Annotated in this window: 98 protein-coding genes and 1 other RNA gene (2 of these 99 running past the window's edge); 40 read left to right on the forward strand and 59 right to left on the reverse strand. The window is 36.4% G+C overall.

The genetic code is table 11. The annotated features are described in order from the left end of the window. Nucleotides 1-794: the 3' end of an acyl-CoA carboxylase subunit beta gene (locus I215_RS03975; protein ID WP_008990668.1), read on the forward strand. The gene continues 835 nt to the left of window position 1, outside the view; 794 of the gene's 1,629 nt are visible here — the last part of the coding sequence; the start codon falls outside the window, past its left edge; the stop codon is at nucleotides 792-794. A gap of 60 nt (nucleotides 795-854) precedes the next feature. Here I215_RS03975 and I215_RS03980 read toward each other — a convergent pair whose 3' ends face one another. The 10 genes from I215_RS03980 to I215_RS04025 all read right to left on the reverse strand — a co-directional run bounded on the left by I215_RS03980 (nucleotide 855) and on the right by I215_RS04025 (nucleotide 11,404). Next, the gene (locus I215_RS03980; protein WP_008990669.1) at nucleotides 855-1,946 is read right to left on the reverse strand and encodes an AMP-binding protein; all 1,092 of its coding nucleotides are present in this window, start codon (nucleotides 1,944-1,946) and stop codon (nucleotides 855-857) included. 93 nt (nucleotides 1,947-2,039) lie between these two features. Next, nucleotides 2,040-2,954, reverse strand: coding sequence for a CPBP family intramembrane glutamic endopeptidase (locus I215_RS03985; protein ID WP_008990670.1), 915 nt, complete (start codon nucleotides 2,952-2,954; stop codon nucleotides 2,040-2,042). A gap of 6 nt (nucleotides 2,955-2,960) precedes the next feature. Further along, nucleotides 2,961-4,004: an o-succinylbenzoate synthase gene (locus I215_RS03990; protein WP_008990671.1), complete on the reverse strand. Its 1,044-nt coding sequence runs from the start codon at nucleotides 4,002-4,004 to the stop codon at nucleotides 2,961-2,963. Beyond that, entirely contained in the window at nucleotides 4,005-4,682 is a 678-nt protein-coding gene (locus tag I215_RS03995; protein ID WP_008990672.1) for a metal-dependent hydrolase, read from the reverse strand. Between the two features lie 94 nt (nucleotides 4,683-4,776). Beyond that, a complete protein-coding gene (locus tag I215_RS04000; RefSeq protein WP_008990673.1) occupies nucleotides 4,777-6,726 on the reverse strand; it encodes a tetratricopeptide repeat-containing sensor histidine kinase in 1,950 nt (649 codons plus the stop codon). Nucleotides 6,727-7,263: 537 nt separating this feature from the next. Beyond that, the gene (locus tag I215_RS04005) at nucleotides 7,264-8,022 is read right to left on the reverse strand and encodes a LytR/AlgR family response regulator transcription factor (RefSeq protein ID WP_008990674.1); all 759 of its coding nucleotides are present in this window, start codon (nucleotides 8,020-8,022) and stop codon (nucleotides 7,264-7,266) included. Between the two features lie 28 nt (nucleotides 8,023-8,050). Continuing rightward, a complete protein-coding gene (menA, locus tag I215_RS04010) occupies nucleotides 8,051-8,959 on the reverse strand; it encodes a 1,4-dihydroxy-2-naphthoate octaprenyltransferase (protein ID WP_008990675.1) in 909 nt (302 codons plus the stop codon). 7 nt (nucleotides 8,960-8,966) lie between these two features. Further along, nucleotides 8,967-9,575, reverse strand: coding sequence for an SPOR domain-containing protein (locus I215_RS04015; RefSeq protein ID WP_008990676.1), 609 nt, complete (start codon nucleotides 9,573-9,575; stop codon nucleotides 8,967-8,969). Between the two features lie 32 nt (nucleotides 9,576-9,607). Beyond that, nucleotides 9,608-10,450, reverse strand: coding sequence for a 1,4-dihydroxy-2-naphthoyl-CoA synthase (locus tag I215_RS04020; protein ID WP_008990677.1), 843 nt, complete (start codon nucleotides 10,448-10,450; stop codon nucleotides 9,608-9,610). A 123-nt stretch (nucleotides 10,451-10,573) separates the two neighbouring features. Further along, entirely contained in the window at nucleotides 10,574-11,404 is an 831-nt protein-coding gene (locus tag I215_RS04025; protein WP_008990678.1) for a CvfB family protein, read from the reverse strand. A 162-nt stretch (nucleotides 11,405-11,566) separates the two neighbouring features. Between I215_RS04025 and I215_RS04030 the strand changes: the two genes are divergently transcribed. Then, nucleotides 11,567-12,184, forward strand: coding sequence for an alpha-ketoglutarate-dependent dioxygenase AlkB family protein (locus I215_RS04030; RefSeq protein WP_008990679.1), 618 nt, complete (start codon nucleotides 11,567-11,569; stop codon nucleotides 12,182-12,184). A gap of 104 nt (nucleotides 12,185-12,288) precedes the next feature. After that, nucleotides 12,289-13,347, forward strand: coding sequence for a vWA domain-containing protein (locus I215_RS04035; RefSeq protein ID WP_040459811.1), 1,059 nt, complete (start codon nucleotides 12,289-12,291; stop codon nucleotides 13,345-13,347). A gap of 127 nt (nucleotides 13,348-13,474) precedes the next feature. Here I215_RS04035 and I215_RS04040 read toward each other — a convergent pair whose 3' ends face one another. Then, nucleotides 13,475-14,980, reverse strand: a complete 1,506-nt coding sequence (locus tag I215_RS04040; RefSeq protein WP_008990681.1) for a DEAD/DEAH box helicase — start codon at nucleotides 14,978-14,980, stop codon at nucleotides 13,475-13,477. Between the two features lie 240 nt (nucleotides 14,981-15,220). Here I215_RS04040 and I215_RS04045 point away from each other — a divergent pair, with 240 nt between their 5' ends. From I215_RS04045 to I215_RS04070, 6 genes are all read left to right on the forward strand, one after another. Further along, nucleotides 15,221-15,649, forward strand: coding sequence for an FKBP-type peptidyl-prolyl cis-trans isomerase (locus I215_RS04045; protein ID WP_008990682.1), 429 nt, complete (start codon nucleotides 15,221-15,223; stop codon nucleotides 15,647-15,649). Nucleotides 15,650-15,860: 211 nt separating this feature from the next. Beyond that, complete coding sequence (locus tag I215_RS04050; protein WP_008990683.1) at nucleotides 15,861-16,724, forward strand: sigma-70 family RNA polymerase sigma factor; 864 nt, start codon at nucleotides 15,861-15,863, stop codon at nucleotides 16,722-16,724. A gap of 151 nt (nucleotides 16,725-16,875) precedes the next feature. Continuing rightward, a complete protein-coding gene (locus I215_RS04055; RefSeq protein ID WP_008990684.1) occupies nucleotides 16,876-19,152 on the forward strand; it encodes a transglycosylase domain-containing protein in 2,277 nt (758 codons plus the stop codon). A gap of 529 nt (nucleotides 19,153-19,681) precedes the next feature. Further along, complete coding sequence (locus I215_RS04060; RefSeq protein ID WP_040459813.1) at nucleotides 19,682-22,942, forward strand: SusC/RagA family TonB-linked outer membrane protein; 3,261 nt, start codon at nucleotides 19,682-19,684, stop codon at nucleotides 22,940-22,942. Between the two features lie 26 nt (nucleotides 22,943-22,968). Then, nucleotides 22,969-24,759, forward strand: coding sequence for a RagB/SusD family nutrient uptake outer membrane protein (locus I215_RS04065; RefSeq protein ID WP_040459835.1), 1,791 nt, complete (start codon nucleotides 22,969-22,971; stop codon nucleotides 24,757-24,759). 202 nt (nucleotides 24,760-24,961) lie between these two features. Next, complete coding sequence (locus I215_RS04070) at nucleotides 24,962-25,369, forward strand: hypothetical protein (protein WP_008990687.1); 408 nt, start codon at nucleotides 24,962-24,964, stop codon at nucleotides 25,367-25,369. Nucleotides 25,370-25,399: 30 nt separating this feature from the next. On the opposite strand, the gene I215_RS04075 is transcribed toward I215_RS04070, so the two are convergent. Next, nucleotides 25,400-26,077 (reverse strand): DUF2461 domain-containing protein, encoded by a 678-nt coding sequence (locus I215_RS04075; protein WP_008990688.1) that lies wholly within the window; start codon nucleotides 26,075-26,077, stop codon nucleotides 25,400-25,402. A 96-nt stretch (nucleotides 26,078-26,173) separates the two neighbouring features. Here I215_RS04075 and epsC point away from each other — a divergent pair, with 96 nt between their 5' ends. The 3 genes from epsC to I215_RS04090 all read left to right on the forward strand — a co-directional run bounded on the left by epsC (nucleotide 26,174) and on the right by I215_RS04090 (nucleotide 28,827). Beyond that, a complete protein-coding gene (epsC, locus tag I215_RS04080; RefSeq protein ID WP_008990689.1) occupies nucleotides 26,174-26,962 on the forward strand; it encodes a serine O-acetyltransferase EpsC in 789 nt (262 codons plus the stop codon). After that, nucleotides 26,955-27,842 carry a cysteine synthase CysM gene (gene cysM, locus I215_RS04085; RefSeq protein ID WP_008990690.1) on the forward strand — a complete coding sequence of 296 codons (888 nt, stop codon included), beginning with the start codon at nucleotides 26,955-26,957 and terminating at the stop codon, nucleotides 27,840-27,842. Before epsC ends, cysM begins: the two co-directional genes overlap by 8 nt. Before the next feature lie 148 nt (nucleotides 27,843-27,990). Next, the gene (locus I215_RS04090) at nucleotides 27,991-28,827 is read left to right on the forward strand and encodes a sulfite exporter TauE/SafE family protein (RefSeq protein WP_008990691.1); all 837 of its coding nucleotides are present in this window, start codon (nucleotides 27,991-27,993) and stop codon (nucleotides 28,825-28,827) included. Between the two features lie 16 nt (nucleotides 28,828-28,843). Here the strand turns inward: I215_RS04090 and corA are convergent, their stop codons facing one another. The 11 genes from corA to I215_RS04145 form a co-directional block, all read right to left on the reverse strand. Then, nucleotides 28,844-29,911 (reverse strand): magnesium/cobalt transporter CorA, encoded by a 1,068-nt coding sequence (corA, locus tag I215_RS04095; RefSeq protein WP_008990692.1) that lies wholly within the window; start codon nucleotides 29,909-29,911, stop codon nucleotides 28,844-28,846. A gap of 61 nt (nucleotides 29,912-29,972) precedes the next feature. Beyond that, complete coding sequence (gene hisIE / locus I215_RS04100) at nucleotides 29,973-30,572, reverse strand: bifunctional phosphoribosyl-AMP cyclohydrolase/phosphoribosyl-ATP diphosphatase HisIE (RefSeq protein ID WP_156800194.1); 600 nt, start codon at nucleotides 30,570-30,572, stop codon at nucleotides 29,973-29,975. 19 nt (nucleotides 30,573-30,591) lie between these two features. Further along, a complete protein-coding gene (hisF, locus tag I215_RS04105; RefSeq protein ID WP_008990694.1) occupies nucleotides 30,592-31,350 on the reverse strand; it encodes an imidazole glycerol phosphate synthase subunit HisF in 759 nt (252 codons plus the stop codon). After that, nucleotides 31,344-32,072 (reverse strand): 1-(5-phosphoribosyl)-5-[(5-phosphoribosylamino)methylideneamino]imidazole-4-carboxamide isomerase, encoded by a 729-nt coding sequence (gene hisA / locus I215_RS04110; protein ID WP_008990695.1) that lies wholly within the window; start codon nucleotides 32,070-32,072, stop codon nucleotides 31,344-31,346. Before hisA ends, hisF begins: the two co-directional genes overlap by 7 nt. A gap of 77 nt (nucleotides 32,073-32,149) precedes the next feature. Then, the gene (gene hisH, locus I215_RS04115; protein WP_008990696.1) at nucleotides 32,150-32,734 is read right to left on the reverse strand and encodes an imidazole glycerol phosphate synthase subunit HisH; all 585 of its coding nucleotides are present in this window, start codon (nucleotides 32,732-32,734) and stop codon (nucleotides 32,150-32,152) included. A 127-nt stretch (nucleotides 32,735-32,861) separates the two neighbouring features. Further along, nucleotides 32,862-33,998 (reverse strand): bifunctional histidinol-phosphatase/imidazoleglycerol-phosphate dehydratase HisB, encoded by a 1,137-nt coding sequence (gene hisB, locus I215_RS04120; RefSeq protein ID WP_008990697.1) that lies wholly within the window; start codon nucleotides 33,996-33,998, stop codon nucleotides 32,862-32,864. Continuing rightward, nucleotides 33,998-35,044, reverse strand: coding sequence for a histidinol-phosphate transaminase (gene hisC / locus I215_RS04125; protein ID WP_008990698.1), 1,047 nt, complete (start codon nucleotides 35,042-35,044; stop codon nucleotides 33,998-34,000). Before hisC ends, hisB begins: the two co-directional genes overlap by 1 nt. A gap of 33 nt (nucleotides 35,045-35,077) precedes the next feature. Further along, nucleotides 35,078-36,361: a histidinol dehydrogenase gene (hisD, locus tag I215_RS04130; RefSeq protein ID WP_008990699.1), complete on the reverse strand. Its 1,284-nt coding sequence runs from the start codon at nucleotides 36,359-36,361 to the stop codon at nucleotides 35,078-35,080. 28 nt (nucleotides 36,362-36,389) lie between these two features. Further along, nucleotides 36,390-37,253, reverse strand: coding sequence for an ATP phosphoribosyltransferase (hisG, locus tag I215_RS04135; protein ID WP_008990700.1), 864 nt, complete (start codon nucleotides 37,251-37,253; stop codon nucleotides 36,390-36,392). Nucleotides 37,254-37,753: 500 nt separating this feature from the next. After that, entirely contained in the window at nucleotides 37,754-39,589 is a 1,836-nt protein-coding gene (locus I215_RS04140; protein WP_008990701.1) for a PorP/SprF family type IX secretion system membrane protein, read from the reverse strand. Nucleotides 39,590-39,726: 137 nt separating this feature from the next. Then, nucleotides 39,727-41,880 (reverse strand): T9SS type B sorting domain-containing protein, encoded by a 2,154-nt coding sequence (locus I215_RS04145; RefSeq protein WP_008990702.1) that lies wholly within the window; start codon nucleotides 41,878-41,880, stop codon nucleotides 39,727-39,729. 768 nt (nucleotides 41,881-42,648) lie between these two features. Between I215_RS04145 and smpB the strand changes: the two genes are divergently transcribed. Then, a complete protein-coding gene (gene smpB / locus I215_RS04150) occupies nucleotides 42,649-43,110 on the forward strand; it encodes an SsrA-binding protein SmpB (protein ID WP_008990703.1) in 462 nt (153 codons plus the stop codon). A gap of 23 nt (nucleotides 43,111-43,133) precedes the next feature. Here smpB and I215_RS04155 read toward each other — a convergent pair whose 3' ends face one another. Continuing rightward, a complete protein-coding gene (locus tag I215_RS04155) occupies nucleotides 43,134-45,464 on the reverse strand; it encodes an ATP-dependent helicase (protein WP_008990704.1) in 2,331 nt (776 codons plus the stop codon). A 498-nt stretch (nucleotides 45,465-45,962) separates the two neighbouring features. Between I215_RS04155 and I215_RS04160 the strand changes: the two genes are divergently transcribed. Together I215_RS04160 and I215_RS04165 are read left to right on the forward strand one after the other, a co-directional pair. Next, nucleotides 45,963-47,567: an FMN-binding glutamate synthase family protein gene (locus tag I215_RS04160; RefSeq protein ID WP_008990705.1), complete on the forward strand. Its 1,605-nt coding sequence runs from the start codon at nucleotides 45,963-45,965 to the stop codon at nucleotides 47,565-47,567. A 21-nt stretch (nucleotides 47,568-47,588) separates the two neighbouring features. Beyond that, nucleotides 47,589-48,107, forward strand: a complete 519-nt coding sequence (locus I215_RS04165; protein WP_008990706.1) for a DUF7935 family protein — start codon at nucleotides 47,589-47,591, stop codon at nucleotides 48,105-48,107. Nucleotides 48,108-48,112: 5 nt separating this feature from the next. Here I215_RS04165 and I215_RS04170 read toward each other — a convergent pair whose 3' ends face one another. The 5 genes from I215_RS04170 to I215_RS04190 are packed head-to-tail and all read right to left on the reverse strand — an operon-like array spanning nucleotide 48,113 to nucleotide 53,825. Next, nucleotides 48,113-49,030: a patatin-like phospholipase family protein gene (locus I215_RS04170; protein ID WP_008990707.1), complete on the reverse strand. Its 918-nt coding sequence runs from the start codon at nucleotides 49,028-49,030 to the stop codon at nucleotides 48,113-48,115. 11 nt (nucleotides 49,031-49,041) lie between these two features. After that, nucleotides 49,042-49,953, reverse strand: a complete 912-nt coding sequence (locus tag I215_RS04175) for a patatin-like phospholipase family protein (protein ID WP_008990708.1) — start codon at nucleotides 49,951-49,953, stop codon at nucleotides 49,042-49,044. Between the two features lie 22 nt (nucleotides 49,954-49,975). Next, nucleotides 49,976-52,066 carry a M1 family metallopeptidase gene (locus I215_RS04180; protein ID WP_008990709.1) on the reverse strand — a complete coding sequence of 697 codons (2,091 nt, stop codon included), beginning with the start codon at nucleotides 52,064-52,066 and terminating at the stop codon, nucleotides 49,976-49,978. Nucleotides 52,067-52,116: 50 nt separating this feature from the next. Then, on the reverse strand, nucleotides 52,117-52,602 hold the full coding sequence (locus I215_RS04185; RefSeq protein ID WP_008990710.1) for a hypothetical protein: 486 nt from the start codon (nucleotides 52,600-52,602) through the stop codon (nucleotides 52,117-52,119). Next, nucleotides 52,602-53,825 (reverse strand): sulfite oxidase, encoded by a 1,224-nt coding sequence (locus I215_RS04190; protein ID WP_008990711.1) that lies wholly within the window; start codon nucleotides 53,823-53,825, stop codon nucleotides 52,602-52,604. The genes I215_RS04185 and I215_RS04190 overlap by 1 nt, the downstream gene beginning before the upstream one ends. Nucleotides 53,826-54,132: 307 nt before the next feature. Between I215_RS04190 and I215_RS04195 the strand changes: the two genes are divergently transcribed. Continuing rightward, a complete protein-coding gene (locus I215_RS04195; RefSeq protein ID WP_008990712.1) occupies nucleotides 54,133-54,429 on the forward strand; it encodes a DUF6787 family protein in 297 nt (98 codons plus the stop codon). A 37-nt stretch (nucleotides 54,430-54,466) separates the two neighbouring features. On the opposite strand, the gene I215_RS16105 is transcribed toward I215_RS04195, so the two are convergent. After that, nucleotides 54,467-54,619: a hypothetical protein gene (locus tag I215_RS16105; RefSeq protein ID WP_156800195.1), complete on the reverse strand. Its 153-nt coding sequence runs from the start codon at nucleotides 54,617-54,619 to the stop codon at nucleotides 54,467-54,469. A gap of 260 nt (nucleotides 54,620-54,879) precedes the next feature. Here I215_RS16105 and I215_RS04200 point away from each other — a divergent pair, with 260 nt between their 5' ends. After that, nucleotides 54,880-57,150, forward strand: a complete 2,271-nt coding sequence (locus tag I215_RS04200; RefSeq protein WP_008990713.1) for a TonB-dependent receptor — start codon at nucleotides 54,880-54,882, stop codon at nucleotides 57,148-57,150. 67 nt (nucleotides 57,151-57,217) lie between these two features. On the opposite strand, the gene I215_RS04205 is transcribed toward I215_RS04200, so the two are convergent. Further along, complete coding sequence (locus tag I215_RS04205) at nucleotides 57,218-57,511, reverse strand: hypothetical protein (protein ID WP_008990714.1); 294 nt, start codon at nucleotides 57,509-57,511, stop codon at nucleotides 57,218-57,220. A gap of 41 nt (nucleotides 57,512-57,552) precedes the next feature. Continuing rightward, nucleotides 57,553-58,149 carry a GTP cyclohydrolase I FolE gene (gene folE, locus I215_RS04210; RefSeq protein WP_008990715.1) on the reverse strand — a complete coding sequence of 199 codons (597 nt, stop codon included), beginning with the start codon at nucleotides 58,147-58,149 and terminating at the stop codon, nucleotides 57,553-57,555. A gap of 153 nt (nucleotides 58,150-58,302) precedes the next feature. On the opposite strand from folE, the gene I215_RS04215 reads away from it, so the two are divergent. The 6 genes from I215_RS04215 to I215_RS04240 all read left to right on the forward strand — a co-directional run bounded on the left by I215_RS04215 (nucleotide 58,303) and on the right by I215_RS04240 (nucleotide 64,185). Further along, nucleotides 58,303-58,962 (forward strand): ABC transporter ATP-binding protein, encoded by a 660-nt coding sequence (locus tag I215_RS04215; protein WP_008990716.1) that lies wholly within the window; start codon nucleotides 58,303-58,305, stop codon nucleotides 58,960-58,962. Between the two features lie 56 nt (nucleotides 58,963-59,018). Then, nucleotides 59,019-59,783, forward strand: coding sequence for a TIGR02757 family protein (locus I215_RS04220; protein ID WP_008990717.1), 765 nt, complete (start codon nucleotides 59,019-59,021; stop codon nucleotides 59,781-59,783). Between the two features lie 229 nt (nucleotides 59,784-60,012). Next, nucleotides 60,013-61,920 carry a BatA domain-containing protein gene (locus tag I215_RS04225; protein WP_008990718.1) on the forward strand — a complete coding sequence of 636 codons (1,908 nt, stop codon included), beginning with the start codon at nucleotides 60,013-60,015 and terminating at the stop codon, nucleotides 61,918-61,920. After that, on the forward strand, nucleotides 61,917-63,185 hold the full coding sequence (locus I215_RS04230; protein WP_040459837.1) for a dihydroorotase: 1,269 nt from the start codon (nucleotides 61,917-61,919) through the stop codon (nucleotides 63,183-63,185). Before I215_RS04225 ends, I215_RS04230 begins: the two co-directional genes overlap by 4 nt. A 1-nt stretch (nucleotide 63,186) precedes the next feature. Next, nucleotides 63,187-63,516: a hypothetical protein gene (locus I215_RS04235; RefSeq protein WP_008990720.1), complete on the forward strand. Its 330-nt coding sequence runs from the start codon at nucleotides 63,187-63,189 to the stop codon at nucleotides 63,514-63,516. Nucleotides 63,517-63,525: 9 nt separating this feature from the next. Beyond that, nucleotides 63,526-64,185 carry an alpha/beta hydrolase gene (locus I215_RS04240; protein WP_008990721.1) on the forward strand — a complete coding sequence of 220 codons (660 nt, stop codon included), beginning with the start codon at nucleotides 63,526-63,528 and terminating at the stop codon, nucleotides 64,183-64,185. 126 nt (nucleotides 64,186-64,311) lie between these two features. Here I215_RS04240 and I215_RS04245 read toward each other — a convergent pair whose 3' ends face one another. The 3 genes from I215_RS04245 to I215_RS04255 all read right to left on the reverse strand — a co-directional run bounded on the left by I215_RS04245 (nucleotide 64,312) and on the right by I215_RS04255 (nucleotide 66,592). Beyond that, nucleotides 64,312-65,265, reverse strand: a complete 954-nt coding sequence (locus I215_RS04245) for a TerC family protein (protein ID WP_008990722.1) — start codon at nucleotides 65,263-65,265, stop codon at nucleotides 64,312-64,314. Nucleotides 65,266-65,270: 5 nt separating this feature from the next. Next, the gene (locus I215_RS04250; RefSeq protein ID WP_008990723.1) at nucleotides 65,271-65,765 is read right to left on the reverse strand and encodes a hypothetical protein; all 495 of its coding nucleotides are present in this window, start codon (nucleotides 65,763-65,765) and stop codon (nucleotides 65,271-65,273) included. Between the two features lie 62 nt (nucleotides 65,766-65,827). Continuing rightward, nucleotides 65,828-66,592: an MBL fold metallo-hydrolase gene (locus tag I215_RS04255; RefSeq protein WP_008990724.1), complete on the reverse strand. Its 765-nt coding sequence runs from the start codon at nucleotides 66,590-66,592 to the stop codon at nucleotides 65,828-65,830. Nucleotides 66,593-66,772: 180 nt separating this feature from the next. On the opposite strand from I215_RS04255, the gene I215_RS04260 reads away from it, so the two are divergent. Further along, a complete protein-coding gene (locus I215_RS04260; RefSeq protein WP_008990725.1) occupies nucleotides 66,773-68,233 on the forward strand; it encodes a hypothetical protein in 1,461 nt (486 codons plus the stop codon). A gap of 106 nt (nucleotides 68,234-68,339) precedes the next feature. Here the strand turns inward: I215_RS04260 and bcp are convergent, their stop codons facing one another. Continuing rightward, nucleotides 68,340-68,801, reverse strand: coding sequence for a thioredoxin-dependent thiol peroxidase (gene bcp, locus I215_RS04265; protein ID WP_008990726.1), 462 nt, complete (start codon nucleotides 68,799-68,801; stop codon nucleotides 68,340-68,342). Nucleotides 68,802-68,857: 56 nt separating this feature from the next. Here bcp and I215_RS04270 point away from each other — a divergent pair, with 56 nt between their 5' ends. After that, on the forward strand, nucleotides 68,858-69,523 hold the full coding sequence (locus I215_RS04270) for an endonuclease III domain-containing protein (RefSeq protein WP_008990727.1): 666 nt from the start codon (nucleotides 68,858-68,860) through the stop codon (nucleotides 69,521-69,523). Nucleotides 69,524-69,747: 224 nt separating this feature from the next. Here I215_RS04270 and I215_RS04275 read toward each other — a convergent pair whose 3' ends face one another. Next, entirely contained in the window at nucleotides 69,748-70,329 is a 582-nt protein-coding gene (locus I215_RS04275; RefSeq protein ID WP_008990729.1) for an RNA polymerase sigma factor, read from the reverse strand. Nucleotides 70,330-70,569: 240 nt separating this feature from the next. Here I215_RS04275 and uvrA point away from each other — a divergent pair, with 240 nt between their 5' ends. Together uvrA and I215_RS04285 are read left to right on the forward strand one after the other, a co-directional pair. Then, a complete protein-coding gene (gene uvrA, locus I215_RS04280) occupies nucleotides 70,570-73,347 on the forward strand; it encodes an excinuclease ABC subunit UvrA (RefSeq protein ID WP_008990730.1) in 2,778 nt (925 codons plus the stop codon). A 454-nt stretch (nucleotides 73,348-73,801) separates the two neighbouring features. Next, nucleotides 73,802-74,959: a hypothetical protein gene (locus I215_RS04285; protein ID WP_008990731.1), complete on the forward strand. Its 1,158-nt coding sequence runs from the start codon at nucleotides 73,802-73,804 to the stop codon at nucleotides 74,957-74,959. Nucleotides 74,960-75,022: 63 nt separating this feature from the next. Here I215_RS04285 and I215_RS04290 read toward each other — a convergent pair whose 3' ends face one another. The 4 genes from I215_RS04290 to I215_RS04305 are packed head-to-tail and all read right to left on the reverse strand — an operon-like array spanning nucleotide 75,023 to nucleotide 80,543. Next, on the reverse strand, nucleotides 75,023-76,489 hold the full coding sequence (locus I215_RS04290; protein ID WP_008990732.1) for an oligosaccharide flippase family protein: 1,467 nt from the start codon (nucleotides 76,487-76,489) through the stop codon (nucleotides 75,023-75,025). Further along, nucleotides 76,489-77,766: a glycosyltransferase gene (locus tag I215_RS04295; RefSeq protein WP_008990733.1), complete on the reverse strand. Its 1,278-nt coding sequence runs from the start codon at nucleotides 77,764-77,766 to the stop codon at nucleotides 76,489-76,491. Before I215_RS04295 ends, I215_RS04290 begins: the two co-directional genes overlap by 1 nt. A gap of 36 nt (nucleotides 77,767-77,802) precedes the next feature. Then, the gene (locus I215_RS04300; protein ID WP_008990734.1) at nucleotides 77,803-80,256 is read right to left on the reverse strand and encodes a YfhO family protein; all 2,454 of its coding nucleotides are present in this window, start codon (nucleotides 80,254-80,256) and stop codon (nucleotides 77,803-77,805) included. Between the two features lie 17 nt (nucleotides 80,257-80,273). Continuing rightward, complete coding sequence (locus tag I215_RS04305; RefSeq protein WP_040459815.1) at nucleotides 80,274-80,543, reverse strand: DUF4834 family protein; 270 nt, start codon at nucleotides 80,541-80,543, stop codon at nucleotides 80,274-80,276. Between the two features lie 208 nt (nucleotides 80,544-80,751). Here I215_RS04305 and I215_RS04310 point away from each other — a divergent pair, with 208 nt between their 5' ends. Both I215_RS04310 and I215_RS04315 read left to right on the forward strand, forming a co-directional pair. Further along, nucleotides 80,752-81,726, forward strand: coding sequence for a transporter (locus I215_RS04310; RefSeq protein WP_008990736.1), 975 nt, complete (start codon nucleotides 80,752-80,754; stop codon nucleotides 81,724-81,726). Between the two features lie 7 nt (nucleotides 81,727-81,733). Beyond that, nucleotides 81,734-82,855, forward strand: coding sequence for a hypothetical protein (locus I215_RS04315; protein WP_008990737.1), 1,122 nt, complete (start codon nucleotides 81,734-81,736; stop codon nucleotides 82,853-82,855). Between the two features lie 120 nt (nucleotides 82,856-82,975). Here the strand turns inward: I215_RS04315 and I215_RS04320 are convergent, their stop codons facing one another. The 5 genes from I215_RS04320 to I215_RS04340 form a co-directional block, all read right to left on the reverse strand. Then, nucleotides 82,976-84,238, reverse strand: a complete 1,263-nt coding sequence (locus tag I215_RS04320) for an aminotransferase class I/II-fold pyridoxal phosphate-dependent enzyme (protein WP_008990738.1) — start codon at nucleotides 84,236-84,238, stop codon at nucleotides 82,976-82,978. 93 nt (nucleotides 84,239-84,331) lie between these two features. Next, nucleotides 84,332-85,192: an SDR family NAD(P)-dependent oxidoreductase gene (locus I215_RS04325; protein ID WP_008990739.1), complete on the reverse strand. Its 861-nt coding sequence runs from the start codon at nucleotides 85,190-85,192 to the stop codon at nucleotides 84,332-84,334. 30 nt (nucleotides 85,193-85,222) lie between these two features. Further along, the gene (locus I215_RS04330; RefSeq protein ID WP_008990740.1) at nucleotides 85,223-86,086 is read right to left on the reverse strand and encodes a cupin-like domain-containing protein; all 864 of its coding nucleotides are present in this window, start codon (nucleotides 86,084-86,086) and stop codon (nucleotides 85,223-85,225) included. A 15-nt stretch (nucleotides 86,087-86,101) separates the two neighbouring features. Then, nucleotides 86,102-87,142, reverse strand: a complete 1,041-nt coding sequence (locus I215_RS04335; protein WP_008990741.1) for a PLP-dependent cysteine synthase family protein — start codon at nucleotides 87,140-87,142, stop codon at nucleotides 86,102-86,104. A 71-nt stretch (nucleotides 87,143-87,213) separates the two neighbouring features. Further along, the gene (locus I215_RS04340) at nucleotides 87,214-89,328 is read right to left on the reverse strand and encodes a S9 family peptidase (protein ID WP_008990742.1); all 2,115 of its coding nucleotides are present in this window, start codon (nucleotides 89,326-89,328) and stop codon (nucleotides 87,214-87,216) included. An 87-nt stretch (nucleotides 89,329-89,415) separates the two neighbouring features. On the opposite strand from I215_RS04340, the gene I215_RS04345 reads away from it, so the two are divergent. Both I215_RS04345 and I215_RS04350 read left to right on the forward strand, forming a co-directional pair. Continuing rightward, the gene (locus I215_RS04345; protein WP_008990743.1) at nucleotides 89,416-89,739 is read left to right on the forward strand and encodes a YbaB/EbfC family nucleoid-associated protein; all 324 of its coding nucleotides are present in this window, start codon (nucleotides 89,416-89,418) and stop codon (nucleotides 89,737-89,739) included. 185 nt (nucleotides 89,740-89,924) lie between these two features. Further along, a complete protein-coding gene (locus I215_RS04350; protein WP_008990744.1) occupies nucleotides 89,925-90,251 on the forward strand; it encodes a YegP family protein in 327 nt (108 codons plus the stop codon). Nucleotides 90,252-90,259: 8 nt separating this feature from the next. Here the strand turns inward: I215_RS04350 and I215_RS04355 are convergent, their stop codons facing one another. Continuing rightward, nucleotides 90,260-91,285 (reverse strand): threonine aldolase family protein, encoded by a 1,026-nt coding sequence (locus I215_RS04355; protein ID WP_008990745.1) that lies wholly within the window; start codon nucleotides 91,283-91,285, stop codon nucleotides 90,260-90,262. A 95-nt stretch (nucleotides 91,286-91,380) separates the two neighbouring features. On the opposite strand from I215_RS04355, the gene prfB reads away from it, so the two are divergent. The 3 genes from prfB (at nucleotide 91,381) to I215_RS04370 (ending at nucleotide 95,474) form a co-directional block, all read left to right on the forward strand. Then, entirely contained in the window at nucleotides 91,381-92,478 is a 1,098-nt protein-coding gene (prfB, locus tag I215_RS04360; protein WP_008990746.1) for a peptide chain release factor 2, read from the forward strand. Between the two features lie 50 nt (nucleotides 92,479-92,528). After that, nucleotides 92,529-92,870 (forward strand): arsenate reductase (glutaredoxin), encoded by a 342-nt coding sequence (gene arsC, locus I215_RS04365; protein ID WP_008990747.1) that lies wholly within the window; start codon nucleotides 92,529-92,531, stop codon nucleotides 92,868-92,870. Nucleotides 92,871-92,966: 96 nt separating this feature from the next. Next, entirely contained in the window at nucleotides 92,967-95,474 is a 2,508-nt protein-coding gene (locus tag I215_RS04370) for a TonB-dependent receptor domain-containing protein (protein WP_008990748.1), read from the forward strand. Between the two features lie 355 nt (nucleotides 95,475-95,829). On the opposite strand, the gene I215_RS16350 is transcribed toward I215_RS04370, so the two are convergent. After that, nucleotides 95,830-96,000, reverse strand: a complete 171-nt coding sequence (locus I215_RS16350) for a hypothetical protein (protein ID WP_008990749.1) — start codon at nucleotides 95,998-96,000, stop codon at nucleotides 95,830-95,832. A 248-nt stretch (nucleotides 96,001-96,248) separates the two neighbouring features. Between I215_RS16350 and fumC the strand changes: the two genes are divergently transcribed. Both fumC and I215_RS16630 read left to right on the forward strand, forming a co-directional pair. After that, nucleotides 96,249-97,646, forward strand: a complete 1,398-nt coding sequence (gene fumC / locus I215_RS04380; protein ID WP_008990750.1) for a class II fumarate hydratase — start codon at nucleotides 96,249-96,251, stop codon at nucleotides 97,644-97,646. A 299-nt stretch (nucleotides 97,647-97,945) separates the two neighbouring features. Then, nucleotides 97,946-98,308, forward strand: coding sequence for an RNA-guided endonuclease InsQ/TnpB family protein (locus I215_RS16630; RefSeq protein ID WP_083852482.1), 363 nt, complete (start codon nucleotides 97,946-97,948; stop codon nucleotides 98,306-98,308). Between the two features lie 13 nt (nucleotides 98,309-98,321). Here I215_RS16630 and acnA read toward each other — a convergent pair whose 3' ends face one another. Together acnA and I215_RS04395 are read right to left on the reverse strand one after the other, a co-directional pair. Further along, a complete protein-coding gene (gene acnA, locus I215_RS04390; protein WP_008990751.1) occupies nucleotides 98,322-101,093 on the reverse strand; it encodes an aconitate hydratase AcnA in 2,772 nt (923 codons plus the stop codon). Nucleotides 101,094-101,396: 303 nt separating this feature from the next. Beyond that, nucleotides 101,397-103,016 carry an ABC-F family ATP-binding cassette domain-containing protein gene (locus I215_RS04395; protein ID WP_008990752.1) on the reverse strand — a complete coding sequence of 540 codons (1,620 nt, stop codon included), beginning with the start codon at nucleotides 103,014-103,016 and terminating at the stop codon, nucleotides 101,397-101,399. A gap of 168 nt (nucleotides 103,017-103,184) precedes the next feature. On the opposite strand from I215_RS04395, the gene I215_RS04400 reads away from it, so the two are divergent. Further along, complete coding sequence (locus I215_RS04400; RefSeq protein WP_008990753.1) at nucleotides 103,185-104,597, forward strand: TlpA family protein disulfide reductase; 1,413 nt, start codon at nucleotides 103,185-103,187, stop codon at nucleotides 104,595-104,597. 81 nt (nucleotides 104,598-104,678) lie between these two features. Here the strand turns inward: I215_RS04400 and fsa are convergent, their stop codons facing one another. Both fsa and ffs read right to left on the reverse strand, forming a co-directional pair. Further along, nucleotides 104,679-105,335 (reverse strand): fructose-6-phosphate aldolase, encoded by a 657-nt coding sequence (gene fsa / locus I215_RS04405; protein WP_008990754.1) that lies wholly within the window; start codon nucleotides 105,333-105,335, stop codon nucleotides 104,679-104,681. A gap of 203 nt (nucleotides 105,336-105,538) precedes the next feature. Continuing rightward, nucleotides 105,539-105,637: signal recognition particle sRNA small type (gene ffs, locus I215_RS15835), an RNA gene on the reverse strand. A gap of 88 nt (nucleotides 105,638-105,725) precedes the next feature. Here ffs and I215_RS04410 point away from each other — a divergent pair. Then, nucleotides 105,726-106,775, forward strand: coding sequence for a glutaminyl-peptide cyclotransferase (locus I215_RS04410; protein WP_008990755.1), 1,050 nt, complete (start codon nucleotides 105,726-105,728; stop codon nucleotides 106,773-106,775). Between the two features lie 39 nt (nucleotides 106,776-106,814). Then, the gene (locus tag I215_RS04415; protein WP_008990756.1) at nucleotides 106,815-107,204 is read left to right on the forward strand and encodes an acyl-CoA thioesterase; all 390 of its coding nucleotides are present in this window, start codon (nucleotides 106,815-106,817) and stop codon (nucleotides 107,202-107,204) included. 5 nt (nucleotides 107,205-107,209) lie between these two features. Here the strand turns inward: I215_RS04415 and I215_RS04420 are convergent, their stop codons facing one another. The 6 genes from I215_RS04420 to I215_RS04445 form a co-directional block, all read right to left on the reverse strand. After that, nucleotides 107,210-108,442: a glycosyltransferase family 4 protein gene (locus tag I215_RS04420; RefSeq protein ID WP_008990757.1), complete on the reverse strand. Its 1,233-nt coding sequence runs from the start codon at nucleotides 108,440-108,442 to the stop codon at nucleotides 107,210-107,212. A gap of 5 nt (nucleotides 108,443-108,447) precedes the next feature. After that, nucleotides 108,448-109,071, reverse strand: coding sequence for an L-threonylcarbamoyladenylate synthase (locus I215_RS04425; RefSeq protein ID WP_008990758.1), 624 nt, complete (start codon nucleotides 109,069-109,071; stop codon nucleotides 108,448-108,450). A 109-nt stretch (nucleotides 109,072-109,180) separates the two neighbouring features. Further along, complete coding sequence (locus tag I215_RS04430) at nucleotides 109,181-110,491, reverse strand: NAD(P)/FAD-dependent oxidoreductase (protein WP_008990759.1); 1,311 nt, start codon at nucleotides 110,489-110,491, stop codon at nucleotides 109,181-109,183. A gap of 90 nt (nucleotides 110,492-110,581) precedes the next feature. Next, a complete protein-coding gene (gene menD / locus I215_RS04435) occupies nucleotides 110,582-112,315 on the reverse strand; it encodes a 2-succinyl-5-enolpyruvyl-6-hydroxy-3-cyclohexene-1-carboxylic-acid synthase (protein WP_008990760.1) in 1,734 nt (577 codons plus the stop codon). Nucleotides 112,316-112,386: 71 nt separating this feature from the next. Next, nucleotides 112,387-113,448, reverse strand: a complete 1,062-nt coding sequence (locus I215_RS04440; protein WP_008990761.1) for an isochorismate synthase — start codon at nucleotides 113,446-113,448, stop codon at nucleotides 112,387-112,389. A gap of 4 nt (nucleotides 113,449-113,452) precedes the next feature. Beyond that, on the reverse strand, nucleotides 113,453-113,878 hold the full coding sequence (locus I215_RS04445; protein ID WP_008990762.1) for a PaaI family thioesterase: 426 nt from the start codon (nucleotides 113,876-113,878) through the stop codon (nucleotides 113,453-113,455). A gap of 39 nt (nucleotides 113,879-113,917) precedes the next feature. On the opposite strand from I215_RS04445, the gene I215_RS04450 reads away from it, so the two are divergent. Then, nucleotides 113,918-114,460 carry a GNAT family N-acetyltransferase gene (locus I215_RS04450; RefSeq protein ID WP_008990763.1) on the forward strand — a complete coding sequence of 181 codons (543 nt, stop codon included), beginning with the start codon at nucleotides 113,918-113,920 and terminating at the stop codon, nucleotides 114,458-114,460. Between the two features lie 733 nt (nucleotides 114,461-115,193). Here the strand turns inward: I215_RS04450 and dnaK are convergent. After that, nucleotides 115,194-115,343 carry the 3' portion of a molecular chaperone DnaK gene (dnaK, locus tag I215_RS04455; protein ID WP_008990764.1) on the reverse strand. It continues 1,752 nt past the right edge of the window, so 150 of the gene's 1,902 nt are visible here — the last part of the coding sequence; its start codon lies beyond the right edge, outside the window; the stop codon is at nucleotides 115,194-115,196.

Below are 115,343 nucleotides of genomic sequence, written 5' to 3' on the forward strand. Positions count from 1 at the left end.
AAGACATCTACGGACTTCTTCCCAAGAGTCGTACCCAGCCATATGATACTTACGAAATTATCGAACGATTAATCGATGCCAATTCTCTTGAAGAGTATAAAGCGGGTTACGGAAAAACCATTATTTGCGCTTATGCTAGAATCGATGGATGGGCCGTCGGTATTGTGGCCAATCAACGAAAAATGGTCAAAACTAAAAAGGGTGAATTACAGTTTGGAGGGGTGATTTATTCAGACTCTGCGGATAAAGCCACTCGATTTATCGCCAATTGTAATCAAAAGAAAATCCCGCTAGTGTTCCTACAGGATGTTACTGGGTTTATGGTTGGTAGTAAATCCGAACATGGAGGAATCATTAAGGATGGTGCTAAAATGGTGAATGCTGTATCGAATTCTGTCGTGCCAAAATTCACTGTCATAATGGGTAATTCCTATGGAGCAGGAAACTATGCTATGTGTGGAAAGGCTTATGATCCAAAGTTAATTGTAGCATGGCCTAGCGCAGAATTAGCAGTAATGGGAGGAGCACAAGCAGCAAAAGTTTTGTTGCAAATCGAGACAGCTTCTCTAAAGAAAAAAGGTGAAGAGATTTCAGAGCAGCAACACCAGGATATGTTTGATAAAATCAAATCGAGATACGATGAGCAAACCTCACCTTACTACGCGGCAGCTAGATTATGGACTGATGCCATTATAGACCCTTTAGATACGCGTAAATGGATAAGTATGGGAATTGAAGCAGCAAACCATGCCCCTATAACAAAAGCCTTTAATATGGGCGTGCTTCAAACCTAAGAATGTACAAAGCTAAAATATAACAACACCTTTATATAAGTCATGTTAAAGTTTAACAAGTCAAGGTTTTACAGATTTTTCAACAGTAGCTTTCCTTTTGATTTTACCATTCTCTGTTTCTAAAAAAGCATCGGTAAAGTACACCTCTTTTGGATTCTCAAATTTATCGAGGGAACTAAGATTTTTTATGTTTTCAAGTAACTTAGCGTCTTGTCTCCCTTCGATGATCAATATTAATTTTTGACCAAGAGAAGCCTCCTCTATTCCATGGACAAAAAAGCGGGTAGTAATAACTTCTGCTAGTTTTTTCTCTATTTGTTCAGGAATCAATTTGACCCCTCCAGAATTTATAACATGATCAATGCGACCTTTCCACTGAAACTCGTCAGCACTAACAAGTTCCACCAAATCATTGGTGACAATAACTTCTTCTGCAATATTGGGCGCATCAATTACAAGACATCCTCTATCGTCAATGCCAATAGTAATATTAGGTAATATCTTAAAATTAGAGGTCGCTAAGTTTTCTGAATTCGAAAAATTATTAATCTTTTTAGCAGCAATATGGGTCACAGTTTCTGTCATCCCATAGGTTTCGAAAATTTCTGATGATTTGTCCTGAAGGCTATCTATCAGAGAGCTCGAAATAGGTGCACCACCAACAATCATTTTTTTTATCTGATCGATTTTAGGTAGTGAATTTTCAACTTGTAATGGTATCATGGCCGAGAAGTCATATATTTTATCCAACCCCTCTAAAGGAGATACACTTGGTTCTACTAAATCAATTTCCAATCCTAGAATCATTGCACGAACTAACATCATTTTCCCAGCAATAAACCCTGCCGGAAGGCAGTGAAGAGCACTATCCCCTACATTTATTCCAAAAAAATCTCCTGAAGCTATGGCTGAATTGACCATGGCCTGTTTTTGAACACGAATAGGCTTAGCCTCACCGGTTGATCCAGAGGTGCGAACATACATAAAAGACTTCTCATTTAACCAATCCATTAAAAAATCACCAATGGATTGTTCATAAGGCTCACCTTCCTTTATATAACTATATGCCACTTCCATTAAATCCTCTCGGTCAAAATAGGAGCCATTTAGTTTAAATCTTAAGTGAACCTTATCATAGCTAGGTGTATTCATCGTCGTATTTTTGCGTTAAACTAGAAGTCAACAATTGTTCTCCAAAGTTATCACTGAAATTTTAAAATTAAAAGCGCATCGAACAATAGTTTTTTAGCTTTTTAATTCTAATTTAGATTTTTCTACCTCCCCAGTTAATCTGTACTTCCAGCGGTTCCAGTTATACTTTTTAGAAAAAATAAAAACAAGTATCGGAAAGATAATAAAAACGGGCACAAATACATCATAGCCCAGTTTTGGGGTAGAGACATCCTTTAAAACAGATTCCGTCTGAAAGGCAGTCCAGGTAGCGGTAACTAACAACACAGTTACCAGGTTGTTTGCCGCATGAAAACCTAAGGCTAGCTCCATACCCTCGTCCATTAAGGTGATGATGCCCAGAAAAAAACCTGTTCCTATATAGTATATCATAATTCCATATCCAAGCTTTTCAACTTCAGGGTTTGCGATATGCATTAATCCGAATAATACAGATGTAACCACAAGAGGAACCCATCTGTTTTTGGCAAAAATGCCTATGCCCTGCATCATGTATCCTCGAAACAGATATTCCTCGAAACTAGTTTGTAACGGCACCAGTAGTATGGCAATAACCACCAAAGATAAAAATGGTACTAAATCGAAATTCCAGATATAATTTTCTGGGTTTAGATAGTAATCTAAAACAACAAAAAAAGCTGTGATAGCACCCCAAAGAACAAATGAAAATAAAATGCGCTTCCAATCAATCTTCTTTCGAGAGGTAGTTAAGGAGGTAATACTTTGTTGATGAATTAACTTCACCCAGACTAATAAAATAAACAAAGCAATTGCTAAGGGTAACAACATGGTAATTAAAACAAGGTTCGACCCAATCTTATCTACCATGACTTGCATGATCTCATCTGTGCTTTGAGGGGTGTTTAAAACGGCAATATAATTTATAATAATTATTCCGATAAAACCCGTAGGGATCACCAAATATTTCCAAAGGCCTAATTGCCCACGATATCCTTGCTCTATGTACATAATTTATTAAAGTTTGAAGTATTTAGTATCCCATTTCCCACTGGTTTTGTAATATAATTTCTCTCCAATAACCTCTAGTGGTGAGTCGATATTATTAGAATATAGACTACCAGTACCCAATCCTTGGGGCATAGGATTGTTTAGTGTATAGGTCCACTGGGCGATAGCATTCAGACCTACATTACTTTCCAAGGCAGAAGTGACCCACCAGTTAATTGAACTCTTTTGGCAGAGATCGATCCATTGTTCTGTACCTTTAAACCCTCCTATTAAGCTTGGTTTAAAAATAAGGTATTGCGGACTTATGATTTTAAGTAATTTTTCTTTTTCTTCCAACTCAAATACACCAATGAGTTCTTCATCTAGAGCTATAGGTAAAGGTGTTTTGCTACAAAGTTCAGCCATTTCTTCCCACTGGCCTTGTTTAATAGGTTGCTCTATGGAATGTAAATCTAGATCAGCCAGTTGCTGGAGTTTTGGTAAGGCATCCTCAAGGTTAAAAGCTCCGTTAGCATCCACACGTAGTTCAATATCAGTGGCACTAAATTCTTTTCGAATAGCAGTTAAAAGTTTTAATTCCGTAGCAAAGTCAATTGCGCCAATTTTCATTTTAATACAGCCAAAACCTTGTTCAATTTTCTGTTGAATCTGAGACCTCATAAAATCCTCATCACCCATCCAAATAAGACCATTGATCGCTATACCGCTTTGTGAGCGTGTAAACTTTGAATTAAACAGTTCAAACGGATCCTTACTTGATAGTGAAATAAAAGCTTGCTCTACTCCACTTTGAATGGAAGGGTACTCCAACAGGTTGTCCCAGAGCTTTTCAAATCCTAAATTAATATGATCACAGGCCCATTGTAGTTTGGATTCGTAATCGGGCCGGTCGTCTATACTCAACCCAGGTAATAAACCACATTCTCCTATCCCAACCTTCTCCTTATCTTGAATTACGATAAACCAGGTTTCTTTTTGCCGCAACACACCTCTAGAGGTTCCACTGGGCTTGTTAAATTTTAATATGTGTTTTCTGTAATATGCCTTCATCTATATTTCGATGCTTTCACCAATACTGAGTAACATCAAATCTTTCTGAGACTCATAAAATTTCTTTTTTGCTTCCTCGTGGTCAATCTCGATATAACCAAAGGTATCGTAATGATATCCCAATATCTTGTCACAAGCAACAAAATTAGAAGCGACTATAGCGTCCTGAATTCCCATGGTAAAATTATCTCCAATTGGCAGAACAGCCAAATCCAAGTTGGTTCGAAGCGGTATAAGCTTCATGTCCATGGTCAGCGCGGTATCGCCAGCGATATATATGTTTTTTCGTTCCCCTTCAAGTACAAACCCTCCTGGCTGCCCTCCATAGGTTCCATCGGCAAAGGAAGATGAGTGTATGGCATTGACATACCTAAGTACTCCAAACTCAAAGTCCCAACTACCCCCGTGATTCATAGGGTGAGTGTCAAAACCTTTATCACTGTAGTAATCGGCAATTTCTGCGTTGGAAATAATTACAGCTCCTGTTCTTTTAGCAATAGACTCTACATCTAGAGTGTGATCACCATGCGCATGGGTTATAAGTATATAATCTGCTTTGATTGATTCAACATCAATATGAGAAGCTTTTTCGTTTCCTGAAATAAATGGATCTACTAAGAGATTAATTTCCTCTATCTGAATTCCAAGACAGGCGTGTCCGTAGAATGTAATTTTCATGTTTTTTGATTTTGCTTAAGATAATACTTTGCTTCGAATCAAGGTTCAAAGTTTAAATTTAAACAATTAAACTAAAAACTACTAAAATGATTTCTTATTTGAAAACAAACCAAAAGTGAACACCATTAACATCAGTATCTACATTTAAAATAGAGCGAAGTTGATTGGCCAACCTTCTAATAAGATTCAATCCCATAGATCCTGAAGCGTCCACATCAAAACCGGGAGGCAAACCAATCCCATCATCTTTGTAATCAAATAATATATGCCCATTTTCTTCCTTTAACTGAATGAAAATATTACCAGTTTTCTCGCCCTTAAATGCATACTTGAACGAATTGGAGATGAGTTCATTTAATATAAGTCCAATAGGGATGGCTCTATCGACATCTAAGGCAGCACTATGCGCATCTATATGCATGTTAATTCTGAACCCTCCTTTTTTGTAAACCGACTGAATACTTGCAGAAAGGGACTCTATGTACTCCTGCATCTTGATAACGGAAAGATCTTCATTTTGATAGAGTTTTTGATGAATTAACGCCATGGCCTTTACCCTACTCTTTCCTTCTTCTAGGGCATTTATGGCCGATTTACTTCGAGTATTTTTAGTTTGAATACTAAGTAAACTTGAGACAACCTGAAGATTGTTCTTAACCCTGTGGTGAATTTCCTTTAACAGGGAATCCTTTTCGATCAATGAGTTTTCAATAATTTGTTTTTGATTCTCTATTAATCGCTTGTTTTTTAAACTCTTTAAATAAGCAACTACTAAACCTATCACACATATAAAACAAAGGATAAGTGCTGATACACTGAGATAGATTGCCTTTTCTCTTTCTAATATCTCCGTTTTATTTTTCTCTAAATTTAATCGTTGACGTTCTATGGTTTCTTTTTGATTGTTCAAATCAAACTGCACCAGTAAACTCAATAATTGTTTTTTTCTACTGCTATAATCTAAGGAGTCTTTTAATTTTACATAGCGCTTAAAAAATATGGATGCAGAATCCGGTGCACTATCTCTAAGGTAAAGATTCGCTCTTAAGCGGTTATAATTTACAGTGGTAGATTTAACTAACTTTTGTTTGGTAACGATGCTATCGAGATACGATTTGGCCATGGTAAGATTATTTATCTCCATATAGCATTCCGCCAAATTACCCCATAAATTCACAGTGGTTTTAGAATACCTTCCCTTATCGTACACCCGACTAGATGAAACTCCTGCCTCTAGGTAAGGAATAGCTTCTTCAAATTTATTTTGAAACATTTTGCACTTCCCTAGATTGCTTTCAATTAGTCCTTTTAGATATATAGCCTCATTAAAATCTTCTGAACTGATCAAGCTTTCATTATTGAGGTAGGTCATAATACTCTGATGAGCAATTTCAATATCCTTTAATGCGGTATATATCGATCCATCCTTCAATAGATAGGTCCCGAGATTGTTGTAATACTCGGCCTTATAAAAATTGTCTTCGCCTTTTCTTAATTTTGATTTATTGGCAATGGTATATTCCATCATGGCTTGGCGATAAAGTCCTAATTCAGCGTAGATATCGTAAAGAACTACTTTCTCTCCTAAACCTTTTAATTGTCGTCGAATTTCCAATTGCTTATCGTGCAACTGCAATTCTTTATATAACTTATCTAGTGTATAAAGCAGATGGACCTTTATAGGACGATCGAGTTTTTTAAGTTTGTGCAAGAGTTCCTCTCCAATAAGGGCGCCTTTATCATAATTGCCCACATCATAATACAGCTCCGATAACATTAGCTTATACTTAAAAACAGAAACGGAGTCCTTTTTTTTCTCAGCCGAAAGAAGCGGCTCGTTAATAGAATCTAACCAGCTATATGCTGAACTGACCGAGTATCGTCTTTTGGTTTCAAAAAAGTAATTTACCCGCTGATCCGCATCCTTCAATTCTAGGAACACCTCCAAAGGATCTTCAATGGTATCGAAATTCTGGGCAACAACCTTTAACGAGGTTCCGATAAGAAATAGGAAAATTATATATATTTTGATGAGCTTTCCCAATAGTTTATATGCAAATTACTTTCCTTAATGTTTCTTTAAAAAAGCCTAAACATTACATTTAGGCTTTTGATCAACATATAATAATAAATCTTCCAAGCGTCATTATTATATAATTAACATCTTAACAGCGGTTAAACTTACTTCAATAAATTTAATTAATTAAATTTTTGTTGTATAAGAATACTTTTGTGTGGTAAAAATATTAAGATCGTTTTAAATCTTTCTATTTTACAAAGGACCTCTGTCAATTTAAGTCATAGCACTTTAAAGATAGTAACCAACCTTCGTTAAAAGTCAAAAGAGTCTTGGGGAATTCCAAAACTCTTTTGTTACCTATTATTAATTAGGTTGTTGAATCATCTGTTAGTGTGGGGGATATTGATAAAAGGTATTGTCAGGGGAAAATTAATTATCATTAACACTAACGACTTTTCAAATATATATTTATTATAGTATAGTATAAAACATATGTTGACAACTACCCATATATTGTTGTTAATACTGTTATAAGTGTGGTTAGAAGGTGTTTTTACCAAGCTAAGCATTCATGTTTGAGAGTATAAATTCCCTAAACTCTTTAGAAATAGGGATGTTTTTACCATTAATCATTATGTCCTTTGTATTGATCGCTTCGATATGATCGATATTAACAATATAAGATTTGTGTGCACGGTAAAATTGTTCCGAAGGGAGCTTCTCCAGGTAATCCTTTAAAGCAGATCGAACTAAAAAGTTTTTATCTGCTGTGTAGACCTCTAAATATACATTATCTGCTTTGACATACTGAATGTCATCGAAAGGGATTCGATAATAATGTTGATTCTTTTTTACAAAGATGGAGTTTCTAAGGACAGAGCTTGACAAATGCTTATTCTCCTCTTCTACTACATTATCAGTTTGCGCAGCAGCGCTGGCTGCTTCATTGAAGTTAGAAAGTGCGATTTCAATAGAAGTAAATAGATCTTGTTGTTCAAAAGGTTTTACCAGGTAGCCACTTGGATGAACACTTTTAGCGTTTTCTACTGTTGCTTTGTCAGAATTTGAGGTCACAAAAATAAAGGGGATATTGTAATTTTCCCTTATGTGTTTTCCAAAGTCTATTCCAGTTTTCTCTGTTGCTAGAACAATGTCCACCAAGGCAAGATCAACTTGGTTTTCCTTAAGGGCTTGTGTAGCACTCTCAAAGTCAACGACATTAGCAACAATTTCATAGCCTATATCTTCGAGCATAGATTGCATGTCGTCAGCTATGATCACATTATCCTCAAGGATAAGAATCTTAATTAGTTGGTTCAAAATAAATGCTGTTAATTTAGATTTAAAACTACAAAAAATTATTATAACTAAACAGAAAAAGAACTGCAAATAAAAAAGTTGATAAGGATAATTTTTTCAATTCTGGATCTAAAAGCTGTTCATGTTCAATGGAACGAACTCTTTTTAAATGTAAAATAATTGGAATAAAGGAAATTATAAAAATAACATTTGTCCAATGTTGATAATTTAGCACTAAGAATAAAACTGCTGTTGTGAGCCCCACCAGAATAATTAAGGTGTGATATTTTTTTGCTTTGGCAATTCCAAGATTAACCACCATGGTGTTCTTGTTAGACTTGGCATCACTCTGGACGTCTCTCATGTTGTTTAAATTCAATACCCCAACACTTAATAATCCAACAGATACTGCAGGTAAAATTACATCCCATTCCATTTTTTTGGCGTATAAAAAATAAGAACCAATCACGCTCACTAATCCAAAAAAAATAAATACAAAAAGATCACCATAACCATGGTACCCATAGGCAGAACTACCAACAGTATACTTAATAGCTGCAGCAACCGCAAACAAACCAAGAACGAAAAAAAGTAAAGAAAATAATAATTGCTCACCACCAAACGAGGTATAGATTAAGGCAATAGCCACTATCATAGTAAGTATTGTAGTCACAATCATTGCGTAAAGCATTTCCCTCGCAGAGATAATCCCACTTTGCAAAGCACGAACAGGCCCTACTCGATCCTCATTATCAGTTCCTTTTACTCCATCACCATAATCATTGGCAAAATTGGATAAGACCTGAAAACCTACCGTTGTAACGAGTGCTAATACAAAAATATACGGATTAAATAAACCTTCGGCGAAGGCGATTGCGGAACCTACAATGATACCAGATACAGACAAGGGCAGCGTTCTAAGACGTGCAGCCTCTATGAGCGTTTTAAGTTTTGTCATTCAATTTTTAAAATGCTTCTTCAATTTTAATGCGTTTACCATTTTTATAAGAGGCCACAAAGACATCTTTAAAACCTAGGGCTACCATTTCTTTTCGAAATATATTTGCATCTTCCAAATTACTAAAATTCCCAAGGGCATATTTGTTAAACTTTTTATCTTTATAATGATTGATGTTATTTAGGTCATTAGAGTACAAAGAGATTTCTTTAGCCTCAAAAGCTGCAACCTGTACAGCGTATATAAGAGTAGTGTCATTAAAAGCAACTATCGAGTTTGGTGAATGTAGTGGTTGAGAATCTGGTTTTTGGTTCAAAAGCACAATTGAGTCTTCATACTTATCCAAATCGCTTTTCTTAATAAGCATTTTGTTTTGAGATTCTAAAAGACGTTCATTAATAAAAAATGAAGGTTTTATAAAATATAGAGCTACACCAAGTGCTAGTATTACAACTAAGCAAATTGAAACGAATCTTAAAATATTGCAGGAGCGATACAGTTTATCCTTCTCAACACGTTGTTTTTTTAATTCATTCAGTAGCCGTTGCTCTTGTATTTCTTTTGTTTCAATAGTTCTATGTAAGCAAACTAAATGATTTTCGTCAATATAAGGCATGATCGAACAGATTTAATTCTACTTGATACTTTTTAAGGAATCCATTTTATCCCTTTAAAATTCGGCTTCCTTTTTTCTAAAAATGCATTTCTACCTTCCTTAGCTTCTTCGGTCATATAGGCCAGACGTGTAGCCTCCCCTGCAAATACTTGCTGTCCAACCATTCCGTCATCAGTTAGATTCATGGCAAACTTCAACATCTTAATGGAAGTTGGAGATTTCTCTAGTATTTCTTGGGCCCATTGATATGCGGTGTCTTCAAGTTCTTGGTGTGGAACAACCGCATTGACCATTCCCATTTCAAAGGCTTCTTGTGCACTGTAATTTCTTCCTAAGAAGAATATTTCTCTTGCTTTTTTCTGCCCAACCATTTTGGCCAAATAGGCAGAACCATATCCTCCATCAAAACTGGTAACATCAGCATCTGTTTGCTTGAATATGGCATGTTCTTTACTGGCTAGGGTCATATCGCAAACCACGTGCAAGCTATGTCCTCCTCCAACTGCCCAACCTGGAACCACAGCAATAACTACCTTAGGCATAAATCGAATCAGACGCTGAACCTCTAATATATTTAAACGATGGTAACCATCATCACCTACATAACCTTGATCACCACGTGCTTTTTGATCTCCTCCACTACAAAATGAATAGACGCCATCTTTAGTTGATGGTCCTTCTGCAGAAAGCAACACCACTCCAATGGTGACATCCTCTTGTGCATCGTAGAATGCTTGATATAGTTCACTTGTGGTTTTAGGCCTAAAGGCATTCCTTACATTAGGTCTGTTAAATGCAATACGGGCTACCCCATTACATTTCTTATAGGTTATATCTTCAAACTCCCTAACGGTTTCCCAGCGAGGTTTATTCATTGGTTTTTCTATTTTTATCAAAAATATGAAGATATACGATTCAAAACTAACTTTAAAGTGAAGATTTTGGCATGAATCACTAAAAATTGGATTTTGATCGTAATTTTACATTTAAACTACCATTTATTTCAGACGAATACCATCCGGGTCTATGGAAATTAATTTTTCCTTGTAAAGCGCTCCAATGGCCTTTTTAAAACTCTTTTTGCTCAAATTTAGAGTCATTTTGATAAGCTCAGGATCACTCTTATCTCCAAGGGCTAAGTACCCATTATTGTCCTTTAACTGATCGAGTATCTTTTGAGAGGCGGGCTGAATAGCTTTATAACCTTGAGGCTTTAGACTTATGTCAATTTTCTGATCCTCTCTAATCTTTTTAATGTATCCTAGGTGCAAGCTACCTAATTTTAGTGGCTCGAAAAGTTCATCATTATAAATCAAGCCTTTATACTTGTTATTAATAATTACCTCCACTCCCATATCAGTGAATCGAGAAACGATAATTTGAACTTGATCATTAAAGACAAGTTCTACATTTTCATTTGAAACAAATTGATTCGTTTTACTTGATGCTACCAACCTCTTGGTCTGCTCGTCTTCATACACATATACCAGATACCATTTACCTTGTTCCATTTTACGCGCTTGTTCACGAAAAGGAACAAAGAGATGCTTCTCTAAACCCCAGTCTAAAAATGCACCAATATTGTTTACCTCTACTACCTTTAAAAGCGCAAATTCTCCTTTGACTACTTTTGGTTTTAGGGTAGTTGCTACAGGACGCTCCTCATGATCTAGATAGCAGAACACCGTTATGCTTTGCCCAATTTCAAATTCTTTGGGTACGTATTTATTTGGTAGTAAAACATCATTTCCAGAATCATCTCCAAGGAAAATCCCAACGGATGTTTCTCGTAAAATTTCCAAGGTATTATATTCGCCGATATGTATCATAGAGCTCAAGTTATAAAACAGTCTGCAAAGGAACGCATTTAAAGTGAAATAACGCAATAAATCGGTGGTTTACCCATTAGAATACACCAAGCTAAAGCGCAAGATTCGGTATTCAATACAAAATTTATTATAATACCTTTGGAATTATAATAGCAATGAAATATGGATCTATTTAGCCAATTAAACGACCCAACTGAAAACCTACTTCCTTACCAGGGTATGGTAAACTATTACGGCTCCATTATGGACCACAAACTTGCAGATCAATATTTTCAGATTTTAATGGATTCTATTGCATGGCAAAATGATCAAGCGATTATTTTTGGAAAACTTATAACCACTAAAAGAGAAGTTGCCTGGTATGGGGATCGCAACTTCCCATACTCCTATTCTAATACCACTAAAACTGCCCTGCCATGGACCAAAGAATTATTAGAACTTAAAACTTTAGTTGAATCAACTTCAGGTGAAAGTTTTAATTCTTGTCTTTTAAATCTTTACCATGATGGCAGCCAAAGTATGGCTTGGCACAGTGATGCTGAAAAGGATTTAAAGAAAAATGGAGCAATTGCATCTCTTAGTTTCGGTGCTAATCGAAAGTTTGCCTTTAAACATAAAGCCACCAAAGAAAAGCGAGCCTTATACTTACCTTCTGGAAGTCTTTTAATAATGAAAGGGGAAACTCAACAACACTGGCTTCACCGGCTTCCTCCAACTAAAAAGGTTCAAACCCCTAGAATTAATCTAACTTTTCGCACCATTGATAGCAGTAAATCATAACAAGCGAGGGTTTTGTAGTTTAACAATTATTGACACCTTGGCATACTTTATGTTACCATCTACCGTTAAATAACTAGTGTAAAAACTCAAATAAATTATTTCAAATGAAATTTATCAACTTATTTTTCAGTTTATTCTGTATGCTGTTTCTACTGAGCAGCTGTGGGTCTTCGGATGATGACTTTAATTCAGGTCCTATTGTGGATGATTGTCTTGGACTTGGTGCTGACCAATTAACTTTAAAAATTCAGGATCATTATACCACATTACCAGGGAAAGTTTCCGTGTTTTTCAAAGTGACCACAAAGGATGGTAATCACCCAGTTGCTGGACTATCGGCAAACAACTTTAAAATTTTTGAAAAAGGCTCGAACGACAACTGTTATAAGCCTATTTCTGCCTCCGAATCTAACGGAAGAATTTCTTCAAAATCTCAAATTTTTAATACCAATACACTTTTAGTCCTAGATTTAAGTAACAGTGTTTTAAGTACTAGTTTGGAAGAATTAAAACTTGCAAGTACTAGTTTTATTGAGCAAGTGATGCCTTCCACGCCAAGTGAAGAATTTAAAATGGGTGTTTATTGGTTTGATGGCGAAGATGTATTACATGAATTAAATCCTCTGACTACTGACAGGACTCAATTAATAACAGCTATAGAAGGAATAACAAACAATATTAGTAATGACCCTTCAACGGATTTGTATGGGGCAGTTATTAAGGCTACAGATTCTGCAACTGCTATCTTGGAGGAGAATAAAAAAGAGGAGGTTCTAGCTGCAGCTTCTGTTGTTATATTTACAGATGGTACAGATCAAGCTGCGCGATATAGCAAAAATGCTGCCATAAACAAGGTGAAAAATGCAGATGAGAACATCTCCTTTTTCTCCATTGGATTAGGTTCTGAAATAGAGACAAACATCCTAAACCAAATTGGAAAAAACGGGAGTGCTTATGCTGCAAACAAAGAAGAGTTAGAAGACACGTTTGAAGAAATCTCAGAAGATGTAGAAGGTCAAGCAAACAGCTTCTATTTATTTGAGTATTGCAGCCCAAAAAGAAGTGGTAAAAACCTCCTAGTCATCCAAGCCATTCAAGGTGAAAATCAGGGATCGGTTCAAACACAATTCGATGCTACTGGATTTACTGGCGGTTGTGAATAATTAAATTTTCAAAGGTTATACTTAAGAGCCATAAAAAAAGTGCTTTCTAGATACATTGTAGAAAGCACTTTTTTTAATTGATCTATTCCTTAAAACCATGGTATTGATCATAAAACTTTAATAGTTTTTATGACTGATATTCTTTAACGATATTCATACGTAGTTTACGGAAATAATCCTCTGCCAACCAATCCCTGTAGTTTTTAGTACTCTTACTAATACACATGGAATAACGCTTTATTCTGCTTTGAATATCATCCTTTAATTCCAAGGCCAGCATTCGAGCCTCATATGCATCTTCACTGTTTACCACGCACATTTGCGTGTGTTGGTCTAGTGATCTATCTAAGATAGTTTTTGATTTTTGGCCTTTTTTTATGATCTCATCATAGGCCGTTTCGATATCAAAAGTAACCTCTTCACTTTTGGCAAATTTGGCTCGTAATTCCTTGGGCATCTCATATACAAAATGACTTTCTATCTCCTCGTCATCCTTGATGTTTTCAAGGTAAAAATCAGGATATTTAAAAATGTGCTGCCAGTCAACAGGTTGGCTCCATAGTCCGAACCTTGCCACATTGTTACCAAGATCCAAAACAGTGAAATTATTTTTATTGGGTAAAACCCGAGATCCCCTACCTATCATCTGAAAGTATAAGGTCAAAGAACGAGTAGCTCTATTTAATATAATAGTCTCCACTGAAGGTTCATCAAATCCAGTGGTTAGAATACTAACTGAACTCAAAATTGCATCCGGTGTATTCTTGAACCATTTTAAAATCTCCTTTCGCTCTTTATTACTATGGGTGTTATCGAGATGTCTAACGGGGTATCCAGCCTCTCTAAACATTTCATACACATACCAAGAGGTGTTGATACCATTATTAAATATTAGCGTTTTAGTCCCTTTAGCCTTTTCTTCATAGGCGTAAAGCAACTTCTCCTGCATATCCAAATTTGTGTATAAAGCCTCGGATGATTTTACCGTATAGTCCCCATTAATACCTACCTTTAAACTTCCCAATCCTACATCATACGAATAGGTATGAGCCTTAGCTAAGAAGCCTTTATGAATCAAGGTCTGAATAGCTTCGCCTATTATTAGTTCATTGTAGTTGTCCTTCATCGGAAGTTTGATATTTGAACTAAGCGGTGTGGCAGTAACTCCTAAAATGAAGCTATTTTTAAAGTAAGACAATAATTTTCGAAAGGAATTATAATGCGCCTCATCGATAATTACCAATCCAATATTATCGATCTCTAGCTTATTGTCGTTAAGTCTATTCTTTAAGGTTTCAACCATGGCTACAAAACACATGTATTGGTCTTGATCTGGTAGGTCTTTAACCTTGCTATTAATGACTTTGTTATTCACATTAAACCCCTTAAGCATCTTGGAGGTTTGTTTGCTAAGTTCAATTCTATGAGTAAGCACCACAACTTTTTTATCGTACTGCTCGAGATATCTTCTAACAATCTCAGAGAAAATAACTGTTTTACCTCCCCCGGTGGGTAGTTGATATAATAAATGGTAATTGGGAGGTTGATTCTCTATTCGATTGAATATTTCATCAATGGCTCCCTTTTGATAATCGTATAATTCTTTTTTTTCTTCTTCTTCCGTTGCTATCATACACCTATTTCTGTAAGGTAATTGGTTAAACGTGCAAATTTAGTCAGTTTTATCCTTATAGTGAAATAATAACCACAGATTAACGAAAATCTAAGAAACTTGGTATTTATACCTGAATATTAAGGGTTTATACAATCCTTAACATAATTGTTATGGTCAATCCACATAATTCTTTTAGTTTAGCAGCTTAAAGTTCATAGAAGCCTATAGTAATAGGCAAAAAACAACAAAAGTAAATTTATGAGTCAAGTAAAAGAAAACGACACAGTAAAAGTACATTACACTGGAAAATTGGAAGACGGTCAAGTTTTTGACAGTTCGCTTGAGAGAGAGCCATTAGAGTTCACTTTAGGTCAAGGTCAATTAATTCCAGGGTTTGAAAACGGAATTTTAGACATGTCGGTTCATCAAAAAAAGACGATTCACATTCCATCTGCCGAAGCCTATGGTCAGGTTCAAGATGAATTATTCCAAGAAATACCAAAAAAAGAATTACCTGAAGATATAAAGCCTGAAAAAGGGATGGGATTAGTCTCAAGAACACCGGATGGACGTGAGATCCAACTAGTAGTTTCTGAGGTAAAACCAGAAAGTATTGTTGTGGATGCAAACCATCCATTAGCGGGGAAAGATTTAATTTTTGATATAGAGGTATTGGAAATTAAATAATTTCTTTATCGAACATATAAAAAGCCTGAAAATAATTATATTCTCAGGCTTTTTTGTTCCCAATTCTTAAATAAAAATTAACGTTTGAGTAATACTCTTAAAAAAAGACTAAAATTCAAGCCTCTATTTCACTATTACCCTGTTTTACTTGCATTTCTAATAAAAAATACGTATTAATGCTAGCTGAGTAACAATTTATAGAAAAAAATACATGAGACAGCTTAAGATTATAAAGCAGGTTACCAACCGAGAATCCAAATCTCTTGACAAATACCTACAGGATATCAGTAAGATTGATATGATTACTGCTGATCAAGAAGTAGAACTTGCTCAACGAATTAAAGCTGGAGACCAATTGGCCTTAGAACAGTTAACCAAGGCCAACTTACGTTTTGTGGTTTCTGTGGCCAAACAGTATCAAAATCAAGGATTAAAATTACCAGATTTAATTAATGAAGGAAATTTAGGACTTGTCAAAGCGGCTAAACGATTTGATGAAACTCGTGGATTTAAATTCATTTCCTATGCCGTATGGTGGATTCGTCAGTCTATACTTCAAGCATTAGCAGAACAATCTAGAATTGTTCGTTTACCACTGAATAAAATTGGCTCTATAAATAAAATAAACAAAGCATACTCCTTTCTAGAACAAGAGCATGAGAGAGCACCTTCGGCAGAAGAAATTGCTAAGGAACTCGATATGACAATTAAAGATGTAAAGGAATCTATGCGTAATTCTGGAAGACATCTTTCTATGGATGCTCCACTTAAGGAAGGAGAAACATCCAACCTATATGATGTTGTACGATCGGGTGAATCACCTAATCCAGATAAAAGTTTAATGCACGATTCTCTTCATATTGAAATAAGTCGCGCCCTAGATACCCTTACCTCTAGAGAAGCCGATGTTATACGATTAAATTATGGTATTGGAAATCAACAACCCATGACCCTTGAAGAAATTGGAGAGGTGTTCGATTTAACCAGGGAACGCGTACGTCAAATTAGAGAAAAAGGCATTCGTAGGTTACGTCATAATACCAGAAGTAAGATTTTAAAAACATATCTAGGATAATGACTAGAAAATTTAAACCCGTATAAACCATACGGGTTTTTTTTCCGTAAATACTTGTAACATTCGAACCTCTGATTTTTAGAATTGAATCACATAAATTTTAATGGTGATTTAACAAGTAGGTACTTTAAAATTCGTTTGTTTGTATATTATGAGAATAAAAAACTTTATCAATAAACACAAAAAAGTAATTTTAATTTCAATAGCAGGTTTTTGTTGCCTGCTTTTTATGTTTTACGGTTCAATCTATTTCGGATTATGGGGACACATCCCTTCTAAGGATGAACTTTCTAATTTGGATTTAGAACAGGCAACAGAAATTCTATCCCAGGATGGTGAACTCCTAGGTAAATTATATATTAATGATCGTCAACCTATTCCATTTGATAGCATTCCTCAACATTTAATAGATGCGTTGGTAGCCACAGAAGACGCCCGTTTTTATGAGCATAACGGTGTTGATGTGCGTAGCCTTTTTCGAGTGCTGATAAAGTCCATTTTGCTTCAAGATGATTCCTCTGGTGGAGGAAGTACTATAAGTCAGCAGTTGGCTAAAAATTTATTTCCTCGTAAAAACCTAGGCTCTTTAGGTATTGTCGTTCATAAAATTAGAGAAACCATAATTGCTAAGCGATTGGAAAAGGTATATTCTAAAAATGAAATACTGCTACATTATTTAAATACTGTACCTTTTAGTGATAACACCTTTGGAATAGAGAGTGCTGCTAAGCATTTTTTCAATAGCTCTACATCTGAGTTAACCACATCACAAGGTGCTACCTTAATAGGCTCTTTAAAAGCCACGTACTATTATAACCCAAAACTTTTTCCCCAGCGTAGCATGCAACGTCGAAACGTGGTATTAAGTCAAATGAAAAATTATGGCTATCTAGACAAAGGGGTTTACGATACATTAGCCAAGGATTCTATAACTTTAGACATTCAACAGTACAGCTATAATGATGGCTTAGCACCCTATTTTAGAGAGCATGTTCGATTGTATTTAAAAAATTGGCTTCGAGATTACAACCAAAACAAGGACAGCACCATTAATGTTTATACCGACGGTCTTAAAATCCACACAACAATCAACTATCAAATGCAGAAATTGGCTGAACAGGCCATGAAGGAGCACCTTGGAACATTGCAAGAGCAGTTCGAAGAAAGTTATGGTGAAAGTGCACCTTGGCTCATCAACCAAGCATTAATAGAAGAAGAGGTTAAAAAATCACCGGCCTATAAAAACCTTATTAAACAAGGTTTAAGTGAGGTGGCAGTGATGGATTCCCTTAACAAGAAGAAGGAAATAGAACTTTTCTCATGGAAAGGTGAACAGAAAAAGAATGTCAGTAGTATTGATAGTATCCAACATTACATGAAACTACTCAACTGTGGTTTTGTGGCTTTAAACCCTGCAGATGGGGCCCTAAAGGTGTGGATTGGAGGAATTGATTACAAACACTTTAAATACGATCATGTTATTCAAAGTAAGCGACAAGTGGGATCTACCTTTAAACCCATTGTATACACCACAGCTATTGAAAATGGTTTAGATCCATGCACCTACTTTTCCTTACAAGAGGTAGAATATAAAAATTTAAAGGGGTGGACTCCAAAGAATGCTTCGGATAAAGAACAAGGGGATTATCTCAATTACTCCATGGAGTATGCATTAAGTAGGTCTATTAACACTATTGCAGTCAAGGTTTTAGAAGAGGCAGGAATTCAAAACACCATACTACAGGCTCAAAAGATGGGTATAAGCTCTACCCTACCGGAGGTTCCATCATTGGCACTGGGTACCGCAGAGCTCACTGTCATGGAACTCGCCATCGCATATTCAACCTATTTAAATCATGGCATCCCAGCAACACCAAAATTTATAACCAAAATTGAGGATGATAACGGCGACATCTTATTTGAAAATAAGACAATTGAACAAGATGACACCGAAAAAGAACCCGCGATTTCTGAAACCACACGGGAAGTTGTACTTGAAATGATGAAAACTACAATTAATGAAGGTACAGCACAACGGCTTCGAAGTACATTTGGATTAAAAAATGAATTGGCTGGAAAGACGGGTACCACACAAAACAATAAAGATGCTTGGTTTGTCGGTCTCACACCAAACTTAGTGAGTGTCACCTGGGTCGGTTTGAACAATCATCAAATTGGGTTCAAATCCACCGGAATGGGACAAGGAGCCAACGCAGCACTTCCCATATTTGGACGTTGGATGCAAAAAATGAATAAAGCAACTGAATTAGGTACCTATACTAAAGCTCGTTTCGAGCCAACCTCCAAAGAAGTACTAGAGAGTCTAGACTGTAATCCAGAAAAAAGAGATGGCTTTTTTAAGCGATTATTCAGCAACCCTGACAAAACGAAAAGCAGGAAGTTTAAGTCAAAAACATCCTCTAAATAATCCTTTTATTACCCTAAATGCGTTTTTGGATTTACTTTTCTGCCCATCTTAGTGAAAATTAGAATTTTTTTAGTCCAAAACTGATGTTTATACCATAAAAATTTGTGACTTCAGAAGGTGATTTTGTGGTAATTATTAACTTTTTTATGAGGTCACTAATAATCGTTGTTACGATTTTACCCATGTCGAATTTAGACTTAATACTACAACTAAAAGGATAGATGATATCACTTCCTTATTTGAAAAATAAATCTATATTTTTCTTTTAAACTTCCAATGGATCGGCAGTACCAATATTAATTTAGGATATAATAGATGTAAAAATATTGTCTAAAATCTTTAAGTGTAGATTTTACATATATAGCTTATTAATTATTGTTAAATTCACATTTAATCATAACTCGTAATGTTTATACCATAAATTTTTAGAACACTTATTTATGTTTCGATATAATTTTGGCTATTTTTAACGTAATTATGAATTCATTAACATAATTGACTAACTATTTGTTTAACCAAAATTAAATGTGTGAAAAACTATTTAACAACATTCAACAAGCTATTTTCCCCGTTGATTCTGGCACTGTTTTGTACAGTGAGCATGAATGCGACCGAGGGAATTTCAATTCATTTAACAGCTAGCCAACAGCAAATTACTGGTACTGTATTAGATGCAGAAACCGGCACTCCTATTCCAGGAGCAAATGTTATTGAAAAAGGGAGTTCAAATGGTACAACTACCGATTTCGACGGTAATTATACTATTTCCGTAGCTCCAGGCTCCACACTTGTCTTTTCTTATATTGGTTTTAAGGATCAAGAAGTTCAAGTGGGACAACAAACCGAAATCAATGTTACACTTTCAGCAGATGTCACCGCATTGGATGAAATTGTAGTAGTTGGTTATGGTACACAGAGAAAATCTGATCTAACAGGTGCTGTCTCCGTTGTGGATGCCGATGAACTAACCCAACAACCCGTAGCTGACGTTACCAATCAGTTGCAAGGGCGAGTTTCTGGGGTAACCATCACAGGAGGTGGGCAACCTGGTGAAGCTCCCCAGGTAAAGATTCGTGGTGCTAATACCTTTGGTAACAACACGCCTCTTTATGTTGTGGATGGTATTCCAACAGATGGAATTCAGGATCTAAATCCAAATGATATCGAAACCATGCAGGTACTTAAGGATGCGGCATCGGCTTCTATCTATGGTTCTAGAGCAGCAAACGGGGTAATTATTATTACCACCAAAAAAGGTAAAGGTAAACTCAAAGTTACCTATGACTCTTATTATGGTGTTCAAATGGTACAAAGTGGAAACCCATGGAACATCCTAAGTTCTCAGGAGATGGCAAATCTAAATTGGATGGCTCAACGCAACACAAATCCAGGTGATGCTCCTAGTAGCGATCAATATGGAAATGGTGCTACTCCGGTGCTCCCTAACTATATCGCACCAGTTGGTGCAAATTCAGTAAATGAGGCGCTGTATAATGTGAATCCTAATTATACCAATTCTTCAGATGTTGGTGATTTCTATCGTATTGTACGCGCTAACAAAGAAGGTACAAACTGGTTCCAAGAAATCTTTAGTCCCGCGAGCATTCAAAGTCACAACCTATCTGTTAGTAGCGGAGGTGAACGAGGTAGTCATTTGTTTTCTTTAAACTACTACAACCAAGAAGGTACTTTAATTAACACTTACCTAAAACGTTACAGTATTCGTGCTAACTCCACTTATAATATAAGTGACAATGTAAGAATCGGTGAAAATATTAGTTTCACCATTCGAGATAATCCACAAATCGATGCACTTACTGAAGGTAGTGGTATTGGATTCGCTTTTAGAAATCAGCCTATTATCCCAGTTTATGATATCATGGGAAACTATGCAGGTTCCTTTGGTAGTGGTTTAGGTAATGCGAAGAACCCAGTTGCTATTATGGACCGTACGCGAAACAACCGCGGTGTTTCTTCACGATTATTCGGTAATATTTTCCTAGAAATTGATTTCTTGAAGCATTTCACTTTCAGAACCAATTTTGGTGGTCAGTATTTTAGCAACAGCTTTAATTCTTTTCAATTTCCAGAATATGAAAATGCTGAAAACCTCACCGTTAATCAGTATAATGAAGCTTCGGCTACCAACTTTAATTGGACTTGGACAAATACAGTACAATACCAAAATTCATTTAATGACAAGCACAATATTACTGTACTCTTAGGTACTGAGGCTTATCAAAATAAAGGTAGAGAAGTTGGAGGTTCGACTCAGCAATATTTCAATTTTGATCCAAATTATGTAAATCTAGATACTGGTTCAGGAACACAAACTAATTACAGTTTCCAATATCAAGACCAATTGGCCTCGGTCTTTGGTCGTGTTGACTATAATTTTAGTGATCGATATTTGCTAAGTGCAACGATTCGTCGTGATGGGTCTTCAAGGTTTTTGGAAAACCAGTACGGATGGTTCCCTGCGGTGAGTGCTGGATGGAATATTACCAATGAAAGTTTCTTTCCAGAAACAAGTTGGTTAGACAACCTTAAAGTTCGTGGAGGATATGGTGTGATGGGTAATCAGTTAAATGTAGATCCTCAAAACTCCTTCACTACTTTCTTAGGAAACCAGCAGACCTCCTACTATGCCATTGGAGCTACTAATTCAAGTACTTCCGAAGGTTTCTCAAGATCGCGCTTAGGAAATCCACAAGCAGAATGGGAGAAAAACATCAACTCAAACATTGGTATTGATGCTAGTTTGTTTAATCATACTGTACAACTTACTGTGGATTATTATAAAAAAACAGTAGAAGATCTACTTTACAATCCTAATCTTCCTGCTACCATTGGTACCGCAACAGTACCATATATAAACGTAGGTGAGATGAAAAATAGCGGGGTGGATATTGATGTTTCTACTTTTTTCAACTTAACGGACGATTTAAGACTTAATACTACTGTGACCTTCACTACTTACGATAACGAAATCGTAAAAATTACAGACGAACTACAGTACTTTGATCTTGAAGGACGTCGCTTTAATGGTAGTACTATTATCCGTAACGCTGAAGGACATGCAGTGAGTGAATTCTTTGGATACCAAATCGATGGATTCTGGGATTCTACAGATGAGATTAATCAAGCGAACGCTTCAGCAGCATCTGCTACCGGAAATCCTAATGCAACTTACCAAAATGATGTTGCAGTTGGTAGATTCCGTTATAAGGATGTCAACGGTGATGGTCGAGTTACTGATGAGGATAGAACATTTTTAGGTAATCCAAATCCAGATTTCACTTATGGATTAAATGTGGAGTTACTGTATAAAAATTGGGACTTTAGCATGTTTATGTATGGATCACAAGGAAATGATATTTGGAACAACGTTCGTTGGTGGACAGATTTCTACAGTTCCTTCCAAGGTGCGAAAAGTCATACTGCACTGTATGATTCTTGGACTCCAACAAACACCAATGCTAGCGCACCAATTCAGGAGACCACTGGTTCTTTCAGTACTGCAAACGTACCAAACTCGTATTTTGTTGAAGATGGATCTTATTTAAGAGTAAGACAAATGCAACTCGGATATTCTCTTTCCTCTGATTTGTTAGACAAAATAAAGCTCTCTAAACTAAGAATTTACGCTCAGGTGGTAAATCCATTTACTTTCACCTCTTACTCTGGATTAGATCCAGAAATATCTGGTGGTAGTGTGAACTTTGGTATTGATGAAGGGGCTTACCCAAATCAAAGACAGTTATTATTTGGACTTAACGTAATATTCTAAAGATGAAATTGAAAAATATAAAATATATGAAATTTATAAAACAAACATGGCGCTTTCCTGCAGCATTGTTAATGCTTACGGCACTGCTAAGTTCCTGTGCTGATAGTTTCTTGGACCAGCCCACAACAGGTGCCTTACCTGAGGAACCAGTAGCCACACAAACCGGGGTAAATGCCCTTCTAATTGGAGCCTATGGAGCTCTAGATGGACAAGGCCCAGACGCATCTGCCTTAGGTGGCGGAGGGCCATGGGAATCCTCTCCTGATAACTGGATTTATGGAACCGTTGCGGGAGGTATTGCCAGTAAAGGAAGTTTTGGGGGTGACCAACCTGCAATTGACCCGATAGCTAAGTTCTCCACCGATGCCTCTAATGGTTTTTTCAATACAAAATGGAAAGCAACCTATGAGGGTATAAACCGTTGTAATAACACCATCCTCTATTGTGTACAAGCTGAGGATATTCCTGAGGCTCAAAAGGCTGTAATTCTCGGAGAAGCAAGGTTTTTAAGAGGTCATTATTATTTTGAACTCAAAAAAATGTTTAATATGGTGCCTTGGATTGATGAGACAACTGAGGATCCCAAAACGCCTAACGACGTGGATATCTGGCCTATGATTGAGGCTGATTTTCAGTTTGCTTATGAGAACCTTCCAGCTGTTCAAAGCGAATTTGCAAGAGCCAATAAATGGGCAGCAGCTGCGTATTTAGGTAAAACTTACCTATACCAACATAAATTTACTGAGGCTAAAGAAATCTTTACCACAGTAATCAATCAAGGGGTAAATTCAGCTGGAGTAAAATATGATCTTATTCCTCTTTTTAGAGACAACTTTGATGCAGCTACAGAAAACAATGCAGAAACTGTCTTTGATATTCAGATGGTTGCCAACGATGGTACTGGATCTATATCAAGTTCTAATCAAGGTGGAATGTTGAATTTCCCTTATAACAGTCCATTTAGATGCTGTGGGTTCTACCAACCAACTCAAGATCTTGTTAATTCCTATAAAACAGATCCTACAACAGGGCTTCCTGATTTATATAATTATAACGACGATCCTGTGAAGAATGATATGGGTGTTTCTTCTGATGATGCCTTTACTCCTGACACTGGTACCTTTGATCCTCGGTTGGACTGGACGGTAGGTAGACGTGGTATACCTTTTCACGATTGGGGAGATCACCCAGGTGCTTCTTGGGTAAGAGATCAGGCATATGGTGGACCTTATGCCCCTAAGAAGAATATCTACTGGCAGGCCACACAAGATAAATTTGCAGATCAAAGTTCTTGGGCACCAGGTACTGCTATAAATGTTCACATTATCCGTTTTGCTGATGTACTTCTTATGGCAGCTGAAGCAGAAGCTCAAGCTGGAAGTCTACCACTTGCTATGGAATATGTAAATAGAGTACGTAGAAGAGCTTCTAATCCAGATGGATTCTTGTATGAGTATAGAGATCCTTCGAATCCAATGGATGGATTTGATACCACAACAACTGCTGCCGATTATGTGATTTCAGAATACACAGCAGCTCAATTTGGATCAACTCAGGATGCACTTGATGCTATTTACTTTGAGAGAAAGCTTGAATTAGCTATGGAAGGACATCGTTTCTTTGACCTAGTTCGTTGGGGAATTGCAGAGCAGACTCTCAATGACTACTTCGCTTATCAAGGAAGTATTACGACCGATGTTCGGGGAGGTAAGTTTATTCCTGGAAGAAGTGAGTACTACCCTATTCCTCAGGCACAAATTGATTTAAGTGTTGATGAAACAGGCGAACCAACCCTTACCCAAAATCCAAATTATTAAAAATCTCCTTCAAAACTAATACTTATTACATTGAACATGAAGGTCTTCGAAATCAATTTCGAAGGCCTTCATTGTTTCTGTTACTCCCCTATTTCCTGCTTACCTTTTAAATGATAAATGTTTATAACCTAGTTGAAAAGTATTTCGGACTTAGATTTTTAGGACTGTTAATATCCTTACCTTTAATAAAACTTCTTTTATTATGGATACTCGAACAGTGGATTTACTACGTGTACGCCCTGAAATTCCACAAGAAACAGTTTACGATTCAATGAGTGACAATGAGCGATTTCAAAACGTTACACTCCGACCAGTAATTAAATTACAAAACTATTTATTAGTAGAAGCTTTTAAAAATTATGCAAACAAACACAAAGGTGTTTACTTTACATTGGAATTAGAAAAGCGATTTCTTTACATTGAAAATGCAATCCAAAAAGACATCAAATTTAGGAATTCTTTAAAGGGAATGATCATCGGCCAATTTACTGTCGATGAGTATTTGGTTTATATTGAAGATTCCTCTGCTCTGAACAAAAGAATGATGAATTTGGTTGTAGAATCATTAAAAGATCAGGTACAACTTATAGAGTTAGAGGTTTGCATTTAAATAAGACTACAGATTTATGATAGTGTTGCATTAAAGCAAGGACTCTCCATTTAAATCCGTTGTTAGTACATCGCTCATATAATCGAAAAACGGACGGATTGCCCGAAAGGCATTGTCTACTTCAGTCGAGAAATTCTTAGCTATAACCTGACTGTCTGTAAATTCTTTTGTGACGATCCACTGCTTTTTTCGGATCAGGTCAATATCAGGATGCGTCTTATCAAATCCTCGCGGGGCAGTTTTGAGTTCTTCTCCTTTTAAGTGGCCAAAATGCTGTTTAAAATCAGTATGGTTTATGATCTGTCGAACTTCTGAGCCGTCCACTTCAAATTCTTTACGGATTCTTTTGATATCATTTTTCTCAGGTGACCAAAACCCACAAGCCAAAAACGAATTTCCAGGCTCGATATGTAAGTAATAACCTCCTCTTAAGGCAGGTTTAGCACGTTTGTAACTACAAGCGAAATGATTTTTATAGGGTGTTTTGTCGTGAGAAAACCGCACATCTCTATAGATTCTAAAAACCTTTAAATCGGTAATTTCATCATGGTGTTGCAGCTTCAACATCACTTGGTTAAAAAAAGGTTTGATAAGAGCCTGTTCGACCTTAAATTCTGGTTTATGCTTCTCAAACCATTCCCTATTATTATTTTGTTTTAAAGATTTTAAAAAATTCAGTGTTGATTTTGAAATGCGAGCTTCTTCCATCCGACGGATATATTTGTAAATAATTTAACTGGTAAAGTTACAAAAACACTCATCAAATCAGCGGATTTATCATAAATTTGAATAAATAAAAATGGAATGGGAAAAACAATTGCTCAGCAGATAATACAACACAAGCAACATCCGAATCTTAAGTTTAGATTGAAAGAACGAGCGGAAGAGTTCACAGATTTACTTTTTTATACCTTATTCGATGCTGAAACTCCTGTAGAGGAGAATATGGTTGAACTTCAGAGGATCTTTGAAGAATTGGTGGACTTAGCATGTTGGAATGTTAGTAAGACATGTTCCAGTGTTTGGGACGACTATATTGGTAGCCTACCAAGGATATTGGAGCTTTTGAATTTAGATGCGGAGACATTTCTTGAAGATGATCCAGCAGCTATCTCAAAGGAAGAGGTTTACCTGTGTTATCCCGGATTCTATGCCATTGCGATTTATCGCCTTGCTCATGAATTGCATAAGGCAGGTTTTCCAATGGTTCCAAGGCTAATGACAGAGTATGCTCATCGGCTAACGGGAGTAGACATCAATCCAGGAGCAACTATAGGGAAGTCATTTTTTATTGATCACGCTACAGGGATTGTAATAGGAGAAACGGCACATATCAAAGATTTTGTGAGAATCTATCAAGGGGTTACCCTAGGTGCCCTCCATGTGGCTAAGAATTTAAAAAACGTTAAAAGACATCCTACCATTGAGAATAATGTAACTATTTATGCTAATGCAACCATTTTGGGAGGTAAGACCGTTATTGGTGAGAATAGTACTATTGGCGGAAACGTCTGGCTAACCAAATCCATCGCACCAAATTCCATAGTTACCCATACTCCAGATATTAAAATAAAGTCTGCAATCAATGAATAGTTATAGTATATTAGATCGGATCGGAAACACTCCGATTGTAGCCTCAAAAAATCTTAATACCAATCCAAAAGTCCAACTGTTATTTAAACTAGAAGGTAATAATCCAGGGGGCAGTGTAAAAGATAGGCCAGCATTCTACATGATAAAAAGCGCCATGGATCGTGGTGAAATTACAAAAGAAACCAAAATAATTGAAGCTACCAGTGGAAATACTGGAATTGCATTAGCGATGATAGCTAGCTTATTTGAATTGGATCTAGAGCTGGTTATGCCGGAAAACTCTACCAAAGAACGAGTTCAGACCATGAGAGCCTATGGTGCTTTAGTCACCTTAACCCCTGCTGATGTAGGAATTGAAGGTGCACGAGATTATGCAGAGAGCAAGGTTAAAGATCATGGGTATGTGATGTTAAATCAATTTGGGAATTCTGACAACTGGAAGGCACACTACATGACCACAGGGCCTGAGATTTGGAATGACACCGATAGGCAAGTAACTCACTTTGTTTCCTCCATGGGTACTACTGGTACTATTATGGGATGTTCTACTTATTTAAAGGAACAAAATAAAGATGTTCAAATTATAGGGGTACAGCCCACTGACAACTCCAAGATACCAGGGATTCGAAAATGGCCAGAGCAGTATCTGCCTAAGATTTTTGATAAAGAAAAGGTAGATAAAGTAATTGAGGTTAGTGAACTAGAAGCTAGACAAACCGCTAGAGAACTCGCTCGAAAAGAAGGCGTGTTTGCTGGAATGAGTAGTGGTGGTGCAGTGGCAGCGGCTTTAAAACTTATTAAAACGCTTGATGAAGGTGTGGTCGTTGTGATCATATGTGATCGAGGCGATCGTTATTTATCCTCAGATTTGTATGATTAAGCACTGAGTTTGATCAATACATATTTATTTAAATCATAAAAACGATAAGCTTGTTTTTTAAAGGCAATTAGCCTATTTACTAGATAGATATCCTAATCTGCCAAATGATTATTTTTACGACCTAAAGACAAAAATTAGGCATCGTAAAATGGAAACCGAAATTATCATTACCTTAATCCTTATACTGATTAGTTTTACAATTAGTTTATTTGGATCAGTAGTCGGTTTTGGTGGTGGAATATTTATGGTACCTATTTTGATTACGATTTTTAGCTATCCTTTAACCACGGCGGTTGGTTCTGTCATGATTTCATTGCTGCCTTCCTCACTGATTTCTACTTTTCTAAATAGAAAGGAGGGTTATGTTGATTTTAAAATGGGAGTCTTATTAGAACTTCCAACAATATTTGGCGTGTTTTTAGGGGTATTGCTACTTTCTTATATCTCTGCCAAACATTTGGAAATTATTTTTGCCATATTAGTGCTTTTACTTGGTTTTTCATTTTTTATAAAACAGGGTAAAAAAAACAAAAAGGATCAAGGATTTTTCTATACTTTAAACACCCTAAGACCACGTTATATCATTAGAAATCATCTAAACCACGTAGCTTATAGATTTAGCGCTTGGATGGTGTTAATTTTTGGTTTGATGGCTGGAACCTTAGCTGGGTTGTTTGGAATTGGAGGAGGATTTTTAAAGACTCCTATTATGTTAAAGGTATTCCGCATGCCAGCTAAAATTGCCACTGCCACTGCTCTATTTATGATTGTTATTACAAGTACAACTGGAAGTATTAGTCACTACGCACTAGATCATATACATATGGAATCTGCCTGGCCAATAATGTTAGGGTTCGCAGCAGGTGCTTTAGGAGGGCAACGTCTTAACCTAAGTATTAATAATAAAACCCTTGAAAAACTAATTGGAATGGGACTGGTTTTAGCAGGACTGGTCATGATGTCAAACTTCATTATAAAGCCCTAAAAGTTGCAACTCATAACTAAATCCAGCGTTTAGTTTTAAAATAGACTAGCAACAGGATCAAAATAAAGAACATTAGACCCAAAACAATATAAAACCCAAATTCAGATTGCAGGCCAGGTATTTGGTGAAAATTCATGCCATAGATCCCAGTAATAAATGTCAAGGGAATAAAGATACTAGTCATAATAGTTAGAACTTTCATTATCTCATTCATTTTGATGGTAACGGTACTCATATACATCTCCATTAAACTCATACTCATCTCACGAAGCATCTCGAGGGTTTCATGTATTTGAACACTGTGATCGTGAACATCACCCAAAAACAACTTGGTATCATCTCCTATGAGCTTGTGTTCAGTATTGACCAGTCTAGCACTGATTTCACGAACTGGTAATACATTTTTTCTTAGATCGATGATTTCTTTTCTAATATTTTGAATCTCATTTACAATCCCAGAGGATGGATGATTATAGAGTTGATCTTCAAGATACTCAATGCGATCAGTAATATCTTCTAAGACTACAAAGTACTGATCTATAATAGCATCAATTAAAGCAAAATATAAATAATCACATTCCTTATATCGAATTCTACCATGTTCACTTGAAATGCGGCGTCTCACGCCATCAAAGACAGTATTTTCAACCTCCTGAAAAAGCAGAACAGAATTTTTAAATAAAATAATCGCCACATGCTCAGTAATCACCTTGTTGGAGGCACTCAAGGACACAGACTTTAGAACACAAAAGATATAATCTTCATACTCATCTACTTTTGGTCGCTGATTGGTATTGACCAAATCCTCAAGTACTAGTGGGTTTATTTGAAAGTACTTTCCTAACTTTTCGATTTCCTTTTCCTTGTTCAACCCTTGGATATCGATTAAAGAAACGGTATCGGTATCTCGATATGTAAACACCTTCTCAATAGATGTAAACTCTTGAACATTGATGTAATTCTCCTTGTAATCTGTAACACTAATATACTGAGCGTCACCCTCACGATTACCCATGTACTTGATCGTACCAGGTGCATTTCCAAGGGTGTGTTTTGGTCGCCTATGTTTGGCAGGTGATCTCAAGAGCTATAGTTACTTATTTTTCACACATAGGTGTAAATTTCACCTAAATATAAAAAATTTCTTAGTGTCTACCCTTTAATACCTCTATTATATCTTTAAGAGTGTATCCCTTTGCTTGAAGTAAAATTAGATAGTGAAATAATAAATCAGCACTTTCATTCAAGAATAGGTCATCATTGGAGTCTAAGGCTTCTATTACGGTCTCAACAGCCTCTTCTCCTACTTTTTGAGCAACTTTATTAATACCACTTCTAAATAATGAAGCTACATAACTTTGCTGGTTCTCCTTATCATTCAACCTATTGCTAATGATATCTTCTAAGTCACTTAGAAAACCTAATTTTAATTCATTCGCCTCACCCCAACAACTATCAGTTCCCTTGTGACAAACAGGGCCTACTGGATGAACATACACCAGTAAAGTGTCATTATCACAGTCCAATTTGATATCAACCAAATTCAAAAAGTTACCGCTCTCCTCCCCTTTTGTCCACAACCTTTCTTTACTACGGCTGTAAAATGTAACTTTTTTCGTTTCGATGGTATTTTGGTAAGCCTCTTGGTTCATATAACCAAGCATAAGGACATTTTTCGTATTGTAGTCCTGTATTATTGCTGGGACAAGTCCATCACTATTTTTATCAAAATCTATTTTTTCCATGTTCCTTTTACCCATTAAATTATTTTAAACGCACGGGAATCCCTTGAGATTTCAACAATTCCTTTAATGCGATAATTTCAATTTCCTTAAAATGAAATACACTAGCAGCTAATGCGGCATCTGCTTTTCCTTTTTTAAAAGCATCCACAAAATGGTCCGCTTTACCAGCTCCTCCTGAGGCTATCACAGCGATATTTAATTCCTCGGAAAGCCTAGCCAAAGCCTGGTTAGCAAAACCGTCTTTGGTACCATCATGATCCATCGAGGTGAAAAGAATTTCACCAGCTCCTCGTTGTTCGACTTCTTTTGCCCAATCAAACAAATCGAGCTCAGTAGGCACCTTACCACCTACCAAGTGAACTTTCCATTGTCCATCAATTTGCTTAGCATCTATGGCAACCACTACGCATTGACTGCCAAATTTCGCCGACAACTGATTAATTAAATCAGGATTCTTAACCGCTGAGGAATTTACGGACACCTTATCAGCGCCACATTGTAATAGCGTATCTACATCCTCTACCGAGGATATGCCTCCACCAACTGTGAAGGGTATATTGACATTTTGTGCCACACCAATCACTAAGTCTGTCAAGGTTTTACGTCTTTCTTCTGTAGCCGATATGTCTAAAAAAACAAGTTCATCCGCTCCGTTCTCTGCATATAGTTTTGCTAGAGCAATTGGATCTCCTGCATCCCGTAGTCCCACAAAGTTAACACCTTTTACGGTCCTACCGTTTTTAATATCTAAACAGGGTATTATTCTTTTGGTCAACATCCCTTTATTATATAATTTTCAAGTTGTTTTAAACTAATTTTATTCTCGTATATAGCCTTTCCAATGATGGTTCCTTCACAGCCCAATTCAGCAAGTTTAGGCAATTCATCAAAGGTAGAAATCCCTCCAGAGGCTATTAATTTGATCTCCGGCGATTGATCAATGATTTTTTTATATAGGTCAAACGAAGGGCCTTGTAACATACCATCCTTACTGATATCGGTACAAATCACATACTGAATCCCCTTGTTAAGATACGATGCGATAAAAGGAAGGAGCGCTTCATTGGAGGCTTCTTGCCACCCTGAGATCGCAATTTTCTCTTGATCCGCGTCTGCACCTAATATAATCTTTTCACTTCCGTAGTGCTGAATCCATTGCTGAAATACATCCGGATTCTTTACAGCGATACTACCACCAGTGATCTGGTTTGCCCCATTTTCAAAGGCTATTTTTAGGTCTTGATCTGTTTTTAATCCTCCTCCGAAATCAATCTTTAAATTTGTTTTAGTAGCAATAGTATTTAAAACTTTATAGTTTACTATGTGACTACTTTTAGCGCCATCTAGATCAACCAAATGCAAATGCTCAATTCCATGCCCCTCGAAAGATTTAGCCACCTCCAAAGGATTTTCATTATACACCTTTTTGGTGTTGTAATCCCCTTTAGATAAACGCACACATTTTCCATCTATAATATCAATTGCTGGTATAATTCTCATAAATCAACTTTTTTATCTCTACAATTATTAATTGTTTTTATCAAAACACCTCTATAGTTGAATCTCTAATCGGTTAGCTATGTTAACTTTAGAAAATTATTTAAAATTTTCTGACCCATAACGCTACTCTTCTCAGGATGAAACTGAACTCCATAAAAGTTGTCTCTATTCAAGGCAGTTGAGTACTTTACATCATAAGTGCTACTTGCTATGGTATCTTTGCATAAAGGCGCGTAATAACTATGAACTAAATACATATATTCACCTTCCTCAATATCTTTTAGTAAACTACCACTGAGATCTGTGATTTGGTTCCACCCTATTTGCGGTACTTTCACCTTATTGCTAAATCGAACAACATCTACATCAAATATGGACAGGCCACGAGCATTTCCTTCTTCAGAACTGTTACACATGAGTTGCATCCCCAGACAAATTCCTAGAACGGGTTGTTGTAAGTTAGGGATAAGTTTGTCTAACCCTGTATCTCGGAGCTTGTCCATTGCACTACTTGCCTCTCCGACACCTGGAAATATTACTCGATCAGCTTGGGTGATTTCATCAACATTATTGGTTAAAATAGCCTGTGCGCCCATTCGTTCTAAGGCAAATTTTACACTTTGGATATTTCCTGCACCATAGTTTATAATACTTACTTTCATTCTCTGATATAATTCGTACCGTCTAAATAGAACATGAAATCAAGCATAATTTATTAAATTTCACTATGAGACTATATTCTATTTTAATTTTTAATTTATTTAATTCCAGATATTTAAGATATATTAATTAAACCATCCCTTTAGTAGATGGTAAAAGCATTTTTTCAACATCTCTTTTTACAGCTGCTTTAATTGATTTGGCCAGTGCTTTGAAAATAGCCTCTATTTTATGATGCTCATTATCACCGGTTGCTTTAATGTTTAAATTAGCTTTGGCACCGTCAGAAAATGATTTGAAAAAGTGATAAAACATCTCGGTGGGCATTTTACCAATCATTTCACGTTTAAATTCAGCATCCCAAACCAACCAGTTTCTTCCTCCAAAATCAATAGCTACTTGCGCTAAACTATCATCCATAGGCAGATAGAATCCATAACGCTCCATTCCGAGCTTATCCCCTAAGGCTTTACTAAACACCTCCCCTAGAGCTATAGCGGTATCTTCGATAGTATGATGTTCATCAACTTCAAGATCACCATTTACATTTATGGTCAGATCCAATTGTCCATGACGAGCAATTTGATCTAGCATATGATCAAAAAATGCAATGCCAGTAGCAATATCACTCTTCCCCGTGCCGTCCAAATTTACCTTTATGTAGATATCTGTTTCATTAGTCTTACGGGTAATTTCAGCAACTCGGTTACTTAATTTCAAGAATTGATATATCTGTTTCCAGTCATTAGTTTCTAGAGCAATATGAGACTCTAAATCCGATCTTTTAACCGATATCTCGTCCGCTCCTAAATAGCGCTGGTCATTGATGAAAATCCCTTTAGATCCAAGGTTTTTAGCTAATTCCACATCAGTTAAGCGATCTCCAATTACAAATGAATTCTCAAGATCATAAACGGGAGAAAAATACTGGGTTAGAAGCCCTGTATTCGGCTTTCGTGTTGGCGCATTATCTTTAGCAAAAGTTTTATCGATAACAACTTTTTCAAAATCCACCCCTTCATTTGCAAAGGTTTTGACGATAAAATGCTGGACGGGCCAGAAATCTTCCTCTGAAAACCCTGGTCCTCCTAGTCCATCTTGATTGGTAACCATGACTAATTCATAGTCCAATTCCGCAGCAATCTTGGCCATATATGGCAATGCTTTTGGGTAAAATTCTAATTTATCAAAAGAATCGATTTGCTCATCTTCTGGCTCCTTAATTAGGGTTCCGTCCCTATCTATAAAAAGTACTTTCTTTTTCATTATATCGTTTTTAAAACTTCAATCAACTTTATATTCTCCCCCTGAGTACCGATGGTAATTCTCAGTGTATTATGACACAAGGGTTGACTACTCCTATCACGAACAACAATTCCTTTTTGAATAAGTTGATCGTAACGCTTCGAGGCATTATCTACTTTTAACAACAAAAAATTTGCCTCACTAGGGTAGACTTTCTCAATCCAAGAAAGTTCATTTAACGCTTTAAATAGCTTGGTCTTTCCTTCTGTAATTGAGAATATTTCACTTCGAACAAGCTCTAAGTTATCTAACCTTTCCAGGGCTTTTAATTGGGTAAGTTCATTGACATTATAAGGTGGTTTAACCTTATTTATTATCCCTATAATATCTTTGCTCGCATAACAAATTCCTAATCGAATTCCTGCCATCCCATAGGCCTTGGAAAGCGTCTGGGTAACGAATAAATTTGGGAATTCTTCCAATCTATTCACCCAACTTGAACACGAAGAAAAATCAATGTAGGCCTCATCTATCACCACGATACCATTAAAAGATTTTAGCAAGGTTTCAATGGCTTGGCTATTAAAAATGTTCCCTGTTGGGTTATTGGGGCTACATATAAATAATAATTTTGTATTGGAATCGATGCGCTCTAAAATAGCATTTGTATTGAGCTTAAAATCCTCAGTCAACAGAACCTCTCTATTTTCAATATCGTTAATCTCAGCTAGCACTTTGTACATTCCATAAGTGGGAGGGAGAGTAATAATATTGTCTACTTTAGGCTCGCAAAATACTCGGAATATTAAATCCAACACCTCATCACTACCATTTCCAAGTAATATTTGAGAATCCAAAACACCTTTTTGTATGGCCAACACATCTTTAACGGTACGTTGTTGAGGGTCAGGATAACGATTCACCCCATTTTCGAAGGGATTCTCATTGGCATCCAGAAAAATCATAGAATTTTTAAATCCTGTAAATTCATCTCTAGCTGATGAATATGGGGTTAATTTTAGTACATTTTTCCGTACTAACTGCTCTAAATTAAAAGTTGTTGTCATGAAAATTGTATTGATCAGATTTATCTTAGCGGGTTAATTTATATCCTTTAATCGAATACTCACTGCATTTTTATGTGCAAAAAGACCCTCTGCCTCCGCCATTAATTCAATTGCGTTACCAATGTTTTTAATTCCTTGCTGAGATATCTTCTGAAAAGTGATGCTTTTTAAGAAACTATCCAAATTCACACCACTATACTGCTTTGCATAACCATTAGTAGGAAGTGTATGATTGGTTCCTGATGCATAGTCTCCTGCAGACTCAGGGGTGTATTTTCCAATGAATACTGATCCAGCATTACAAACACCATCACTGTAAAACTGCTCATTTGAACTTGCAATAATGAAATGTTCAGGGCCATAGGTATTTATAAACTCTAAGGCTGATTCATGGTTGTCAAAGTAAATGAATCGAGAGTTTTCAATAGCCTTGCTTGCAATAGCCTTTCGTGGCAGATCTTCCAATTGTTTTTCAATGGCTTGTTGTACCTTATCTATAGTATTTGAATCAGTACTCACTAAGATGACTTGACTATCCACACCGTGTTCTGCTTGAGAGAGTAAATCTGAAGCTATATATTCAGGATTTGAACTCTGATCCGCAACTACTAGCAGTTCAGATGGTCCTGCTGGCATGTCGATGGCAACATTATAACGAGTAGCGTATTGTTTGGCTACTGTCACGAACTGATTACCTGGTCCAAATATTTTGTATACAGAAGGGACGGTCTGCGTCCCAAAGGTCATTGCAGCTATAGCCTGAATTCCTCCGACTTTAAAAATCTTTTTAACCCCACATAAAGATGCAGTGTACAATATAGTGGGATTGACCGCTCCTTGTTTATCGGGTGGGGTACATAATATTACTTCTTTACAACCAGCTAGTTGCGCTGGAATAGCCAACATTAATATAGTCGAAAATAGCGGTGCGGTTCCACCTGGAATATACAAACCAACCTTTTCAATAGGTCGTTTTTCCTGCCAGCAAGTTACCCCTGGGGTAGTTTGAACCTCGACTCTTTCAGTCTTTTGAGCACTATGAAATGCTAGAATGTTATTTTTTGCTATATCAATAGCCTCTTTTAGAGAATCACCCACCACATTATTAGCTTGTTGGATTTCCGAATCTCCTACTTGAATTTCATCTAGTTGAACGCCATCAAATAAACTCGTGTATTTACCTAATGCTATATCCCCTTTACTCCTCACCTCATTAAACACCTCGGTAACAGTACTCTCAACATCATCAATCTGAACGGTTGGTCTTTTGACTATTTTATCCCAATTTTCTCTCTCTGGATTATCTATCTTTTGCATTATTTTAGAATATTCATTTTTTTTAAACTTAGACTACCAATTTTTCAATTGGACTCACTAGAATTCCTTCAGCACCCTTAGCTCTTAGCTCATCGATTACTTCCCAAAAGCGATCTTTGTGAATAACGGTGTGTATGGAACTCCATCCTTTTTGAGCTAATGGCAGCACTGTCGGGCTTCGCATTCCAGGTAATAGAGCTATTATATCATCAATCTTATCATTGGGAGCATTCAAAAGAACATACTTAGACTCTCTAGCATTTAAAACTGATTGAATTCTAAATTTTAGTTTCTCTACTAAAGCATTTATCTCTTGGGGGATTTCAGGAGACGCCACTAATACAGCCTCACTCCTCATAAGGGTGGTCACCTCCTTGAGGTTGTTCTTAAACAAGGTACTACCGCTTGAAACAATATCCACAATTGCATCTGCTAAGCCAATATTGGGTGCAATCTCTACTGAACCATTAATAATATGCAAATCTGCATTGATATTTTCTCGTTGTAAAAATTCTTTTACCGTATTTGGATATGAGGTGGCTATTCTTTTACCTTCTAAATCTTGAATGGAATTATAAGTCTGGCCTTTTGGAATAGCCAAGGAAACTTTACACTTTGAAAAACCAAGTTTTTCTATCACCTGTAGATCTGATCCTTTTTCAAATAATAGGTTCTCCCCTACGATTGCTAAATCCACCACACCATCTCTAAGATATTGTGGGATATCTCCATTTCTTAAATACAACACTTCCATTGGGAAGTTTCTAGCGAGTGCTTTTAATTGATCCCTTCCATTATCGACAGAAATTCCACAATCCTTAAGTATTTTTAAAGAATCCTCATTGAGTCTACCTGATTTCTGAATGGCGATTTTAATTTTTCTTTCTTCCATAGTTTATAAAACCTTCGAAAATTAGTATTGGTTACTGCATAAAAAAACCCGCTTGAATTGACTCAAGCGGGTTAACATATGTTGAATAATATACATAACATCTTTACCTCGCCTGAGTGCCAGTGTAAAAATGATGATGTACATTATAAAGCTTCATGTCGTTTTGTTTAACACTACAAATTTAAGTCAATAAAAAACTGGAATCCAAATATTATTTCGAGTTTTTTTCTAAAAAAAATAAATATATCGAATTTAAGGTATAAAGTTATATTTTGTAATCAAAAGTACCACTATAAAGCCTTTTATTTGTTTAGATAACGTTTTATATTCATAGCACAGTGATCAATTAACATTTCAATCATGAACTTCTTTGCTGTTTAATGAATATAATTGCATGATTACTTCCACTTTTCAATCTGAAATTTTTGGATGTTTACCTACAATATCACACTAAAAAATGATATTTTGCTAGACCATCCACTAGATTTTTATATTACAACCTACTTAACCCACAACACCCATTTGTCTTCAAAATAGGTGTTATTCACATTATTTCGCTGAAGATTCTTAATGGCGATATAACGATCTGCTTTATATAAATAAACATAGTAATAATTGTTCTCTGGATTTATAAAGAATTTCGGTTCAAACCCTCTCTCTCTAAGATCAGCTGTAAATTTTTCAAAATAATGCTTCACTGAAAATACATTAAGGACTAAATAAAAACCCTTATCCACGCCGTGCACGGCTTTTAAGGTTTTATAACTACTCTGGGTTCCAAAAATTTCAGCAGTTACCGCTGTGCTATCAATTTCTCTAGGAGAATATCCAGCAGCTATAGAATCGCTTTTCTTTAAGAACTCCTGGTAAGCGGCCTCAATTTCAGCCATTTCATTTGCGCTGATTTCTTGAGGGTTTCCAGTTTGTTCAGTAACTTTTGCTAATTGATCGGTGCTAATATCCTCAGATCCCTTTTGCAAACTGGCCTGATTTTCTGCCTGAATATCCTCGTCAGTATTAGTTATTGCAGTTTTATCTACTGCAGCAATCTCCGATTTTTTATCCTCAGAACCTAGGTTAGTGTTTTGGTTTTTCTCTTCTTTATTACTTTTGTTTTCACTTTGATCAGGACCAATTAAGGCATAAGAGCTCGTTTGATCTTCTTTAATAGTTGATTTTTCAGATGCTTGAGTTGATTCTTTGTCTTGGTCCTTAGAGGCATAAACTGCATATTTATTGGTTTGGTCCTCCTGTGGATCAAAGTCTGTTAAAGTGCTTTGCTGTTCATCTTCTTGGGTTTCTTCATTTACAGTATTCACTCTGCTTCGGCTGATATCTTCAGAGTTTACAAAGTTTGACTGATCAACATTTTTTGATACCGTTGCGCGTCCATCGGTATCTATTATGTTCTTGCGTCGCTCTCGAGGCCCTAATTCAATAGTAGCGATAGCCTCATAGGTGCTTCCAAAGGCTTTGTTAGTTTTCGAGGTTCCATTTTCATAAACGATACCTATACTAATACCCTCTCCTACCTTTACACCAATACCTCCAGAGATTCCAAATGCATTATTATAACCAACCTGCATCCAACCTGTATAAGGTAGATCAATCATGGTATTAAGCCCATACTGAAAGTCTTCACTCGGTAAGGATTTACCATAGACCATTGTGCGCCACCTCGCATCCAAAAACATACCATTGGCATATTCTAACTCTTTGGTATAGCCCAACTGTCCTGAAAAAATTTTCTTCGAGAAATCGGTCAGAGTATTGGAGTCATTAAAATTGTAATCAAAAAGATTTTCTGCATAGACCCCTATATCAAAGTTCTTTATCGATACATTTAATCCTGGCATAAAAACAAGTAAGAAGTCATCCTTGTTGTCAAGAACAGCCGGATCAGGGTCAGCAGCATTTGCGGTGTTTTTATCAAGGCCCCGTCTAAATAATGTTGTATTAACCCCAAAGGCTAAAGATACTTCTTGGGCTATCTGTACATTATAGGAGTAGTTGACCAAAAGTCCTGAATCCACTAAAAGCCCGAGACTCTGTTGATATAGCCCCAAACCAGCACCCGAGTTCTCACCAACTTTACCAGCATAACTCAACATATATGTTTGTGGTGAATTCTCCACACCTGTCCACTGAATTCTACTCCAAAAACTTACAGCCCTGTGATTATTTCGAACGGTGCTATAGGTGGGGTTTACAAGAAATTTATTGTATTGGGTCAAGTTGTGTTGTCGCCAATCAACAATAGTGCTTTTGTTTTCGACTTGAGAAATAGCAGCATAGCAAACCAATAGCATGGCTACATTTAGTAGGTATCTTTTCATAAACTGAACTCATTTGGGTTTAAGTTCAAAATACGCAAAAACTCCTTATAGTCCTTGCGTATTTTAATACATAGCACTGTGTCCGTCCTATGACAACAACGAACGTCACAGTTATCATTGCTGCTAATATAATCAAATTAATTTACTAAAGTAATGGAACCTTTTTTCAGATTCTTACCATTTTTGTTAATAAAGTAGTAGTAAACCGGTGTTTGCGAGGTAAATTGAGAAGTAGAACTCGGCCAACTATTATCGTAAGAAGTTGTTTTTAAAACTGTTGCACCATAAGCATCACATATAACTACTTCAGTCTCTGGATCGTTGATAAATTTTTGTGGCAAGGTCCATTTATCATTAACGGTATCGTTATTAGGGCTTACAACATTAGGGATATTTTCAACCATGTTAGCATCAACAGTTATGGTTTTTTCAACAGTACATGATCCAGTTATAGCAATTAGGGTGTACACTCCAGTCTGGGTGATATTCAAAGTAGACACATCGCTCAAAACCTCTCCTTGATCCGAAAACCATGTATAAGAATTACCACCTGTCGCATTAGTCTGAATTATTCCCTCAGGACCAATCGTTGCAGATTCTCCAGGATAAATAGCTATCAAATCTGTGGTATCTCTTTTTAAAGAAACCGAAGCAGTTGTAAGACTACATCCAGCATAACTCACCTCTACTTTATATTCGCCATCCTTTGTAACAGATAAGCTATTAATATCATTACTAGCAATTAATTTTCCATTCTTATACCAATTATACACGGCTCCTTTAAGATCGGTATCAACACTTAAAATCCCTTTAGAGGATTGGCATGTAAATTCCTTTTCTACACTTAACACCATTGAAGGCAAGCCCATTATCATCTCAAGAGTATTGGAATTATAAACTTTGCCTTTATAATCTAATGCAAGCGTATAGTTTCCGTTATCAGTATAATCAATATTTAACTCAGCACCATTAGAAACAAGTGATTCGTCTTTTGTCCACTTAAATTGAAAATTAGGGTAAAATTCCTTAGCCACAGTAATGACATCCCCATTACTCAATAACCCTTTTACGGATTTTAATGACAATCTAGCCTCTGTTGTCAAACAAGGCTCATAGTCTTTTGAAGCTTCAATTTGAATATTATAGGATATTGGTTCGTATATTTTAAATGTTTGAGATTTGGTTGCCCCACCACACTGATTCACATCACCAACCATAGCATAGTAATCACCCTGATCAGCCACCTCTAAGGTATTGCTATTGTAGCCGTCTTTTAATAGCTGCCCGTCTTTATACCAGGTGATTTCTCCTGCATTTGAATCCGTTTTTATAGATAAAGTAGCAAGGTGATCTCCTATAATCACTGCATTAAGAGGAGAGGTTACCTCTACCACAGCTCCTTTATTTTGATTAAAACTATAAGAATTAGAAACGGCTTCACATCCTCCTTGTTTGGTTACAACTACATGGTAAGCACCGATATTGTGGTTGTTATAATCCAGCACAATGGAAGGGAAATAACCAGTTAAACCTTCTATTTTAGTATCGTTTTTAAACCAGGAATAGTTGTAATTCTCATTATCTACCGAAGCCCTCAAGGTCACCTTTGTAGCACTACAGTCTTGTGCATCTTTTTCAGAAGTAATAGCTACTGTGAATTCCTCTGCTGTTTTAGCTACAACTAGATTGGAATAATTACTTCCTGTACAATTACCATAGTATGGCTCAACATAATATTCTCCTGGCTCTGAAATTGCAAGGGTATTTTCTTGAGTTAACTTGAATAGTTCACCATCCTTAAACCAAACATATTCCTGCGCTATATCAACGTTTAATGCAATTGTGGTTGTCCCAGAACCACAAAGATTTACATCTTTATAATTATTAAGAATTAATTCTTGATTATTAATTAAATAGGCATCGAATACTGCTGAACCCTCGCTTACCATCTTTGGAGAAGTACTTCTTACTCTAATTTTATAACCTTCACCTGCTACTGAGTTTGGAAAAGCAAAGGTGCTTTGAAACTCAAACGAAAAGTTTTGATCCTTTACAACCTCAAGCACGGTAGGGTCATTAAATAAACCAAATTGATCCGATAACTCTACATAAAACACATTATCAGCCTTAAATGGTTTCTCATCAAAAGAAATAGTAGCTTGAAAACTATTATACCCCTCTGAGACACAGGCATAATCAAAACCTAATTCTGGTGCATCCAATCTCTGAGAGAAGCTAATTGCAACAACAAACAGAAACAAAACATTCAAAAGTGTAGATATGGTTTTCATAAGTAGTTAATTTAAAAATGGGACTTCTTAAAAATGTTACTCTAACAATCAAAACCAATAAAATTTATTGATTTTTCATATATCAAATATATAAATAAAAAAATAATACTCGTTTAAAAACCGATATTTTCGATGAAATGCACATCTCGTCTGGGAGTTTAATCCAGTAAAACACAACGCATAGCATGTAAAACAGATGCAATAAGTTGATTGTAGGCAAGTTAGTCTACTCACAACGATGCAAGTAAAGTTTTAGATTTGAATATCTCTCAAATCAGCATAATTGAATTAGCATAAAAGGTGAAAAGTATTGAAGTAACTACGATAAAGATTCTGATTCCTTTATCTAGAGTTTACGCCGCGGTAAAACCGAAGAAGTATCCTTAAAGGGGAGCCTGTTGTGTTGCTAAAGATAGAGAAACTAATTAAAAACAGCCAATCGATGACATCACCACGGGATTCATTATAAATAAAACCATATCATTTTCCAAGTAGAATATATGGGTTTAAACTTATTTTCGTACCAATGTATCACACTTTCACCTTACACTATCATCTGATTTATCCATTACCTGGTTCACAATTAATCAAGGATGACAACCCATAATTTTGATCATTGAAAATAATACAGTCAAGCACATCCTTAGCTTGATTTATTTTGCAATTGATAACTTAATTCTAACACAATTAAGAACACAGACCATATTCCAATTTAATTCATCAATGTTGGTCATTAGAATCGTAAAACTTTTTTTACATTTGTCCCCGATGAATCAGCATATCAACATAAAGAACAAAAGAGCTCGCTTTGAATACGAAATTCTCGATACCTATAAGGCTGGGATCGTACTCTCTGGAACGGAAATAAAATCTATTCGTTTAGGACGTGCATCTATTGCAGAGAGTTTCTGTGAATTTAATGATAAAGGTGAACTATTTGTTATCAATATGACAGTGGAAGAATACTCCCATGCAACTCATTTTAATCATCGTCCAAAAAGCGAACGCAAATTACTACTCAACAAACGAGAGCTCAAAAAGTGGCATAAAGAAGTAAAGGTCTCTGGTCTAACAATTGTACCTCTAAGACTTTATGTCAATGACCGTGGTTTAGCTAAAATGGAAATTGCCTTGGCAAAAGGTAAAAAGTTATACGACAAAAGAGAAACGATCAAAGATCGGGATAACAAACGAAACCTTGATCGTGTTAAAAAGTCTTTTAACAACTAAAAGATATTGTCACCCTTTTTCATCTAACTTATGATATCCAGCTTTGCGAAACGCAACAGCAATTTCTTTATCCCACCTTTTTCAAACCTTATTTCAGCTTTCTTATCATTTCCAGCCCCTTCGATTTTTAATACCTCACCTCTACCAAAACGTGTATGTGAAACTATGGTTCCAACATTCATATCGGAATCAAATAAATTAGATAATGAGGAAGGTTTTCCTAGGTCTGGTTTAAGTTTACGAAGCTTCCGAAGCTTCTCCTCTGAGGGTTTATGATGTGATGGTGGTGTTGAAGCAACAGGTTTATTAAGACGTAGTTTACTCTTATCCACATCTTCAAAAATATCTGTATCCATTAAAGGTTTGTAGCGATAACTACCATCTACTGGAGGCGTTAAGTATTCTAAATATTTATCATCTATTTCTTCTATAAACCTACTGGGCTCCGCATCAATAAGCTTCCCCCATCGATACCTGCTTTCAGCATAGGTTAGGTAAGCTTGTTTTTCTGCGCGAGTTAAGGCTACATAAAACAATCTTCGCTCCTCCTCCAATTCACTTCTGGTATTCATACTCATGGCAGATGGGAACAGATCCTCCTCTAATCCAACGATAAATACATAAGGAAACTCTAATCCCTTAGCCAAATGTATGGTCATAAGTGCTACACGATCATCATCCCCTGTGTCCTTATCGAGATCTGTCACTAAGGCCACATCTTCCATAAATTCTGAAATAGAACCCGTGGCATCTGCGAGTTCTTTTTGACCGTCAACAAAATCTTGGATACCATTGAGAAGCTCTTCCACATTTTCCATACGGGTAACGCCCTCAGGTGTCCCGTCCTTTTTGAATAATTGAAATAACCCGGTATTTTTAATCACCTGAGCAGTTAACTCGAAGGCATCCAAAGATCCTGAAGTTGCTTGAAAACTTTTGATCATGGTAATAAAATCATCCAATCGCCTTTTGGTGCCTGAGTTGATTTTTAAATCAATTTTATCGAGGTTTTCCATTACCTCAAAAATGGAACGTTTATAATGATTCGCAGCTACAGTTAGCTTCTCCACAGTGGTTTGACCAATTCCGCGAGAAGGAAAATTAATTACACGTATTAAAGCTTCTTCGTCCTTAGGGTTGAGTATCAGCCTTAAATACGCCAGTACATCTTTAATTTCTTTACGTTGATAAAAGGATAAACCGCCGTAAATTCTATATGGAATATCTTTACGTCTAAGTGCGTCCTCAATAGCCCTTGATTGAGAGTTTGTCCTGTACAATACGGCAAACTCTCCTTCGTGGATTTGATGCTGCATTTTGGTCTCAAAAATAGTTGAAGCCACAAATCGACCCTCTTCACCATCAGTTGGAGAGCGGTGTACTTTAATTAGATTTCCATCCTCATTGTCTGTCCAAACGACTTTCTCTAGACGGCTTTTGTTTTTTTCAATTACAGAGTTTGCTGCATGAACAATATTACGGGTAGACCGATAGTTCTGTTCTAGTCGGTACATCGCCACATCGTCATAATCCTTTTGAAAATTGAGAATGTTATTAATATTTGCTCCTCTAAAGGCGTAGATGCTCTGAGCATCATCTCCAACTACACAAATATTTTGATATCTATCCGATAACGCTTTAACGATCAAATACTGTGAATGGTTGGTATCCTGGTACTCATCCACTAATATATATTTAAATCGTTCTTGGTACTTCATTAATACCTCAGGAAATCGATTTAAAAGTTCATTGGTTTTAAGCAAAAGATCATCAAAATCCATAGCCCCAGCTTTAAAACAACGTTCACAGTACTCATTATAAATCTCTCCTAAACGAGGCTTTTTTGCCATCGCATCTGCTTCCATTAATTCTGGATTGTTGAAATATGCTTTGACGGTAATCAAACTATTCTTATAAGAGGAAATTCTACTCTGTACCTGTTTGTATTTATAGACGTCTTTATCCAACCCCATTTCTTTAATAATGGCATTTATAAGACGTTGCGAATCTTGAGTATCATATATGGTAAAATTATTAGGATAACCCAATTTGTCTGCTTCAAATCGCAAAATTTTTGCAAAGACAGAGTGAAAGGTTCCCATCCAGAGATTCTTTGCCTCACTACTTCCTACGATACTTGCGATTCTAGTCTTCATCTCACGAGCCGCCTTGTTAGTAAAGGTTAAGGCAAGAATATTAAAAGGATCTACTCCTTTATGCATGAGATAAGCAATTCTATAGGTAAGCACTCGTGTCTTTCCCGAACCAGCTCCCGCAATTACCATTAACGCTCCATCCTTATGCAATACTGGCGCTCGCTGCGCATCATTCAATTCTGCTAAATAATTTTCCAATCGATCTGTGAGTTTTAGTATTTGACCTTAATGCTTAAAAGTCATTTCAAAAATACAGCTAACTTTTGAATTTGTCAATTTTCAATGAACCGCTTCTTGAATTGTAATGAGCTCTTAAATCCACCTCTGAATCTTTTTTAATCTTTAAACCTATACAAGACACTGCATTTCAAGAAGTTATTTCATATAAAATAATTGACGGTTATAATTGGAATACCATCAAATTAATTACTAATTTTATCCCGTAATTAATTCACTTTTTATGCTGTTTGATACCCGTTATACAAAACTCAAATTAAGGCAAAGACACCGAATTTTTTCTTCCTCCCAAAAAATATATACCGATTCAATTTCTTTTTGAAAGGAAAACCATTAAATTCGGAAAAAGCGGTCTGCTGCATAGAAATTAGGGTTTATAAACATCTCAAACTGCATGGTTAATAAAGTAAATTTACAGTGGTCATCTAAAAGAAATAAGTAAACTATAGTTTGATAAATATGGAATCAATTTTAGAATTCTTAAGTACAATTCCTTGGTGGGCCTGGATACTAATCGTCCTTGCTCTTATTGCCATAAGAGATATTTTCTTTAATCGGACTCATACCATTATGCACAACTTCCCAGTAGTGGGGCACTTAAGGTATTTATTAGAAAGTATTGGTCCTGAATTACGTCAGTATATCGTAGCCAATAACAGAGAAGAACTTCCTTTTAACCGTATAGAAAGAGGATGGATTTACGCCTCTGCTAAGAATCAAAACAACTACGAAGGTTTTGGAACCGATAGAGATATTCATCAGGCTCACTATGTTTTTATTAATAATGCAATGATTCCATACCGCATAAAAGGAGATCATCCCAATATGCTAGATCCTTACTTTTTGCCATGTGCTAAAGTAATGGGTGCTTACAATAAGCGTAAAAGACCTTACAGGCCTGCATCTATAATTAATGTTTCTGCAATGAGTTTTGGGTCATTATCGGCTCGAGCGATCGAATCTTTAAACATCGGGTGTTCCCTCTCACATGCTTATCACAACACTGGGGAAGGTGGTTTATCACCTTATCATAAAAAAGGAGCAGATATCGTTTTTCATATTGGGACAGGATATTTCGGTGTAAGAAATGACGATGGCGAATTTGAAATTGATAAGTTAATAAGCTTAGTTCATCAGAACCCTCAGATACGCGCTATTGAGATCAAACTTTCTCAGGGTGCAAAACCTGGAAAAGGTGGAGTATTACCAGGTTCTAAGATTACCAAGGAAATTGCAGAAATCAGGCACGTCCCTATTGGCAAAGATGTGTTGTCACCTGCCTACCACACGGCATTTAAAACCTTGGATGAATTGGTTGATTTAGTGGAGCGCATTGCGGATAAAACTGGGTTACCTGTCGGAATTAAAGCGGCAATAGGTAAGCTCGATCAATGGAAAGAACTGGCAAGCATTATGAAGTCCACAAATAAAGGTCCTGACTTTATAACAATTGATGGTGGTGAAGGAGGTACTGGAGCTGCACCACCAAGTTTTGCCGATCACGTATCACTACCTTGGATTTATTCCTTTAGTGATGTCTATCGCATCTTTAAAGACGAAGGACTTACAGAGCGTATCGTCTTTATTGGGAGTGGTAAGTTAGGTTTCCCATCAAAAGCAGCTATGGCGTTTGCTATGGGCGCAGATTTAATAAACGTGGCTAGAGAAGCTATGATGAGTATTGGCTGTATCCAAGCTAAGATATGTCATACCAATAATTGTCCAAGTGGTGTAGCCACTCAAAAGAAATGGCTTCAGAATGGGATTAATATAGAAGACAAGGCTGAACGCGTGAGTTATTATTTTAAAAACTTCAAGAAAGAGCTCATTGAAATCACACATGCCTGTGGATATGAACATCCTGCTCAGCTTACTATGGAAGATGTAGATATCAATTTAGGTGATAAAATGCTTACACAACCTTTAGCCAATGTATATGGATACAATAAGGTAATTGTGCCATTTGATGGGGTGGAAACAGCCTTAAAATGTCCACACCTAGGCGGACAATATACCACTAAAGGAGCCTTGGCTAAATTCAAAGACAAACAAGTACGATATTAATTATTCCCCAATCTAAATTCTATGGAACAAACGAAAATTATCGAACTGCTATTTTATCTTTTACCCGCAGTGGTTACGGGTCTTGTGGCTTATTATTTTTTCTCAACTCATACTAAAAATGAAGAAGGTCGAAGACGATTTTTATTACATAAAGAAACCCAAAAATCGGCCCTACCATTACAATTACAAGCCTATGAGCGAATGGCTTTATATTTAGAACGTATCCATCCTTCAAAATTAGTCCTACGAATTCATCCAGAGAATATGGATAAACAAGCTTATGAGCTCGAATTAGTCGGATCGATTGAGGGAGAATTCGAACACAATCTCAGTCAACAAATCTATATAACTGAAGAATGTTGGAATGTAATTAAAACCTCCAAAAACGCGACCATACAATTAATTCGAAAATCTTCCCAACAGACGGATAACACTCAGAAGTTCCGTGAAGATATCCTTAATCAATTGATAGATAAACAAGCGCCTTCAGATACTGCTCTTGGGTACATCAAAAAAGAAGTGCGCTTATTATTAGGGTAGAAAATTTAACCCGCCATTCCAACGCGTTTTGGGTCCTGCTCAATCTTTACGCGATCTTGGGCATAAGTTTTACCTTGTGCCCACCATTGACGCATTAAATCTTTATTGAAATAGAGTGAATTTTCCGTAAGCCTGGTCGGGGTGAAATAAGTATTTAATTTTACATTTTTATTCATAGCGGCCAATTTTCCTTCGATTACATCACGAGACTCTAATTGGTCTAAGACAAAACTGTACAAGTTGACCATCAAGGAAAACGGATTTTTTCCTACCACCTTGTTGTGCTCCATATTTTCAGTCTCCAAAATAATAGCATCCACTGTTGAAGCACCACGTTTAATAGCTTCACGAATTGGGATAACACAACCTAGTCCTCCATCAGCATACTCGAAATCATCCTTTTTAGCCAATGACATAAAAGGAACATAATTACACGACATCCAGATCCAATCGCAGAAGTCTTCATAGTCAAAATCCATAATTGACTTGTATTCAACCCTATTTTTAGAAAGATTGGAAACTGTTACTACTACCTCCTTTCCTGTGGCTCTAATTAAATCGAAATCTTCTTCTAGAAAGTGTTTTCGAATTTGCTTTCGTAAGTTTTTACTCTCACCAAAGGTCCTCTTTCGTTTTAAAAGTTGCCAAAGTACATTCATATAGTTGATCGCTACATACTCCTTATCCCCTTTTTTTCGAACAATAAATGGATTGTTGCTGAATATTTTTCGCTGAGTGACATTGGTATACATCTCATATGCCTTTTCAACTCTATTGTTGGCCAGTAGCGGAATCAATAGACTCCCTGTGGATGTTCCTAAATACATATCGTACTCACGTTTCTCATGTTCAATAAGATACTGAGCTACTCCTCCAGCAAAAGCTCCTTTACTCCCGCCTCCAGAAATCACCAATGCTCTCATACTATTTTGTTTTATTGTTTATCAACGTTCAATTGGTTAGTATTTGAATTTTTAATTTTTGCAAATTCATAACCGCTCTGCCACCAACTTTTCATTCTTTGTTTATCAAAAATTAAGGAATTAGTAGTCAGCACAGTTGGGGTGTAATAAAAGTTAATGATGGCGTTATTATGAGAGGCGACAAATTTACCTATCCTAATATTTTGATAGGTGATACGGTCTAGCATAAAGCTAAACATGGTTGTTAGTAGTGAGAACGGATTCCTCGAAGGCATTCTATTGAACTGAGTTATTTCCGTATGTAAAATCACTGCATCAACCTCCGTGGCACCTCTTCGAATAGCCTCCTCGATAGGAACCATAGTTCCTAGTCCTCCATCGGCATACTCACATCCATCAACTTTAACCAAACTCATAAATGGTGTATAATTGCCTGAGATCCATATCCAATCACAAAATTCCTCATATTCAAAATCCATAATCGATTTATATTCCACCTGATTCAAAGATAAATTACTCACTGTGACTACTACATCCTTTTTTAGTTTTCTAAGTGCGCTGAATTCCTCCTTAGTAAATGTACGTTCAATAAGACGTCTCAGATTATTACTCTCTCCAAAAGTTTTACTTCCCCTGATGAAATTGCGTACTACATTCAGGTGATTGATACTGATATGTTGAGAGCCGTGCTTGTATTTTATAAGAAAAGGACAACTATCAAAGATATCCTCATTTGTAACAGAGGTATATATGTTTTTAATTTTCTCAATGTCACCTAAGGCCAAATGGTTTACTAATAAACTTCCAGTGGAAGCGCCCAAGAACATGCTGTAATCTCTATTTAAATCTTGTATTAAATACTGTGCAACTCCACCGGCGAAGGCTCCTTTGCTTCCCCCTCCAGAAATCACCAATGCTCTCATTGTAACTAATTTAGTGTTAAATCTACTGATCTAATCGATCATTTAAAAACCTTTGCTCTTGTTTATTTAAATCTTTTTTTAATCCCGTTATAATCCCATGATAAGCAGGCTGGGATAGGAGACTATCTAACAGTTCCCTTGAAAATTTAGAGAACTGCCAAACAGGATGTAAACAGGCCTGTATCAAATTTTTAATAGCTGGTTCATTAAAACCTTCCAATTGCCCGAGGTAACGAAAAGCACTCCATCGAAGTTCATAGGGTTGGTAAGTATTAGTGTAGGTAAGTAGAGTGTTGTAATACACATACTTTTTATCCTTGTGATAATCTGGAGAAATAAGAGCAAGTGCTAGCCACAGTGTTTTAATATTCTTATTTTTAAAACCGTCAATTCCTTTGGTTTGGTCTAAATATACGGGTAGTGACCCTGGGAAGTTTATAGAAAGTTTTAATAGGGCTAGTTCAATAGTTTTATAACTAGCGGAGGTTAATAACACTTCAAAATCATTTTTTAAAACCTCGGGGATCTGTACTATGTGAACCGCTACACTTTGTTTATTCTCATTTATGGATGACTGCAAAGCTCTTTTATAAACCTTAACCATTAAATCTTCACCCAGAGTGCTTGCCCTTTGAACAATATAGCTCACAACTGCAGTTTTATTGTTTTTATTATAAATCTCAGGGTTTTCAATCACAAAACTTTCAAAAGCAGCATCATCCATCTGCTTTAAGTCTAACAATTGAGCGGTTAATTCATTTTTTCTTAGAATCTCTTTGGCACGTTGAATTGGGAATTCTTTTTGCACCAGCCAACGATCAATAAAGCTATCCAGGTCCAGTTGACTTTTTGCCATCGCTACATTAAAAAAATCATGCGTATCTACATTTTTATAAGCATGTTCTTTTAAAAAAGTTTTTATAGTCTTTTTAAAGCTACGATCTCCAATGGTTTCTCTTAAGGCTACTAGAACCCAGGCTCCTCGCTGATAAAAGGTTAAACTACTAGCCTTGGGATTAAGTAAAGACTCTGGAGCTTGTGCCTCTAAATCCATAGCGGATTTATATAATTCTAAATAGAAGTGGTCGTCCCCAATAATTTCCTTTGCAGCCAAAAGTGCGTAATAGGTGGCAAATCCTTCTTGAAGCCAATGATGGGTTGACTCTGTTTCTGTAACCATGTTACCAAACCAATGATGTGCTAATTCATGGGCATTAACATTAAAGTAAGACTGATCTTTTTGCGCTATAGAATCCACCATATAGGAATCCGAAAATATAGTTAATGTGGTGTTTTCCATTCCAGCATACAAAAAATCCTGAACACCCACTTGTTTATATTCCTGCCAAGGGTACCTTACCCCTATTTCGTCTTCATAGAAATTCATTATCTGCGTGGTATACCTATAAGTAGGCTCTACTTTGGCTTTATCTTGGGAGTTGAAATAATTTTTGATCTTCACCCCTGATTTACTTTGTGTTTGTACAAAATCAAAGTTCCCCATGGCAATTGCTAATAAATAACTACTCATGGGATTTTTCATATCGTACTCCCAAAGTATTTGGTCCGCGATCTTGTGTTTTTGTTTTAATTTACCATTGGCAAGAACAGTGAAGGCCTCTGGGGCTTTAATAGTGAGATCAAATATGATCTTTTCATTCATATCATCAAAACTTGGAAGCCAATAGGAACTATACTTTCCCTGTCCTTGGGTCCAAATTTGTTTTACCTGACCATTTGGATCATCTATAAAATACATCGCCTTTTTGGGTTTAGCCTGATAATGTACCTCCACGAGATGATCATCGCCTTTATGAAAACGATTGTAAATTTTTAGTTTTAAATTATCCTGGTAACTGAAATCAATAGGGTTCTTATCAAGCCTCACTTCATGGATCTCCATATCCCTTGCATCTATCACTAGGGAATCTGTTGACCGCAATACCTTAAAGGCCAAGGAGACCTCTCCGTGTATTTTCTTTTTTGAAGGAATTAGGGCTACATTTACATCAGCTTCAATGATATCGATTTGATGGATTTGTTGTGCAAAGCCATTTTTTACTACACAGCAACAAATCAATATTAAACTACAGAGAACATTCTTTTTAAGCATAGTTAGGTATTACTAAATATTTACAAATATTGAATTTAAGATAAGTTAGTTTACTGCTCTAGCACATACCACTTATCAATTGTTAAGTTTTGTCTTCTTCCTTTAGATTCAGGGGCGTAATTTTTCGCTAGATAATCTAAAATTATAGGCTCCTTCTCACCGAGATCCCAAAGATTTTGAGTTTCCTGCATCCATTTGATGGTCGCTTTCCAAGCTTCTCTGCTCATTCTGTTTTGAGTAACTAGCCTCGCAGAATGACAATTTGTACAATTATTAACCACCGCACTCATTCCAACATCTTCGATAAAACCAGTTTCCAAATCATATTCACCTTCTTGGCTATTTACTAAAGGTACAGAGAGTGAATCCGAAGTTTCGAATTGTTTCTGATTCGCTTCTTTTACCGTAAACAAGGAACTCTCTGGGTAAAATGTATAAAGCACTACAAAGCCACCTAGGCTCATAAGCGCGATAACAAAAAGACATAGTCCATTGCGCAAAAGTTTGAGCTGTTTATTAAACTGATCTGGCTGCATTAAACTTCTACTTTTATTGCAATTCGGTGGCAGGCATTATTTAGGTATCCTTTAGGGTTCCACCCTGGTATAATCATGGGCTGACTCTTTCCATTAGAATCTGTTGCTCTTGCCCAAATTTCGTAATAACCGTTTTCTGGAAAATCTACTTTAGCTTCAAAATGCTGCCATGCCAATCTATTTATGGGATCGCTTAAGGAACAAGGCTTCCAAGTGCTGCCAAAATCAATGGAATATTCCATTTTATTTACCTTTAGATCTCCTGCCCAGGCATGACCTTTAATTTTCAAACTGCGATTTTTAGTAAGTACCGCTCCTGTTTTGGGAGAGGTGATCAGGGATTTCACAGGCATTGATTCTATGATGACCATATCTTTGTCATCCACAATTTCTCCTGGGGCTACAGGGTTCTTTGGAACTCTATACGATTGTCCTGTCATTTTAGCACCATCATGAACCACATCGCGAATCCGAATCCTGGTAAGCCATTTTCCAGAAACCGAAGCAGGCCACCCCCCTGCTACCAATCGAAGTGGATGGCCATGTGCAATAGGGATATCTTCCCCATTGAGTTGAAAAGCAATCAGGGTCTCATCTTCTAATGCCTTTGACAATGGTACTCCTCTTGAGATGGGTTCTTTTTCAGGATTTCTACTCAAGTGCAGATCAGCAGCATAATAAGCTACATATACAGCATTTGGCTTCAACCCTACATCATCTAACACATCCTTAAGCCGAACTCCCGTCCAATTTGAACAATGAACCGCTCCAACACCCCATTGATTTCCCTTAGCTGGTGGATTAAATTCTTTTCGTCCATTACCACCGCATTCAAGAGTTAATTGATATGTATAATGTTTAAATTTTTGTTTTAGATCTGACAAGGTATATTCTTTAGAACTCAAGGCGGATTCTCCTTCAACCTTTAACTTCCAAGTATCTACATTTATATCCTCTGGCATAATACCATTATTCCTAATGAACATATACTTATTCGGAGTCACCATATCGTTTAATAAATGAGCCTTGGATTCTATATTCCATGGACGATCATTTAAAACATTCATTTGTTCAGAAATATTAAAAAGCTTGAAAGGATCTGGCTCCTGCATGGCTATAGGTGTATAACCCACTGGAATAACCTTTCCATAGACCACTGTAGTTCCTATGGCCAAAGTAATGGAAGACAGCACAGAGGAGCTTATAAAGTTTCGTCTATTCATTATTCGGGTACGTTTAAAGATTAAAGATACTACTTCTGATTCATTTGATTAAAAATTATCTGTTTGAATTAAGCTCCAAATCGTTATAATTTGTTGAGAAACACACCGATTATCCTGATTGAAAATATCCTAAAATGCATCCATCCAGCTCATTGTTCAATAAATATAAATGCTTTTACCTTAAGAAAAGGATCAACAAAATTAGCAACCGAAATTTTGACAACTTCAATAAGAATTTTGAACTTAGAGCATTTTCATTTTTTGAAACCTAAGATTTGATGTACCTTTGCACTTTGATTTTATTGAGATGGAAAAATTAAAACAACGCTGGGGTATTTCTTCTAATTTTCAATTGGTTGTTATCTTTGTGGTTTTTGCCATTACAGGTTCTGCATCGGCTAGACTAGCTGGGCCATTTGTTGAACTTATTGGAATCAGTTCAGATGCAATTCATCCTGTTTTACATTGGGTAATACGCTTGATCTTAATTTTCCCAATTTATCAAATATTACTTGTTACTATAGGTTGGCTTTTTGGCCAATTTAATTTCTTCTGGAATTTTGAAAAGAAGATGTTAAGAAGAATTGGTATAAGGGTTAAATAACTGGATGAGAAAAAATCAAAAACATATCATTGTTTTTTTAAGTCTTGTGCTTTTTACTGGCATATTGACTCCCTCCATATTGCATTTTACTCACTTTACTGTAGGTCACAGCCATGTTAGTTGTGATGAGCGTAGTCAAACACACTTCCATCAGTATGATTTTCACTGTAAGTTGTACGACTTTCATCATGCCCCTCAGATTCTATACAACCCACCGGTCTATACATTTGTAATTCTTGAACCTGCTAAGAAACAAATTTTCAGTGATTACTTCTTTTTAAGTAACCAGCAAAAGCTTTATTTTTCATTACGGGCACCTCCTATGGTTTGATAACTCGTCAAACAAGAGAACTTCTCTCTTAATCAAACTTAGTTTAAAAGATTTAAGGTAATAAGCCTATATGCACAAAGATGCATCTAGGTTATACTTTATTATAATTCAACCATATCATGAAAAAACTTATTTTGCTGTCGCTACTTTTAGCAACAACATCTTTATTTGCACAAAATAGCGTAAAAGGAATTGTTACGGATGCTGATATGCATTCACCTATCCCTTTTGCAACTATATATATCCCTACACTTGAAAAAGGTATCAATACCGATGTAGATGGGCGGTTTAACTTAACAGGCATTCCTAATGGTAGGTATCAGCTCATAATTTCAGCTATTGGATTTAAACCCTTTTCCAAGTTGATTTCTTTCCCCAGTGATGCGATTCTAAAAGTAGAATTAACTCATGCGGCCATAGAAATGGATGAAGTTATTGTCTCCACCCCTTTTCATAAACTTCAAAGCGAAAACGTTATGAAAGTTACTCAAGCAAATGTTCAAACATTAAAAACACAGGGGGCTATGACCCTATCCGATGGAATCTCTCAGATCTCTGGAGTGGAAACACTTTCCACAGGTGTAGGTATCGGAAAACCTGTCATTAGAGGACTTAGCGGTAACCGTGTTTTGGTTTACACCCAAGGTATTCGTTTGGAAAATCAACAATTTGGAGGTGAGCATGGATTAGGAATCAACGATGCAGGTATAGAAAGCATTGAAGTAATTAAAGGTCCTGCGTCGCTACTCTATGGCTCTGACGCTTTAGGTGGTGTGCTTTATTTAAATCCAGAGAAATTCGCACCTAGTAATACTCATAAGGCTGATGTGAACCTAGACTATTATACCAACACCGATGGTTATAGTACCAATGCTGGATTCAAAAAATCAGCAGAACGATTCAAATTTCTCATAAGAGGAGCTCATACTTCTCATGCAGACTATAAAGCAGGTAATGATCTATATACAACAAATTCGAGGTTTTCTGAGTACGATTTAAAAACTGGAATCAGCTATAACTTTGACAATTTCCAAACGGAACTACGTTATAACTACAACCATTCAGAAATTGGAATTCCAGAGCAAGTTGGCGATCAAAACAAACATAGAACACCAATTCTCCCCTATCAAGAATTGGACAATCATATTTTAAGCCTTAAAAGCGTACTTTATTTTGACACTAGCAGTCTTGATATAAATTTAGGGTATACTAGTAACAAACGATTGGAATTTGAAGAGCATCACCATCACGATCATGATGAAGAACATGAGCATCATGAAGAAGAGGAACATCATGATCATGCCGCTGAAGAAGCAGCTCTTGATATGCGCTTAAGAACACTTAGTTATAATCTTCAATATCATTTTCCAAAATTAGGCAATTTCGAAACCATTATCGGACTACAAGGCATGCATCAAACCAATGAAAACTTCGGTGAAGAGTTACTGATTCCTGATGCATCAACCACAGATTTTGGTGTTATGGCTACATCACATTACCATATGGAAAACAGTGATTTACAATTTGGGATCCGGTATGACAATCGGAAAATAGATACCAAGCTAGCTGGAGAAGAAGGTGGAGAATCCTATTTTCCTGTCATCTCCAAAAACTATAATAGTTTTAACGCCTCTGCTGGTTATCGATTTGATTTCCTTAAGAAGTTTATCGGGCGTGTTAATGTTGCTTCGGGATTTAGAGCTCCTAACCTTTCTGAGCTCACCTCTAATGGAGGTCATAGTGGTGCAAACCGATACGAAATAGGCAGATCTGACCTTGATAATGAGCAAAATATCCAATTTGATTTATCGTTGGAGTATAACAATAGACATTTGGAGCTGTTTGCCAATGGTTTTTATAACACCATTAACAATTTTATTTACCTACAACCTACAGGAGAATTTATCAATGAAAGTCCAGTGTATCAGTATACTCAAAATGATAGTGAACTTTACGGAGGCGAGGTTGGCATACACTTACACCCTCATGCCATAGAATGGTTGCATTTTGAGAGCACATATGAAATGGTGGTCGGAAAATTATTAGATAATGATCAATACATCCCATTAATTCCTGCCAATACACTATCAAATACCTTAAGGATAGAGTTTGAGGGAAAAAAATTATCTGACACATATGCTTTTTTAACATTAAAAAGCACCTTTAATCAAAATAAAGTTGGTACATTTGAAGACCCTACCAACGCATATACCCTACTAAATGCTGGTGTAGGAACCTCTACCGAGATCTTAGACCTACCTATTTACTTTAGAATAACCGCCAACAACATTTTTGACACCGAGTATATTTCACATTTATCACGTTTGAAAACGGATGGAATATACAATATTGGTAGGAATATTAATCTAGGATTAACCCTAACATTATAGCACCTCTCCCTAACCTATAGGTTAAAAACCCTGTATAAATGTTTCATTTGTCAGGGTTTTTTCCATTTTAATTATGTACAGCTTGTTTTAGTTGCTCCTTTTTAAAAACATAGGTATACAACCATGTAATGGTGAAGGTTGGAACAACATCCATTCCTGGCATTAATTCCTCTACAAAAGTAATTACCCCTGCCGTACGTCCTATCCTTCCTTTATATAGCCGTGTCATAAGCCAACCCGAAATCGGTGCCCAAATCACATCTGAAAACTCCCCAACTCCAGGAATTACAAAAGATAGCATTCCTATAGCATCAAACAATAAACTCAGCAGAAGTTTGGTGTATTTATTAGTGTTTTCCATCTTTGTTTTTTTATATAATTAAACAAAAAAGGTGCCATTTTTTAAGACAAATCAGTACTAATCAATTTTAAAAACTCATTACGAGTTTCGATTTTTTCAAACTGACCTCTAAATCCAGATGTGGTGGTAGTTGAATTCTGCTTTTGAACACCACGCATCATCATACACATATGAGAAGCCTCTATAACAACTGCGACACCTTGAGGATTTAGCGTATTATTAATGCATTCTAAAATATCGTGTGTTAGTCTTTCCTGAACTTGAAGTCGACGAGAAAACACATCAACAATCCTTGGTAATTTACTCAAGCCTACAATATAGCCGTTTGGAATATAAGCAATATGAGCTTTACCAAAAAATGGTAACAAATGATGCTCGCATAGAGAGTATAATTCAATATCCTTTACAATGACCATTTCATTGTAGTCCTCCTTAAACATGGCGCTTTTGATAATCTGTGTTGCGTCTTGATCGTATCCCTGAGTTAGAAATTGCATAGCTTTTGCCGCACGTTCGGGAGTTTTAAACAATCCCTCCCTTTTAGGGTCCTCTCCTAGTTCTTTGATTATATTACTATAGTTATTTTTTAGCTCATCAGTGGTCTGAATTGCGTACTCATCAAAAGTTTTGTATCCCATAAAATACTGGTTTATTTAATCAATTCTTTCACTTGGGTCTAACCCATTAAATGAAAAAATCCTTTGATCTTAAATATAGTGAAAATCTCTAAACTTCTTTAATTTGTTATTCTTTAGAAACAAGTTACCTTAGCAACATAATTATGTGATTTGATGATACAAGCAAATAATATCCATAAAACCTACGGTGAATTAGAGGTCTTAAAAGGCGTAGATGTACAAATTAACAAAGGAGAAATTATTTCCATTGTTGGAGCCTCTGGCGCTGGTAAAACTACACTTTTACAAATCCTAGGAACTTTAGACAAAGCTGACAAATCAGCAGATTTGTCCTTGAAAATAAACAATACAGAGGTTGCGACCTTATCCGATAAAGAATTGGCTAAATTTAGAAACCAACACATTGGATTTATTTTTCAATTTCATCAATTGCTACCAGAGTTTACTGCTTTAGAAAATGTGTGTATTCCAGCATTTATAAAAAAAACGCCTGTGGAGCAGGCTAAAAAAAGAGCTTTGGAGTTATTAACCTTTTTAGGGCTTTCTCACCGTAGTGACCACAAGCCAAGTGAACTCTCCGGAGGAGAGCAACAACGGGTGGCCGTTGCAAGGGCACTGATCAACAACCCCTCTATAGTATTTGCTGATGAACCTAGCGGGAATTTGGATTCAGAAAGCGCAGAGCGCCTTCACAAACTATTTTTTGAGTTAAGAGATACCTTTGGTCAGACCTTTGTGATTGTAACCCATAACGAAGAATTAGCAGCTATGGCAGATCGAAAGCTCACTATGATAGACGGTAATTTTCGTTAAACCTCTCTCTTTTCGTGCGATAGAAGAATTGATACATTTAATTTAAATTAAAAGTTTTGACCAGGGAAGAACTCAAAGAATTCTTAGACCAAAAAGTAGCGTATTACAATCATCCTCGCTTTGTAGAGAGCGATCCTATACAAATTCCTCACAGATTTCAGCTCAAAGAAGATATTGAAATTTCTGGCTTTTTAACGGCCTCCATAGCCTGGGGTAACCGCAAGAGTATCATTAAAAACGCCACCAAAATGATGGATCTTATGGGTGAGAGCCCCTATGATTTTGTCCTTAATCACAAAGAGGAACAGCTCGAGAAACTACTCCCATTTGTGCACCGAACATTCAACGGTTATGACTTTATACAATTTATTAAAAGCCTTCAACACATCTATGTTAACCATAAAGGATTGGAGTATTTCTTTAGTAAACATATCACCCAAGAATCTACGCAACCGGCTATCGCCCGATTTAAAGAAGCATTCTTTGAAAACCAGCATTTACCACGAACTCAAAAACATATTTCTAATCCGGAGAAAGGCTCCGCCGCCAAAAGAATTAACATGTATCTCAGGTGGGTAGTTAGAAATGATGGCTTAGGAGTGGATTTTGGAATTTGGGACACTATTTCACCTTCCATATTATCCTGCCCACTAGATGTACACTCTGGTAGAGTTGCTCGAAAACTAGGACTTCTTAAGCGTAAACAAAATGATGCTAAAGCTCTATTAGAACTTGACCAAGCATTACGTAAGCTAGACCCTAAAGATCCTGTAAAATACGATTTTGCACTCTTCGGCTTAGGCGTTTTTGAGGGCTTTTGATTTGAGGTAAACTCTTTGAAGTTATCAAATAATTTCAAATTAGAAAATCAAGCTGTAACCATACCCCTAAAGGCTAATACTTTGGACTAGAAAACTAAACGCGAAATTAACACTATTAGGTCTTTTTGTCTAAAAATCGAATTAGAACATCCACGACAAACAATGGGACTTGCCTAGTTGGGTAGTTTAACTTAAATTGTATATTTGATTTGACAAATAAAAACTAGGAATGCAATTTAAACATCCAGAAATTCTTTGGGCACTCTTTCTTGTACTCATTCCCATTGTTATTCATTTATTTAAGTTGCGAAAATACTCAAAGCAAACCTTTACCAATGTTCGGGTTCTAAGGGAGGTTCGCAAGCAGACTAATAAACAATCTCAAATTAAAAAATGGCTCATTTTAATAATGCGCGTTTTCAGTATCGTATGCCTTGTAATAGCCTTCGCTCAGCCATATTTATCACCACAAAACTTGCAAAATATCAAAGTTGAAACGGTGATCTATATCGATAACTCCTTTAGTATGCAACTACAGGGGGCAAAAGGAACCTTATTACAGGAAGCCATAAACGATGTGTTAGAACAATTTCCAAAAACCCAATCTTTTAGCCTTATAACCAACACCCATACTTTTAAAAACACTACCATTGAAGCCATTAAAAACGATTTAATCCGGACACATTATAGTCCAGAACAGTTATCTTTAGAGGCAATATTTCGTTCAGCAAACCGACTTTATACCCAAGAGGCCACAAGTAAAAACTTACTTGTTTTTTCAGATTTCCAACAGCGTCAACTCCCCTTGAATAGGACTTTAAATGTCAACCCTTACTTTATTCCTATGCAAGGGTTTTCATCCGCAAATACCGTCATTGATAGTGCGTATATTTCTTTAAAAACACCTGAACAAACTCAGATCTCTGTTGTATTGTCAAACACCGATACTATAGCTTCCACGCCTGTATCCTTGTATCAAAATGATGAATTATACGCCAAGACATCTGCAGAATTTAAAAACAACAAAGCGCAGGTAGATTTTAGGGTTGACAAAGAGTTTAAAAACGGGCATATTTCTGTAAATGATAAAGGGATGAGCTATGACAACAATCTTTATTTTTCCATAAATCGTTCTGTGAAAATAAATATTCTTAGCATCAACGGATCAGATGATCAATTCCTAAAACGAATTTACACCCCTGATGCTTTTAACTACAGTAGTATGGCTTATGATGAGATTAATTACAATAGTTTATTACAACAGAACCTTGTCATTTTAAATCAACTACCCTCCATTGCTAGTTCATTAATCTCTGCCTTAGAACAAGCCAGTCGACGTGGGGTGAAAATTTGTGTGATTCCTGATAAGAACAATCAAATAATCTCCTCACAACCTAAATTTCCATTTTTAGCAGATCTTAAATTCACCAATTCTAATACTAGCGAAAAGCATATTACAACCATAGAATATCAACATCCTTTGTTTGAACATGTCTTCGAATCTCAGGTGGCTAACTTTGAGTATCCAAAAGTATTAAGTAGCTTTGAAATCCAAGGAAGCTATCAGAGTGTACTGAGCTACCAAGATGGTAATGACTTTTTAGTGGAATTCAATGGGCATTATGCTTTCACTGCCCCTTTGAGTACACTAAATGGTAACTTTCAAAATACGCCCTTGATTGTTCCAGTGTTCTACAATATGGCCCAACAAAGCCTTCCTACACCAACTCTATATTATCAACTAGGCCAACATCACACCATAGCAATAAACACTCAGCTTAATCAAGATCAAGTGCTTTCATTAGAAAACAACCACGAATCCTTTATTCCCTTACAGGTAAATAATCAAAATTATATCTCGATCACAACGGGAGAATACCCAACAACAGAAGGTACTTATCAGGTAAAGAATCAGAATGAAAATGTTCTTGCCCTAAGCTTTAATTACCAGCGAGATGAAAGTAGCAGGGAGTATTTATCAACGGATGATTTACCCCCAGATTCCATTAAAAATGCATCCCAATTATTCAAGCAATTAAAAAGTGAAAACAATATCCATGAGCTTTGGAAATGGTTTGTTATTTTTGCACTAGTTTTTTTATGTTTAGAACTTCTTATCCAAAAATATTTCAAATGAATATCCTTATAAAATCTGCCAAGATAATCGCCCCTAACCAAAGTTATAATCAACAAGTCAAAGACATTCTGATTATAGATGGTAAGATTTCGAAAATTGAAGATCATATTAAACCGGAGATTGAGATTAAAGAAATTTCATTAGATAATCTCCATGTTTCCCAAGGATGGTTTGATTGTAGTGTAAGCTTTGGAGAACCAGGGTTTGAAGATAGAGAAACAATTGAAAATGGGCTCAATACAGCGGCACTAAGTGGATATACTGCTGTTGCAGTAAACCCGAACACCCAACCAGTGGCAGATACTAATGCGGATATCGGATTTATAAAATCTAAAGGTGCAGATAAAGCAACTAGCCTGTACCCGATAGCGGCCCTAACTTCTTTGAGTCATGGAGTTGACTTAGCAGAGCTTTTCGATATGAAAAATGCAGGGGCGGTCGCCTATGGAGACTATCAAAAACCTATAGAAAATCCGAATTTACTTAAAATAGCCCTTCAATACACTCAAAACTTTGATGGCCTTGTCCTGTCTTTTCCGATGGAAAGCAAAGTCATAGGAAAGGGCGTAGTGAATGAAGGTATTACAAGTACTAAACTTGGTCTTAAAGGAATTCCAGCGCTATCAGAGGAGCTTCAAATTGTCCGAGACTTATTCATTTTAGAGTATACCGGCGGCAAACTTCATATTCCTACTATTTCTACTAAATTAAGCGTAGAATTAATCAAACAAGCCAAAGATAAAGGTCTTGATGTAAGTTGTAGTGTTGCTTTGGCTAATTTAATACTCAATGAAAGCGAGTTAGAAGATTTTGACACCAATTACAAATTGCTCCCTCCTCTAAGAGAAGAGGCTGATAGAAAAGCTCTTGTGGAAGGAGTAAAACACGGGGTTATTGATTTAGTTACCACTGACCACAACCCTATAGATGTGGAAAACAAAAATGTAGAATTTGATCACGCTCTTTATGGAACTATTGGTTTGGAGGCAAGCTTTGGACTTCTGTTACAGGAGTTTCCACTAGAGAAGGTTATAAAAATACTCACCTCAGGTAAAGAACGATTTGCTATACCTCAAGAGGAAATTGCCGTGGGAAACAAAGCTAATATCTCCCTATTCAATCCCGATTCGAGTTATGAATTCAGTAAAAGTGATATCCTCTCTTTTTCTAAAAACTGTGCCTATACGGGCAAACAGGTGAAAGGAAAAACTTATGGAATAATCGCTAATAATCGCATAGCCCTTAAATCCTCATTAAGTAAATAATATGGAAGTCAAAATAGAAAAGCAAGGCAAAACCAATGCCATTATTGGATACATAACAATGCTTGGAACCATAGTTGCCATCATATTAAATATGGATAAGCAAAATGCTTTCGCACGTTTTCACATCAGGCAAGCGTTTGGGATTAATGTCACTTATCTTTTGCTAGGTACTATAGCAGGTTATTTTAATTCTTGGGGGGTCTCCTCTGCCTTTTATATCTTTATATCAGTACTGTGGTTTTATGGATTTATTACCATGCTACAGGAGAAATGTATTCCAGTACCAATCATAGGGCCATATTTTCAAAAATGGTTCGTTTTCATTAAATAATTTTCAATTTTGCAGACCAAAGATTTATCATTACATCACCTTATTAGACCAGGGAAGCAAACCAATGGTAAAGCACCAGTATTGTTTATGCTTCACGGTTACGGTAGCAATGAAGACGATTTATTTTCATTCGCTAATGAACTCCCTGAAGAACTCTGTATAATATCCATTCGTGCACCACATCCTCTAATGCCATCATCTTTTGCTTGGTATGCCATTAATTTTGATGCAGATGCCAATAAATGGACCGATAAAGAGCAGGCAAAAGTATCATTAAATAGCATAGTGCATTTTATTGATCAAGCTGTTGAGCAATATGATTTAGATGCCCAAAATGTAACCTTATTAGGTTTTAGTCAAGGTGCTATATTGAGTTATGCCCTTGCCTTATCCTATCCAGAAAAAGTAAAAAACGTAATTGCTTTAAGTGGGTATATAGAAGAAGATATCATTGTCCCTGGGTATAAGAGTAATTCTTTTACAAATCTTTCTTTCTATTGTTCTCACGGATCTGTAGATCAAGTAATTCCAGTACAATGGGCCAGAAAAACTCCCCCAATTTTAAAAGCATTAGCCATAGAACATGTTTTTGAAGAATTTCCAGTAGGACACGGAGTTGCTCCTCAAAATTTCATTTCCCTTCACCGTTGGCTAAGTAAGAGAATTTAAAGGATCTTTCGTCTAACTAACTTACTTGAATAACTTTTCAATATTGCTCCGCCAAGAGCGCATTAAAATCAAATCGCCCTTGACCTATTTAGTCAAGGGCGATTTGATTTTAATTATTATTACTATCTATTGCTCTATCTTAACTTTCTTTTCGCTTCTTAAGGAGAATACTACTCCGGCAGCTAGAGATACTCCAATAAAGGACAAGGAGAACCACTCTGGAATTTCAATATGATGCGAAAGAATCATCTTTATACCAACATAGGTTAAGATGGCTACTAGGCTGTATTTTAGATAACTAAATCGCTCTATCATATTGGCTAAAAAGAAATACATCGAACGAAGTCCTAAAATTGCCATGATATTAGAACTGAACACTAAAAATGGGTCCGAAGTAATTGCTAGGATCGCTGGAATACTATCAAGAGCAAACAAAATATCGGTAAATTCAATCAGTATCAATGCTAAAAACAATGGCGTTGCAATTAAAAGACCACGCTTCCTAATAAAAAACAATTGACTGTTGATTACCGTTGTAATAGGCATAAATTTACGAACCGATTTATAAACAAAGGATTGTTTAGGGTCGTATTGGTGATCTTCTTTTTCGAATAACATTCTAAGGGCTGTGAAAATTAAGAATGCTCCAAACACATAAATTATCCAATCAAATTTCTTTATCAAGAAAACCCCAAATAAAATCATCAGTGCTCTAAATACGATTGCACCAAGTATTCCCCAAAACAACACGCGGTGTTGGAACTTTTTCGGGATTTTAAAAGAAGTAAATATCACCGCTATGACAAATATATTATCAATACTAAGCGAAAGTTCAATTAAGTACCCCGTAATGTATTTTAACATCGCAGTGGTTGGTGTCAAATTATCAATATTCTCCACCCATCCATTTTTAAAAATGAAATAGACTCCTATAGAAAACAATAAGGCAACACTCACCCAAATACCTGTCCACGTTGAGGCTTCCTTATTGGAAATCTCATGAGGGTTTTTATTAAAGACTCCTAGATCAAGTGCTAGGAAAATAGCAATAAGCGTGATAAATAAAATCCAAACAATCATATCAATTAATTTCTAGTGTACAATAAATGATCTAGAACCGTAAAATCTATGCCTAAATCATCTTTCAGTTTATATTCAATTAATAATTCTCCCCAATGTTTACCATCGGAAAAGTCGACCACAATCCATTTGTGGTTTAAGACCTTAATTTTATTGAGTTTCATAGGGGATCCAGACATTCCATCATAAGGAACCAAAGGATTGTTACCTTGTTCTTCGTTGGTCTCCAGTAATTTATCCGCTATGTACCGCGATGGGTTTTTAAGTTCTAAATGATCGTAATATGAAAGTGCATCATCGTTGTTATCAAGGGAAAAGTATTGAAGGTTTAACTTATCCAAAGTGAGACTTTGAATCGAATCCTCTAATTTGGTAACTTTAGATTCAAGACGCTCCATTTTAGAAGATTCTTTTTCAAAATAATTCTTCGCACTCACATACTGGTAAAGAATAAACAGCATGGCAAATACAAATAAATACAAAAAAATACTTCGTCTCATAGGGTATAATTTAACTTTCTTACTTTATCATATTAGTATGCTATTACTTATAGCAGCATACATTACAATTCAATTTCTAAATTATCGTACGCCAAAAACACATTCTCTGGCAATTCTTCCTGCACCTGGGCATGGAATCCCAAAGAAGGGCTTATATGTGTTAAATAGGCTTGTTTAGGTTTGACTTTATTTATAAATTCCAAGGCCTCCGCAATGTTAAAATGCGAATGATGTTTTTGCTTTCTCAAGGCGTTGACCACCAATACCTCGACACCTATTAATTTTTCTATTTCCTGATCCTCAATGGTCTTTACATCGGTTAGATAAGCGAATTTATTGAACCGAAACCCAAAAACTTGCAACCGATTATGAAAGGCATTAACTGGAATAACCTCTAAATCACCTAAAATAAAAGGAACATCGTTCTCTATCCTATTTACTCGAACAGCTGGTGCCCCAGGATATCGATCTTTTGTTGCAAAGATATAATCAAATTTTGTTTTTAAAGATTTTATTACACGTTTATGAGCATAAATTGGAATATCACCTTGTCTGAAAAAAAATGGCCGTATATCGTCCATTCCCATAATGTGATCCGCGTGCTCATGCGTAAATAGAATGCCGTCGATGCGCTTTACATTGTTATTGAGCATTTGTTGTCTAAAATCAGGCCCACAATCTAAAATATAACAGTACTGATCCCACTGTATCATAACCGATACGCGAAGTCGCTTATCTCTTATGTCTGTACTGTTGGATACGGGGTCGTCACTCCCAATGATGGGTATGCCTTGTGAGGTTCCTGTTCCTAAAAATGTAATCTTCATGGGGTACTATTTATTTACTTTTAAAGCGTTTATAATCCAAATCGACAATAATATTCTTTTGACAGAGAATTCTCAACCTTAAAATTGACATATACCTTCAAAAATATTTACCAAATTTATCATTTATATTCCAATTGCTCCTTGAATCTTTTTAACTTTGTCTCAAATTTTTTAGCTTAAATGACAGTAGTTTTAAAAGGCGACAAGGAATTTGAAAATATTCCATCACTAAAAGCCAAAGCTTTACGGATCAATCTAAACAAGGATATCTACGGCACATTTGCCGAAATAGGAGCTGGACAAGAAACCGTAAGACATTTCTTCAGAGCCGGAGGGGCCTCTGGGACTATTGCCAAGGCAATGAGTGCTTATGATAAGAATTTTAGTGATGCCATATATGGAACAGAGGATGACGGACGTTATGTCACCGAGGCGCGACTAAAAAAAATGCTTTCTCATGAGATGCGTCTGATGGAAGAACGCATTCCTAAAGATGACAACCCGAACAAGATCTTCTTTGCCTACGCAAACACTGTGGCTACAATTGATTTTGCCAAAAAGTTCAAAGGCCATGGCTGGTTAGGTATTAGGTTTCAACTAGATGCTAACGAAGAATACAATGAAATTCAACTTCATATTCGTTTTAAGCAGAATGAAACCCGCCTGCAACAAGAAACTCTTGGTATTGTTGGTGTCAATTTAATCTACGGGGCATTCTATAAGCATCACAGACCTAAAAAGTTATTAAAGTATCTCTATGATCATATTGACAGAGACACCATAGAGATTGATACTATCAACTTTTCTGGACCGCGATTCAAAGATGTTGATAATCGGTTGATGAGCTTGCAATTAGTAAAAAACGGGATGACTGATGCGGTTATGTTTGGCCCTGACGGAAATAACATTCTGCCTGCTTCCATGCTCTACAAAAAAAATATACTAGCTCTAAGAGGTAGCTTTAGACCAGTGACTCTGGTAAATATGGATATGTATAAAAAATCCTATGAAATTTTTATACGTGAGCAAAAAGTAAATGAGGATAGAACCGTAGTGGTTTTTGAAATTACATTATCCAACCTAAGGGCAGAAGGAGAGATTGACGAAGAAGACTTTATGGACAGAGCAAGGTTGCTTTGTTCCTTAGGACAAACGGTTATGATATCCAATTTCCAGGAGTATTATAAACTTGTGGAATACTTTTCAGAGTACACCAAAGAACGCATGGCTCTTACCATGGGTGTTAATAACTTGGTTGATATTTTTGATGAGAAGTACTATCGTCACCTAAGTGGCGGAATTCTAGAGGCCTTTGGAAAACTCTTCTACAAAGATCTCAAAGTATACTGTTATCCAATGATCGATCCTGATACTGGTCTTACCAATACCAGTAACACACTCAAGGTACATCCTAGGATGAAAGGACTCTATAAGTTTTTCAAATACAATGGCAAAGTGGTCGATATATTCGATTTCGATGAAGACGTGCTCAATATATTTTCACGAGATGTATTGCAAAAAATTGCTACTGGAGAAGACGGATGGGAAGAATTACTGCCAAAAGGTATTGCTGAACTTATAAAAGAACAAGGTTTATTTGATTATAATCCTGAAAATGCATTGGACGCAAAGAAGCAGTAAAAAATACTAAAAGCCGCAATTACAAACCCAATTACTGGTTAGATTAATATAAAAAACACCCCATCAATTTTTAGTAGTGAAATCGGTGGGGTGATTGTTTTATCTCCTACTCTACTAATTCTAATATTTGCTCGGCATGACTTTTAGTTTTCACCTTTTGAATAACATGAGAAACATCGCCTTGCTCATCCACTATAAATGTCATTCTATGAATTCCATCATAGGTTTTTCCCATAAATTTCTTGGATCCCCAAACACCAAAAGCATTGATTAGAGTTTTATCCTCGTCAGCAATCAGTGGAAATGGAAATTCGTATTTATTTCTAAAATTGGTCTGTCTCTTTTGTGAATCCGCACTTACCCCTATAATACTAAAGCCCTTTTGTTGAAGCTCTTTGTAATGATCTCTTAGGTTGCATGCCTCAGCGGTACATCCTGGAGTACTGGCTTTAGGATAAAAGAAAACAATGAATTTTTTACCCTTAAAATCAGCCTTTGATACAGTATTTCCATCTTGATCTAAAACCTTAAATTCTGGCACCGTACTTCCTACTTCCAATGTGTTCATTTATGCTTAATTTTGTTAAATTATATTCAAATATGTTCATTCAAAATTACTAAATAATGACCAAGAAAGAAAAGATTGATTATATTATAAATACCCTGGAGGAATATTATCCAACAGTCCCAATACCACTGGATCATACAGACCCCTATACCCTACTGATTGCCGTTTTGCTCTCTGCGCAGAGCACTGACAAAAGGGTCAATCAAATTACTCCACTGCTTTTTGATAGAGCTATGAATCCATATCAAATGATTAAACTATCAGTTGAAGAAATCCGAGAAATCATACGTCCAGTGGGATTGTCCCCAATGAAATCTAAAGGAATTTACGAACTATCTCATATTTTAATCGATAAATACAACGGAGAAGTACCAGCTGACTTTGAAGCATTGGAGTCTCTTCCTGCTGTAGGACATAAAACAGCAAGCGTAGTGATGTCTCAAGCATTTGGCATCCCTGCCTTCCCAGTTGACACCCATATTCATAGGTTAATGTACCGATGGGGATTATCTAATGGTAAGAATGTAATCCAAACTGAAAAAGACGCCAAAAGGCTTTTTCCAAAAGAATTATGGAATAAACTGCATTTACAGATTATTTATTATGCCAGGGAGTATTCTCCTGCTCGAGGATGGGATATAGAAAAAGATATCATTACCAGAACCGTGGGTAGAAAATCAGTTTTAAAAGCATTTTTATCAAAAAAGACCCATAAGATTTAATTCCTATGAGTCTTTTTAGAAAAGTTTAATTTAGAAGCGTTTCAAACTCCAACTTTTTGTATTTAATAACACTTAAAGCCTTAGAATAACTAAGTAAGAATTCAATAGTAGATTTCTTGGGTTTTAACGATTCTGCAGATAATTTTTCATTAGTGTAAATTTGTTCCATATTCTATTGTTTGTTTGATTTAAATCAATAACGCAAACAATAATAGAATATTGTATTAATTTGTCAAAACGATTTGGTTTTTTTCAACCATCTTTCTCAAATTAATAATAGCGTAACGCATTCTTCCCAATGCCGTGTTAATACTTACATCGGTATGCTTAGCAATTTCTTTAAAGCTCATGTCCTTGTACATTCTCATAATCAACACTTCTCGCTGATCATCAGGAAGTCCGTCAATTAAATTTTTTACATCTGTTTCGACTTGATCTTTAATAATTTGTTTTTCGATATTTAGTGCCTGGTCACCTAGGATAGAGAATATATTAAAATCATCGCTCCCTTCAAATTTAGGCATTCTAGCATTTTTACGGAAGTGATCAATGACTAGGTTGTGCGCAATACGCATTACCCAAGGTAGAAACTTCCCTTCTTCGTTGTAGTTACCTCTCTTAAGCGTGTTGATAACTTTTATGAATGTATCTTGAAAAATATCTTCGGTAATATCCTTATCGTATACTTTTGAAAAAATAAAGCTGTAAATACGATGTGAATGTCTGTTAATTAAAAGTTCTAAAGCCTTTTCGTCGCCTTTTATATAGTCGGCCACTAATACCGAATCTTGAAGTGTTTGTTCCATACAATTACTTTTACAATCAAATAACTACCATTCCATTTATAGGGAACGATCGTTGGTTCATTAGATTAATTATTCAAGTAATTGTATGCTATCCGCTTTTGTTTTAGTTATTCGTGTCAAATATACTATAATTCTTGAAGAATATGCAAGATTTAAATTCAAAAATTAACTTACATTTAATAATTATCCTGCACATTCTAGCTCAAATTAGATTGTTATCTTTGTGATTTATGTTTTGTCATGATAGATATTTCAAAAGTTAATCCCAAGGATAACATCATTATAAAAGGAGCTAAACTCCACAATTTAAAAGATATTAATGTCGTAATACCAAGAAATAAACTAGTGGTTATTACTGGTTTATCTGGTAGCGGGAAGTCTTCATTAGCCTTTGACACATTATATGCTGAAGGCCAAAGGCGTTATGTGGAGAGTCTTTCTTCTTATGCACGACAATTCCTAGGTAGGCTCGATAAACCAAAAGTAGACTATATCAAAGGAATTGCCCCTGCAATAGCTATTGAGCAAAAGGTGAATTCTACCAACCCTAGGTCAACTGTTGGCACTAGTACCGAGATATATGACTACCTTAAATTATTATATGCCAGAATTGGGAAAACCTACTCTCCTATTTCAGGGAAAGAAGTTAAAAAGCATCAAGTAACTGATGTTTTAAATTATGTAAAAACATTTGAGCAAGGCAGCAAACTACTTTTACTCGCTCCAGTGCACATACCCAAGGAGAGAAGTGTTTTAAAAACTTTAGAAATACTATCCCTACAGGGATATGCAAGGATAAAATATCAGGGCAGAGTTCATCGCATTAGTGATATCGATAAAGAGATCGATCACAATTTCTCCTTAGTAGTAGATCGTATTGTAGTAAAGGACGATGAAGATTTCTATAATCGTTTAGCAGACGCTGTAGATACCGCTTTTTTTGAAGGTAAAGGAATCTGCGCCATAGAAGATCTCAGTACTTTAGAACAAGTAGAGTTTAGCACCAAATTTGAAATGGATGGCATACAATTCTTAGAACCTAACACCCATTTGTTTAGCTTTAACAACCCATATGGCGCATGTCCTAGCTGTGAAGGTTATGGTGATATGATCGGTTTAGATGAGGATCTCATTGTGCCAAATACTACCCTATCCGTGTTTGAAAATGCGATATTTCCATGGAGAGGCGATAGTATGAGTTGGTTTAGAGACCAGCTGGTTAATAACGCTTATAAATTTGACTTTCCAATACACAAACCTTGGTTTGAACTCACCGAAAAACAAAAATCATTGATCTGGGAAGGAAATCAATATTTTACAGGACTTACTGCTTTTTTTAAAGAATTAGAAGATAAAAGCTACAAAATTCAAAACCGAGTAATGCTCTCTCGCTATAGAGGAAAAACTAGATGCACCCAATGTAAAGGACTTAGACTTCGCGAGGAAGCTAATTATGTCAGAGTTGGGGATAGAACAATATCCGATCTTGTAAATATTCCAATTACAAGATTACAGGAACACTTCAATACCCTTAAACTAGAGGCCCACCAAGAGAAAATTGCCAGTCGACTATTAAAAGAAATAAATACAAGATTAGAATTTTTAAACAATGTTGGTTTAAATTATCTGAGTCTTAATCGTAAGTCCAACAGTTTATCAGGAGGAGAGTCACAACGTATTAATCTAGCTACTTCCCTTGGAAGTAGCCTAGTAGGTTCTATGTATATACTTGATGAACCTAGTATCGGATTACACCCAAAAGACACTGAAAACCTAATTAGTGTTTTAAAATCCTTGAGAGATCTGGGAAATACTGTAATTGTAGTTGAGCACGATGAGGATATTATGAAGGCTGCAGATCAAATCATTGATATAGGGCCACAAGCAGGAACCCTTGGCGGGGAAGTTGTCGGTAGCGGTACTTATGATGAACTTATAAAATTAAATACTCTGACGGCCAACTATCTAAGTGGGAAGGATCAGATAGAGGTTCCTGAAAAGAGAAGGACCTCTAAGAACTCTATTCTTATTAAAGGTGCTCGTGAGCATAATCTAAAAAATATAGATGTGGAATTTCCACTAAACTCTTTGACGGTAATTACTGGACTATCGGGAAGTGGGAAGACAACCTTGGTAAAAAAGATCGTCTATCCAGCCATATTAAAAGCCACAGGAGGTTATGGTGAGAAGTCTGGTCAATTCTCTGGCATCAGTGGCAATTTCTCCAATCTAGGTGCTGTTGATTTTGTTGATCAAAATCCAATTGGACGATCCTCGCGGTCAAACCCTGTGACTTACATCAAAGCATATGATGATATCAGAAACTTATTTGCCAAACAAAAACTTTCAAAGATCAGGGGTTATCAGCCCAAACATTTTTCTTTTAATGTAGATGCAGGGCGATGCGAAACTTGTAAAGGAGAAGGTGAAGTCACCATCGAAATGCAATTTATGGCTGATGTTCACTTGGAATGTGAAACATGTGGAGGTAAGCGTTTTAAAAAAGAGGTACTAGAGGTCAAATATCAGGATAAGAATATTGATGATGTTCTCAGTATGACCATTGATCAGGCAATCGAATTCTTTTCTCAAAATAAGCAAACTAAAATCACATCTAAATTACAATCCTTACAGGATGTTGGGCTCGGATATGTGGCCTTGGGTCAGTCATCCTCTACCCTCTCTGGTGGAGAGGCTCAACGAATCAAACTCGCCTCCTTCCTTATCAAAGGAAGCACCACTACTAAAACATTATTTATATTTGATGAGCCTACCACAGGACTTCATTTCCACGACATTAAAAAACTTCTAAAATCATTTGATGCACTATTAGATAATGGACATTCTATTATTGTGATTGAGCATAATTTAGATCTTATAAAATGCGCCGATCACATTATTGATTTAGGTCCCCAGGGTGGTGAAAATGGAGGGTATCTTATGGGCAGTGGAACCCCAGAACAATTAAGTAGGATTGAGAAAAGTTATACTGGGCAGTATCTAAAAGACAAATTATAGCCTAAGAATATACAATACCTCGTATCCCGCTCCTATTGTAATGTGATAAGTATTAATAAGGCCATACTCTTGTATTAACAATCTCTTTAAACCTATTGTAGAATTCAGTAGTTACCATACATACAATAAGATCCGTGCGCTAAAGATCTTCATACTTTGGCGTACTCTTTGTGTTATTAGTTAAGAAAATTCATAGTGAGTTTTTTTGGTTGGTTAGTTAAGAAAACCCTGAAACAGCATTTAGTTTGTTCAGGGTTTTTTTGTAAATATAGCTTGTGGATCATTTCATTTTCTTAAAATTCAGTTTTTTTTCAGATCTTCTAGACCTTTATTTACAGTTACTTATGATTGAGTTAAGCATTTGGCTAAATTTGTGGCACGTAATTTGATTTTTAACTAGCAAGACCGATCAAAAAATGAAAACCAAAACAATGTTGAATCAAAACCTATAGTCATGAAACAATTATTTATATTACTGATAGCTTTTGTTTTTGGGAGTCAAAACAGTTTTGCCTCCACACAAAGCAGCATAAGAGGATATGGGAATTCTTTTATTTTTGTAGAAAACGGGATTAACTTTTCGGTGTATCCTGATGGGGAATTCGATTTTTATATCGACAATCCTAGAATTACTGCAGGAGTACATACTGGGAATGTGAGTATTACTTTTAACTCAGGATATGCCTATGATCCTTATGTGCAATATGACGCTTATGGTGCGGTTTTACAGATTGAAAACACGCCTATTTATTATGATTATTATGGACGTGTAACACGAATAGGGAGCATCAACATCCTTTATAATGGGAATTATCTAAGAAGTATTGGCGGAATGCACATCTATTTCAATGCCCATGGTATCTTTAGCCATTATTCTGGATTTATAAACGGATATAACAGAGTTTATGTCCACAGACCATTTCACAGGTATTTTAGAAGGCCTAGCCCAGCTTTTTGTATGGTAAATTATAGACCATATAGACAGTATTATGTGCCAAAACGATATACATACTATAAACCTTATAAAAACAACCACAGAAGAACCTATGCGAATGTTGGTAACACCTATCATTATAAAGCTAATAACTCTAGGAGAAGTGTTTATGAAAATGATAAAAGGGTAAGTAGAAGAAACGATGCTGCTATTACTAGAAGTATTAGAGCTAGAAGTGCAAATAGTGTTGCTCCTAGAAATACCAGTAGAGTAAGTAGAAGTGCTAGTAAAGCAAATGTGAATCGATCAGCTACTAGCGCATCTAGAGAAAACGCTTCTACAACTGTGAGAAGTTCGAGAGCTGCAAACTCTGAATCTTCAAAGTCGGTAAATAGAGCTGTTCGTAGTTCAAATACCCCAAATAGATCGGCAGTACAAACTAAAAGCTCTCCTGTTCAAAGAACTCAGACTAACACGAGATCTAGTAGGAGTCCAGTGAATGTAAATAGAAGTAGTAGCACAAGAGCTGCACAACCAAAGGTGACCACACCAAGAAGTAGTAGAAGTAGTTCTAATACAACATATAGAAGTTCAAACTCTACTTCAAATAGATCTACACCAGCGGCTAGTTCAAGTAGAAGTAGTTCAAGCAGAAGTAGTTCAAGTGCAAGAAGATAGAAACGTATAATTAAATAGTTCGTTAAATAGGAAAAGTCCGTGGATAGTTTTATCTGCGGATTTTTACGTTTTAAAATATTTCATTTTAATAGCATTGATCATGGCAGTGATGTCATCCGATAAATTTAAGGTGTATACAGCCAAGCTAAAGATAAAACCGATAAGAAAAGATTTAAAAAGGATACTAAGAACCGGGTGAACATCAAAATCCCACCAATAGAATATCATAAAAATAATAGCCATCACCACTGTTCCACTTAATGTAGCTTTCGTAAAAGGTTGTATGCCTAATTTACGATGTACAAAGATGAGCTTTGCAGAGTTATAAATCAAAAAGGATAATAGGGTGGCAAAAGCGGCACCGTTTAATCCCCATATGGGTATAAAAATAATATTAAGGCCAACAGTTAGACCTGCTAATAGCACCCCAAAGAAAAGCACCATTTGGTAGTAATCTGAATTAAATATAATGGCATTATTATTTCCCATAAGATTGTCAAATACCTTGGCAAACCCGATTAAAAAAACCACCATTACCGCTTGTTCATAATTTGGTGGAAGCAACTCATACAAGGCATCCACATTCAATGTAATAAGCAAAAAGATTAGCCCTGCAACCAAATATAGATTGATAGAACTTTTTTTATAGAGAATTTCTAATTCTCCCATGCTCTTTGAATTCAGTAGTTTACTGGTAATGGGATATGTGATTTGATGCATGGCTCTAGCGGGAACTGCAATGACCACTGCCATAAACACCGCTACATTGTAATAGGCTATGTTTTCAATATCCTTAAATTGACCAAGCATTACCTTATCGATATCAAGAAGCACCGCTGCCACAGAACCAGTGAGTATAATAAGTAAGGAATAATTAAACACTGCCTTGTAATTACTAGGTAAATACCACTCTATAGTTGGTTTTTTAATCCATATCGCCGCTATTGCCATAAGGACCATTCGAGAACCATAAACCGCCATTAATAAATATATAAACAAATGCACTTCAATAAAATCGAAGCTAACTCCCAGGAGTAATACCATTACCATTACCCGGTGATATACTTCCTTGAGTAGATTTCCATAAACAGACTTAAAATGTACCTTTGCCCAGGCATAAAACAGTTCAAAATAAGCCATAAATAAAGCCAATACAAAGATAGTCCACACATAGGGCTGAAGTATATTACTTTTTGAGGCGATTATATCTACAATCCAACCATACCCAATACAACCTATAATTGCTGTTGGTATACAGATTAAAAGAGGCAATAGAAACACAAATCCCGTAAAGGCATTTTGTTGGCTCTGATCTTTATAAAAACTAAAAAATTTAATGAGTGTATTTTGGGTTCCAAAAGCTAAAATAGGCATCAATATGGTACTAGAAGATAGCAGGTAACCAACAATACCGTAATAGGTTGGAGTCAAAAAATTAGTATACAAAAAGAGTGTATTAATAGCTCCTATAGCAAATCCAATATAGGTTATGATCGTGTTTTTTATGGTTTGGTTTGCTACAATCCCCATCAGCCTATAAATTCAAGTAATGTTTTGGTTAATTCTTTTCTGTGGAATGCTTCTACACCCTGAGGGTGTACATGTAAATCATTTTTTTTGTATTCCTTGTAAGCCTCCAGAATATAGTCCCTAAGTAGCTTCCCTTGATCATATTTAAAAAAACGTCCTGTCTGGGTTTGCTCAATCAATCTTGCGACATCCCAACCACGGGGACCTAATGCTAAAATAGGTCTTTTGGCAGCCATATATTCAAAAAATTTCCCAGGAATGATTCCCTTTGTCTTTTCTGCATCAATTTCTATAAGTAAAAGCACTTGGGAACTTCTCTGAAGTGCTATAGCCTGCTGATGGCTCACATAACCTTTTAAATGCAGCACCTTTTCCAAACCAGCAGCTTTTATACTATCAACCACTTGATCACTTACAGTACCAGCCAATATTAATTCTAGGTCTTGTAAAAACTCTGGACGCTCATTACAAATTTGAGAAAGAGTCTGCCATAATACCTTCGGATTTCTACCGCTTAATAGTGACCCTATATGGGAAAGGCTAAACTTCTCGGTGAGTTCCACGGGCTGCGACGGATAATCTAAATATCCATTGGTAATAACCTTAATAGGTTTTGATGTTTTTTGCTCAAACTCCTTTTTGGTAGTATAACTCGTTGTAATGATTTTATCAGCCGCTTGCAAAACAGTAGCTTCAAGTTTTTCATGTTTATATTCAGAAGCCTTACTGAGTTTTAATTCCGAGTGATAGCCAATTGTAGTCCAAGGATCTCTAAAATCTGCAATCCAACTCAATTGGTTATTAGCTTTTTTTAACTTTAAGCCAATAAGATGTAGACTGTGCGGAGGACCAGTAGTAATAATGGTATTTATTCCATTGTTTTTTGTATAGTCCTTTAAAAATTTCACTGATGGTTTTACCCAAAATACACGAGCATCAGGAATAAAAAAATTACCTCTTATCCATAACATTACACGCTCTATCCAAGACTGTTTCTTAGTAGCGATAATCCCTTTACTGATTTGTTTGGTTTTTTTAGAGGAAAATATTGAAGCCCATTTATAAGGTTCTACTATTGACTTTTTAATGATGGTGATATCCTGTGGAATTTCACTTATAAAACTATCGTCCCTAAATGGATAATTTGGGTTATCTGGAATATACACCACTACTTGCTTATTAAACTCTGCTAAGAACTTTACAAAGTTTAACCACCTCTGCACTCCTGGTCCACCAGCGGGTGGCCAATAATACGTTATAATTAAAACTTTATCCATAGCACCATATAAAAAATGGTTTCCCCTTTAATGAACTTAATTGTCCTTATTGCTGCCTTTTTTAGCTTTATAGTATATCCCTCCTAGGAGTAAAATAGATAAAATAATTGTACTCGAAAGACTGATTGCCCCTCCAGTTTTGACTACCTGAGGTTCAAACTCAAATTTAATTTCATGCTCTCCAGAAGGAACCCTTAATGCTCTTAGCGCGTAATCAACTCTAAAATGTTCCACCTCTTCTCCATCAATGGTTACCTTCCACCCAAACGGATAGTGCATCTCTGAAAAGACGGCTAATCCATTATTTGTATTGGAAGACTCATAAAGTAACACATTAGGGCTGTAATACTTTAGGGTAATTTGTGCAGAAGAATCAACATTAAAACGAGCTGGTAATACATCTTCAAATGCACTTTGATCAAAAACAGCGGTGGTTTTAGTATCAATGCTATCCAAAGCAGACATTTCTTTATCTGGATTATCTACAGCTCTAAGTTCTTGTACAAACCAAGCAGGCCCATTAGCATAAGGATTAGTAGCTGGATACAATTGCCCCTGATCGTCAGGTCTTATGATATACTTTACATTAAGCATATTTAAAATCCCTACATTGTTCTTGGCCAGTTGATATTCAACTAAATCTGAGAGTCTCTTTGGTTTTGCGGCATGATATCCACCTAATGATTTATGATAGAATGATGTGGAGGCACCATTGAGTCCTTCCTGACTGTTATATACCCTGTAATGTCCTTTGTCTTGTAATATTTGCTCATCTACCTGAGTTTGTGGGAATGGTTGATTTAAATATCGCGCAGATACAAAGTCCTTTTGATTCACATACTGTCTGTCTACACCCACTAAATCAATAAGTATCAATCCACCTACAACTACAAGCAGCAAATTGGTTTTAAGCTTATCTTTAGTAAACAACCACAGCGCTGCAATAGTTCCAGCTATGAGAATAAAATTTCGAATTAGATCCGAGGTGAGTAGTCCCATGCGGTCCTCCTTAATTTTCCCCATGAGCTGAGACAATCCCATTTGGTCAAATTGCTGGCGGTAATAAGCATCGTTGACATGGGCGTAGTCAAAGGTACCTTTGAGTAAAAATATTGCCGAAATGATCCCTAGACAAACAATAGCACCCCATTTCAATGCTTTAATTTTCTGTTTCTGATCAACATCCTTACTTAAAAAGGCTTTCAATCCTAAAACAGCCAAAATAGGAACACAAAGTTCGATTATAACCTGAATTGAGGTAATTGCCCTAAATTTATTATAAAGTGGAAAGTAATCGATCATAAAATTGGTAAGCCCGCTAAAATTATGTCCCCATGAAAGCAGTAAGGATACAATACATCCTGCCACTAACCACCATTTTATCGGCCCTTTAATAAGAACAATTCCAAGGACAAACAACAACAATATAACTGCTCCTAAATAGGCAGGAGCTGCAACTCCTGGCTGATCACCCCAATACATCATATGAGCTGCTTGATTCTCTACAAAGTCCTTCGCCTGTAATGGAGCAACACCTTGAGAAACCAGAAAGTCATATGTCTTCGAATCAGTACTTAGGGCCTCGTCATTTCCTCCTCCAACTAGACGAGGAACAAGTAGATTAAAGGATTCAAAAAGTCCATAACTATACTGGGTTATATATTCTTTATCAAGACCCGAAGTGTCTAGTTTAGGACTTCCATCAGGATTGATGGTAAGTTCACTTGGTCCCCTGGTACTCCATTGAGCATACTGCTGGGTCGCTAATAGATTAGGTGCGTTTGTTGCGACTGCTAACAAAACAGCTACAAGAAGTATTCCAACAGATTTAAAAAATCGAGGCAACCACTTTTCCTTATAAGCCATTATCAAATAACTCACCCCTATTATCAAAACCAGGAACATCAAGTAATAGGTCATCTGGAAGTGATTCGCACTAATCTCCAGAGCCATCGCAAAGGCAGTGAGCAAGAAGCCAGAAATATACTTTCGTTTAAAGACCAATAATATGCCAGCTAGTACAAAAGCAAAATAGCCAATTGCATGCGCTTTGGCATTGTGACCAACCCCGAGGATGATGATTAAATAAGTAGAAAAACCAAAGGCTAAAGAGCCTAACAAGGCTAATTTCCAATCGACTTTAAGGACCAATAACAACACATAAAATCCGACAAAATATAAAAACAAATAATCCGCTGGTCTGGGTAAAAATCGAATAAGCTTATCCAACTTTTTAACATAATCATGAGGATAATTGGCACCTAATTGATAGGTGGGCATTCCACCAAAAGCCGAATTAGTCCAATAGGACTCTTCTCCTGTTTTTTCCTTGAAGTCATTACGCTCCTTGGCCATCCCAATATATTGTACAATATCGCTTTGGAATATTTGTTTGCCCTGCAGTACGGGTGAAAAATAAATAAGAGAAGTCAATATAAAAATTAAAAATACTACACTATGTGGTAGTATTTTCTTTAACTGGTCAGTCATTTAATAAATTGATTTAGTTATTCAATTTCCTCAAATTCTATGTATTCTCCAACTTTATTTGAAGAATTTGAGTTTGAAGAATGAGGTTTTTTATCAATAACGGTCTCCCCTTCCTTGTATTGCGGGGCATTTCTTTTATATTGTTGTTGCGCTTTATATTGTTTTTCAAATTTTTCTCCCATCTTTTTAGAAGCATACTTCATTAGATAAGGCGCAAACAAACGTGATAAAATTTTAAACACGTAATAGACCAGAATTATAATTAATATTGTTCGGATTAACTGCATAACAATTCACTTTCAAAATAAATTCAAAAATACAACACATTAGCCGTATTTGCAGGTTATAACTGCTAAAAATATAATAAATTCAGTCGAATTCACTCTCACAAAGTTAGCAATCTACCAATAGAAAAGTAGATTGAACATTGAAATTTAAAAATTCCTTTTAAATTGCCGTTAAATACATAAATTCGTAATTCAAATACAAAATCCGATGAAGAAGTCAATCTACTTAATTGCTATCGCCCTGATCGCTCTTACACATGAGTTAAATGCACAGTACACGGAAGTTATCAATTCCAATCGTCCTGGTTCTTCCTATAGTGCGTTTTCTGTAGGAAAAAATGTTTTTCAGATAGAAGGTGGTTTTTATTACGAACGCTGGGATCATTCTTGGCTAAGAACAAAATCCAACAGGTACGCCATGGATATCGTTTTGCGTTATGGTTTTTTATTTGAACAACTTGAGCTGATCTATGACGGACAGTATACATTTGCAAAAGTTATCGAAAACACGGCTATTAACCCACGAAAATACAATCAAAACGATTTTACCAAAAATACCATTGGACTCAAATATCTAATTTACGATCCATTTAAAGATCCAGAACGAAACAAACCTGATCTATACAGCTGGAAGGCTAACAATCACTTGCAGTGGAGAAATTTAATCCCAGCAGTAGCTATTTATGCAGGTGTTAATTTAAACTTTGGTGATAATCCATTTTATCCTCAGCAAGAAAGCCTCACACCAAAAGTGATGTTGGCCACTCAACACCACCTCACCCCAAATTGGGTATTTGTCATGAATTTCGCCTATGACCAATTCACCTCTGATGATCCGTTATATAGTTATGTATTGACACTCACACATGCACTTCGTGATCCTAGATACACTATATTTGTAGAACATCAAGGGTTTAAAAGTGACTACTATTCCGATGGAATCTTTAAAATGGGAGCGGCTCGTTTGTTTAACCAAGATTTTCAGTTAGACGCCTCTTTTGGAATTAATATAAAAGATACCCCAGCTCGCTTTTTTGGAGCAATTGGAGCTTCTTATCGCTTAGATTTTCATCAAGACCCGAAAAACAAATACAACAATTTCTCTGAAAAAGACAGAGAATTCATAAAGGATGCCAAGAAAAATAGAAAGAACAACAATCCTTTTGAAGAAATAGAAGATTGATGCCTATATGATAGAGATTACAGAAATAAAAACAAAGAAGCAATTAAAGGAGTTTATAAAATTTCCATTTAATTTATACAAATCCTCCGAAAATTGGGTTCCCCCTATTATTGGTGAGGAGCTCGATAATTTTGACAAATCTAAAAATCCTGCCTTTAATGATGCCGATGCTTGGTTTTTCCTCGCCTATCAAAATCAAAAAATCGTTGGTAGGGTGTGCGCTATCGTTAACTGGGATGAGGTAAAAAAACAAGGCAACCGAAAGATGCGCTTTGGCTGGTTTGACCTTATTAACGATCAAAAGGTCTGCAATGCACTTCTGGATCAGGTAGTAAGTATCGCAAAAGAACATGAGCTTGAATACATCGAAGGGCCAGCAGGTTTTTCAAACATGGATAAGGCAGGTATGCTCCTAGAGGGTTTTGATCGAATTGGAAGTATGCCGACCAATTACAATTATTCTTATTATCCAGAGTTGATAGAAAATTATGGATTTAAAAAAGAAGTTGATTGGAAGGAATACGAAATTATTATGCCAGAGCAGGTACCTGATAAGGTTTCCAAGTTTGCTGGTTTACTTCTAAAAAAATACAACTTACGAGTCCTAGACCTTCCAAATACCAAGACACTTCTACCCTATGCTGAAAAGATATTTGATTTGATGAATAGGTCACACCAACATTTGGAATCCTTTACGCCGATTAAACCATATCAAGTAGAACATTATAAAAACAAATATTTAAAATTCCTGGATCCTGATTTCGTGATCCTTATCGCTGATGAAAATGATGAATTAGTAGGTTTTTCTATAATAATGCCTTCTTTTTCAAAAGCACTTCAAAAGGCCAATGGGAAATTATTCCCTTTTGGATTTTATCATCTTTTAAAGGCTCAAAAATCTGGAGAGAAGGTGACACTCTTACTCATTGGAATTGCCCCAGAATACATGCGCAAAGGATTAACGGCAATAATTTTTGACCAGACCTACAAGACCTTTGTCAAAAAAGGAACCCGAGTGATGGAAACCAATCCTGAACTAGAAACAAATAGTCAAGTACAAGCTTTATGGAAAGACTACAATCCACAACTTATTAAAAAGTGGCGGACCTACCGCAAGTATCTATCCTAGATTGGGAATGGACCAAAAAACATCGAATAACAACTACAAAAAAGAGAAGCTCAAAAACCTAAAGTTTCCAGAGCTTCTCTTTTTATTATAACCAGTAGATAATTTCTACAGAATATCTTTTTACTTATCCCCCATAGCGGCTTCAACAGCAGCAGAAAGGCGTTTATATGTACCATTTTCAAGGCGGTCTCTAATAGCAGAGAATGCATCTAAAGTCAGTTGAATATCCTCTAGATCATGTGTCGCAGTTGGAATCATACGCAAAAGAATTAATCCTTTTGGTATTACTGGATACACTACAATTGAACAGAAAATTCCATAATTTTCACGCAAGTCTTTCACAAGAGCCATAGCCTCAGGAATACTTCCGTTTAAGTATACTGGGGTTACACAACTTTGTGTAGTTCCAATATTAAACCCACGTTCCTTTAGGCCATTTTGAAGAGCATTTACATTTTCCCAAAGTTTTTCTTTGAGTTCAGGCATTGTCTTCATCATATGCAAGCGTTTCAATGCTCCTTTTACGTAAATCATTGGTAATGATTTAGCAAACATTTGAGATCGAAGGTTATATTTTAGATAGTCGATCACTTCTTTATCGCCCGCTAAAAACGCACCAATACCAGCCATAGACTTAGCAAAGGTTGCAAAATAAACGTCGATTTGATCTTGAACTCCTTGCTCCTCTCCTGTTCCTGCACCTGTTTTACCTAGTGTTCCAAAACCGTGAGCGTCATCGACCAAGAGTCTAAAGTTGTATTTTCCTTTAAGTGCAACGATTTCCTTTAAACGACCTTGCTCTCCACGCATTCCAAATACACCTTCAGAGATCACTAGGATTCCTCCTCCTGTTTGCTCTGCCATTTTAGTAGCACGTTCTAGGTTTTTCTCAAGGCTTTCCATATCATTGTGTTGATATGTAAAACGTTTACCCATGTGAAGTCGTACACCATCGATGATACAAGCATGTGAATCAACATCATAAACGATGATATCGTCCTTAGTTACTAATGCATCAATACAAGACACCATTCCTTGGTAACCAAAGTTCAATAAATACGCAGCTTGTTTATCAACAAATTCAGCGAGTTCATTTTGTAGCTGATCGTGCAAGTCAGTATGACCACTCATCATTCGTGCTCCCATAGGGTATGCAGCGCCATGCTGAGCAGCGGCCTGAGCATCTACCTTAAGTACCTCCGGATGATTTGCCAACCCAAGGTAATCATTAATACTCCAGGTGATAACATCTTTTCCATTAAACTTCATTCTATTTGAGATATTTCCTTCCAATTTTGGAAATACGAAATATCCCTCAGCCTGAGAAGCCCATTTTCCTAATGGACCTTTATTCTCAATAATTCTATCAAATAAGTCTCTCATGTAAATGGAGGTTTTCTATTCTTTTTAATTGTATTATGTGTTTACTCAACAGAGGGCAAAAGTAACTAAAATTAAGGTCTTTTCATAACATATTTACGAATCTTGTAAAAGATGGCGAAATTGTTTTTGGAACATCTTATCTAAGAATTTATCGGGGAAGACATGTATGGCCAACCAAAACAGCCATTTTTTCGGAGCAACTAAATATCTTGTTTTGTTTTTTTTACCCTCTGCAATGTCATAAATTAAATTAGCTACAATACTGGCATCCAATGCCGCACCTTCCATTCCTTGTACAGCTTTATCCATTTTCGCGTAGATTCGCTCATATGGAGTGTCTTTATATTTGTTAATCTGCTCAGCTGATTCTGCCTTTGCTTTATTCCATATTTCAGACTGTATTGGTCCTGGTTCAATGATGGTCACGCCAATTCCAAAATCCAACAATTCTCTTCTAAATCCATCAGAAATCGCTTCCACAGCATGCTTGGAAGCCGCATAAGGAGCCATAAAGGGTCGGGTCACACGACCAGCTCCACTGCTGATATTTATCATTCTTCCCTTGGGAAGATCATTGTCAAACCCAAGAAGCGGCAAAAATGTCTGGGACACCCGTACTAGACCTAACACATTAATATCAAGCTGTTGTGAGAATTCTTCTAAGGCGATATAAGCCATAGGACCATTTACAGAAACTCCAGCATTATTCACAAGGCAATCCAATGGTTTATCTCCTAAAATAGCCTTGACCTCTAGGTAGGAAGCTTGAATAGCTTTTAAATCAGCAACATCGAAAATCAGTGGATAGAAGTTAGCACCTAATTCCTCCTGAAGCCGATCAGCATCTGCTTGTTTTCTGACACTTCCGAAAACCATATATCCTCGGCTCAAAAATAAGTTCGCGGTGCTCCATCCTATTCCAGAGGACACCCCAGTGATCATTATACTTTTCATAGGTATTTTTATCTTTAAAAAAAGGGCGCTTTATCCAACGCCCAAATTCATCATTGCCCTTTGGGCATTTTGTATCGCTTTATTATCCTTATATCTTTTCCAACGCTGGCCAGCTAAATAATTCATTCCACTATCAAATGCAAAGAGTCGCAATAGATTCGAGGCTCCTTGTACTTTTGTTTTTATGGAATCATTAGCGCGCAAAGCTAATGAAAATCCACCTTTAGAATAATATACATAATGCCACCATAGCTTAGGTATAAACAAGGTTTCTCCATGTTCGATAACTGCTTTAAAACCTTTAGCATGTTTAAAGGCTGGGTACCGCTCTAAATCGGGATCTAACACATCCACATGAGAATGGTTAGTAAAGGGCAATTTGTATAGAAATTCAGATTGATCAGGTGGATATAGATAGACTACTTTTTGCGTTTGAAAATGTGATAAAAACACATGAGAGCAGTCAATATCGTAATGAAGATTAAGAGCAGAACCTTGTCCTCCAAAAAACATCAATGCAAATTTCATAAAACCATCCATAATCGTTGGCGTTTTATAGTCATTTGCTAATTCAGGAGCACGTTTCATAATTTGAAAATTATGGAATCTTAGACTCGTTGGCTTGTGCTGGATTATATCTAAATAATCTCCAAACCTTTTATAAGTAGTGGGCTTCATATAGCCATTACCAGGGTCATGATAAGAATCATCATACATTGGAATTTCCCATTCGCCGTATTGCTTCCTGAAAAAATCAAAAGTCCATTTTTTCCTAGCAAGCCAGTTTTTTGTCAAATCTTTAAAAATTACAGGTCTCTGGGCAGAAAGATACTGTTCTTTAAATTCCTCTTTGGTGATCCCCTCAACTTTATCAACCAAATTGAAATCCGACATGTTTTAAATCTTGCTTTATTTGATATACTCAATTTTTTGAGTTGCTTCTGTATTGACAGAATCAAAGAATCCTTGATCCCGCATCCATTCATCGCTATATATTTTACTCATATAACGTGATCCGTGGTCTGGGAATATCATTATAACATTACTATTCACGTCAAACTCACCTAGTTCAGCCAACTGTTTGGCAGCTTGAAATGCAGCTCCACTAGTGTAGCCTATAAAGCAACCTTCAGTTTTAGATATCATTCTAGCAGTATGGGCACTTTCTTCATCTGTCACTTTGATAAATTCATCTATGACCTCAAAATCTGTTGCACCAGGTATTAGGTTTTTTCCTAAACCTTCAATTCTATAAGGGTATATTTCGTTAGAGTCAAATTCACGAGTTTCGTGATATTTTTTCAAAACAGATCCGTAGGCATCCACCCCAATCACTTTTATATTAGGATTCATTTCTTTTAAAAATCGGCCTGTTCCAGATATTGTACCTCCAGTTCCGCTGCAGGCAATAAGGTGTGTAATTTGTCCGTTAGTTTGTTCCCATATCTCAGGACCAGTTGTCCTGTAATGAGCCTCCATGTTGAGTTGGTTAAAATACTGGTTAATATATACCGAACCCTTCATTTCTTCATGCATTCGTTTAGCGACTTGGTAGTATGATCTAGGATCGTCCGCACTTACATGTGCGGGACATACATAAACCTTTGCCCCCATGGCACGCAGCATGTCAATCTTATCAGGTGAAGATTTTGAACTTACTGCCAAAATGCAGTCGTAACCTTTGATTACACTTACCATAGCAATACTAAATCCCGTATTACCAGAAGTCGTTTCTATAATGGTGTCACCTGGTTTTAAAATCCCTTTACGCTCAGCCTCTTCAATAATATGTAACGCTATCCTATCTTTACTAGAATGTCCTGGATTAAAAGCTTCGACTTTAGCGTAGAAGTTTCCTATAAGATTTTGGGTTATTTTACTTAGTTTTAGTAAGGGTGTATTACCTATTAAATCTAAAACATTATCGTAAGCATTTATCTTTTGTTTCATAGAAATTTGGTTAGATACAAAATAGATTTGAATTCCTCCAAACCTTGCAAATTTAAAGACTTTTTTTAAAACTATTGATTAATTCCTTCTAAATCTAAAACAAAGGCATATTCTTGTGCAACCTCTTTCAAAGCTTCAAAACGTCCCGAAGCGCCGCCATGGCCTGCATCCATATTGGTTTGGAAAAGTAATATTTGTTCTCCTTTTTTAACACTTCTTAACTTTGCTACCCATTTAGCAGGTTCCCAATACTGCACCTGAGAATCGTGAAATCCTGTGGTGACAAGTAAATTTGGATACTCTTTGGATTCTACATTATCATAGGGTGAATAGGACTTCATATAATTGTAATACTCCTTCTTATTTGGATTCCCCCACTCATCGTATTCTCCTGTTGTCAGTGGAATAGATTCATCTAGCATGGTCGTTAAAACATCTACAAAAGGGACAGCAGCTATTACCCCATTATATAACTCAGGCGCTAGGTTTATCACTGCACCCATAAGTAAACCACCTGCAGATCCTCCCATAGCATACATATGCTCTTTGGTAGTATAGCCTTGCTGGATTAAGAATTCTGTACAGTTGATGAAGTCCGTAAAAGTGTTCACCTTTTCTAAAAGTTTTCCATTTTCATACCACTGTCTTCCTAAGTATTCTCCACCTCGAATATGAGCAATGGCATAGATAAATCCCCTATCGAGTAGCGAAAGTCTTACTGAGGAGAAATAAGGATCTATAGTAGCTCCGTAGGATCCGTATCCATAAAGTAATAGCGGATTCTTACCATTGTTTTTCATGTCTTTTCTATATACAAGGGAAATAGGGATCTTAGTTCCATCAGTAGCCTTAGCCCATACTCTTTCAGAGGCATAATTATCCTTATTAAAAGTACCTCCTAACACCTGTTGCTCTTTTTTGACTTTTCTTTCTTTGGTCTTCATATTAAAGTCAATTGTACTTGCTGGTGTTGTTAAAGCATTGTACACAAAACGAAGTGTGTCTGTGTCAAACTCCAAATTAGTTGAAGTAAACACCGTATAGGTCTCATTGTCGAATGGGATATAATAAGAATCCGTATTATCCCATCGCTGAATCATGATCTTATTTAATCCCTCAGATCGTTCACTAACCACAAGGTAATCTTTGAAAATATCCACATCCTCCAATAACACTTCAGGGCGGTGTGCAATAACTTCCTGCCAATTTTCTTTTGAGGTATTATCCACAGAAGTTTTCATGAGTTTAAAATTGGTCGCCTGATCTGCATTGGTGAGAATGTAAAAGGTATCCTCATAATGAGAAATACTGTATTCCAATCCTCGTATTCTAGGTTGAAATACCTTTGGCGGTTGTTCAGGATGATCGGCATCGATAAAACTAAATTCTGAAGTAAGGGTACTCCCAGATCCAAAGACAATATACTTTTGCGACTTGGTTTTATAGACAAAAGCTCTAAAGGTTTCATCGGGCTCATGATAAACCAATTGATCCTCTGACTGTAAGTTTTGAGTATCAAACTCATGTTTAAAAATTTTATCAGAGCGTAGGGTTTGCTTATCTTTTCTGGTATAAAAAAATGTTTTATTGTCATTTGCCCATGTGCTAGACCCAGTGGTGTTTTCAATTCGCAATGGATATATCTGCCCTGTTTCTAAATTTTTAACCTGCAAGACGTATTCTCTCCTACTTACAGTATCTACACCGAATACCGCCAGGGTATTATCAGGACTTATACTAATACCATTTAAATTAAAGTACGTATGTCCCTTTGCCATTTCATTACAATCAAATAAAACTTCTTGCTCGGCACCTTCCTCGTCCTTTTTTCTAAGATAGATGGGGTAATCTTTACCCGTTTCATACTTGGTAGAGTACCAATAACCGTTATATTTATATGGAACAGAAGAATCATCCTCCTTTATCCTTGATTTCATTTCTTTAAAAAGCGACTCCTTAAATTCATCTGTGTGCGCGGTCATTTTATTGTAGTAGTCATTCTCACGCTCTAAGTAGTCAACTACCTCAGGGTTCTCTCTTTCATTAAGCCAAAAGTAGTCATCCACTCTGATATCACCATGTTTCTCTAAAATCACTTCTTTTTTATCCGCAACTGGTGGGGTAATATTTTTCATAGTCTTTTGTTGTTTCTCTTTACAGGAACTCACAAAAATAAGGCTTACCATAAGAATAAAAGTACTGTACCGCATATAAAATTTTAATTAATGTAATTCTGAAGTAATTTAGTAAATTTGTCGCAAAAACTTAAAATTATGTTTGGAGATCTCATGGGAATGATGGGGAAATTAAAGGAAACCCAACAAAAGGTAGAAGAAACTAAAAAAAGACTCGATACGGTAACACTTCGTGAAAGAAGCTCTGACAACCTTATTGAGGTAACGATCACTGCAAATAGGGAATTAAAATCCGTCGAACTTGATCCTTCACTATTACAAGACAAGGAACAACTAGAAGACTATTTGGTATTGTATATTAATAAAGCCATCACACAGGCTACCAAGATAAACGAGGCTGAGTTAGCGGCCGTAGCCAAAGAAGGAATGCCAAACATTCCTGGAATGGACATGTTTAAATAGTAGCTTAATTACCATAGTACTTGGTGCTCTAAAGAACCACTTTTCAAAGTGAAATCATCGTATTTACATCCTATAATGAAGTAAAAAATGTGAACTGTTGATATAGTTATCAATATATTTTTTAAATTCACAAGGAATGTTGAACAATGCTCATTTTTAAATGATCAATTAAGCCAAGTAACCCTATGTATAAGATTGAGAGATCAAATCCTGGTAATGTTTTTAATTTTTTATTGCTAGCAGAACACGGACACACCATCCTTAAGAGTAATGCATTTGACAGTATTGAGGCTGTAGAAAAAGAGATAGAAAGCGTACAAGTGAACGCTTTAAATATGAGCCGATATGAGCGTAAAACTACCCCTGATGGGAAGTTCTACTTCAACTTGAAAAATGCCAACGGTTCTATATTAGGAAAAAGTCAAATGTACTCCTCAGAAGCAGGCATGGAAAACGGAATACTCGCCGTTAAAACCAATTCGAATTCCAAACAAATTAAGCTTCCCTTTTAAAGGAGAATTTACAGTTCTAATGCTTTTAATACCTCTAAGGTCCTTGAGTGTATTGAGGCGGTATAATCTAGATGGGTTACCATTCTTAATTTACCTTGACCTAGATGAATAATTTTAATACCCTGATCGGCTAAGACTTGTAAGAATTCCGTAACAACTACCTTTTGATTTAAATAAAAAATCACAATATTAGTCTGCACTGGCTCAATAGCCCGAACGAAAGTTTTATCATTTAAAACCTCTGCTAATTCCGTGGCTCTTTGATGATCATCTGCTAAACGTTCAATATGATGATCCAATGCATAGAGTCCAGCTGCAGCCAAATATCCAATCTGACGCATTGCTCCCCCCAAAACTTTTCTAATCCGCAGAGCTTTTGAAATAAATTTCTCATCACCGATTAATAACGATCCTACAGGACAACCTAAACCTTTACTTAAGCACACTGATATGGAGTCAAAAAGTTCGCCATACTGCTCTGGACTTTCATTCTTGGCAACCATCGCATTCCAAATCCGAGCACCATCTAGATGCAATCTTAAATCATGATCATCACACACTGTACGAATTTGTTTAATGGCATTCAAATCCCAACAACTTCCCCCTGCACTGTTTGCAGTGTTCTCTATACAGACCAAAGAGGTAATTGGAGTGTGAAAAAATTCTGGAGGATTGATTAGATCCTTTACTTGTTTGGCAGTAAAGGTTCCATTTAAACCATCAACAAGACGACAACTAACTCCACTATTAAAACTTACTCCCCCAGCTTCAAAATTAAACACATGAGCATCCTTATCGGCAATTAGTTGCTCTCCAGGCTGCGTGTGCACCTTTATAGCTGTTTGGTTAGCCATGGTTCCACTAGGAAAAAATAACGCAGCTGGTTTGCCAAACATTTGTGCTACCCTTTTCTCCAATTTAATTGCGGTTGGATCTTCTTTAAACACATCGTCACCCACTTTGGCTTTAAACATATGCTCTAACATCGCAGACGTTGGCCTGGTAACGGTATCACTGATTAAATTAACTTCCATCTATTTAATTTTAACGATCGCTAAAGTTAAACAACGACAGCTAAAAACTTATTAAGATTAAAAAAAGTTGTTATACTTTTGAAAAAAATTACGATATGATCAGCCACGAACAGGTGAAAAATCTTTCCGATAGAACGGAAGAACTTAGGAAATATCTCAATATAGAGCAAAAGTTAATCGAGATTCAAAATGAAGAAGAAAAAACTTTTGCGCCAGATTTTTGGGATAAACCCAAGGAAGCTGAAATCATAATGAAGGACTTAAGGACTCAAAAAAAATGGGTAGAAGATTTTCAGCTCGCTAAAATAATGGTTAGTGATCTGGAGGTTTTACTAGAGTTTTACAAAGAAGGCGATGCCCAGGAAGAGGATGTGATAAACCAATTCAACAAGGCCAAAGATCTAATTGAAAGCTTAGAGTTTAAAAATATGCTCTCAGAGGAAGGTGATAATATGAGTGCAGTACTTCAGATCACCTCAGGAGCAGGTGGAACGGAGAGTTGTGACTGGGCCTCTATGCTTATGAGAATGTACCTTATGTGGGGTGAAAAACACGGTTACAAAATAAAAGAGCTCAATCACCAGGAAGGTGATGTGGCTGGAATAAAAACAGTAACTCTTGAATTTGAAGGCGATTTTGCATTCGGATGGTTAAAAGGAGAAAATGGAGTACACCGATTAGTTAGAATTTCCCCTTTTGACAGTAATGCTAAACGCCATACTTCTTTTGCTTCAGTCTATGTCTATCCACTTGCTGATGATTCCATTGAAATCGACATTAACCCTTCTGAAATTTCATGGGATTTTGCACGTTCAAGTGGTGCAGGAGGACAAAATGTAAACAAGGTTGAAACCAAAGCTATTCTGACCCACCACCCTACTGGGATTATTATTCATAATTCAGAGACACGTTCTCAGCTTGAAAACAGAGAAAAAGCTATGCAAATGCTTAAATCTCAGCTGTATGAAATTGAGCTAAAGAAAAGACAGGCAGCCAAGGATGAAATCGAGGCCGGAAAAATGAAAATTGAGTGGGGTTCTCAGATCAGGAATTATGTGATGCATCCCTATAAACTCATAAAAGATGTTCGCTCAGGACACGAAACTGGAAACGTAGATAATGTTATGGATGGTGGACTAGACGAGTTTCTAAAGGCCTACCTTATGATGATGGGACAGAATCACGAAGAGTAAGCTTAAAAACACATAATTGCAAAATAATAGGAATTTAAATTAAATTAATCATGATCAAAATATACCATAACCCAAGATGTCAGAAATCTCGTGAAGGATTACAACTTTTAGAGAGTACTGGTAAAAAGATTCAAGTAATAAAATATCTTGAAGACACCCCTACTGTTTTAGAGCTCACTCAAATTATTGAAACTTTAGAAATTTCACCTATTGAACTAGTTCGAACCAAAGAAGAAATTTGGAAAAAAATTTATAAAAACCTGGAATTAAGCGATCAAGAAATTATCAAGGCAATGGTAGAGAATCCAAGACTTATCGAACGTCCTATTGTGATACATGACAACAAGGCAGTTATCGGGCGACCTATTGAAAACATTGAGAGAATTTTATGATAAATTTAACCATTTCCACTTAAACCTTCCTATATTTTTAGCGTCTGATTTACAAACGTAATTTATTCGAACTAATTATTTATTTAGACGCTTACTATGAAATTTAAAACTTTATGCTGTGCTATCGCAGCAATTTTTATTACTACTTTCAGCTACGCTCAAGGACCAGATAAGCAAATAACTGTTACTGGAAAGGTAATCGATGCCGACACCTCTGAACCTTTGGAGTTCGCTACTTTAGTATTACAAAACGCAGATGACCCAAATATTGTCACAGGGGGAATCACAGATCAAAATGGAGATTTTAGGGTCGAGGCTCCCGCTGGAAGATATAATGTAAGGGTAGAATTCATCTCATACCGCCCTTTCACACTTAATAATCAAAATATAACAGAAGATAAAAATTTAGGAACAGTTGAGCTCGCCATCGACGTTGCACAGCTTGATGCTGTGGAAGTGGTTGGAGAAAAAACCACTGTGGAGGTAAGGCTCGATAAAAAAGTCTACAATCTAGGAAAAGACCTTACCACAAGTGGGGCTACTGTAACGGATGCTTTGAATAATGTTCCTTCAGTTACTGTAGATGTTGAAGGTGCTATTAGTCTTAGAGGTAATGAAAACGTCCGAATCCTAATTAACGGAAAACCTTCTGCGATGGCAGGTTTTGGTTCCACTGATGCTTTGAAGCAGCTTCCTGCAGATGCTATTGAAAAGGTAGAGGTTATTACAAGCCCTTCTGCAAGATATGACGCCGAAGGTACTGCAGGGATTTTAAACATTGTATTAAAAAAGGAAAAAACACTTGGATTTAATGGATCGGTAAGTTTAACTACTGGTTACCCTTCTACAAGTCGTATCAGCGCAAATTTAAATTTAAGAACAGAAAAATTCAACATCTTTACCACATTAGGACACTTCTATCGTGAGCCTCCAGGAAAAGCAAACTTTGACAACCGTTATTTCGGAGGATCAACATTCGATAGAGTTACTGAAGAAAGAGAAATGATAAGAAAGGATAATGGATTCAATGTTAATTTAGGTATGGAATACTTCCTAACTGATCGTTCTTCCATAACCGCTAGTGTATTCACACGTCTTTCTGATGAGCAGGATAAAACAAAAAACTCTACAACACGATACATCGATACAGATATTGATAGTAGAACACTACGTGAAGAATTGGAAAAACAGGATGATAAATCCTATCAAGTGTCTTTAAACTACACCAATCACTTTAACGATGAAGGCCATAAATTAACGGCTGATCTTCAATACTCAAACGATGATGAGACTAATAATACCAATGTATTTGAAAACCAATTCTTCCCTAATGAAGCTTATATCGATAGAGAAAAGGTATTTGAGACCGATGTAGAGGATGAATATTTAATTCAAGCGGATTATGTACTACCTATGGGCGATGCTCAGTTTGAAGCAGGATACCGTGGTGATTTTGAACATACTAAAAACGATTATGAGCTGTCTCGTTACAATCCAGAAACTGACGAATTTACCATAGATTACGGATTGACGAATGTTTTTGACTATGAGGAGAATGTAAATGCGGTATACACTCAGTATGGTAACAAGTTTGGTAAATTCTCATTCCTTTTAGGATTAAGATTAGAGAATACCCAGTTAAAAGGTAAAGTAACATCTGATCTAACCAATGAGCAACTTATGGATACCTTAGGTTTCGAGTTTGATCCAGATTTCGATAAGAACTATTTAGAATTATTCCCAACAATTAACCTTACGTATGAATTGGGAGAAAACGAAAATGTTTCTTTGGGGTATAACCGAAGAATCAACAGACCAAGAGGGTGGTTCATTAACCCATTCCCTTCACGTTCAAGTAGAACAAATATCTTCCAAGGTAATCCAGATTTAAATCCAGCATTTGCGGATGCTTTTGATTTAGGGTATTTAAAAAGATGGGATGATTTAACACTGACCTCCTCTGTTTATTACCAAAGAGAAACAGAGTCTTTTGACCGAGTTCAAAGAGAAACTGGCCAGCAAACTTCCGATGGAATTAATATTATTAGTACTATTCCAATTAACCTCTCTACAAACCAACGTTATGGTGGAGAAATTGGTTTAATGTACGGTGGAATTGACTGGTTACAACTCAATGGAAGCTTCAACTTATTTAAATCTAAAACAGATGGAGAATATGAGGGTGTAGATTATGGAGCAGAAAACACAAGTTGGTTCTCAAGACTTAGTGCTAAGGTCGATTTACCAGCAAGAGTTGATTGGCAAACAAATGCCTTTTACATGGGGCCACGTGAGAACTCACAAACCAAATCCGATGGTATGTTATCAATCGATATGGCTCTTAGTAAAGATATTATGGGAGATAACGCTACCATTTCTATGAACGTGAGTGATTTATTAAACTCTCGTAAAAGAAATTCTTATACGGAATCTTATGATGAGTTTGGTGATTTATCCTTTACCTCTGATAGCGAATTTCAGTGGAGAGAGCGTCAATTCACCGTATCCTTTGTTTATAGATTCAACCAGCCTAAAAATGAAAGAGCTCAAAATCGTCAGAACAACAACATGGACGATGAGCAAGGTGGAGGATTTCAAGGCTAGTAAAATAGCTTCGTAATTAGAATACAAATGTTAGAAGTTTATAAAAGAAGCCTTTTTAGGCTTCTTTTTTTATGGTCTTATTTCTTTAAGCGCCTACTCTTTCAATTGGTGATATTAAATAGGTTCATTTGCAAAGCAGGGATGTATATAGTTTAATAATTTTAATACTGATGAAATAATACCCCAATACGAACAACCACAATGGATTTCTGAATCTTTAAGTCGGTGAAATACATTTACTAATTTTACAAAACCATTAAACAAATTACACCGCACTATACTGGAAACCGATACATATATATATATATATGGTCTATATGAAAAAAGAAGCCTTTGGAGCTTCTTTTTTGTTTCTTTAATTTTCCTGTGCCTTTTTAGCAGCTTTTTTTTCTTTGATGAGCTCAATAATTGAACCACCTAACCAATAAGGTATCACGAAGGTTAATAAAAAAATCATTAACCAAAAGCCTATAACCATTACAGTCATAATCACTAAAAAGCCCAGATACTGATCAAATTCGAACATAATTCCGGAAATTTTCTGAATTCGATTCAAAGATAAGTACAATTCTTAATTTTCACATCAATAAATCAATTAATTTAAATAAAACCCATAATTTCATATAATTACTCCCCTATTTAACTTTGGTTAATCATTCCTTTATTCATCGTATACTTATCAAGTATTTGACATAAAATGTAACTATGTAATTTGAGAGTTAAAAAAAATAAATACTGTACATTTGTGCTATCAATAAAACTTCGATATTTATTATGGAATACAGAATTGAGAAAGACACCATGGGGGAAGTTCAGGTGCCTTCGGACAAGCTATGGGGAGCGCAAACAGAACGTTCTAGAAACAATTTTAGAATTGGCCCTTCGGCTTCAATGCCTTTAGAAATTGTATATGGTTTTGCATATCTTAAAAAGGCTGCAGCTTATACTAACTGTGAATTGGGAGTATTACCAATTGAAAAAAGAGATTTAATCGCCCAGGTTTGTGATGAAATCCTAGAAGGAAAGCACGATCAACAGTTCCCATTGGTTATCTGGCAAACAGGATCAGGAACTCAAAGTAATATGAATGTCAATGAGGTTATCGCTAATCGCGCTCATCAAATAGCAGGAAAGGTAATTGGAGAAGGTGAAAAAACAATACAACCTAATGACGATGTAAACAAATCTCAGTCCTCTAACGACACCTTCCCTACGGGAATGCACATCGCAGCTTATAAGATGATTGTGGAGGTAACCATCCCTGGGGTCACCAAATTACGAGATACCCTAAAGAAGAAGTCAGAAGCGTATAAGAATGTGGTTAAAATTGGTCGAACTCACTTAATGGATGCCACACCATTGACACTTGGGCAAGAATTTTCAGGCTATGTATCCCAATTGGATCACGGATTACATGCACTCAATAACACCTTGGATCACCTTTCAGAGCTAGCTCTCGGTGGAACAGCTGTAGGAACAGGACTAAACACTCCAAAAGGCTATGCAAAACGCGTAGCGGAGTTTATTGCTAAATTCACAGAGCATCCTTTTAAAACTGCAGATAATAAATTCGAAGCCCTAGCGGCACACGATGCTTTTGTTGAGACTCATGGAGCACTTAAACAACTAGCTGTCTCTCTAAATAAAATTGCTAATGACATCCGCTTGATGGCATCAGGACCTCGAAGTGGAATTGGTGAGCTTATCATACCTGCAAATGAACCAGGCAGCTCTATTATGCCAGGAAAAGTAAATCCAACACAATGTGAGGCCATAACTATGGTATGCGCCCAGGTGATCGGTAATGATGTTGCAATCACTGTAGGTGGAACACAAGGACATTACGAACTCAACGTATTTAAGCCTTTAATGGCTGCTAATTTATTAGAGTCAGCTCGACTACTTGGGGATGCTTGTGAAAGCTTTGATGAACATTGCGCCCAAGGAATCGAACCTAACAACAAACGTATAGAAGAGCTGGTAAATAACTCACTAATGCTTGTCACTGCTTTAAATACCAAAATAGGATATTACAAAGCCGCTGAGATCGCCAATAAAGCCCACGAAGAAGGTACAACTTTAAAAGAAGCTGCAATAGCCTTAAATCACTTAACAGCGGAAGAATTTGACCAATGGGTAAAACCTGAAGAAATGGTAGGTGGTTTAAAATAATTTATGTTTCTTAAATGGATTAATGATAATTAAAATGCGGGATATCTTGTTATAGACATCCCGCATTTTAATTATCATGAGAAATATATAAATCGGAGCGTAAAACCCATTGATCGCTTTAGCATGGATGGGATATAAGGGACACACTACCCTTTGAAGAGGATGTATTGACGTAGTGTTTCAGGTAATGCTTCACCAATAGAACTAGCCAACAGCCGTTTGGACAACCTGCACAAGATCAGTTACGAACTTGTGAGGGATCATCAAGTGATCGCGGTAGAGGATTTGAATGTAAAGGGATGGTCAAAAACCGAAAACTATCAAAACACATTGCAGATGCAAGTTGGAGCAACTTTGTGAACCTATTGCAGTACAAGTGCCATTGGTACGCAATGGAACTTGTAAAGGTGGATAGGTTCAACCCCAGCTCAAAAACGTGCAGCGTCTGCGGTTGGATAAATGAGCATTTGAATCTTTCAACAAGGCAATGGACTTGTAAAAACGCACACGTTTTAGACCGTGACCATAACGCAAGCATCAATATCCTGAATGAAGAATTAAGAATACATCGGCTGGGACGGTCGATTACAAAGGTGCAGAGTTCAAATAAGACTACTTCGGTAGCACAACTTGATGAAGCCCGAAGCCCATCACGTCTTTAGCGTGTGGGTACGTTCACGCTTCTGCTTTTAAATATTGCCTTAATACATATTGCAATATACCATCATTCTTATAATAGGCAATTTCAATTTCAGAGTCAAATCGCGCCTCTACCTGAAATTCTTTTACCTCCCCTGAAGAATGTACAGCTTTCACATCAAGCTTTTTATGGGGCACCAAATTAGTGGCCAAACCTGTTATTGTGAAAGTTTCCGTTCCATCAAGCCCATGAGTAGTTGCATTTTCTCCCTCTAGAAAAGCCAAAGGAGCAACACCCATGCCAATTAAATTACTACGATGGATTCGCTCATAGCTATCTGCTATAACTGCCTTAACCCCTAACAAAAAGGTTCCTTTTGCAGCCCAGTCCCTTGATGATCCTGACCCGTATTCTTTTCCTGCAATTACAATCAATGGAGTTTGATCTTCCTTATAGGCCATAGCAGTATCAAACACAGTTTTTACTTCATTGGTTGGAAAATAGGTACTATAACCACCCTCTTTATCTACAATCTTATTTTTAATTCTCACATTAGCAAAGGTACCTCTCATCATAACTTCGTGATTCCCTCTTCGAGACCCATAAGAGTTAAAGTCTGCTGGCTGTACTCCATGCTCCTTTAAATAAGCTCCTGCCGCAGAATTCTCACTAAAGGACCCCGCTGGAGAAATATGATCAGTGGTCACAGAATCCCCCAAGTATAATAATACCCTTGCGTCTATTATATCTTGCAAAGGATCAGGTTCTACTTCTAGATTCTCAAAAAATGGTGACTCCTTAATATAAGTTGAATGCTGGTTCCACTGATAATTCTTATCCATGTTTACTTCAAGATTCTGCCAATCTGTTGACCCATCAAAGATCACGTCGTATACCTCTTGGAAATCCTCCACTTTCATACATTCATTAATGGTCTTAATGATCTCTTCCCGGCTAGGCCAAATATCTTTTAAATATACGGGATTTCCATTCGGATCTAAGTCAATTGGATCTTCAATAAGATTTACATCAATTCTACCGATGAGCGCAAAGGCTACCACTAGCATAGGTGACATTAAAAAATTCATTTTCACCTGTGGGTGAACCCTAGCTTCAAAATTTCTATTTCCAGAGAGTGCTGATGCTACTACAAGGGATCCTTTGTCAACAGCTTCAGCTATATGAGGAGGAAGCGGCCCTGAGTTTCCGATACACGAAGTACAACCATATCCAACAGTATGGAATCGCAGTGCTTCAAGATCGATATTTAAACCTGCACGCTCTAGATATTGGGTGACCACCTTCGAACCTGGGGCCATGGAAGTTTTCACCCATGATTTGGTGCGTAATCCTCTACGCACAGCGTTTCTAGCTAATAACCCTGCTCCTACCATAACCGCAGGATTGGATGTGTTTGTACAACTAGTAATAGCTGCAATTACAATGCTTCCATCACTTAATACAAACTCTTTATTGTTGTGTTTGATTCGGACTGATTGAATTGCCTCAGGTTGGACTTCAAGTTTAGTTGGCGAACTAACAGGCACCTTTCCAAAGGTAAATTCCGTACGAGAACCACCCTCTTCTAACCAGGCAGATTCTTGTCTTTCTTTAATTGGACTATAGGTGCGTTCAAATTCCTTTTCTAACAACACTTTAAATTGCTTGTCCAATTCCTTTACTAGAATTTTATCTTGAGGGCGCTTGGGTCCTGAAACCGTAGGCTCTAACGATGATAAATCAAATTCAACCACCAAAGAATAACTAACAGCTTCTTTTCCAGTACGCCACAAAAGATTCTCTTTACAGTAAGCTTCAACAATATCTATTTCTTCCTTAGTACGATTGGTCTGATGCATATACTGTAAGGTCTGCTGATCAATTGGGAAATAGGTAACGGTACATCCAAATTCGGGAGACATATTGGAGATTGTGGCCCTATCTGTTACGGTCAGATGATCCAAACCATCTCCAAAGACTTCAACAAATTTGCCCACCACCCCAGTATCTCTTAATGTTTTTGTTATTGAGAGCACCATATCAGTTGCTGTACAATGATCTGGAACCTTTCCAGTGAGCTTTAGACCAATTACTTCAGGGCATCCGAAATAAATCGGTTGATCAAGCATTGCTGCTTCCGCCTCAATACCTCCTACACCCCAGCCTAGTACCCCAATACCATTTACCATGGGTGTATGTGAATCTGTTCCCACTAGTGTGTCTGGGAAGAGCCATCCGTCTCTACTGGTAATACCTTTTGCCAAGTACTCCAGATTCACTTGATGACAAATACCCATTCCAGGTGGAACCACCGTGAAATTACTCAATCCTTGTTGTGCCCATTTTAAAAGTTCATACCGCTCTTCATTTCGCTGATATTCCTTTTCAACGTTTCTATTATAGGCATAATTGGTTCCGTAATAGTCAACCTGAACAGAATGATCAATGATTAGATCTACCGGTATAGCGGGATTTATCTTTTGTCCATCTTTTCCATGCCTAACAAATTCAGATCTTAAGGAAGCGATATCAACCACCGCGGGCACCCCTGTAAAATCCTGCATTAAAATACGAGCCGGTTTAAAAGGAATGTCACTATCCTCAGGAGTCGGTTTCCAATTTGCCAGTGTCTTGACATGTTGATCTGTTACACCAAATCCATCATGATTGCGAATGGCATTCTCTAGTAAAATACGAATACTGAATGGTAATTTTTCAACCTCTCCCAAAGTAAGGTCTGAAAGGGCATAGTAATTATATGTCTTTCCGTTAACGGTAAGCTTCTTTTTTAAGTTTTGGATATCCATGTGATTCAATTATTTTAAATGAATAATTACTTTCAATTACACACATGGTTTGGAAAATGTAAATTTCTTTATCAACCAATTAACCATGTGGAAAATTAGTAAGCCCGCTTTAATGCAAGCGAGTTTGATTAAGTAGTTAATTTACAAATTAAAAAGCAATAATCGGTTTAATATCAGAAGATTTTATAACTCATAGCCACATCTAAAAAATTAAATGCAAAACAATGTTAAAACAAAAAAAAGCGGAAGTACGTCTTTTTACCCCCGCTCTTTATGAAATTTGTGAATAGGTATATAATGTTCCTATTTGCTGTACATCTGAGCTCTCTGCTCTTTTATACTAGGATCATTCATGTATTCATCAAAACTTAAATATCTATCAATTACTCCTTTAGGCGTGAGTTCGATAATGCGATTCGCTACTGTTTGAGAAAACTCATGATCATGTGTGGTTAACAAAATCGTTCCAGGAAACTTTTTCAGTGAGTTGTTAAAAGCTGTAATACTTTCCAAGTCTAAGTGATTCGTTGGCTCATCTAACATAAGTACATTTGCCCTGAGCATCATCATTCGACTCAACATACATCTTACTTTTTCACCTCCTGAGAGTACTCGCCCTGTTTTTAATGCCTCCTCTCCACTAAATAGCATCTTTCCTAAGAACCCTCTAACATATACCTCTTCACGCTCCTCATCAGTTTTAGCCCACTGTCTTAACCAATCCACCAATGTAAGGTCATTATCAAAATAAGACGCATTATCTACTGGTAAATAAGCTTGGGTGGTGGTAATACCCCACTGAAACTCTCCAGCCTCTGGCTTTAAATTCTCATTGAGGATTTCATAAAAAGCAGTAGTGGCTCTGGAATCCTTAGAGATAATAGCCACCTTATCTCCTTTAGCTAAATTAATATCTACTTTGTCAAACAATAACTCACCGTCAATACTTGCTCTAAGACCTTCAACATTTAATATTTGATCTCCAGCCTCACGTTCTCTTTCAAATATAATTGCAGGATAACGTCGACTTGATGGTTTAATATCATCTATCTTTAATTTTTCAAGCATCTTCTTACGAGAGGTAGCCTGTTTACTTTTAGCCACATTGGCACTAAAGCGCTGAATAAATTCTTGTAATTCTTTTGCTTTTTCTTCAGCTTTCTTATTTTGTTGAGAACGCTGCCGGGCAGCTAATTGGCTACTTTCGTACCAGAAAGAATAGTTACCGCTATAGAGGTTTATTTTTCCAAAATCAATATCTGCAATATGCGTACACACTGCATCTAAAAAGTGTCTGTCGTGAGATACAACAATTACAGTGTTTTCATAATGTGCTAGGAAATTCTCCAACCATGAAATAGTTTCAAAATCCAAGTCGTTGGTCGGCTCATCCATAATCAAAACATCGGGGTTTCCGAATAATGCCTGTGCCAAAAGAACACGAACCTTTTGTTTTCCATCTAAGTCTCCCATCAGTGAGTAATGAAAGGATTCTGAAATGCCAAGATTTGACAACAAAGCAGCCGCATCACTATCTGCATTCCATCCATTCATTTCTTCAAATTCCACTTGTAATTCACCAATTCTATCTGCATTTTCATCAGTGTAATCAGCATACAACTCGTCCATTTCCTTTTTAATAGCGAACAAGGGTTGATTACCTCTAAGTACGGTCTCAAGAACGGTATAAGTATCATATGCATAATGATCCTGCTCCAATACTGACATGCGCTTGCCAGGCTCTAGATGTACATGACCACTTGTGGCATCTTGTTTACCAGATATGATTTTTAAAAATGTGGATTTTCCGGCCCCATTGGCACCAATAATTCCATAACAATTCCCTTGAACAAACGAGACATTTACCTCATCAAATAAAACGCGTTTTCCAAATTGTACCGATAAATTAGACACTGATAACATTCACCTTTGCTTTTTATTATTAAGACCGCAAAAGTAATAAATTAAGTACACATATCCTCGCCCCGCTTAAACGTTAAAAACTCTTATTTAACGTTGCCTTAACATTTATCTATCAGCGGCTTTTATAGATTTGTTAGAAATGGTGCGGAAAACACATCAAGCTGTTATATGAAGTACTTTTACGTTACGATAATTATTGCCCTTACCTACAGTTGTTCACACTCCCCAACCTCTGCATATTTCGGAGGAGAGATTGTAAACCCAACTACAGATCATGTATACCTGTATTGGAACAATACTGTAGTTGACTCTGCACAACTGAATCAAAACAATCGATTTTCTTTTCACATAGAGGACCTCAAAGAAGGTTTATACCATTTTGATCACAATGAATACCAATACATCGTTCTTGAGAAAGGGGATAGCCTTATGGTGCGCTTAAACACCTTGGATTTCGATGAATCATTAGTTTTTACTGGTAAAGGTGCTATTAAGAATAATTTTTTGATGGACATGTTCCTCATCTATGAAGACGAAGAAAAAGCGGTAAACACTTATAGTGAATTAGATGCAGGAGATTTTATGGCTAAAATTGATTCTCTTAGAGCTATGAAACAGAAATTGTTGGAGGACATAAATCAAGAAGAGTCCCTCTCCCCTTTATCTAAGCATATCGCTCAAAGTGCCATTAATTATCGGTATTTTACAGACATGGAGGAATATCCATTTATTCACAGACGCCGTACAGGTAAACAACATATCGAAGAACTTCCTAGTCAATTTTATACATTTAGGGAAAATATATCTTATAATGATAGCCTGCTGACCTATTACAGTCCTTATTTTAATTACCTAATTACGCATTTCAATAATTTAGCTTTAGGCTTTTGCGAACAAGACTGCGATAAACGTAAGCCAAGTTATAGACGATCCACGCACTACAGCCTACATAAACTTGAATTAATCGATAGTTTGGTAAGCAAAAACAAAACCATTCGTGATAATTTAACTCGTAACGCTGCCTTTTCTTATTTACTAGCAAGACATAGCTCAAAAGAAAATGCTGAGTTTATGGAGGCTTTCAGTAAGTTTTCTAAAGACAACCAACATCAAGAAGAAATCGACTCCTTTTACCACAATGTACAACAAATGCAACAAGGACTTAATATCCCTACACTTCATTTGATTACAAATACTGGAGAAAAACTTACCTTAACCTCAGATAACTACAAAAAGAATACTGTTTTTTATTTTTGGAATTACCATCAACGAAATCACCTTTCAAATATTTTAACGCGGATTAACCGCTTAAAGGAAAAATATCCAGATGTTGATTATATCGGTATTAATGTAAACGATGACCAAGAACAGTGGCTACAAAATATAGCGAGCATTAAAAATCAAGAGGATGCTAGAAATCAATACCGCACAGAGAACGTTGAGGAGCTGTTATCCAACTTAGTTATCAAAAATCTCAACAAGATAGTTGTAGTAGATCAGGAAGGTAAAATCGCAGAGGGATTCGCAAACATTTACTACACTGGGCATCTTGAAAGAAGCCTAAAGTCCATAAATAACTAAGGCCTGCAACATTGCAAGCCTTATTAATATCTTTAATTTCTCAACCATCAACTAGCCAAGAAATTGTATTTTAAATATCTCTTAGTTTCCTTTCTTGTAATCTGCAAGGAATTTTGCTAATCCGATATCAGTAAGTGGGTGACTCAACAATCCAGTAATTGCAGATAACGGTCCAGTCATCACGTCAGCACCGAGTTTAGCACAATCAATAACGTGCATTGTATGACGAACGGATGCCGCTAAGATTTCTGTTTCAAAACCATAATTGTCATAAATTTGACGGATTTCAGCAATTAGGTTCAAACCATCCGTTGAAATGTCATCCAATCTTCCGATAAACGGAGATACGTATGCTGCACCAGCCTTAGCAGCTAAAAGTGCTTGTCCAGGAGAAAACACTAATGTACAGTTGGTTTTAATACCCTTATCAGAAAAATATTTCATGGCTTTAACACCATCTTTAATCATAGGAATTTTCACGATGATCTGCTCATGCAATTCCGCGAGCTCCTCCCCTTCCTTAACCATTGAATCGAAATCAGTAGCAATAACCTCAGCTGACACATCACCACCTTCAACGATGTTACATATATCAACGTAGTGTTTTAGAATATTGTCACGTCCGACAATACCTTCTTTTGCCATAAGAGATGGATTAGTTGTTACACCATCCAAAACCCCTAAAGCCTGCGCTTCTGCTATTTGATCAAGATTTGCTGTGTCTATAAAAAATTTCATAGCTTTTATTGTTGTTAAAATTAATATCCTGTAAATATAATATAGAGTTTTCTTCTACTGCTATAAAAAACAAATTACTACTACAAAGTTATAATTTAATACCCTTAAAACAGCAGATTTTTGCTTTTCTTTAAAAATCAGTTTTATAAAAGCAAAAGGAAGGAAATCAAGACGAAGTTAAATCGTTCATTTTAGGGTACAAAAAAAGGCAAGCTACCTACATCGCACCGCTACAACCATATACCCTTGCTGCGTTCCCACCCTGGGGGATTCTACAGGAGCTGGTCGTGTAGGACTTGCCGGGTGCAAAAATACAAACTTTTTATCTTTAAGCAATTATTTTACTATCTTAATTTTATTAAATATCTTGCTTTAAATTTCGACAAACCCATGTATTTACCTAAGTTTTTCATCATCAGTTTTTTAATTCTAAGCACAGGATCTTGCGATTCAAATAAAACTCAAAAAAACTCCTTATTTTCCTTATCAATTAATACTCCAGAAAAGGAAATTCAGCAAGGAAATGTCATTGAAATCGAGTTGACCAATAAAAAAAACAAATCCATCGATAAGATTCAGTATACCCTCAATGGGAAAAATGTGGAAGTTTCGGATAACAAACTTACCCTAAATACTGAAAAACTCGGTATCCAGGATCTCAAAGCCTTGATAACTTTTGAAGGAGATACCGTTTCGGTTTCAAAAAAATTGACGGTACTCTCCAACACCCCCCCTAAGGTATATACCTATGAAATATTAAATACATATCCACATGATATAAAAGCCTTCACTCAAGGACTTGAATTTCACAATGACACCTTATATGAGAGTACAGGAAGAAAAGGACAGTCCTCACTAAGAAAAGTAGATTACAGGACAGGAAAGGTCTTGCAACAGGTTGACTTAGCGGACACCTATTTTGGAGAAGGCATTACGATCATGGATCAAAAAATATATATGCTTACCTGGCTAGGTAAAAAAGGATTTGTATTTGATTTAAATACTTTTGAACAACTAGACACCTTTGAGTACGGGAAAAGCAAAGAAGGATGGGGATTAACCCACGATCCTGGGCAGAAGCACATATATAAAAGTGATGGAAGTGATAAAATATGGCTTCTAGATCCACAAACCTTAAAAGAAGTAGGTTTTATTGAAACCGTTACCAATACCTCTGTATTTAACAAAGCTAACGAATTAGAGTACGTAGATGGCATGATCTATGCTAATGTTTATCTTAAGGACAGTGCCATGATTATCGATGCTCAAACAGGTGCTATTATTGGAGTAATCGATTTTAGAGGGTTAAAGGATCAAGTCAAACAACATCCTAATTTAGATGTCTTAAACGGAATCGCTTATAATCCAAGGTCCAAAACCTTCTTCGTCACTGGGAAGAATTGGGATAAATTGTTCGAAGTGAGCATCAAAGAAAAATAGCACTAAAAAGAATAACTTCTAAATTAAGAACATAGATTTTTGAAATATTTCACCAAACTTATCGTCGTAACAAAGGAGGATCTCGATGACTTAGACCACGTAAATAACGTTCGTTATATACAATGGGTACAAGATATCGCCAAAGAACATTGGCAAGCGGAAGCTACAGCCCAAATGCTAAACAACTATATATGGATGGTGCGAACCAATTATATCGAGTATAAAGGGCAAGCATTTCTAGGAGAAACTCTCACACTTAAAACCTTCATTAAAGAAGCTTCAGGGGCAATCTCTGTTCGAGTTGTGGAGATTTACCATCAAGACTCACAGAAACTTATCCTTAGATCTACCGCAGAGTGGTGTCTAATAGATAAGCATTCAAAGCGAGTAACAAGACTAACTAAAGAATTGACAAACTTGTTCACCTAAGGCTATTATTCGTTACTGTTTTTAGCTTCAATCCATTTTGACATGTATTTACTAGCGGCGGTAGTTTGTTGAGTTAACATGGCACCAATAAAATTCTTGTTTCGATGGTTCTTTAGATCAGATATCACTTGTTGAAGCCTATTTTTGAAGGCCACAAAGTGGACCTGGGAGTCGAATCGCTCTCTTATTAAGTTATATCCACTATCCCGAGAGGCTACCCATACTTTTTCATCCAAATACAATTTTACCGCTGCCTTTGAGAATTCATCCCACTGATCCTCGACAAAACCACCCCAATGCATATTGCCCTGTATTCCTTCTGCTCCAATAGAAGTCGTTACATTTGGCGTTCCAAAATGCATTGATTCCAGCAACTTACCTTTAAGACCTGCACCAAAGCGTATAGGTGCAAGTGATACCCTTGCCGACTCAAAAACCTCCCTTGCGCTCTCTGCCCAGCCATGTACTAGAAAACCACTTTGCTCATTGTGAAGTTGTTTGACCTTTACAGAGGAATAAGCCCCGTATATATGAAGTTTTACTTCAGGAAGATTTTCACGAATACTAGGCCAAATATTATTTTTTAAATTCAGTACGGCATCCCAATTGGGAGCATGCATGAAATTCCCGATAAAAACAAAGTCCTTCTTGTTTTTCCAGTCTTTTATATTAACAGTCTCTTGCTCTACGACCAAGGGAAGGTAAAAAAGTAAATTTGATGAAACTCCAAATAAGTTTTCAAGTAGCTGCATCTCGAACTGAGAGATAACTAAACTAAGATCTGATCGAAAGATACTAGCCAATTCCCTTTTCGACAATTCATTTGATAGGAGTTTGGACTCTGTCAGCTGTTCTCCCTTTTTATAACACTGTTGGCGAACAAATCTAAGACAATGTAAATCTTCCGTATCTAAAATCCGGATACAATTTGGACAACATTCCGCAACTCTCCAACCAAATTGTTCTTCTGTCATGTACCGATCAAAAACAACAGCATCAGGGTTTAGAATCTTTATAAAGTCATCGAAACTAGAATGATTTAATCTAATTGGAACCATTTCCACTCCCAGTGACTTTAAATCAGAAGGATGTTCTCCAAGCTTAGCGGAACTGGCAAATGTAATCTTAGCCCCAAGGTCACTAAAATACCTTATTAATTGTATCATTCGGCTCCCTGCCGCAGAAGAGTTAGCCTCTGGCCATACAAATCCAATAAATAGTACGCTTTTTATCTCCAAAATAATTAGTTGATTACATCTAATGAACCCTTACCCTTTCTAATTACAGTAGGAGTGGCTTGTGAAAGATCAATTACTGTAGAGGCCACATTATCACCATAGCCACCATCGATAACAATGGATACTAAATTATCCCATTTTTCATGGATAAGCTCAGGATCCGTAGTATATTCAATCAATTCATCCTCATCATAGATGGAAGTAGAAACAATAGGATTTCCAAGCTTTTGAACCAAACTCAAGGCAATTGAATTATCTGGAACTCTTATTCCCACTGTTCTTTTCTTTTTAAATACTTTTGGAAGTTTATTACTGCCAGGTAAAATAAATGTATATGGCCCTGGTAAAGCTCTTTTTAAAATCTTAAAAGTGGCAGTGTCTATTTGCTTAACATAGTCCGATAAATTACTCAGATCTGCACAAATAAATGAAAAATTGGCTTTTTCTAATTTCACACCTTTTATCCGCGCGATTTTCTCCAGTGCCTTAGTATTGGTTATATCACATCCAAGCCCATATACCGTATCCGTAGGATAAATCACCAGTCCTCCATTTCGAAGTACACTGACGACCTTCTCAATCTCTCGAGGGTTAGGATTCTCTTCATATATACGTACTAAGTCCGCCATAATACAAAATCTAAAATAAAGTTCAACACTAACTTATATTAAACGATCGTTACTCACTAAAATCTCTTGGTAAATTTTCAGTTAAACTACATGAAAAAAATAGTTGAGACTACTTAGCTACCACCTTTACATCCTTTGACCTAGTCTCTTTTTTGTAAGGTCTGATAATTAGTCTGGCTGCGCGATCAAATCTTATATAATTATATACCCAATTCACAAATACAATTGCGCGATTTCTAAAGCCTATCAGAGACAACAAGTGCACAAACATCCAGACAAACCAAGCAAAAAAACCTTGAAACTTCCAACTTGGCAGATCGACCACTGCTTTGTTTCTGCCAATGGTTGCCATGGTTCCTTTATCCTTGTAAACAAAAGGTTTTAGGTCTGTTTTGTTTTCCAGTATTTTCAATAAATTATCTCCCAGATTTCTTCCCTGCTGCATGGCCACTTGAGCAACCATTGGGTGCCCTCTGGGATAATCCTCACTTGTCATACAGGCGATGTCTCCAATGGCAAATATATTCTTATAATGACTTACCTGAAGGAATTCATTTACCTTCAGTCGATTTCCTGGCAATAAACATTCAGAGGTTTTTAGACCATCGATAAGAGCTCCTTCAACTCCAGCAGCCCAAATCATGGTAGCTGTTCGAAATGTCAATTCAGAGTTGGTCGATACTATATCACCATCATATCCAGTAACCAGAGTATCCTTCCAAATATTGACCCCCATTTTCTCTAAAAACTCCTCAGCTTTTCTTGAGGCTACCTCACTCATTCCGTCAAGAACACGATCCGAAGATTGAACAATATTTATCTGAGCCCTTCGCGTATCCAAATCTGGATAGTCCTTAGGAAGGATTCCTTTTTTTATCTCAGCTAGAGCCCCAGCGAGTTCAACACCAGTTGGTCCACCACCGACAATAACAAAATTCATTAATGCATCTTGCTCATCTAGACTATCAGTGAGCAATGCTTTTTCGAAATTTTGCAAAATCAAACTGCGAAGGTTAAGTGCCTCAGGCACCGTCTTCATAATCATACTATTTAATTCAATTTCTTTGTTACCAAAGAAATTAGTTTTAGAGCCTGTGGCTAAAACTAAATAGTCATATTTCAAAGGCCCAATATTGGTTTCTAATTTTTTTGCCTCAGGATCAATCCTAGTTACGTTAGCCAATCTAAAATAGAAATTGGGAAACCTGCTTAGAATTTTTCGAATGGGATATGCGATAGAATCTGGTTCGAGCCCACCTGTAGAGACCTGATACAATAAAGGCTGAAAAGTATGGTAATTATGTTTGTCCAACATCACCACCTGAACCTCTTGCTTGGCGAGTTTTTTAGCGAGTTGAATACCAGCGAAGCCTCCTCCTATGATTACAACTCGGGGTATAGTTATCTGCGGTATATTCATGTCTTGAATTTATACATTAAAGGTATCAATTTAAATTCTACTACAACCACTGATTTTTAATATTCTACTGGCCAAAACAAGGGAAAAACTTTAATTCTGTGATAAAAACTTAAAATAACCGAGTAAAATTTCGTCATTTAAAAGTCTTGGGGTGTGAATTTCTAATAATTTAGCTCTTTGGGAATCTTTGTAAAATGCTATCAAGTGTTCTTCTAACTCTTCTTGGTTTGCTGCACTTAGATACTCTACTCCAAAGGTTTCGCAAATCCCCTTAGCCCTTAAGGAGTGTTTGGTTTCAAAATAGGTGCTGAAATTATCGGTGTTTTTATTCCCTGGTAAAATCCTAAAAATACCACCTCCCTGATTATTAATAACTATAAGCCTAAAATTAGATGGTATATAATTGTTCCAAAGGGCATTCGAGTCATAAAAGAAACTAAGATCCCCTGTAATAATAAGAACTGGTCGATTACTTGCCACAGCCGCTCCTACTGCCGTACTAATACTACCATCTATTCCACTTGTACCTCGATTACAGAAAACCTGTAACTTTTCGTTTAATTGAAACAATTGCGCATATCGAATGGTCGAACTATTACTCAACTGTAGTTGGTAATGATTTGGAATGGTTTTTAAAATTCGCTCGTAAACGCTAAAATCAGAAAAAGGTAACTGGGTTACATACTGCTTGTGAGCCACGCTCCGCTGTGCTTTAACCTTCAGCCATGTACTTTGTTGTCCAGTGGAACTAGGTTCTACTAGATTTAAAAATGCGGATAAAAACTCCGATGGTTTGGTTTTAAAGTGCCGTTCCAAGCAGTAAAAAGTATCATAAGCCTTTTTCGGATCAATATGCCAATGATGTTTAGGTGGATAATTTCTTAAAAATGCTTTTATCTTTTTAGATACCACTAGCCCTCCAAAAGTAAGTAGTACATCAGGTTGTAATTCTTTAAAATGAGGCTCATCCTTCTTATTGAATTCCAAGGGGGCTATAATTTTATCGATGTTTGGAAAAAAATCAGAATGGTGTAAATTAGAAGTTGTCTCAGTAAAGACAATCACACTTGTATCATTTGCTAACTTCTCCAATACTTCAAAAGGAATTTCATCTGGGAAATTTACCCCTACTAACACCATTTTCTTTTCAGCCGAATTCCAAATTTTAGAATAGGACATTAATTCCTCAGATGTAATCGTGTAGTCGGACAAGGAGGCTGATATAACTTCGGGATGAACTAACTGTTGCTCCACACTGTGATAAAGCGGCTCTTCAAAAGGGATATTGATATGCACTGGTCCACTTTCCATAATAGCGGTGTTTATGGCATAATTTATTTTGTGCTCATTTTCCTTTTGATGATTATTATAGATGGTTTCTTCACCTGATGTCTTACCATCATAAGTATATTGATCTTCTTTTAAATTGGCTGAATACAGAATATGCCTATGGTATACATCGTTTTGTCTGATGGTTTGCCCATCTCCAATATCGATCTTAGAAGAAGGACGATCAGCCGAGAGAACAACAAGTGGAATGTCACTGTAAAAGGCCTCCGATATGGCTGGATAATAATTCAAAAGAGCTGAACCAGAAGTACACAATAAGGCCACGGGCTTTTTAAGTTGCTGTGCAATTCCTAAAGCAAAAAAACCAGCAGAGCGCTCATCTACAATACTATAAGTTTTAAAATAAGGATCTTCTGTGAAACTAATGGTTAAAGGTGCATTTCTACTACCTGGAGAAATAATGATATGTTGAATTTCTTTTAATTTGCATAACTGCGATACCGTTTGTGCTAAAACAATGCTCGATCTCTTCATGTTTAAATTGCCTAATTGGAGTAACAAAAATACTCAAAATAAGTCCCTTTATCCATAAAAAGTCAAGTAATTTACGGGGTGCCAGTAACTACATTTAAAATAGTCTTTCCTTTGTTTACGGTCTCTTCCCACTCCCTCTCAGCAACTGAATCAATAGTAATTCCACCTCCAACATACAACACCAACTCATTTCCAATATACTGCATACAACGCAGGTTAACATAAAGTTGGGCTTGTTGTTCCATATTAATGGTTCCTAAATATCCTGTGTAGTAGTTGCGTTTATAGAATTCATTAGCTTGAATAAAATCCAAAGCAGGGAGTTTGGGTAAACCGCACACCGCTGGGGTGGGATGAAGTTCTTCAATAAGTCCTTCCAAATCACCTGATAATTTAGCAGTAATTTTAGTCTGTAAATGGTATAGCTTAGCAGCTTTTACGGTTTGTACCTCCGAGACTTTAATATCACTACTATAGTCCTTTAAGGCATCTAAAATAGCCACTGTAACCATGGCCTGTTCTTGTTTTTCTTTCTCTCCCCACTGAACTGTAGTTTGACCATGATCTCCAACAGTTGCTGCTAAAGCCATGGTATGTATTTTTTGATCCTTTACATCAATAAGAGTTTCAGGGCTTGCTCCCATCCACAGCCCTACTTTAGGATGATACCACAGGTAGCAAAAAGCATCTGGGTAACGCCGAGCTAAATTTTTATAAAGTCCGATACAATCCAACTCAGGTAGGGATATACGCTGTTCTCTAGAAAGCACCACTTTTTGAAACTTTCCATTTTCAATCGCTTTAACCCCGCTGTCTACTAGGGACAAGTGACGCTGTTTTTCCGGATATTCCAGCTCTAATATCTCTATAGAATGACCACTACTTACACTGGACAATTCACACTGAATTTCCTTTGAAGAATCCTTTGGAATAATAACTGCATTTTCTTTTCCAACAAAAGGCACCATTATAAAACCCTGCTGCTTCATATGAACCAATTTATGGAGTGTATTATCAAATTGTAACATTCCATGGATCTTCGTTTTGGCCGGGTATTTATACAACACTAAAGGCAACTCTTGATCGTAATGATTAGAGACTTCCTTAAAAAAAACTTCACCAGTGAGAATCATAATACTAATTAGCTTTTGGCAATCGAATAGTAGTTAATTTACAAATTGAAATTATGTTGTCTTTTTGATCAGTAATTTTAATCTCCCATAATTGCGTAGTGCGGCCCTTATGGAGGAATCGAGCAGTAGCATAAACTTCCCCCTGCGAAATACTCTTCAGGTGATTGGCACTAATTTCAATTCCTCGTATGATAAAATCTTTGGTATCTAAAAACACAAATGAGGCTGCACTACCCACACTTTCTGCTAGAGCCACAGTAGCACCACCATGTAAAACACCATCAGGTTGATGTACTCTAGGATTAACAGGCATTTTGGCAACAAGGTAATTATCACCGATTTCAATATATTCTATTTGAAGGGTTTCCATTAGTGTATTTTCACACCTTTGGTTAATCGTTGCTAAAATCTTTTCCTTATCAATTTGCATATTATTACTTTTGGACTCACAAAAATACAACAAACGTTGATGAATATACCGACCTTACAAAACGAAATTGTAAAACTGGAACCCTTAACTCTGGAAAATTACAAAAACCTATATGCTATTTCCTCTGAAAGAGATTTACTTCAATATTCTCCCTCAGATATTTCTACATTTCAGGCCTTGACAAATTATGTCCAACAAGCATTGTTAGCATGTGAAAAGGACTTGGCGCTACCATTTATTATCTATGACAAAACAACACAGCGCTATGCTGGCAGCACCCGGTATATGAACATGGATTGGAAAAACAAGGTACTACATATAGGATCTACTTGGATCGGAAAAGAATTCCAAGGAACTGGTCTTAACACATCCATGAAAAAGTTAATGATCAATTATGCTTTTCATAAAATGAATTTTGAAAAGGTTGAGTTTAGAATAGATCAACGCAATGTTCGATCGCGTAAAGCGGTCGAAAAGCTAGGTGCACAGCTTGAAGGCGTGCTAAGGCAAAACGTTTTCTTGAGTGATGGATACAAAAGAAATACCTGCTGTTATGGTATTTTAAAAAATGAATGGTTATAGCTACCAATCTTGAAAAACTTCTCTACTAAATTTTTAGGATCACCTTTGTTTGTCTGATAATGACATTTTGAATTAAGTCGTTAAAGCTATATTAAAATGTGTTAAATATTTTATTAAAATACAACTTACAAGCAACCTTTTCCGTTTACTTCATCGTATACATACAATAATCACTAGGTCGATTATTATAAAGAATTAAACTATTAAAAAAGCAATATTATGACCTCAAACTTATGGATATTAGAAATCGCTAAAATTTTTGCAATTTTAGGAATTGTGATTTGGATAATAAAAGAAATAGGAGTTCGACTAATTGAAAGAAAAAAGCGATAACTCAAATGGCCTAACATTATTACAAATCGCAAATCATTTGCCTATTATGTATTTGTAAAATAAGATGGAGTCTTTTTTGTACATATGTCGAATTATATGGATAAGACTGTACAACAAATGATTTTAAGAACTCTTCCCTTTTATAATTCCATGTCAAACGGGATGCTAGCGGACTTGATGAATCTCATCATTTATCACTAATAGATTATGTGGATGCCGCCAAGGGTTCGAAAGCTGATCAACAAGCTAAGTACAAAATATATTGAACCTCTCTTTTAAAATGATCTAAGAGAGGTTTTTTTTGACCTCGATCATAAAAAAATCCCGAGACCATCGCCCCAGGATTCTTTTGTTTATTAGATGTCCAGCCCTAAATAGGACTAAGCAATCATATCACTTATTATTTCACTTCTTCGAAATCAACATCCTGTACATCATCACCTTCTTTTGAAGGCTCTGCATTGTCAGCTCCAGGGGCTGCACCGTTTTGCTGCGCATCTGTAGTTGCTTTATACATCTCTTCAGAAGCATCTTTCCAGGCTTCATTAAT

This window comes from Galbibacter marinus (assembly GCF_000300875.1).
Lineage (GTDB): Bacteria > Bacteroidota > Bacteroidia > Flavobacteriales > Flavobacteriaceae > Galbibacter > Galbibacter marinus.

Excerpts from the sequence above, each read along its gene's own strand:
- I215_RS03980 (WP_008990669.1), bottom strand. The coding sequence starts at position 1,946 with ATGAATACACCTAGCTATGATAAGGTTCACTTAAGATTTAAACTAAAT.
- I215_RS03985 (WP_008990670.1), bottom strand. The coding sequence starts at position 2,954 with ATGTACATAGAGCAAGGATATCGTGGGCAATTAGGCCTTTGGAAATAT.
- I215_RS03990 (WP_008990671.1), bottom strand. The coding sequence starts at position 4,004 with ATGAAGGCATATTACAGAAAACACATATTAAAATTTAACAAGCCCAGT.
- I215_RS03995 (WP_008990672.1), bottom strand. The coding sequence starts at position 4,682 with ATGAAAATTACATTCTACGGACACGCCTGTCTTGGAATTCAGATAGAG.
- menA (WP_008990675.1), bottom strand. The coding sequence starts at position 8,959 with ATGACAAAACTTAAAACGCTCATAGAGGCTGCACGTCTTAGAACGCTG.
- I215_RS04015 (WP_008990676.1), bottom strand. The coding sequence starts at position 9,575 with ATGCCTTATATTGACGAAAATCATTTAGTTTGCTTACATAGAACTATT.
- I215_RS04020 (WP_008990677.1), bottom strand. The coding sequence starts at position 10,450 with ATGAATAAACCTCGCTGGGAAACCGTTAGGGAGTTTGAAGATATAACC.
- I215_RS04025 (WP_008990678.1), bottom strand. The coding sequence starts at position 11,404 with ATGATACATATCGGCGAATATAATACCTTGGAAATTTTACGAGAAACA.
- I215_RS04030 (WP_008990679.1), top strand. The coding sequence starts at position 11,567 with ATGGATCTATTTAGCCAATTAAACGACCCAACTGAAAACCTACTTCCT.
- I215_RS04035 (WP_040459811.1), top strand. The coding sequence starts at position 12,289 with ATGAAATTTATCAACTTATTTTTCAGTTTATTCTGTATGCTGTTTCTA.
- I215_RS04040 (WP_008990681.1), bottom strand. The coding sequence starts at position 14,980 with ATGATAGCAACGGAAGAAGAAGAAAAAAAAGAATTATACGATTATCAA.
- I215_RS04045 (WP_008990682.1), top strand. The coding sequence starts at position 15,221 with ATGAGTCAAGTAAAAGAAAACGACACAGTAAAAGTACATTACACTGGA.
- I215_RS04050 (WP_008990683.1), top strand. The coding sequence starts at position 15,861 with ATGAGACAGCTTAAGATTATAAAGCAGGTTACCAACCGAGAATCCAAA.
- I215_RS04055 (WP_008990684.1), top strand. The coding sequence starts at position 16,876 with ATGAGAATAAAAAACTTTATCAATAAACACAAAAAAGTAATTTTAATT.
- I215_RS04065 (WP_040459835.1), top strand. The coding sequence starts at position 22,969 with ATGAAATTTATAAAACAAACATGGCGCTTTCCTGCAGCATTGTTAATG.
- I215_RS04070 (WP_008990687.1), top strand. The coding sequence starts at position 24,962 with ATGGATACTCGAACAGTGGATTTACTACGTGTACGCCCTGAAATTCCA.
- I215_RS04075 (WP_008990688.1), bottom strand. The coding sequence starts at position 26,077 with ATGGAAGAAGCTCGCATTTCAAAATCAACACTGAATTTTTTAAAATCT.
- epsC (WP_008990689.1), top strand. The coding sequence starts at position 26,174 with ATGGGAAAAACAATTGCTCAGCAGATAATACAACACAAGCAACATCCG.
- cysM (WP_008990690.1), top strand. The coding sequence starts at position 26,955 with ATGAATAGTTATAGTATATTAGATCGGATCGGAAACACTCCGATTGTA.
- I215_RS04090 (WP_008990691.1), top strand. The coding sequence starts at position 27,991 with ATGGAAACCGAAATTATCATTACCTTAATCCTTATACTGATTAGTTTT.
- hisIE (WP_156800194.1), bottom strand. The coding sequence starts at position 30,572 with ATGGAAAAAATAGATTTTGATAAAAATAGTGATGGACTTGTCCCAGCA.
- hisF (WP_008990694.1), bottom strand. The coding sequence starts at position 31,350 with ATGTTGACCAAAAGAATAATACCCTGTTTAGATATTAAAAACGGTAGG.
- hisA (WP_008990695.1), bottom strand. The coding sequence starts at position 32,072 with ATGAGAATTATACCAGCAATTGATATTATAGATGGAAAATGTGTGCGT.
- hisH (WP_008990696.1), bottom strand. The coding sequence starts at position 32,734 with ATGAAAGTAAGTATTATAAACTATGGTGCAGGAAATATCCAAAGTGTA.
- hisB (WP_008990697.1), bottom strand. The coding sequence starts at position 33,998 with ATGAAAAAGAAAGTACTTTTTATAGATAGGGACGGAACCCTAATTAAG.
- hisC (WP_008990698.1), bottom strand. The coding sequence starts at position 35,044 with ATGACAACAACTTTTAATTTAGAGCAGTTAGTACGGAAAAATGTACTA.
- hisD (WP_008990699.1), bottom strand. The coding sequence starts at position 36,361 with ATGCAAAAGATAGATAATCCAGAGAGAGAAAATTGGGATAAAATAGTC.
- hisG (WP_008990700.1), bottom strand. The coding sequence starts at position 37,253 with ATGGAAGAAAGAAAAATTAAAATCGCCATTCAGAAATCAGGTAGACTC.
- I215_RS04140 (WP_008990701.1), bottom strand. The coding sequence starts at position 39,589 with ATGAAAAGATACCTACTAAATGTAGCCATGCTATTGGTTTGCTATGCT.
- I215_RS04145 (WP_008990702.1), bottom strand. The coding sequence starts at position 41,880 with ATGAAAACCATATCTACACTTTTGAATGTTTTGTTTCTGTTTGTTGTT.
- smpB (WP_008990703.1), top strand. The coding sequence starts at position 42,649 with ATGAATCAGCATATCAACATAAAGAACAAAAGAGCTCGCTTTGAATAC.
- I215_RS04160 (WP_008990705.1), top strand. The coding sequence starts at position 45,963 with ATGGAATCAATTTTAGAATTCTTAAGTACAATTCCTTGGTGGGCCTGG.
- I215_RS04165 (WP_008990706.1), top strand. The coding sequence starts at position 47,589 with ATGGAACAAACGAAAATTATCGAACTGCTATTTTATCTTTTACCCGCA.
- I215_RS04170 (WP_008990707.1), bottom strand. The coding sequence starts at position 49,030 with ATGAGAGCATTGGTGATTTCTGGAGGCGGGAGTAAAGGAGCTTTTGCT.
- I215_RS04175 (WP_008990708.1), bottom strand. The coding sequence starts at position 49,953 with ATGAGAGCATTGGTGATTTCTGGAGGGGGAAGCAAAGGAGCCTTCGCC.
- I215_RS04180 (WP_008990709.1), bottom strand. The coding sequence starts at position 52,066 with ATGCTTAAAAAGAATGTTCTCTGTAGTTTAATATTGATTTGTTGCTGT.
- I215_RS04185 (WP_008990710.1), bottom strand. The coding sequence starts at position 52,602 with ATGCAGCCAGATCAGTTTAATAAACAGCTCAAACTTTTGCGCAATGGA.
- I215_RS04190 (WP_008990711.1), bottom strand. The coding sequence starts at position 53,825 with ATGAATAGACGAAACTTTATAAGCTCCTCTGTGCTGTCTTCCATTACT.
- I215_RS04195 (WP_008990712.1), top strand. The coding sequence starts at position 54,133 with ATGGAAAAATTAAAACAACGCTGGGGTATTTCTTCTAATTTTCAATTG.
- I215_RS16105 (WP_156800195.1), bottom strand. The coding sequence starts at position 54,619 with ATGATGAAAGTCGTACAACTTACAGTGAAAATCATACTGATGGAAGTG.
- I215_RS04200 (WP_008990713.1), top strand. The coding sequence starts at position 54,880 with ATGAAAAAACTTATTTTGCTGTCGCTACTTTTAGCAACAACATCTTTA.
- I215_RS04205 (WP_008990714.1), bottom strand. The coding sequence starts at position 57,511 with ATGGAAAACACTAATAAATACACCAAACTTCTGCTGAGTTTATTGTTT.
- folE (WP_008990715.1), bottom strand. The coding sequence starts at position 58,149 with ATGGGATACAAAACTTTTGATGAGTACGCAATTCAGACCACTGATGAG.
- I215_RS04215 (WP_008990716.1), top strand. The coding sequence starts at position 58,303 with ATGATACAAGCAAATAATATCCATAAAACCTACGGTGAATTAGAGGTC.
- I215_RS04225 (WP_008990718.1), top strand. The coding sequence starts at position 60,013 with ATGCAATTTAAACATCCAGAAATTCTTTGGGCACTCTTTCTTGTACTC.
- I215_RS04230 (WP_040459837.1), top strand. The coding sequence starts at position 61,917 with ATGAATATCCTTATAAAATCTGCCAAGATAATCGCCCCTAACCAAAGT.
- I215_RS04235 (WP_008990720.1), top strand. The coding sequence starts at position 63,187 with ATGGAAGTCAAAATAGAAAAGCAAGGCAAAACCAATGCCATTATTGGA.
- I215_RS04245 (WP_008990722.1), bottom strand. The coding sequence starts at position 65,265 with ATGATTGTTTGGATTTTATTTATCACGCTTATTGCTATTTTCCTAGCA.
- I215_RS04250 (WP_008990723.1), bottom strand. The coding sequence starts at position 65,765 with ATGAGACGAAGTATTTTTTTGTATTTATTTGTATTTGCCATGCTGTTT.
- I215_RS04255 (WP_008990724.1), bottom strand. The coding sequence starts at position 66,592 with ATGAAGATTACATTTTTAGGAACAGGAACCTCACAAGGCATACCCATC.
- I215_RS04260 (WP_008990725.1), top strand. The coding sequence starts at position 66,773 with ATGACAGTAGTTTTAAAAGGCGACAAGGAATTTGAAAATATTCCATCA.
- bcp (WP_008990726.1), bottom strand. The coding sequence starts at position 68,801 with ATGAACACATTGGAAGTAGGAAGTACGGTGCCAGAATTTAAGGTTTTA.
- I215_RS04270 (WP_008990727.1), top strand. The coding sequence starts at position 68,858 with ATGACCAAGAAAGAAAAGATTGATTATATTATAAATACCCTGGAGGAA.
- I215_RS04275 (WP_008990729.1), bottom strand. The coding sequence starts at position 70,329 with ATGGAACAAACACTTCAAGATTCGGTATTAGTGGCCGACTATATAAAA.
- uvrA (WP_008990730.1), top strand. The coding sequence starts at position 70,570 with ATGATAGATATTTCAAAAGTTAATCCCAAGGATAACATCATTATAAAA.
- I215_RS04285 (WP_008990731.1), top strand. The coding sequence starts at position 73,802 with ATGAAACAATTATTTATATTACTGATAGCTTTTGTTTTTGGGAGTCAA.
- I215_RS04290 (WP_008990732.1), bottom strand. The coding sequence starts at position 76,489 with ATGGGGATTGTAGCAAACCAAACCATAAAAAACACGATCATAACCTAT.
- I215_RS04295 (WP_008990733.1), bottom strand. The coding sequence starts at position 77,766 with ATGGATAAAGTTTTAATTATAACGTATTATTGGCCACCCGCTGGTGGA.
- I215_RS04300 (WP_008990734.1), bottom strand. The coding sequence starts at position 80,256 with ATGACTGACCAGTTAAAGAAAATACTACCACATAGTGTAGTATTTTTA.
- I215_RS04305 (WP_040459815.1), bottom strand. The coding sequence starts at position 80,543 with ATGCAGTTAATCCGAACAATATTAATTATAATTCTGGTCTATTACGTG.
- I215_RS04310 (WP_008990736.1), top strand. The coding sequence starts at position 80,752 with ATGAAGAAGTCAATCTACTTAATTGCTATCGCCCTGATCGCTCTTACA.
- I215_RS04315 (WP_008990737.1), top strand. The coding sequence starts at position 81,734 with ATGATAGAGATTACAGAAATAAAAACAAAGAAGCAATTAAAGGAGTTT.
- I215_RS04320 (WP_008990738.1), bottom strand. The coding sequence starts at position 84,238 with ATGAGAGACTTATTTGATAGAATTATTGAGAATAAAGGTCCATTAGGA.
- I215_RS04325 (WP_008990739.1), bottom strand. The coding sequence starts at position 85,192 with ATGAAAAGTATAATGATCACTGGGGTGTCCTCTGGAATAGGATGGAGC.
- I215_RS04330 (WP_008990740.1), bottom strand. The coding sequence starts at position 86,086 with ATGTCGGATTTCAATTTGGTTGATAAAGTTGAGGGGATCACCAAAGAG.
- I215_RS04335 (WP_008990741.1), bottom strand. The coding sequence starts at position 87,142 with ATGAAACAAAAGATAAATGCTTACGATAATGTTTTAGATTTAATAGGT.
- I215_RS04340 (WP_008990742.1), bottom strand. The coding sequence starts at position 89,328 with ATGGTAAGCCTTATTTTTGTGAGTTCCTGTAAAGAGAAACAACAAAAG.
- I215_RS04345 (WP_008990743.1), top strand. The coding sequence starts at position 89,416 with ATGTTTGGAGATCTCATGGGAATGATGGGGAAATTAAAGGAAACCCAA.
- I215_RS04350 (WP_008990744.1), top strand. The coding sequence starts at position 89,925 with ATGTATAAGATTGAGAGATCAAATCCTGGTAATGTTTTTAATTTTTTA.
- I215_RS04355 (WP_008990745.1), bottom strand. The coding sequence starts at position 91,285 with ATGGAAGTTAATTTAATCAGTGATACCGTTACCAGGCCAACGTCTGCG.
- prfB (WP_008990746.1), top strand. The coding sequence starts at position 91,381 with ATGATCAGCCACGAACAGGTGAAAAATCTTTCCGATAGAACGGAAGAA.
- arsC (WP_008990747.1), top strand. The coding sequence starts at position 92,529 with ATGATCAAAATATACCATAACCCAAGATGTCAGAAATCTCGTGAAGGA.
- I215_RS04370 (WP_008990748.1), top strand. The coding sequence starts at position 92,967 with ATGAAATTTAAAACTTTATGCTGTGCTATCGCAGCAATTTTTATTACT.
- I215_RS16350 (WP_008990749.1), bottom strand. The coding sequence starts at position 96,000 with ATGTTCGAATTTGATCAGTATCTGGGCTTTTTAGTGATTATGACTGTA.
- fumC (WP_008990750.1), top strand. The coding sequence starts at position 96,249 with ATGGAATACAGAATTGAGAAAGACACCATGGGGGAAGTTCAGGTGCCT.
- I215_RS16630 (WP_083852482.1), top strand. The coding sequence starts at position 97,946 with ATGGTCAAAAACCGAAAACTATCAAAACACATTGCAGATGCAAGTTGG.
- acnA (WP_008990751.1), bottom strand. The coding sequence starts at position 101,093 with ATGGATATCCAAAACTTAAAAAAGAAGCTTACCGTTAACGGAAAGACA.
- I215_RS04395 (WP_008990752.1), bottom strand. The coding sequence starts at position 103,016 with ATGTTATCAGTGTCTAATTTATCGGTACAATTTGGAAAACGCGTTTTA.
- I215_RS04400 (WP_008990753.1), top strand. The coding sequence starts at position 103,185 with ATGAAGTACTTTTACGTTACGATAATTATTGCCCTTACCTACAGTTGT.
- fsa (WP_008990754.1), bottom strand. The coding sequence starts at position 105,335 with ATGAAATTTTTTATAGACACAGCAAATCTTGATCAAATAGCAGAAGCG.
- I215_RS04410 (WP_008990755.1), top strand. The coding sequence starts at position 105,726 with ATGTATTTACCTAAGTTTTTCATCATCAGTTTTTTAATTCTAAGCACA.
- I215_RS04425 (WP_008990758.1), bottom strand. The coding sequence starts at position 109,071 with ATGGCGGACTTAGTACGTATATATGAAGAGAATCCTAACCCTCGAGAG.
- I215_RS04430 (WP_008990759.1), bottom strand. The coding sequence starts at position 110,491 with ATGAATATACCGCAGATAACTATACCCCGAGTTGTAATCATAGGAGGA.
- menD (WP_008990760.1), bottom strand. The coding sequence starts at position 112,315 with ATGAAGAGATCGAGCATTGTTTTAGCACAAACGGTATCGCAGTTATGC.
- I215_RS04440 (WP_008990761.1), bottom strand. The coding sequence starts at position 113,448 with ATGATTCTCACTGGTGAAGTTTTTTTTAAGGAAGTCTCTAATCATTAC.
- I215_RS04445 (WP_008990762.1), bottom strand. The coding sequence starts at position 113,878 with ATGCAAATTGATAAGGAAAAGATTTTAGCAACGATTAACCAAAGGTGT.
- I215_RS04450 (WP_008990763.1), top strand. The coding sequence starts at position 113,918 with ATGAATATACCGACCTTACAAAACGAAATTGTAAAACTGGAACCCTTA.